Raw genomic sequence first — 115343 nt, forward strand, 5'->3', positions numbered from 1 at the left:
TAAATAACTTTTGATTACGCTAGACAAATTTTTCATTATGTGTAATGTCTGATTAAAATAAATGCATATTATTAAATTTGGGTAGGTGATTATGTCCATTTTATCAATACTCTTGCTTATCAGTCTTTCTTTACTTAACACTTCAAATAAATTAATGATATGTGCTGCCTTATTTGTGGGAGCTACTTTAGTTGTAAACTCAATGGTTGAGTTTTATGGTAGAAGCAAAGCTACTTACAGCTTAATAGTGTGTACAGTGATATGCTGTCTTTTTAAATTGCAAAATTTTGGTTTTATGATACTGGTTCTATATACTCCAATTTTAATCTCTCTTCTCTCAAGCATAGTTGTTTTTGAAGAATTAAAGTCGAAATTGAATTTTCATATGGCAAATTTCATCACTTTAATTATAGCATCGGTCATTGATAGTACGATTATTTGTGTTGGACTACTATACAAAATTTCTGCAGGTAAATGCTTATCAATATATATTAAAGATTTAATTTTCAAGTTTTCCTATGCATCGATATTGAGTATCTGCTTGTTTGTAGGAATGTATTTATTCTCCTTGGCAAGCAAGAAGTATTTTAAGGTTTCTGCATAACCCGTCTTCTGATATAGCCAAAATAGTTTAGATTTAACTATAACCGTCATTCCGCTATTTGTTAGCAGCTTGGCAGTATAATGTGAAAAGCTCTTATTCGGATAGCGGTTCTAAAATCAAAGTAATTGGAAACTGTTAACTTAAGTTATCCTTTAAGAGAGCTAGTACAATTTCTTACAGGTTTCATACATGATAAGAGTTTTATTTTTAGCTAAACCAATTGAAATAAGCTATAAAATCTGTTAAAGTCAGCTTTGTGCAAGCACCCTTAGCTCAGTTGGATTAGAGCATTTGACTACGGATCAAAAGGTCGGGCGTTCAAGTCGCTCAGGGTGCACCATATTTTATAGGAAATAGAGGTCATACTTGAAATTCATATATGTAATACCTATCTTTAAAGGTAAAATACTGAGCTATTATATATGAACAAAAAAGACTACTATGACCTGCTAGAAGTGAGCAGAAATGCTAGTACTGACGAGATAAAAAAAGCATATAAAAAACTAGCATTAAAATATCATCCTGACAGAAATCCTGGTAATAAGGAAGCAGAGGAAAAATTTAAAGAAGTAACAGCTGCATATGAAGTTCTATCTGACTCTGAAAAAAGAGCAGGTTATGATCGTTATGGTCACGATGGTGCTTCCGGTGGATTTGATTTCAGCCAAGCTGGAGGGGATTTTAGTGATATATTTAACGATTTTTTTGGTGGAGGATTCGGCGGCAGTACAAGTAGGTCAAGAACAAAAAGAAGTACAACAGGAGTATCTGGAGCAGATCTGCGCTACGACCTTAAAATTACCTTGGAAGATGCATTTAAAGGAATACAAGCACCTATACATTATGTGACAAATATAAAATGTAATACATGCCAAGGCACAGGTAGCGAAGGAGCAATCAAACCAGTTCAGTGCAACACATGCCAGGGAAGCGGTAGAATTAGAACTCAACAGGGCTTTTTTACCATTGAAAGAACGTGTACTACATGCTATGGGGAAGGAGAAATAATACAAAATAAATGTAAGAAATGCGGTGGAAGTGGGCGTAAAAGAGATGAAGTAAATATCTCCGTTTCAATTCCAAAAGGCATAGAAGAAGGAGCTAAGGTAAGGGTCAGTGGTAAAGGAGAAGCTGGAGCAAGAGGTGGAAAAAGCGGAGATTTATACGTATGTGTGAAAATAGCTACTCATCAGATCTTCACTCGCAATAGAGCAGATTTACACTGTAAAGTGCCTATAAGAATGACACTAGCAGTACTTGGTGGTGAAATCGATATTCAATCAATTGATGGAGCTAAAATAAAAGTAAAGGTCCCTGAAGGCACTCAAACTGGTACCAAACTACGTTGTAGGGAAAAGGGTATGCCATATATGAACTCACATGCTCGTGGTGATTTATACGTACAGGTAATAGTTGAGACTTTAAATCCAAAGAATTTAACCCAAAAGCAGATTGAGCTATTAAAAGCGCTTGAGGAAGAGGAACATGAAAGTGTAGAGCAGAAATCTGAAGGATTCTTTGGAAAAGTAAAAAAAAAATGAGAAATTTGCTAAATGATATAAAGAGGTAGCTGTCTACACTTAATTCTTTTTACCAATTTGAAAGCCTTCTCTTTTAGTGAAAAGATTTTTTTAAGTTATGCAAAAGTGATAAATTCCTTTATTTAAGGTCGAAGTTTTGCTATCCTCGCATTTTAATAATTTAAAATTAATGAACATAAACAAAAATGAGTTTTTATTTCTTCCTCTTGGAGGAGTAGGAAGAATTGGGATGAACGTTAGCCTATATCATTATCAAGGCAAGTGGATTATGATCGACCTTGGTATCGGTTTTGCAGATGAAACTATGCCAGGTGTTGAGCTACTCATTGCTGATGTAGATTTTATTGCTCAAAGAAAAAAAGATTTGCTTGGAATAATAATTACACATGCACATGAAGATCACTGTGGTGCAGTGCCTCATCTGTGGGAAGATTTGCAATGTCCCATATATACAACAAAGTTTACAGTTAATTTTCTCAAGGAGAAACTAAAGGAGTTTCGATTGGAAGGTGTGGTACCTGTGAAAGAGGTAGACATAAATGGCAGCATAAATTTGGGTCCTTTTACCGTTGAGTTTATAAATGTAACTCACTCAATTCCTGAGGCAAATTCAATATTAATTAGCACTGAAGCAGGTAGTGCACTTCATACTGGGGACTGGAAATTTGATCCAAAACCTGTTGTTGGATTAATTTCTAATATAGAGCGTTTAAAAGAAATTGGCGATAAAGGTGATCTACTTGCAGCAATTTGTGATTCAACAAACATACTGAGCAAACACGACCCTGAATCAGAAAGTGAAATTTATGATAATATTTACAATATAATAAAGCGGTCTAAAAAATTGGTTGCTGTCTCGCTATTTGCCTCGAATGTGGCGCGAATTGAAACAATAAGCCAAGCTGCAAAAGCACTAAATAGAAAAGTGGTTTTACTTGGCAGATCTTTATGGAGAATAGTGAAAGTTGCTCAGGATAGTGGTTATTTAACTGATTCTCCTGAGTTTCTAGAAGCAAAGGAGGCAGTAAATTTTCCAAGGGAAAAGCTGGTGCTACTTTGCACAGGTTGTCAAGGTGAGCCACTGGCAGCTACCGCAAGACTTGCCTCTAAGAGTCATCAAGCATTTAAAATGCAGCAAGGTGATACCATGATCTTTTCATCAAAAATCATTCCTGGCAATGAAACTCGTGCACATAACATGCTCAATGCCTTTATTGAGATGGGAGTGGAAGTTATTACTGAAAAAACAGAGAATGTTCATGCTTCCGGTCATCCAGTAAAAGCAGAGCTAAGGGAAATGTATTCTTTGATAAAACCTAAGATGTCTATTCCGGTTCATGGTGAGTATATTCATACGGATGCACATGTAAAGTTTGCTAAAGAGTGCGGTGTGAAAAAAGCAATAATGATTGCACCAGGTGATATTGTTAATTTGGAAAATGGGGAAAAAGTTAGCTCCATTGATGTCGACTACTTTGGTATTGATGGTATGTTACTCCGTCATCCAGAATGCAGCGTTATAAAAATGCGTGAGAGAATGAGAGATGCCGGAGCTATCGTAGTGACAGCAATTGTAAACAAGAAAAATAAACTGCTTGCTAAGCCAAAAGTATTTGCACCTGGTGTTTTCGAAGCGCAAAAAGATGCAGCCATTATGCAAAAGATCATAGAGAAGGTTGAGTCAGCATTTAGTCCACAACCGATAAAAAAAATAAGAAATAAGATTGAAAGTTCAATATTTAGTATCTTAAAGGAATATTTACTAAAAAGACCTATAATTGAAGTCCAAATAGAACAGGTATAGAAATATACCTCTTTTTATTAACCATTATTTGAGTAAGAAGTTAACAATGTATTCTTTGATGTTATTTCAGCATGCAATACTGGAATCCGTAAAAAAAAATCAGTGTCAGATCACACAACTATACAAACATTGTGATTTGAATCTACCAGAAGGGTGCCATCTCAACGCCCAGGCAAACATTGTAGTTTTAGAGCAATCTCCACCAGTAGAGTGTCATCCCAGTGCTCTGACACTGGAATCCAGTTTTTCATGCAACCTTGTCAAAGACGTTTATTTTAGAATAAAACAGCTACTTTTATGCTTGCCACCTCAGTGCACTTACTTGCAGTCAAATTTCTGGATTCCAGTGTCAAGTACTGCAGAAATTGATTTACTCTACTGTCATGCAGTTTAACTTCAAAAGTAAGCTATTTGCTGAGATGAAAGGAGGTAATGCAAGAAATCTAATGAAGCTATTCGTTCAACTGGTGTTATTTATTTCGTTATTTATTCCTTATTCCACAAAAGCTGTTTTATATGTTGATATAAAAAAAAGCAATATTGGTAATATTGATCTTGTTGTATCTAAATGTGCATGCAAGACAGAAGTGGAAAATGAGCTAAGTGAAAGCATCACAAAAGTAATTGAAACAAATCTATCTAATTGTGGCTTATTTAATGTGAAACGTGACGCGAAAGTTGAGTCTTGGAAAAGCGATACTGTAGTCACAATAAGTTTAAGTGAAGTATCAAACAGAAATTTAGAGCTATCTTTTCGTTTATCTGACAGCTTTACAAACAGAGAATTACTTACTCAGTCGGTTGTTTTTCTAGCAAAAGACTGGAGGAAAATTAGTCATCTTGTTTCAGATGTGATACATGATAGATTGATTGGTGAGAAAGGGCATTTCAATACAAAAATTACATATATCGCTGAAGAAAAAGATAGCAATTACAAATCCGTCCGTAAAATTGCTGTGATGAATCAAGATGGAAGTAATATAAAGTACTTAACAAATGGTGAGAAATTTGTGTCAACACCAAGATTTTCACCAAATGGAAAGGGTATTGTTTATATCTCATACACAAATGGTAAAAGTTATATAATATTAAAAAATTTAAAAGATAACACTGAATCAATAATCAGCGCATTTGAAGGAGTTATTTCTGCACCAAGATTTTCTCCTGATGGTAAATCTCTTTTTATTTCCCACTCATTGAGTGGTGAAACAAATATATTATCTCTAGACTTAAGCAGTAAACGAACAAAAAAAATTACTAAAGGTTCAGCTATAAGTACTTCTCCCTCTTTGTCTCCAGATCAAAAGTACATGGTTTTTAGTTCTGATATAAGTGGAAGTCAGCAACTATATATCATAGATTTCACTAAAAAAAGCAAAAAACCCAAGAGAATTAGTTTTGGAAATGGAAGATATGCTACACCTGTTTGGTCGCCAAAAGGAGATCTGATAGCTTTTACAAAAATTCAGTCAGGAAAATTTTACATAGGAGTTATGAAGCCAGATGGCAAAGAAGAGCGCTTGCTTTCAGAGGGACATAAAATTGAATCTCCGGCATGGCTACCAAATGGCAGAGAAATTATCTTTACTAACGCAGAATCACCAAGCAACTCTAAATTATATTTAGTAGATTTAGTAAAGAAAAATCAAAAAATGGTTTTTACTCCAACGAATGCTTCTTTACCAGATTGGTCTTATTTCTGAAAGTAGATCTATAAAATCGTTATAAATCTTGCTTTATCTTAATCGTTTATAACCTTCGGTACTACGAAATACCCATGCTCTGATTTTGTATTGGATAATATTTCTTCTTTAATGTTTTGAGAATTTATAATATCATCGCGTACATGGACATCCTTATCTATAGTTCCATAACGCATAGGAGAAACACCTTCAGTATTAACTTTCAACAAAGTATCATGTATCCAATCCAGCATTGTCAGTTCTTTTGAGTAGTATTTAATCTCATCATCGGATAACTTAATCCTCACAAGCTGTGCAGTTTTAAGCATTTCTTCCTTAGTAATTGTTATTTTTCTCTTATTTGCAAATTCTATTAACGAAGTGATAACATCTTCTGTTGATCTAGCTGGCACTTTTACCTCCTTGCATAAAGCAAATTAAAATATTTGCAATTGAAACAACCTCTATCTTATCATTTTTTTCAAATTTGTGAAATACGGTGTCCGTAATTACTAATTTATCCAGAGAAGAGGAAGAGATTTTCTCAACTGCATTTCCTGAAAGTACGCCATGTGTAATGCATGAAACTACAGACTTTGCTCCTCGGTCTTTTAAAGCAAGGGCTGCATTACATAATGTTCCGCCAGAGTCAACTATATCATCAACAATGACACAATTTTTGTTTGCAACTTCTCCGATTACATTCATTACCTGAGATGTACCTGCTTTTTCTCTATATTTATCTACTATAATAATATTATTATCCAACTTGTGTTTTTCCTCTAAAATCTTTGCAAAAGCACGAGCTCTGCCAATTGCTCCAACATCAGGCGCAACTATTGCCAAGTTTTCCTTGTATATAGAGTTAACAAATACTTCAAAACAGCTTAGATTAGTAACTGGTATATCAAAAAAACCTTCAATTTGACTTGAATGCAAATCAATAGCAGCAACACTGTTTGCACCAGCTGTTTGAATAAGATTTGCAGTTAATTTAGCACTTAAAGCAGATTGCATATTATTGTTTTTAATAACCCTGTCCTGCCTACTGTATCCGTAATAAGGAATAATAGCTGTTATTCTCTTGGCTCCAGATCTCTTTGCTGCATCAATTGTAAGCAGAAGCTCCATAAGGTTATCATTTACAGGGGAAGAAAGAGATTGTACTATATATACTTCTTGATTACGTAGATCATTTGCTACTTCTACATTTACCTCACCATCGGCAAATCTTGACACCTGATTGGGGAATAGCTGAGCATTTAGCCCACTTGCTATTGAATCTCCTAATTGTTTACTAGCGCTACCTATTATTACCTTCATATATACCAATTAAGTTTTGAAAATTATACAGAAACCATGGAATGATTAAAACTTTATTCTTGCTGCCAAGTAGCTCATAGAAACGGAAAAGTTACTCGAAACATTTCACCAGTTTCCTTATCATGCAACTTGTTCTCACAAAGGTACGTACTGTTTTTCTACTTAAAAATAAAGTAAATTTTTTATGATACTGAGCATCTTCTATAATTTTTCATTTGATTTATTAAAAATTTGACAATTATTAAAATATAGACTAAAATATTTATATATTTAATGGAGAAACGAAATGAATTTTAATGAACTTGTTAAAAACGGCTGTCTAAAATTGGACTTTAAAATAATAACCGTAAGTGAATTAGTAAGCTTTTTAGAGATTAATTCTCATATTACAAAGCTTAGTTTAAAAAGCTGTTATATTGGTGATGAAGGAGCAAAAGCTTTAGCTAATGGTAATCTTGCAAACCTTACTCAACTTGATTTAAGTTCGAACAGTATTGGTGATGAAGGAGCAAAAGCTTTAGCTAATGGTAATCTTGCAAACCTTACTCAACTTGATTTAAGTTCGAACAGTATTGGTGATGAAGGAGCAAAAGCTTTAGCTAATGGTAATCTTACAAACCTTACTTCACTTGATGTAGCTTTGAACAACATTGGTGATAAAGGAGAAAAAGCTTTAGCTGATCTTAAAAAATTTAATGTTAAAGGTATAAAAAATTTTGGAACAATAGATAGTTTGATAAATAAACTCACACAAAGTAACTCTTCAATAGAAATTTTTGATCCAGCTAAATCGGAAAATAAAACAACACTTGATGATATTATAATTCCAGAAAGCGTTAAAAAGGAGCTAAACAAGATTCTTGGTACTATTCCAGAAAGAAATAAAGAATTACTTAAAAAGATAGGTTACAAACCAGAAAAAGGCTATCTTTTTTATGGTCCACCCGGAAATGGTAAAACCAAAATTGCTCGTGCAATTGCATGTCAAGCTAATGCAAAGTTTATTAGTGTTTCTGCATCTGAATTTCTGAAATCGTATATTGGTGAAGGTGAAAAGTACGTAAGAGAAATTTTTAAAAAGGCAAGAGCAAATGCTCCTTGTATAATTTTTATAGATGAAATTGATTGTATTGCTACAAAACGTGGTAGCGGTGGTAGTTCTAGTCATGCTCAATCATGCGACAGCCTTGTGAATCAGTTTTTAACCGAGCTCGATGGTTTCAACTCACTAGAAGGTGTAACAGTGATTGCTGCAACTAATCGTAGAGATGTTTTAGACAAAGCGTTTATTAGGCCAGGCCGTCTCTCTAATCATATTGAAATTCCTTTGCCAGGTCGTGCCCAGCGTAAGGATATATTGAACTTATATATAAAAAAATTCAAAGTTATTGAAGGGTTGGAAGTTAAAGTAGATACTAAAAAACTTGCAAATAAAACTGATGGTTTCTCGGGAGCTGAGTTAGAATATTTAATAGATGAAACAACAAGGGATATTATATCTTTTTTTGAAGGTGAAGGAAAAATCACTATTGATACTAATAACTTCATTCAGGCAATTGATACCAATTCCCACTATGCAAAGAACAGATAGACAATAATGGGAAAGAAGTGATAATAAAGTAGATAAAATAGAGAGGTATAAATGGCATTAAGGTCAAAACTATTAGACGAAAAAGTTGTAAATTTGGCGAAAGAAATGTTAAAAAAGGTCAGAAATAACGCATATGTTTCAAAAAAGTTACAAGCGGTGATAGCAGGAAAAGAAAGTAGTATAAGCGCTGTGGCAAGAATATGTAAAATTTCAAGGACTGCTTTGACTGAATGGATAAAGCATCTAAAATTTGGTAGAGTAGAAAGATTATTTGCCCCGTCTCAGCGGCGAAGAAAAAGCAAATTAAAGAAAAATCAACGTGAGCAAATTGAAATATGGGTAGAAAGAAATCCAAATATTACTATTAAGGAAGTGCAGATAAAAATCTCAGAGGAATTTGGCCTAAACATTAGCAAATCAACAGTGCACCGTGAGATACAAAGGATGAAATTTTCTTATATAACACCGAGGCCAATGCACCATAAACAAGATAAAAACAAGCAAGAAGAGTTTAAAAAATACTTCAATAAAATAGTCAATTCCCACCCTGAAAAAGAGGTGTTTTTTTGATGAATCACGATTTGGAACTCATTCAAAAATCGGACACGGATGGTTTAAAAAAGGGGTCAGAACGCAGGTTAAAATGAAAATTGGTAGACAAAATTTCTATATCTACAGTGCGGTAAATCCAAGAAGTGGTAAGAAAATCAGCCTACTTGCTCCATATGTAAACACTGATTGTATGAATATATTTCTGGAGCAGATGTCGAAAGATTTAGGCACGAAAAAAGCCTTTCTTGTAATGGATTGTGCAAGTTGGCATAGATCAAAAAGTTTGAAATTTCAGGAAAACATTACCATTATATACTTGCCTCCTTATTCACCGGAACTGAATCCTGTTGAGAGGTTGTGGCAATATATCAAATACAATACTTTACGTAACAGAGTCTACGATACCATAGGCTTACTTGCAGATGTTCTGTGTAATTTTATTGTCAGTATTTCCAGCACTACTATTAAACGAGTTTGTAATGTTTCTTATTTGTTCGATTAGTAATGGAATTTGGTATGAGGAGAAGAAATCTAAAGAGCCTGAAGGTGAGCAAGTTAATAATGATCTAGAGTCACTCAATAGTCCTGTTGATAATGAAAATAATGTAGAAAGTCATAGCTCTGCAAATAGTGGTCCAAATGTTGTAGATACTCAACAGTTGGCTAAAGTGACTAAATTACTTAATGGTATACAAACTAAAATTAATGCGCTACAGAAAGAACGTGAGGAAAGATTTGAAGAACTTGACTCTGAGAACAGCTACTTAAAACAGGACCTAGATTCTGTAAGGAAAGACTTAATTAAAGTAACTCAATGTACTAAAGAATACACTCAATTAAAGGATGATCTAAAGACTATCACTGAAAAATATACTCAACTACAGAGTGAATTCGAGAATATGGTAACAACCGAACTCAAGAAACATGAAAGCACACTAGAGAAGCGTTTTGAAGATCTACAAGAACAATTTGAAGGTAAAAATAAAAAGCTAAATAGTAAATATGAAAAATTCTTAGGAGCAAGCAACAATAGTAAAAGGCAAGGTAGTTACGCCTCTATTTCTTTTGTATTATCTGGAGCATCTGCTGTTGGTGCAAGTTTGACAATGTTTCATTTAGCAATGTGTCTTTCATTCGCTGTAGCTGCATTAATTTTTCTTGCAGCAGGATGTTACTGTTTGTATAAGGCAAATACAACACTTAGTAATGTTGAAATTGATCAAACTACTAATCTTGTAGTTGTTTAGATAGTTTTTAGGCTTTTAAATCTGTACCTGTTTGGCAAGTTAAAAAGTCCTTGCTGGTGCTGTAGCTTAAATTGAAGAAAATGGCGGAAGTGTAGAGTGAGGTAGTTTTTGATCAAAAATTTAAGATATTTTTAAAAAAACCACCTTTCTTGACGCGTATGAACACTCCCAAATTTTTTATAGGTTTGACTTCACCTGATTTACAAATAGAAATTGGTTGAGTGTTTGCCATTTATTCTTATAAACAGCATTTTGCTTTTTTTAGCACGTAGCAATTCTTGAATTCTATGATATTATTTTTGTAAAATTGTTATATATATCATAATAACGGTACTGGCTGAGTTCATTAAGTAATTTTATGGGCAGTGGAATGATAAAAAGCGTTTTCACAAACACATTTTACTACATAGTCAGCGCTAATATTAAAATGCTTATAAAGAGCTTCATAAGGTGCTGATTCTCCAAAATTTTTCATGCCAATAAATATACCGTTTGAGCCTATATATTTATGCCAACCCACTTCACTTCCAGCTTCAATTGCAACTTTGATGCTGTCATTATTTAATATTGCCCCTTTATATTCATCACTTTGCTCGTCAAAAAGCCTCCAACACGGCATAGAAATGACCCTTGTTCCTACACCTTTTTCCTGTAATTTTTCTCTTGCCTCAACTGCAATTTCAACTTCAGATCCGGTAGCAAATATCGTCACTTCTAGCTTCCCTGAATATTCGCATAGTATATATGCACCAAATTTTGATAGGTTGGCCAATTGGTCAGTATAAGAGTGCATGTAATTAATATTTTGCCTTGAAAGCGCAAATAGTGCAGGTGACTCTTTTTTTTCAAGTGCAATGCTAATGCACTCCAAAGTTTCAATTGCATCTGCTGGCCTAAAAACATACAGATTTGGTATAGCTCTCAGAGAAGCTAAATGCTCTATTGGCTGGTGAGTTGGACCATCTTCTCCTACTCCAATTGAGTCATGAGTCATTACATATATAACCTGCTGTTTCATCAAGGCTGAAAGACGTATAGCAGGGCGGCAGTAGTCGGAAAATACTAAAAAAGTTCCACCATAAGGAATAATCCCACCATGAAGAGCCATACCATTCATACAAGCTGCCATAGCGTGCTCTCTCACTCCATAGTGTACATAAGAGCCACCATAATCATTACTATCTATTGCCTGCATGTGCTTATATTTAGTACAATTTGAACCGGTAAGATCAGCAGAGCCACCAATTAGTTCTGGCATAGACTTAGTCAATATTTCCATTACTTTGCCGAAAGAAGATCGAGTAGCTTCGTTTGGCATGAGCTCACATATTTGTTTCTTCAGGTTAGCCAAATCACTCTCGATGTTATTCGGCAAACGTTTCTCAAGTCTTCTTTGTAGTTCTTCATTGATCAAGGATGTATAGTTTTGTTTTGCCCTCTTAACTGTTTCCATCCAAGCGTTTTTCACATCTTCTGGTACATAAAATGGTTCATAGTTCCAATTCAATTTTTCTCTCATCTGTTTTACATCTTCCTCTGTAAAGGCACCACTATGAGCAGAAGATGTGCCAGCACGGCTCGAAAATTTTCCGATAATAGTTTTGCAACAGATTAGTGTAGGTTTATCAGACTTTTGTGCCTGCTCTATTGCAAGGGATATAGCATCAAAGTCATGCCCATCGATTTTGTCAACATTCCATCCATACGCTGAAAAACGCTTTTCTACATCATCAGAACAAGAGAGGCTAGTAGAGCCGTCTATAGAGATGTCATTGTCGTCAAAAAGTGCTATCAGCTTATTTAATTTAAGATGCCCAGCAAGGGACGCTGCTTCATGGCTTATACCTTCCATAAGACAGCCATCTCCTAGCATTACATAAGTGTAGTGACTGATTTCAAACTGCTTTTCAAGAATCGATTCAGCAAGTGCCATGCCAACAGCAGTGGCAAATCCTTGACCAAGCGGGCCTGTTGTTGCTTCTATACCAGAAGTTAAGCCAAATTCTGGGTGACCTGGAGTTTTTGATGTAAGTTGCCTGAAGTTTTTTAGTTCATCTATACTAATGTAGCCTGTCAGATATAATATAGAGTATTGCAACATTGAACCGTGACCATTTGATAAGACGAAACGATCTCTACTGATCCATTGAGAATCATCAGGGTTATGGTTTAGGTATTTAGCAAATAATACAGTGGCAACATCTGCCATGCCAAGTGGCATACCTGGATGTCCAGAATTTGCTTTTTGTACTGCATCAATTGATAAAAAGCGGACAGCATTTGCCATGGATTTTAGTAGTAGATGATTCATGTATTAATAGGAAAACTTAAAAGTGAAGTATACTATATCATAGTGGCAAAAACAAGTTGACACTTAATGTTAAAATCATTAATAATTTATAGTTAGATTGTGAGAATTTTTGTATGACAACTGTTATCAATAGAAAGTATAGAATCAGTCGCAGGCTTGGTGTAAACTTATGGGGTAGAGCAAAAGATTCGGTCAATAAAAGAAAATACCCTCCAGGTCAGCATGGTATTCTTGGATTTAAGAAGTTATCTGATTTTGGTAAGCAGTTTGCTGCACATAAAAAATTTAAGTTCTACTATGCAATTTCAAGTAAGCAGCTTAGACGTACATTTTTAGATGCCTACAAAAGAAAGGGTTATACGGCTGATAATTTTATTGGTGCCTTAGAATCAAGGTTAAGCTCTGTTTTATATCACTCTGGTTTTGTGCCAACAATTTACTCGGCAAAACAGCTTATATCTCATAAACATGTTACAGTTAATGATAAGGTGGTTAACATATCAAGTTATAGAGTGAAGCCTGGTGATATAGTAAAAATAAGGGAAAGAGCAGCAAAAATTCCTATATTAATAGAGGCTGAACAAAAACAAGAACGTAAGGCTCCAGATTATTTAGAGGCAGATAGCAAAGCACTTTCAGTGAAGTATTTGAGAGCGCCTCAATATTCCGAAGTCCCCTATTCAGCAGACATGGAAGTCAATTTAGTAGTAGAATTTTACTCTAGATAAACAACATAAGGCCCGTGTGGCGGAATCGGTAGACGCAGCGGACTTAAAATCCGTGGGTTTTGCGACCTTGGGAGTTCAAGTCTCCCCATGGGCACCAGTTTAATTTATCAAAAAAGTATGAAATGGCTTGATATAGAAGATATTGCAGAAGCTCTAGAAGAGAAGTTTCCCAATAAGGATATAATTAGTATTAGATTCACTGAACTTAAGAAAAAGATCTTGGGTTTGAAGGAGTTTGATGATGATGAAAAGTATTGTAATGAAAAAATATTAGAGGCCATTCAAGCAGCTTGGATTGCAGAAAGATCTTAAAAAACAGATAGCTATAAGAAAATTACGGCATACAGTAAAAAGATAATCTTCTTGGAAATACTATACTTTACTCGAATTTTACTTAGCTTCATAATAATTTAATAAATTACAATTAAAAATGATTACAAGTTAGGCAAAAATATACAAATACTGCTTTTTATGTGTTATGTTAAGCCTAACGGATGATAAAATTTGATTTGTGAGGTTGTTATGTTTAAAATATACCAATATTGTATATCTTCTAGGTTACTAAACATTTGTTTAATGTTGTCTACAATTGTGTTATTAACCGGTTGTTTTGCAACAATTCTTTCGGGTTCTACACAAGAGATTAAAATGAAAGTAGTAGATGATAACGATAACTTAGTAGAAAAAGTCAAATGTGTCATACGTGACCCATCTGGAACGAATCATTCTCTCACATCTAACCCTGGAATAGTGGTTATTCATCGAGGTTCGGGATCATTGTTTGTTGATTGTAAAAAAGAAGATTATAAACAATTAAATGTGATGGTAGGTGAAAGTTTTAATAGCGTTGGGAATGTTCAAAAAAGTGTGTCAAACCGAAAAAAAAGTAATAAATTGATATAAAAAATGGAGGTTTGATATGAGTCAAGCAAATAGAACTACTGGTTTGGTAGATTATAAAGAATTAGAAACAAATATCCTGTCATCTATACGAGAAGGAAGACCATTGACAGGAAGAGATGGAGCATTAACACCGTTTATAAAAAGGCTGCTAGAGGCAAGTCTGGAAGGTGAAATAGAAAGCCACATGTCAGCTAAAAGTGAAGAAAATAACCGAAGAAATGGAAGGAATGCAAAAACTTTACGTACAAGTTCAGGCTCATTTGAACTATTAACACCAAGAGACAGAGAAGGAAGCTTTGAACCGCAAATAGTCAAAAAAAGGCAAACAAGCCTACATCCAGAACTTGAAGCAAAGGTCTTAAGTACATACGCCAGTGGCATGGGATACAGAGACATAGCTTCACACGTTGAGGAAATATATGACCATAAAATATCAGCAGCAGAGATATCCAATATTACTGATAAACTGCTACCAATAATCAATGAATGGCGCAGCCGTCCATTGCAATCAGTGTATCCAATAGTGTTCATGGATGGCATGTTTTTTAAGGTCAAGGAGGACGGACATTGCGTAAGTAAATGCATGTATAATATATTGGGTATAAATCAAAATGGCAGAAAAGAAGTATTAGGTTTTTATCTGGCTGAAAGTGAGGGAGCTAACTTCTGGTTGGGAGTTTTAAATGACCTCAAAGAAAGAGGAGTAGAAGATATTCTGATTGCATGTGTAGATGGGCTAAAAAGCTTTCCTGCAGCCATCAACAGTGTATTTCCCAGTGCAGAAGTGCAGCTATGTATAGTACACCAAATAAGAAATTCTCTGAAATATGTATCCAGTAAAGATGTAAAAGTTTTCATGAATGATCTGAAAAAAATATATCGTGCTTCAAGTAAAGAAATTGCTGAGAATTATCTGCTTGAGCTGGAAGAAAAATGGGGAGAAAAGTATCCTTTAGTTATAAAATCCTGGCAGAACAATTGGGAAAACTTATCCAGTTATTTTAAGTATTCTGGGCCAGTTAGGAAGCTGATTTACACCACTAATCCAATTGAGGGGTTGCATAGACAAATCAGGAAATTTACTAAAACTAAGGGTTCATTTACTAGTACAAATGCCTTGTACAAACAGGTATATTGTGCTATAAAAAAGGTAGAGCAAAGGTGGATTATGGCTCTCCCTAATTGGGCTTTAACTATGTCTCAACTTGATATTTTCTTTCCAGATAGATTGAAAATTGAGTTGAACTAAAAATGCGGCTTGACACACTTTTTTGAACGTTCCCATAGCGTTACCTTATTGAATCTACTATGGTTACCTGGTTTTGCTGTCGATGCAATTACTGGAGCTTATAAACAATATCCATCACACTATGTTGTGAATACACCTACGACAATGTTGCAAATTTTTATTTTCCTTTCCATTATGTCCAGAAGAGTTCGGTAGCTCTTTTACGCGAAATACCACATTTACGTCCTCAAGGTTAATTTCAATTCTCTTGACCAATGTTCTGATAATATCACGTTTAGTTAACCAGTCTGCGTTATCAAGGTTTAACGTAATATTGGAAGAAAAGTCTTCTAAATTGGCCACAACCAGAGTTACCTCCTGTTCTAATTCCTTTTGATAAAATATCTTTTTCTTCTCTTCTTTAATTGTTTTTAAGCTTTGTTTCATTGCTTTAATTCGTGGTTCAAATTCCTCTTGATTGATATATTCTTGAGCATAACTATCGATAAGTCTAGCAATACCACGTTTTAATTTATTTTCTTGTTTCTCTAGCAGGTCACTTTTTTGATCCAATGATGATTTTTTTAGTTCTGAAAGCCTACGCTTGTATTCTTCTAAAATCCTGTTTGGATTTTTCAATAACTGCTTAACCTCTTCCCACACAGCTGTTTCTAATGCATCTGAGCGAATGGGTTTATTGTCACAAATCTTATTACCACCAAAACGGTAAGAATCTTTACCACTACAACGGTAATATGCATAATGACCACCTTCTTCTTCTCGTCTACTTCTCATGCAAGTTCCGTAACATCCGTAATTACAACGCTTACATATGACTAAACCTTGTAGTAAGTACTTTGCTCCTCTTTTTCTTGTCCTTGCTACTTTTCTATTTTCAGCTAATTGTTCTTGAACAATATCAAATATATCTTCATCTACTATATTTGGCACTTTAATATAAATCCAATTTGCTTTTTCAACAGGATAGACAGAGTGGTTACTTTTTGGCTGCTCACAAGAGCCTTTCTGTGGTCTTACTTGCTTTAATCTTACTCCTAACCTTCTTCTACCAAAAGCTGCTTGTCCTTTGTAAGCAGGGTTTTTCAACATACTCCAAATTGTACCTTTATTCCAGCGTTCTTTTCCTTTTTGTGTCTTAATGGACATAGTATTTAGCCGACGACATACTTCCCCAATACTTGTTCTTTCTCTGCCTATCCACAAAAATACTTTACGAACGACATCAGCTTCTTTTTCGTTAATCTCAAATAAAGCTTGTCCTCCTCCCATATGCTTATCTATATAACGATAACCATAAGGAGCTCCTCCCATTACATTTACATAGCCTTTGTTAGCTGCATAGATTTTACCACGACGACTTCGTTCCATAATTTTCGCACGTTCATATTCTGCTATCATACCTTGCATTTGTAACAGTAATTGAGATTCTGGGTTACCGTTAATCTCATAATTTAAAAAAACCACTTTTGCTCCTGCTTTTTCAAATTCTTCAATCAGCACCATTTGATATGCATATTTTCTAGATAAACGATCAGGAGAATGAATGTAAATCTTATCAATTTTACCTTCTGTTACTTTATCACGTAATTTTTCTAAATCAGGGCGGACTAAATGAGATCCACTGTAGCCGTTATCAATAAATTTATACTCACTTAACAATCTGTATCCGTCCAGATTAATTTGCTTCTCTAAAGCTGCAATTTGACTTTCTATCGTATTTCCTTCTACTTGTTTCCCCGAAGAAACTCTCGCATATAAACATACTGTTACCATTTGACCCTCCTTGAATCCCATTTTTATGTTTTAAGTTTTTTTGACTTATTTCCTTTGACACTACCTTTTCATAAGCATCTGATAAGCATTGTTCTGCTAACCGATTAGGTTCATAGCTACAGCTAATTTGGATAGCTAATCTCTTGTTTCTCATGACTTTTCCTTGAAATAATATGTTCATATCATTCCTTAAAGCCGATGGTTAATTGATTATTAGCGCTATAAGTAAATCGGACTCTTGGTTCTGGACACAGAAGTTTTCGAGAAATGGTTTTCTCTAGTTTTATTTTTATGTTTTTTGCAACATTGTCGGTAGTGTAAATATGACAAAATCTGATTAATAGAAAACTATGCTTAAATATAGCGGGCCAAAGAAATTAAAATCTATAATAGAAAACTATGCATTAAAATGCATGAAAAATAAGATCAGCAAAAATGAAATACGTCTTATTTTAAACTGGAAAAGTATAGTTGGAGAGGAATTAGCAGAATGTACAAAACCACAAAAGATCTCATACGCACAAAACGTAAATTCTGGTGTTCTGCATCTGTTAGTAACAAATGGCAGTAAAGCATTAGAAATGCAGCATATGGTTTCTCTTGTAATAGAAAAAATTACAGTGTTTTTTGGCTATAAAGCAGTATACGGTATAAAAATCAAGCAAGGGAGTTGACTATTTAACTATATAAGGTTAACCTAGTTATATAGGATAAATTGGTATATTGAAGTGAGTAGAATTTGTGAATTAACAAATAGAAAAAAGTCTTTTGGTAATAAGGTATCGCATTCAAATCGTAAAACAAAGCGTACCTTTCTCTTAAATTTACATAAAGTTACATTAACGAGTAATATATTAGAAAAAAAGTTTAGCTTTCGTATAGCGACAAGAACTTTAAGAACTATAGATTATAAAGGTGATCTTGATGCTTTCTTGCTCAATACAAAAACAATTAAACTAAGCAAAGAAGCGCAAAAGATAAAAAGAAGATTAAAGAAAGTTTTAGCAAAACAAGAGGTAGAGCTAGCTGTTTCAAATGCATAGTAAGCCTACATGGCTCAGAGCAAAAGCTCCAGCTGGTAAAGTATTCAATGAAACCTTAAATACTGTTAAGCTACATAACTTACATACAGTATGCGAAGAAGCTGCGTGTCCAAATATTGGTGAATGTTGGAATAAACGTCATGCTACTGTGATGATTCTCGGTTCTGTTTGTACTCGTGCTTGTGCGTTTTGCAACGTTGCAACTGGCATTCCTGATAAGCTCGATCCTCATGAACCAGAAAATTTAGCAAAAGCAATAAAAAAGTTAAATTTAAAGCACGTTGTCATTACCTCTGTTGACCGTGACGATTTACCAGATGGTGGTGCAAATCAGTTTATAAGGTGTATAGAAGAAATTAGAAAGATAACTTCGGAAACAACAATAGAGATCCTCACTCCTGATTTTTTAAATAAGAAAGGAGCGTTTGAAGCAATAGCTATTGCATCACCTGATGTTTATAACCACAACATCGAAACAGTGCCAAGGCTGTATGCAAAAATAAGACCAAGATCTCGTTATTTTCATTCACTATATTTGCTAAAGATGGTGAAACAGATTAATTCTAAACTTTTCACGAAGTCAGGGCTTATGGTTGGTCTTGGAGAAACAAAAGAAGAAATCTTTCAGGTTATGGATGATTTACGTAGCGCCGAAGTTGATTTCATTACAATTGGTCAATATCTGCAACCAACTCCAAAGCATGCAAAAATTGATAGATATGTTACTCCAGAAGAGTTTGAGCATTATAAATATATTGCTTATTCTAAAGGCTTCTTGGTAGTTGCATCAAGCCCATTAACGCGGTCATCGTACCACGCTGAAGAAGATTTTAACAGACTTGCTGCTGCTAAAACTTCAACCTAATTTAACCTATCTGTTCAAAGAAATGTGCACTCCCTTTCTTTTCATTCAAGTAGCCTCTTATCCTTCCAGTAGCCCATCGGTGTTATTTCAGTAACACCTGTTATTCGAGTAGCCTAACACTGAAACCAAGAGGACTGACCAGGCAATCAGAACTGGTCACGCGCTGGAATGACACCGTCATAAATTGCTAGGCCTTCATAATGTCATCCCAGTTTCCTCTTTACTCTTGTCATCCCAGTACTTGATACTGGGATCCAGAAGACTGATTAGTCAATCAGAACTGGTCACGCGCTGGAATGACATCATTTTTTTTTGCATGAAAAGACTGGATTTTCATGATACCCACTTATTAGTTTCGTCTAATTTATTTTACCACTCTGCTGAACGGATACATTCTAACTGAGAGCAAAGCACACTTACATCATTTAACACCTTCAGTGGCTCCCCTAGACTATGTTCCACTTTTGTCTCAAATTTAAATCCCAAATTTCCAAAAAATTCTTGAAAATACTCAATAGTAATGTCACACAAACTTCTACCACTTGTTTTATAATTTTTCAGCTCTTTCGGAATAATAAGAGACACTTTACCATCTTCATATGTTACATTTCTACCCTTACAGTTCAGTTTAAATTCTACTGAACTGTAAAAACCTGGTGTTTTGATATCACTAGCAAGATCACTGCTAAGTACCCTTATACATTCCATGCTAAAACTGAGTTTTAGACAATTGGAACTATGGCAATCCATACTATAAGTTATTATTATATCAGAATCTAACACAAGCAAGCCAAGTGGAAAAAGAGCCTTTAATAAATGCAGAAACAAAAAATGATTATATCCTTCTTGATGATAACTAGTTATCAATTCTTCTATAATAGAGTCATTTGGAACTGTTGCACCAACACGTATAAACATTTCCATAAAGACTACTTTAAGAAACAAACAATAGTTTCTTTTCCCTTTTTCATTCCCTAAAATGAGATCTTTATGTTTTGAATATAGCTCCTCGATAAGCTCATTGGTTATTTTTTGTTTGTTGATAGTAAGGTTGTGTGATCTATCAAGGTCAATATATGTGTTGTAACCAGAGTTTATGCTACTCCAACCACCTGATTTCATTGGTATAGATTTTAAATCAGAATACTTGAGCTTTTTTACTTCAGATTTCAATGCGTTAACTATTTTTTTTGACATATCACAATCTTATATTATATACGTATTACGTACTTTTCATCATAAGTAAAGGTTTTCTGTAAAACTTGATTTACTTTTTATTATACTCACCTTATTAAAAAAAGCGGAGATTTCAATATCTTATTTTAAATTCTTCAAGTTTAGATTCTTGTCTTTGGTTGTATTTATATCACTTAATACTCCAAGTGGCTTATCCAGATTATACTCAAAATTTTCCTCAAAAAAGTGAAATCCAAATTTTTCGCAAAATTTCTGAAAATACTCAATAATAACGTCAAACAAATTCTTATCATTTGCTTTGTAATTTTTCAGCTCCTTAGGAATAGTGAGAGAAACCTTACCTTCTTCATATATCACATTTTCACCTTCACATTTTAGTTTAAACTCCACTGAGTTTTGTAAATCACATACTAAAATTTTATTACCGTTATATATACCATCATTTACGCTAAAACTGAACTTCAGATAATTTGGATCTTCACAACTTATACAGGTCCTTTCTCTGTAAGAAGGAATTAAATAGTGGAATGAATACATGCACAATCCAAAAGAACGAAGTGCTTGACTTTGAGAAGAAAAGAATTGCTTGTACCCAGACCTGTTATAATAAGTTATCAATTCTTCCATAATAGAGTCATTTGGAACTGCTGCACCGGCGTGTACAAATACTTCCGTGAAGATTTGCTTAAGAAACAGACGATAACTCCCTTTTTTGTCCTTATCTTCTGTAATGAGATTTTCATGTTTTAAATATAAATTTTTAATGAAATCATTAGTTATTGCCTTCCCATTAATAACAAGGTCACAAACAAATTCATATTCACTATTGAAGTCCATATCCAAATCCTTATATGTTCTATAATCAGAACTTTCTGTAGACTTCAAATCAGCATATCTCCTCTCCCTCGCCTTATCTTTCAACTCATTAATCATTTTTTTTGACATATATACTATTAATAGCTCTTATACTATAATATATATATAACTATTAACCTTTTAATAATATAGACTATCAACTGTAACCTGAGTTACTTTCCGGTTTACACTTGATTACTCTAACGATAGATTTTCCAATTCCATCTGATCTACTTGTACTTTTTCTAACTCACTTTTTACCTGTTTATGGTATAAGTTTGCTCCTCTAGCCCAAGATAGGTCACCATTTATTGTACAAACGTAATTGCCATTGTCCTCTTCGAAGCAAAACAGCTTCAGTTTACTTTCGTCTTGACCAATTAATTCACTACGAATTACTTCTACAGTATAAAATTGACCCAAATTCATACTTACTTCAGGATGTTGCATATACCTTAACACCCGTGGCTCATATAATTTTCTTATCTCACCATTTTTGAGATCACCTATTGTACACTCTATCTTCTTTAATCCGTATTTAATAACTCTCACTAATCTCTTCGTCTCATAATCCCACAGCTGTTCTTCTTCCAATCTTTTACATGCGGTAAAAAATTGTGATTCTTCTCTTTGCATAAACCGAGATAAACGTTCTGCCAACTCATAGCACATTTTTTCTTGACTCAGTATTTCTCTTTTATATTGAGCTAAAATATTAATCGCTATACTTGGACAACTTACTGCAATCAAGTCATTATTTAAATCCGTTTTAATAATTTTGCCGCTCTCTTGATTAACATGTACAGTAACTTGCCCTAACAAAATTCCCTTAGAAATCGTTATGTCTTTTCCTATATGAGTGTCAATGGCTTTTAAAGAATCAAAGTCTATATATATTGCACCTTTCTCTCCTGTCATTTTTTCTGAAAGAGCAAGAGCAATCAATCTAAAGGTATCTATTTCAACAGCAAAATACATCCTTTGCTCCTCTGACATATTATACATATTCTTAAAGAAATCCTTTATGCTAATGTCTTCACCATCTACCTTCCATCCTGTATCTATTTCGCTCCAGTCGTATTGGTGTAAATCTACAACATGCACTCCTTCCATTCCTTTCAGTTCACGCTTTAAATCATCTATTTGATTTTCTTCAAATCCAGGACCGTTGATAATCAAATATATATCCCTCTCTTCTTTATTTATTAATTTATGATTTTTTATTATATCTAAGTAATTAAAGTCACTGTTTTTACCATCAGGTAAAGATGCACCATATACTCTTGGTACCCATGTTAGTATTATTGGCGCTTCATTTGATAATTTTTTTACATTACCGATCATTATTTTACCTCAACACATTAACATACTCATATTATAATGAAATTTTAGCGGCGTACAAATAAAATCTCCTAGGGGCTTAAACATTCTCGTTTCTATATGTAGGTGACTGTTTCGAAGAAAATTATTTTTCAGCTAATATTTTAACTACTTTACTGAATTTTCTAGCACCGAATCGACGATACTAGAAAGTTCTTTAATCAATGCTATATAAGTGATAGCTCTCCCATTGCTACCCTGTCTACTTCTGCTCCTTCCAGCTTATTATCTACTCGTTCACGGTATAGATCTTTTCCTTTCATCCAGGATACATCACTATTTACTAGACCCATAGAATAGTTACCATTGTTCTCTCTAAAATCAAATGACTCACGTCTGCTTTCTTCTTGACCAACTAATTTACAATCAACTACCCTTACAACATTGAATTGACCTAAATTTAATCCAAGTGTGATAAGGAAGGGGAGAAAAGCTCGTTCATACAACGCCGCTATTCTATAATCTCTTAAATCTTTTACATACCTTTCTGCATCCTCTTTCTTATTAATCATTTCTTTCATCATCTTTTCTATTTTATTTTTCTCTTGTCCCTCTGTCATCTCTTCCTTTTCTTTAAGCATATGAGGGATACAATTACCTAGTTCACTTATTATTAAAGTTAAATACTTTAATAATTCACCGCACATTTCTTTTTGACTTAGTATTTTACTTTTATATTTAGATAAGATATCAACTGCTACGCTTGAATCATTTATTGCAATTAGATCATTATTTAAGCTTGTGTGAACAATTATTCTACTATTCGGGTCAAACATTACCACTACATTCCCTAACAATATTTTTTCAGGGATTGTTATATCCTTCCCTATATGAGAGTTAATGGCTTTTAAAGAATCAAAATCTATATATATTCCACCTTCATGTTCCGAAAACTGCTTTAAGAGTGCCAGAGCAACTAATCTAAAAGTATCTATTTCAACAGCAAAGTATGTTCTTTGTTCATCTGTCATGTTATACATATCTCTAAAGAAATCTTTGATACTAGTATCTTTACCATCTATCTTCCATCCTTGATCTATTTCGCTCCAGTCATACTGATGCAAGTCTATAACATGTACTCCTTCAATTCCTTTCAGTTCACGCTTTAAATTATCTATTTGGCTTTGCTTAAACCCTGGGCCGTTGATAATCAGATATATATCCCTCTCCTCTTCATTCTTTAGTTTATGATTCTTGATTATATCTAAATAATTCAATCTACTATTTTTACCATCTGGTAAAGATGCACCATGCACTCTTGGCACCCATGTTAGTATTATTGGTGCTTTATTTGATAATTCATTTACACTATTAGTCATAATTTTACCTCACTATATTGCTATATTTATAATATAGTGGATTTTTTAATAAAATGCAAGTAGACATTAAGATTTCACTTACGCTCTCTCAGTTTACAATTTTTGTTTCCGTATTATCTAATGAATCACCGTAAGTGACTGCCTTAAGATAAAACTTTCTCCCTTTTTGCACTTCAAAAGAAATTATTGAATCATCAAGTAGAATAAATTTTTCACCTGCAGTGTGTTCATATTTCTTAGTCCCTTCTTGACCTCTAATTAGGTTGCTAAGCTTATATTTATTTTTATCTATAAGCTTGGCATCTTGGAATTTTATTACCTCTTTTCCAACCAGCGCTAACACAGTTGGATTCATGACGTCTAGCTTACCAAAACGTAGCACTACTGTAATTCCCTCATCGGTAAATTCGATTACATATCCGTAAGTAGATTGTATATTTGCGCTCGCGATGGGCTTATAATTTTTATCATCATACGAAATAAAAAGTGTTGCTCCTTTCCAACCTTCCTCTTCACTAATTAAAGTAAAACTTGCGATATTACCTTTAATATGCGGTAAATCTATCATTTCTACGATAGATTTACTGATGTGAGAAGGAGGGTATTCTTTAAGCATAAGTGATCTTGTTGAAGGAAAGGAGAGCTTGTATATAGAGGGATCATAACCAACTCCCATTACTTGAATGGACATGCTTTCAAACTTTGTTTTTATAATTCTCATCGTATGTCTTTTCTCGCCATCTGAAATTGCTATGACATCACTTGGTAAAAGCCATGCATATTTTATCGGGAGCTTAAAGTTGTATACATTTCTCTCTTGCCACGAAGAATAAAGTAAAACTTCAGCTATATTTTGCGCCTCCCCTTCCTCCATAATGAGAGGTATTTCAACTGTTGCAGCATTGCCCTGCTTTGGCAGTTCAGCATATTTCACATCAATTGGATAGCCAAAATTGCGGTTAAAATAGACAACATTGACTTTACTATTTAAATCTAGCTGACTAATATTAACAAGTTTTGCAACGTTATTGGTAACCATCTCGCCAATTGGTATTTCAGTTTTCACTCCCCTGCCCTTTTGAATAAATTTCAGTTTTGAGTTCTGTTCAACCACATCAAAAAAATAGCACCTTCGCAGCATTTTAATAATTGAGCGTACGGGTTGCTGATCATTTATTACATACCCAGATAGTAATCCTTTAACATCACTTGTATCAAACTGATCGCCTTTGAGACCTACCTTTTGCAACAGATCAGACAAAACATCGGAAACATTAAGTTGTGAAATTTTTCCCTGAATCCAGTGCCCGGTCTGCCAGTTATGGCAGTCAGCCCACATGTCACATAAATTGGGGAAATAAGGAAATGGCCTTGCATCCCACGCCCAGAGGAACATTTTCTCCACCATTTCTGAGCTTTGCCACTTTTTTAATGTTCCTTCGATTGCAGTTTTCTGCGAAAGAAAGCTCACCTCTCCGTTTGAGTATCGTGGATATTTACTCTCTATACTACCTTTATCAACAAACACATTGGGCTCATTAGTGCAGCCGTTCATACTGGGAAATCCATATTCGGTAAACCATATTTTCTTCATTTTTGGTTGCCATTTTGTTTTACTACCACCTGGATTTACATGAACTTCACTCCACCATTTCTCGATATTTTTCCACGCATATTCGCTGTCATTATACTTTATTTTCTCAGGATCACTTTTTGAGTAATCGTAAAAATAATCATACCCTACCCCACTGCTCCAACCACCCGTTACATCTTTCGCGGAATAGCCAAAAGGAGGTTCTGGGCCATCGGTGAGTGGAAAGTAAGCATCTATGCCAACAACATCGATAAACTCTGAAGACCATAGTTCATCCATATTATACCAACCATCATATGAATGATACTCACTCCAATCGGCAGCGTAAGTTACGTTTACTTCTTTTCCAAGCTGAAATTTTACTTGCTTTGCAACTTTAACTAGCTCTGCTACTGCAGGATAATTGCCTTTCGCATCTTTTACTCTGGTAAGCTGAGCAAACTCAGAACCAATAATAAACCCTTCCACTTTAGTTTGTTTGGCAATGCTTGTGTAATGCTCTATGAATTTGCTATACTGATTCTCAAAAAAATCACTTATATCCTGAGGAGTACCGCTCAATTTTCCTCGCCACTCTTTGTTTTTTGTGTCAAGCAAGAGCATTGGATAGAGCATCACCTTATAACCTCTGCTATGCAGCTCTTCTATATATCTTATTAGTGCTGCATCGCTAACTGTACCACCATATCTTGGATTGCCATGATTATCTTTTGAAATGAGCTGGGCATTATCCCTGGTTATATTTCCCACTTGCCAATCATCAGGCACTATAGCAGAATCGTCTTGAAATTCAACTGCAGGATATATTTTACAATCTTTGATATTCAAACTGCTTGCAAACCAATTAACCACTACCGATGCCCATTCAACATTTGGTAAACTTTCCTTCAATTGGTCCAAAGAAAGCATAGCATCGCTCTTTTTTGTGTGATTATTGTGATTTACTCTTTGTACCGGTCCATAGGGAATATATTGACTACTGCTTATTTTTTCTCGTGCAATTTTCTTCTGTATTTTCGTATCATACACAAACTCCCCTGAACCTGGTATGATATTGATATTTTTAATGTTTTCTGCTACTGAGAATCCATTGAGCTTCAGTGCAGTTTGCACTTCAAATGTAAACACCGGAACACGATTACTATAGTCTGCCAAAGGGAAATTTTTGATGACTATGTAAGATATTCCTCTATAAGCTGGTACATTCTTCTCACCTTCGATTGATAACATAAACGGATCAGGGTTTTGGTCTTCTCTGCCGTGGTAAAAAGTATAATCTATTTCATCAAAACTAAGCGATTTTATATCCGCCCAGATTCTATTTAATTTTTCTACTTTCCCCTTGCAAATTGCAATTGCGAGTGTTGCATAGTAGTTATATGTAATATTTATACCTCTTCCTGTTTTATTTTGAGTGGTTATCGCCTCCTCTTTTATTGGCTGTGACCAAATAATGTTTCCAGCAATGCGAGCAGTGCCATAGATAATTGGAATTGCTTTGCCATAAGTTGAGGTTTGAACTTGCAGATTTTTCAGCCTCGCCCCATGCGTTATCTTTTGGTCGGCATCAAGACCAAATATTGCATTATCAAGCTGTGCACCAAGCAGAGCACCGAGTTCTGAGCCAACAATCTGGCCAATTGGCCCAAAAATACTGCCCGCTTTACTTAAAATTGATGATAAAATTATTGTAGACATAATATTCTCCTTTTTAATAGATTGTTTTGAATTTTTGAAAGAAGATCCCAGACTGGGATAAAATTGGGACCTACTATATAGTAGTGTCATGCGACTGGTATCCAGGAAAAAAAGGATGTAATCCGAGTAGCCCTTTTCCTGTCATCCGAGTAGCTGACACTGGGATCCATTGTTCTTTATTTCTGAATTCCAGCGGGCTTTGTTGCACCACTCAAGGAAAGAACAGGCAGTTACTGATGGAATTTGTTATAAAATAGATATTTAGCCGACAAAGGAAAAATATGCCAATAAGAATGAAAGTCAGTAACTGCAATGAATATAACAAATTTCTTCAAGAAAGGGGAAATGTTTTTCATTATATCAACGATGCCATTGAAAATTGGTACGAAAATAGTCCAAAAGTAGCAGGTGGCAACAATGTCTACAGCGACAAAGTAGTGATTCTAATTCACATAATAACCTATCTATTCAGGATTGGTCTTAGGCAAACAGTGGGATTTATAGAGAAATATCTTGAGCAAATAGGGAAAATTTTGCAAATTATCAGCTATTCGCAGGCTTCAAGAAGGTTTAAAAAGCTTAATATCAAAATCAACGACTGCAGAGTTGATAAGAACGATATGGAAGATATTGAAATTGCTATAGATAGTACAGGTATCAGCATCTACAATAATATTCCAGGCCATAGTAAGGCAAATGGTACAGATAGAAAGTATCGCCGCTATGAGCAAACAAGATGTAATGCTAGAGATAGGTAGTAAAAAAGTTATAGCTGCAAAATACAGTAGTGGAGTTTATTCCGACCACTATGGAGCCTGTGATCTTATTGAAAGAGTGGATACCAAGTATAACATAAGCACGATATATGCAGATAGATCGAAAGAAGTTATACAAACTGTGCGATGAGCTTGACATAAAGACAAGGATTCCTCCGCAAAATAATGCAGTAGAGCATCCAAAGTTGGATTATATGAATGAGAGAAATTCTACAATCAAGCTCATAAAGTCATATGATGAAGATGGTATGAAGAGGTGGAAAAAAGAGATAAATTATTGGAAGAGATCTTATATAGAAAGTTTTTTCTCGCGACTGAAGCAAATATTTGGATTTAGTTTTAGGAATAAATCTGAGATTAATCGTGAGAAGGAACTGCTACTCAAGTGTTATTTGCTTAACAAATTTACTGAAATAGGCATGGCTAAGTTTGATATAGCTTCATGAATTTATTATACATTACCCACTATCCGAAGAGCTGTGCAACAAAGCCATTCCAGTTTCACGCACTGACCATTTGCTGTTTTTACTCATAACTACCTTGTCTGGACGAATACGAAAACAAGTAGCTAATTATCGCATAAAAAAAAGAAGATGTAGAATATCTTCTTTTTTGTGATTAAAGATACATTAAATCTTGATTGTGTATTTCCTCTGCTATAAGCAATAATTTTTCGCTCTCATCAAAGAGACTTTTTGCGCTAGCTGCTAATTTCTCACTAATTTGTGGTAGACATTGTCATAATATACTCCTTAAATTTTTAAAATATATTTATGTTGGTATACAAGTATCAATATTACATTAATATAGTAATTTTTTAGGCATGAGTGACAAGCTGAAGTGGTTTTTAATTACTCAAAAAACAGAAACGTTTCTATTTCCTACACTTTCTAAAACCATAGGTACCAGTTGGTTTTTAGCTAAAGTAAAGGTCAAGTATCTGGAATTCTGGACATAAAATCCTCCTGTGTAAAAAAGAGTTAGAAAAAAAATGCAGTGCACATACGACAGATATACACTGAAGAATACATTTTTTAATAAGTTTGATTAAAAAGTCTGCAGACTAAAGATAGATTTTGAGCTCTTAAAATATCTCTATTTGTAATTATAATGAGATTGAAAATATGCGGAAGTAATTTTTATACGTTAACGGCTCACCCAACCCACTTGCAATCTGGATCCCAGACTGGGATGGCAAGAAAAGGTTACTCGGATAGGAAGTACTGGAATGACACCATCTAAAAATTGAAGCTTGGTCATATGAAAAAGTTAAAGGAAATCTTCAATCACATTTAAACAGCGCTTCAGCAAACTCTTTGCCAGTAAATTCCCTCAGGTCTTCTATACTTTCACCAATTCCTATAGCGTGTAATTTTACCTTATAAGCTTCTGCAAGCCCAATCACTACTCCACCTTTGGCAGTACCATCTAGCTTTGTTACAATTAACCCGGTAACACCAACCATTTTACTAAAGGCCTCTAATTGGCTATAAGCATTTTGGCCAGTAGTTCCATCAAGAACTAAAATAACATCATGAGGAGCAGTATCATCCAATTTCTTTATCGTTCTATGTATTTTTGACAGCTCTTGCATGAGATTTACATTGTTTTGTAGCCTTCCTGCTGTATCAATTAAAACAACATCAACGCTATCTTTTATCGCTTGACTTACAGCTCTATATGCCACACTTGCAGAATCGCTACCGTGCTCTCCAGTAACAATAGAGCAATCAGAACGTTCTGCCCAAATATTTAGTTGCTCACTCGCAGCAGCTCTGAATGTGTCGCACGCAACAAGCATAACGGATTTCCCTTTTTCCTTATATTTATAGGCAAGTTTACCTATAGTTGTAGTTTTTCCATTACCATTCACTCCGCACACCATTATTATGTGTGGTTTTTTATTCAAAATGAGCGGCTGCACTACAGGGTTTAATATCGACTCTATTTCGCTCATTAACTGCTGTGTGATAACGCTATGCTCAACTTCTGATTCAAATTTGATACTTGCGAGCTTATCAATAAGCAATCTAGAAGTTTTATGACCTATATCCATGCTAATCAGCAGCTCTTCCAGATCATCTAAAAGCGACTGATCTAATTTTTTTTTGCCAGAAAAAATATTTTTTACTCCACCACTAAAACGGGAGGAGGTTTTTAATAGTCCTTGATAAAGATTACTGAATAAACTCAAGAAATACTCCTTCTAAAATTACCATATAAAGAATGACATGCACTATATGTATTTGTAAAGTAAATACACTCGTAACCTATATATTTTGTGAGTAAAATGTACTGCTTGCTAGTGTATTTTACTTTAGTTTTTAACCTAAATATGTTATAATGTAAGTAATGGTTTACGGGTAGTTCTATGAGTTATAATGAGAAAATTTTAGATCATTACGAAAATCCAAGGAATGTTGGTTCTCTGGATAAAAATGATCCAAATGTTGGTACTGGTTTAGTTGGTGCACCATCATGCGGAGATGTAATGAAACTGCAAATAAAGGTCAACGATAAAGGTGTTATTGAAGACGCAAAATTTAAAACTTTTGGTTGTGGTTCTGCTATAGCTTCAAGTTCTTTGCTTACAGAAATGATCAAAGGAAAAACTATTGAGAATGTAACAAAGATAAAGAATACTCAAATAGTGGAAGAATTGTCTTTGCCGCCAGTAAAGATACACTGTTCAGTACTTGCTGAGGATGCTATAAAAGCTGCTATTCATGATTATCAAAATAAACAAAAACATTGAGGAATATGAGTGAATTTCAAGGAGTAAATTCTGTTAAAAAACCTATCACTCTAACTGCAAATGCAGTAGAGAGGGTAAGGTTTTTATTGGACAAAAAGAAGCATGCTAACCTTGAAGAAGCAATAGGAATAAGAGTTCTAATTAAGCAAAAAGGATGCTCTGGTTTAAAATATGATATTGAGTATGCATATGATGTTCGTCCTTTGGAGTCGGTAATTGAAGAAAGCTGCAGTGATGATCAAAAAGTCAAGGTGCTGATCGATCCAAAATCTATCATGTTTATCCTTGGCTCTGAAATGGATTATGTAGAGGAAAAATTCTCATCAGGTTTTATTTTCAAAAATCCTAATGAGAAAGGAAAATGTGGTTGTGGAGAGAGTTTTCATGTCTAGCAACCATTTCACATTATTTGGAATTGAACCGGCTTTTAACATCAGCTTTGATGAGCTGGAGAAAAAATATATTGAGCTAAGCAAAACTGATATAAATGAAAGAGAGTCCAAAAGTATGGAAAATATCAACAAAGCTTATCAGGTACTGAAGTCACCGCTAAAGCGTGCCGAACATTTGTTGGATCTTTTTGACGTAAAAAGCAAAAAAGAGCATCTTGATCCTGAAATATTAAATGAATCAATGGAAATAAGAGAATACTTTCTAGACTGCGATGATTTACAATTTGCAAGTAGGATGATTGATGAAAAGGTAAAAGATTGTACTAAAAACCTAATTAATGCTTTTGCTACAAAAAATTTTGATGAAGTTGCTACGCAAGTTTTTAGATTGAGATATTTATATAAGTCATTTGAGGAGATAAAGGAAAATGCGGCCAGTTCAAATTTCTGAACCAAGTTTAAATGAGGTAGTTTTTGGTATAGATCTTGGAACTACTAACTCTTTAATTGCCATGGTAAATAAAGCTGGCAATGTAGAAATATTTAAAGATGAGCAAGGTCGTGAACTATTACCTTCTGTCATTTCATATGAAAAGGATGTACTAAAAGTAGGCTACGATGTTGGCGAAAACGCTATCTGCTCTATAAAACGCTTAATGGGTAAAAGTGTTAAAGACTTGCATAAAGAAGGTATCAATTGTGAAATAGATAACGAAAGTGAAAAAGTTATTAGGGTAAAATGCTCAGAAGAAAAGTATCTCACTCCTATTGAGATCTCTGCTGAGATACTAAAAACTCTATGCAAGAGGGTAAAAAAATTCACAGGGATGAAAGTTAACAAAGCAGTGATTACTGTACCAGCTTATTTTGATGATTCAGCACGTAACGCAACCAAATATGCAGCAAAATTAGCTGGCATAGATGTTCTTCGCCTCATTAATGAACCAACCGCTGCAGCACTTTCTTACTCCATTGAAAAGAACAATAACAGTGGCATATATGCAGTTTATGACCTCGGTGGTGGAACATTTGACATTTCAATATTAAAATTACATCAAGGAGTGTTTCAAGTTCTTGCAGTTGGTGGTGATACTAAACTTGGTGGTGATGATTTTGATCATCTACTTAGTTTAATCGTGCTTGAAAAGTATAGAGAACAGGTAGGTTTAAATAAAAAATGCTCTAGTGTCATCCCAGTGCTCCGACACTGGGATCCAGAAAGTTTGATTGCAAGTGAACACACCAGAAAGTTATATAATAAGAACTGGATTCCAGTGTCAAGCACTGCACCATCTGATACAACTACCTACAAATTACAACATTCATACACTAAAACTGGTATCTGCAATATACGTGCTATAAAAGAGTACCTAAGTGAAGATACCTCTGGCACTTTTGAATTCAGCATCAATGGTGAATTATTTAAGTGCAAAATTACCAAAGAAGAATTCGAGCAAGCAATCAGTCCTTTGGTTAATAAGACTATAAATATAGTTACTCGTACTATAAGCAACATAGATCTTAAAATCGATGATATAAAAGGGGTAATTTTAGTTGGTGGCGCAACTAGAGTGCCATTAGTGCAAAATTCACTAATCAAACTCTTTGGCAATAAAGTGCTGAATGATGTGGATCCGGACAAAGCAGTTGCCAATGGGGCAGCTTTGCAGGCTCATTATTTAACTTCAAACTCAAAAGATAGGAATATTCTCCTTGATGTGCTGCCTTTATCACTTGGCATAGAAACTATGGGGGGAATAGTTGAAAAAATTATACCAAGAAATACACCACTACCAGTTTCAGAAATAAAAGAGTTTACAACTTACGCTAACGGGCAAACAGCAATGAAAATTCACGTTTGTCAAGGAGAACGTGAAATGATAAAAGATAATAAATCTCTAGCACGATTTGAACTCAAAGGTATACCACAATTGCCTGCAGGTTCTGCAAAAGTTGAAATAGGATTTACAGTTAGCATTGATGGAATATTGACTGTCACTGCAAGAGAAAAAACTACTGGAGTCGAACAGACAGTTAAAATAAATTCAAGCTCTGGCTTAAATGAAGAAGATATTCAAGATATGGTCAATCAGTCAGTAAGTAACTTTGATGAAGACATGAAGGCTCGTTCCCTTGCAGAGGCTAAAATTAACGGTAACAAGCTCATACATCTAGTTGAAAATGTTTCTACTGAGCAAAAGTTAAAAATTTTACTACAGAACGCAAAAGACGCTTTACAGGAAAATGACTTAGACAACATTAATAATGCTATCTCTGAGTTAGAAAACTCTGCTTTAGAATTATGCGAATCAGCAGACAGATAGAGTTCATACAACTTTGTGAAGTACCCTGTCAAATCTCAGAGCAATAGGTAACCTAAAATCAAACGGCAACCAATCAACTTTGCCTAATTTAAACGATAAACCAACCATGCTTACGCGTCCAACTATATTTTCAGTTGGTATTAACCCAATTTCAGAAAACCTGCTATCAAAAGAATTATTTCTATTGTCTCCCATAACAAAAAATTGATCATCAGGCACATAATAAACTGGAGTATTGTATGATAACTTATTAGAAAGATTATCTATTAGAATTTCATGCTCCTTGCCGCTCGGGAGTGTTTCGATGTATCTTGCTATATTACGCTTTGACTCATAATCAAAAAAATTTTCAATTTGTCTTCGTTTTACTTTCTGATCATTTAAATATAACTCCCCCTCTATCATTTGCACTTTATCGCCCGGTATTCCTATTACCCGCTTAACAAATCTAATGCTGTCATTTCTTGTAGGCTTGAAAACTATTATATCACCACGCTCCGGAGGGGTATAAAAGATTCTACCGCTAAAGATGTTTGGAGAAAATGGAAAAGAGTGTTTACTATAACCATATGAATATTTACTAGTAAAAATATAATCTCCCTCAAGTAGAGTGCTTTTCATTGAACCAGAAGGAATATGAAATGGCTCAAATAAAAAACTACGTATTGATAGCGCAATTAGTAGCAAAAAAAACAGTGAAGATAAAAACTTTCTCGTTCTTGCTATCCGGTTCTCTCTCAATTCTTTCAATTTTATTTTCTTTATAAATTTAAGCTTATCATAACACATAAAAGTGGTAATGTGAAATTTTACTCATGGGTGTTATTGCTCTTTTTCGAAAGTCGAAATAAGCTCTCAAGTAATTGACAGTGATTGATAACCAATAGACATCATTTGCTATGCAATATTGTATAAATCACAATGCTAGTTTTACTAAAAATTATACTATTTTAGATATAATTATAGTATTTAAACTTAAGGTATAGGGATGAACCCTACAATTAGAAAGGTTTTTTGTATTCTACTTATAGTATTATTTATTTCTTTTTCTCATGTTGGAAGTGCTGCTAACTCTAATGACGATACAACTGCTCAAGTAATATGTAATATTATTGGCTACGTTTGGGGAATAGGTGGACCGCTTATGACCGTAGTGATAATAGGAGCAGCTTTACTTGCAATATTTGGTAGAATGCCGTGGCCTGCTCTTTTCGCCCTCGGTGTATTTTGCGCTGTGTTTTTTGGCGCTAAAACTATTGTCATAAAAGTAATGGGTGGTATAAACTCTACAAATGCCTCTTTTATGGAAGAATGTGGAACGGGAGATAAAAAAAAGAGTCAATAGGACTATTTCTTTCTAAAGCAGACTTGGTGCACAGCTTCAACTATATCTTCCACTTGTGGTAATGCTTTCTTTTCTAGGTTTGCAGCATAAGGTAAGGGGACATCCTTGCCGGTTACCCGTACAACCGGAGCGTCAAGGTAGTCAAATCCTTGTTCCATAATCATGGCTGAGAGTTCTGCTCCTATTCCTGCAAATGGCCAACCTTCTTCTATGCTTACTAATCTATTGGTCTTCTTAATAGAGTTAATAACTGTTTCAGTGTCAAGTGGTCTTAAGGTTCTGAGGTCGATAACTTCAGCTTCTATTCCTTCACTAGAGAGTAAATCTGCCGCATTTAACGCATCCATTAGTTTCAATGAAAAAGCAGTGATAGTTACATCCTTTCCTTCCCGTATAACAGCAGCTTTGCCTATCTCAAGTAGATAATCTTTATTTGATAGCTCAGAGTCAGGAACTTCATGCTCATGTCCATAAGCGATCTCGTTTTCTAGAAATATTACCGGATTAGGGTCACGAATTGCAGCTTTAAGCAGACCTCTGCAATCGGAGGCAAAGTAAGGTGCTATTACTTTCAAACCTGGAACATGCGAATACCAAGATGCAAAGCACTGAGAATGTTGTGCGGCAACTCTTGCTGCAGCTCCATTTGGTCCACGAAATACTATAGGGCATCCAAGTTGTCCACCCGACATATAATTTGTTTTTGCTGCGGAATTCACAATTTGGTCGATAGCCTGCATAGAAAAATTAAAAGTCATAAACTCGACTATTGGCCTCAGTCCAGCAAATGCTGCTCCAACAGCAAGACCAGCAAATCCATGTTCAGTAATGGGTGTATCAACTACCCTATTTTCTCCAAACTCTTTCAGTAATCCTTTCGTTACTTTATAAGCACCATCATACTCTGCAACTTCTTCACCCATGATAAATATATCAGGGTCATTTTGCATTTCTTCTCTGATCGCTGTGCATAAAGCTTCTCTTACACTTAAGATTGCCATTTGTAAACCTGTAGATTTCAACTGAAATAACTATATCAAAATTACCAGGAAGCGCACAAGTTAAGTTTTACAAGCATCATGTTGCACTGAGCATTGAATACTTACTTCTTTTAATTCAGTAGGTTGCGGTGATAGTGCGTATGTAACTCCACCGACTATCAATGAAGACATCACAGAAGTTGCAATCATCAATAGAATTGGTAATTGGAAGGCTATACTAAAGGCAACACCTACTGTCAACATGATTGTAAAGTTTACAGAAGCAATTTTTAAGAAAGACAGTTGTCTTTTTTCTGTTTTTTCTAGTAATACTTTATTTGCTTTGGTTTTGCTTAATTCACTATTAAGTGTTGTATTTTTACTTTTTAGATCTTGTATTTGTTGTTTTAGTGATTGATTCTCTTCACTGAGTTTATCAAGTACTTCTAACCTATTCTCATGTCCACCCATGCAATTCTTTACCCGTTTTAATTCCTCATCTGCCTCTTGTAATTTCTGGATTTGGCTATCTCGCAACTGAATTTGAGATGGCAAACTTTCTAAAGTTTGATTATCAACTGCCTCGTCGTGATTTATTTCGGAGCAGGAAGAGGTATTAAATGTAGTTTCAAGTTCTAGACCGCTGTCATCACTACTAACACTTTCGTCAATAGGAGTCTGTTTACCACTACATGTAGCACTTTTTCTTTGCGGTGACTCAAATTTTTCTACCATATTCTTAACACTAACACGTAAGTCTTGCTCACTTACTAAACTGTCACTACTTTCGCACGTAACAGGAGCCTGTGCACCACTACGTATGGTATCATATTGTTTCACAGAATTTATAACATCTGCTGGTGCAGCAGTTTTTTTCTCATGCTTTGTACAAAAATTTTGTTCTGCTTCCTTTAACATTTTTACTATAGCTTCTTTATTTTCTATATTACCAACCACCTCCCTTGGAGTCTTATTTTTGCTTTTTAATGAAGGATTAACTCGATCATCACTTAGTAGTTGTTTTACCATGCTTTCATGTCCACAAGAAGCAGCAATATGCAAAGCAGTTAGCCCATCATTTTTAGAGCCATCTTTTACTCGAGCGCTAACACTTGCTTTCTTTTTTAGTAAAAGTTCCACTATTAACATATTGTTGCATGCTGTAGCAAGATGTAACAACGTCCAATCTTCTGCAGCTTCTTCTGAAATTTTTATACTAAATTGATGTTCTTTACTAAAATTTTTACTAAACTTGTTGTACTCTCCTGCATCTTTTCCTTTTAACTCATTCTTTATTTTTTCAAGTAAATTATCTTCATCCAAATCGCTACTTTCACTTACCTCATTTATTATTTCAAAAAACTTCTCCTTCTCTATTACCATAACCTTTCCCTCTAAATTTATTTTTATCGCTGCATAATCTCACAAAAAAGTTAAATTTATCAAAATTCTATATTTTATATAAAATAAAATTTCCTGTTTCCAAAAATTGGTAAGCATGTTTTTGATGAGATTGTAGAAAACATACTTTTATGACACCATTTGTTGTACGAACTAACTTGGCGAAAACAGATGTTTATATAGTTGTATGGCAAAATGTTTTGCACTAGTTGTGCTACTTCGTTTTCCGTAATAGTTGAAAAAATTAGTAGAAAGTTGTTGTAAGTTTATGTATTTTGAGGCTGTAATGGTCAAAGGTACATGAAGTATGATCAGAGTTAAAGGTGCAAGAGAGCATAATTTGCAGGGTATTGATGTCAATATACCAAAAAATAAGTTAGTTGTTATAACTGGACTAAGTGGTTCTGGTAAGTCTAGCCTCGCATTCGATACGATTTATGCAGAAGGCCAACGCCGATACGTCGAAAGTCTATCGGCTTATGCACGTCAATTTCTTAATATTCAAGATAAACCTGACGTTGAATCGATCACAGGCCTCTCTCCTGCAATATCAATTAACCAAAAATCGATCTCAAAAAATCCAAGATCAACTGTTGGAACCGTTACTGAAATTTATGACTATCTACGCTTAATATATGCGCGAATAGGCATTCCTTACTCACCCGCAACTGGATTGCCAATAACGAAACAGACTGTATCTCAAATTGTAGATACTATTACAGCATTACCTTTAGAAACTAAAGTATATATAATTGCTCCTATTGTACGTGGTAGAAAGGGAGAGCATCTAAAAGAGATACTGGAAATTAAAAAGCAGGGTTACGTAAGACTAAAAATAAACGGTGAAATATGTGATATAGATGACTTGCCTAAGCTCGATAAAAACAAGAAACATGATATTTTTGTGATTGCAGATAGAGTGTCCATATCAGATGATATAGGAAATCGACTACCAAGCAGTATAGAATCAGCATTGAGACTTGCCCATGGCTTAATGTATGCAGAAATAGTTAACTTACCTGATAACCACAATTCCGAGTATAAAAATGGTCAAACTTTAACTTTCTCAGAGAATTTTGCATGTCCTGAGTCTGGCTTTACTCTTGAAGAAATAGAGCCAAGATTGTTTTCTTTTAACAGCCCCTACGGTGCATGCAGTTCATGCAATGGGCTCGGTAAAAAGCTAAGTGTTGATGCAAAGCTAATAGTGCCAGATGAAACGCTCTCGATATCTGAAGGTGCTTTAAAGCCAATTGGATCAATATTCCGTCAAGTGCATACAAACTATGGATTGCTAAAAAATGCAATTCTGTCACTGGCTGAAAATTGCAAATTTAGTCTTGATGTTCCGTGGAAGAATATAGACCAAAAAGTGAAGGATTTAATACTTTTTGGCTCTAGAGAAATGAAATTTCAAGGTTTGGTCAGTATCCTAGAACGCCAGATGGATTACGATGCATCACTTATTGATAGGTATTGTTCTGTTACTGACTGCAAAGAATGTGCTGGCTATAGATTGAGAAAAGAAGCACTTACAGTGAAAATTGATGAAAAACACATAGGTGAAATATCAGGGCTCAGCGTCGATGAATCCCTTGATTGGTTTGAAAATTTGCCAGACAAGCTCACAGAACAACATAAGCAAATTTCAAATAAAATATTAAACGAAATAATCAAAAGGCTGACATTTTTAAAGAATGTAGGGCTAAATTACCTTACACTTGACCGTGAATCTAGCACTCTCTCTGGTGGTGAAAGCCAGAGGATCAGGCTTGCTTCGCAAATTGGCTCTGGTTTAACAGGAGTGCTATACGTGCTTGACGAACCCTCAATTGGCCTTCATCAATGTGATAATGATCGATTAATTGCCACACTTAAAAATCTGAGAGACATGGGTAATACTGTGATTGTTGTTGAACATGATGAAGACACAATAATGGCTGCTGATTATGTGATTGATATTGGTCCTGGAGCTGGTGTAAACGGAGGAAAAGTTGTTGCAGAAGGAACACCAGATCAGTTACAAAAAAATTCAGAGAGCATAACAGGACAGTATTTAAGTGGAAAGAAGGAAATTTCAATTTCAAAAAGAAGAAAGCAAACAACTCAGTTCATAAAGGTAGTTAATGCTTGTGAGAACAACTTAAAAAATATAAATGTTGAATTTCCTATAGGGAATTTTATTTGTGTTACTGGAATATCAGGAGGAGGGAAATCAAGTTTAGTGATAGAAACATTATATAAATACTCAGCACACAAGATAAATCATTCATCTGCAAGGCATGGTCAATGCGACAAAATAGAAGGCCTTGAGTATATAGATAAAATTATAGAAGTTGATCAATCGCCAATTGGTAGGACCCCAGCATCAAATCCAGCAACATATGTTGGTATGTTTACTCACATCAGAAATTGGTTTGCAGGTCTCCCAGAGTCGAAGGCACGAGGTTACAATATAGGCCGATTTTCATTTAATACCAGGGGAGGAAGATGTGAAGCTTGTAAAGGTGATGGGCATTTAAAGACCGAGATGCATTTCCTACCGGATGTTTATGTGAAATGTGAGCAATGTAGAGGACAGAGGTATAACCGAGAAACATTGGAAGTTACTTACAAGGGAAAATCAATTTCTGATGTGCTTGATATGACAATAGATCAAGCATGTGACTTTTTTGAAAATCTTCCAATGATAAAGGAAAAGTTGATTTCTTTACAGGAAGTAGGGCTTGGCTATATAACGCTTGGACAGTCGTCAACAACGTTGTCCGGGGGTGAAGCACAACGAATAAAGCTGTCTAAGGAACTATCAAAGCGATTTACCGGGAAAACATTGTATATTCTCGATGAGCCAACAACTGGGTTACATTTTGAAGATGTAAATAATTTACTGAAAATACTCCATAGGCTAGTTGATTTAGGAAATACTGTTATAGTTATTGAGCACAATTTACATGTTATAAAAACTGCTGATTACATAATAGATATTGGTCCAGAGGGTGGAGTAAAAGGTGGCGAAGTGGTTGCTGTAGGAACTCCAGAAAAAGTTGCACAGACTCCAAAAAGCGTTACAGGCAAGTATCTTAAAACATATTTATTGGATCAAGTATCGACTATTTCTTAATAATTAGGTTATGAGGAGCATTTTAAAAGGTATACCTAACATATTTAATTCATGAATCTTCTCTTATTAAAAAAAGCTACAGATCTCATATTTCCAAACGTATGCGTAAGTTGTGAACGTATAATTGATAAAAGTTATGATTTATGTAGTGAATGCAATAAAAAAATCAATTTTTTAACTAAGCATTACTGTAATGTTTGTGGTGTAGTAATTCCAGATAACATTGATACATGTGGTAAATGCATCAGTAACCCTTCACCATTTAAAGTATTAAGATCAGTTTTTGCTTATGATGAACATAGCAAAAATATGATTATAAATTTTAAATTTTTTGATAATTTAAATTATGTGAAAGTCTATGCAAAGTGGATGTACAAAGCTAACAAAGACATGTTTCAAAATGCAGAGGTCATAGTTCCCATACCGCTACATAAAATACGCTTATTTAAACGTAAATATAATCAAGCAGCATTGCTCGCGAAGGAATTAAGTAAGTTATCTAATTTATCTTATACACCATTTGCAATAAAACGTATTCGTCACACCAAACCTCAAGCTGGTCTTTCACTTAAACAGCGTGAAAAAAATTTGAAAAATACTTTTAAAGTAAGTAACAGCGAAATTATCAAAAACAAAATCGTGATATTGGTTGATGATGTAGTAACAACTGGCGCAACCGCAAGGTCTTGCTCTCAGGAAATTTTAAACTCTGGTGCCAGAGAAGTGGGAGTGCTATCGCTTGCAAGAACTGTATGAAAATCAGCTTTAAGGTATAATTTTCATTTTTGAAAACTGTTTAGTGTCTTAGTACTAACTTGTGTATCATTCCTCTTAAAAAAAAGTCTAGTTATAGTGTATACGGAGTCTATAATTATAGCTCTTTTTCTAATAGTTCGAATAGCTGAATATTCTTTCTGGCTAAATTTTTTATAACAAACCAATGGTTTGATTAAAATCAGGAGAATATGGAGGCAGATATATAACTTCAGCACCGACACTTTTAACAAAGTCACTTATTTTCTATGAAAAGTTGCATTATCCAAAATCACCCAGCAAAAAGCTTGAACTAGCTATTAAAAACGTCTGTATCGCAATAGCCTTCAAAAATCATAGGCGCCATAATTTTTCCCTTATTCAAAGCTGCAATCATATTTTTGAATACTCACTGCATTCAGAAAAAAATAGGTACATGCTAGTGTAATAGCACTGGATGTAATAATTGGAACAAGTAAAAAAGCCTCTATTAGTTTTCTTATAGAGCTGGCTGGTTTAATGCTGTTATTATTCAATGATGCAAAATAATTTTCACTAAGGTTGGCCATCCATTTTGCGCCAGATAAGACCCTCTCACTATTTTTTTAGATAAGTTGACTTGTATTTGCTTTCCCATGTTTATAATTATGCTAATAATAAATATGATAAGATCAGTATAAATTTTTTACTTCCGTGTTTTTTCTATTGTTGTTTATAATGACTATAGTTACATCACATATTTCTTTCAATTAAATGGATCAGTTATTTATTGCAAATCACTGACTTTTTTAATGGATTCTTTTTCTAAATAATTTACAAAAATGTGTTTACTTTTGTTTGTAATTGTGTAGTAACTGCAACGTAAAGTTATAGGAGGTAAAGATGAATTTTGAAAATCTGAAAAAGATATTAAGTGCAATTGATAAAGATGCAAGTGTAAATAAAGATAACGTAATTAATAAAATAAAAGAGGTATTGCGAAGGGAAGATACAATAGCGTATCAAGAGTGGGAAAATAAAAATTTTAGTATAAATCATACATTCATCCAAAGTGATCCTGATGCCGAATTTACATTATTAATTGCAGCTGCAGCATCTAGCTGTAAGGATTTAGTGAATGTTTTATTAGATAGGCATGCGGATGTTCATGTAGAAGATGAAAATAGAGAGACTGCTTTGCATCATGCCGTTTATAGTAGATGTGTAGGTGTAGTAAATGCTCTACTAAAAAAAGGTGCTGATGTTAATGTAAAAGACAGAAGTGGTAGTACTCCTTTGCATTATGCTACTATATATGAACTCATAGATGTAGTAAATGCTCTACTAAAGAGAGGTGCAGGTGTTAATATAAAAGATGGAAATGGTCGTACTCCTTTACATTATGCTACTATATATAAATTCATAGATGTAGTAAATGTTCTACTAAAAACAGGTGCAGATATTAATGTAAAAGATGAAAATGGTAGTGCTCCTTTGCATTATGCTACTTTAAGTAACCATGTAGAGGTAGTAGATGCTCTGTTAGCTGAAGGCGCAAGTGTTCATGTAAAAGATAGAAATGGTAGTACTCCTTTGCATTATGCTGCTAAAAATGGCTATTTAGAGATAGTAGATGCTCTACTAGACAGAGGTGCAGATGTTTATAAAAAAGATAGTTTGCAGAAAACTCCTTTGTATTATGCCATTATAAATCACCAAGAAGATACGGTAGAGAGTATAAAAGGGTTTTTAAAAAATAAAGTAGTTCAAGGTAGTGTAGTTGTTGGTGGCTTAGTTGCCATGTTAGGGAATTTTGTAACATCGACGCTTTTTATAACCGAGACAATGGAAATTACATTAACATCTGTTACGGCAGCAATAGCTGTATCTGCATCAACAGCATTAACATCTGGTTATGTTAAATATCTAATGTCAAAATTCGATAACGAAATAAAAGAAATAAAAGAGCGACAAAACGTAATGGAAGGGAGGCAAAGCTTAACAGAAGGGTGGCAAAGTGTAGATCTACAAAGCATACGTATACATAATGCTCTTTCGTAAATGGGAACGTTCAAAAAAGTGTGTCAAGCCGCATTTTTAGTTCAACTCAATTTTCAATCTATCTGGAAAGAAAATATCAAGTTGAGACATAGTTAAAGCCCAATTAGGGAGAGCCATAATCCACCTTTGCTCTACCTTTTTTATAGCACAATATACCTGTTTGTACAAGGCATTTGTACTAGTAAATGAACCCTTAGTTTTAGTAAATTTCGGGAACGTTCAAAAAAGTGTGTCAAGCCGCATTTTTAGTTCAACTCAATTTTCAATCTATCTGGAAAGAAAATATCAAGTTGAGACATAGTTAAAGCCCAATTAGGGAGAGCCATAATCCACCTTTGCTCTACCTTTTTTATAGCACAATATACCTGTTTGTACAAGGCATTTGTACTAGTAAATGAACCCTTAGTTTTAGTAAATTTCCTGATTTGTCTATGCAACCCCTCAATTGGATTAGTGGTGTAAATCAGCTTCCTAACTGGCCCAGAATACTTAAAATAACTGGATAAGTTTTCCCAATTGTTCTGCCAGGATTTTATAACTAAAGGATACTTTTCTCCCCATTTTTCTTCCAGCTCAAGCAGATAATTCTCAGCAATTTCTTTACTTGAAGCACGATATATTTTTTTCAGATCATTCATGAAAACTTTTACATCTTTACTGGATACATATTTCAGAGAATTTCTTATTTGGTGTACTATACATAGCTGCACTTCTGCACTGGGAAATACACTGTTGATGGCTGCAGGAAAGCTTTTTAGCCCATCTACACATGCAATCAGAATATCTTCTACTCCTCTTTCTTTGAGGTCATTTAAAACTCCCAACCAGAAGTTAGCTCCCTCACTTTCAGCCAGATAAAAACCTAATACTTCTTTTCTGCCATTTTGATTTATACCCAATATATTATACATGCATTTACTTACGCAATGTCCGTCCTCCTTGACCTTAAAAAACATGCCATCCATGAACACTATTGGATACACTGATTGCAATGGACGGCTGCGCCATTCATTGATTATTGGTAGCAGTTTATCAGTAATATTGGATATCTCTGCTGCTGATATTTTATGGTCATATATTTCCTCAACGTGTGAAGCTATGTCTCTGTATCCCATGCCACTGGCGTATGTACTTAAGACCTTTGCTTCAAGTTCTGGATGTAGGCTTGTTTGCCTTTTTTTGACTATTTGCGGTTCAAAGCTTCCTTCTCTGTCTCTTGGTGTTAATAGTTCAAATGAGCCTGAACTTGTACGTAAAGTTTTTGCATTCCTTCCATTTCTTCGGTTATTTTCTTCACTTTTAGCTGACATGTGGCTTTCTATTTCACCTTCCAGACTTGCCTCTAGCAGCCTTTTTATAAACGGTGTTAATGCTCCATCTCTTCCTGTCAATGGTCTTCCTTCTCGTATAGATGACAGGATATTTGTTTCTAATTCTTTATAATCTACCAAACCAGTAGTTCTATTTGCTTGACTCATATCAAACCTCCATTTTTTATATCAATTTATTACTTTTTTTTCGGTTTGACACACTTTTTTGAACATTCCCTAAATTTCCTGATTTGTCTATGCAACCCCTCAATTGGATTAGTGGTGTAAATCAGCTTCCTAACTGGCCCAGAATACTTAAAATAACTGGATAAGTTTTCCCAATTGTTCTGCCAGGATTTTATAACTAAAGGATACTTTTCTCCCCATTTTTCTTCCAGCTCAAGCAGATAATTCTCAGCAATTTCTTTACTTGAAGCACGATATATTTTTTTCAGATCATTCATGAAAACTTTTACATCTTTACTGGATACATATTTCAGAGAATTTCTTATTTGGTGTACTATACATAGCTGCACTTCTGCACTGGGAAATACACTGTTGATGGCTGCAGGAAAGCTTTTTAGCCCATCTACACATGCAATCAGAATATCTTCTACTCCTCTTTCTTTGAGGTCATTTAAAACTCCCAACCAGAAGTTAGCTCCCTCACTTTCAGCCAGATAAAAACCTAATACTTCTTTTCTGCCATTTTGATTTATACCCAATATATTATACATGCATTTACTTACGCAATGTCCGTCCTCCTTGACCTTAAAAAACATGCCATCCATGAACACTATTGGATACACTGATTGCAATGGACGGCTGCGCCATTCATTGATTATTGGTAGCAGTTTATCAGTAATATTGGATATCTCTGCTGCTGATATTTTATGGTCATATATTTCCTCAACGTGTGAAGCTATGTCTCTGTATCCCATGCCACTGGCGTATGTACTTAAGACCTTTGCTTCAAGTTCTGGATGTAGGCTTGTTTGCCTTTTTTTGACTATTTGCGGTTCAAAGCTTCCTTCTCTGTCTCTTGGTGTTAATAGTTCAAATGAGCCTGAACTTGTACGTAAAGTTTTTGCATTCCTTCCATTTCTTCGGTTATTTTCTTCACTTTTAGCTGACATGTGGCTTTCTATTTCACCTTCCAGACTTGCCTCTAGCAGCCTTTTTATAAACGGTGTTAATGCTCCATCTCTTCCTGTCAATGGTCTTCCTTCTCGTATAGATGACAGGATATTTGTTTCTAATTCTTTATAATCTACCAAACCAGTAGTTCTATTTGCTTGACTCATATCAAACCTCCATTTTTTATATCAATTTATTACTTTTTTTTCGGTTTGACACACTTTTTTGAACATTCCCTCGTAAATTTTTACTTCCTCACTTCTTTAGTGTTGCTTATGATAACTATAGATTCATATTTTAATTAGAGGCTTTAATTACCTACTTTAAGTTATTGAATTTCTTATCATAGCATCTGTCATTCCAGTACCCTGGAATGACAGAAAAAGAACACTGAATTAAAAATACAACATACCATCTTATATCTTAATACTGCATAATACCTCGATCATAGATTGATTAAGGACACCTTGAGTTATCTCTTTAATTAGTCTTGATTTACTATGAAAAGCTTGTACTCTTTAAATGTATTATTTATAAATTAACTGTTTATAAGCTAAAATATGTCTAGTAGAGCTAATATAACTTTTTTTATAGCTGGTGCTATTGCTTCCCTTACATTAATTACATCTGGAGTTTTTGCTGTAGCTCCTTACGTTGCATTTTTATCTTCAGTTGCAGCTTTAAATATAGCTCCCCCTGTTATTTTTATTTTATTTGCGCTTTCTGCAGTAGTAATTGTGTTTTCATATAAAATGATTAAACAAAATAAAAAATCTCAAGAAAACTCGAAAGCTGAAGTCGAAGAGCCGAATAAAGGGTTAAGGAAAGAAGAAAATAAGCTAACTCCAATTAAAGAAGAATTAGAAGATGGAAAGGATAAAGAAAATAAATACGGGTTTAGTGGTCTAGAAGAAAAAGTTCATAGAATTTTAGAGAATTTTGTAACGAAAGATGAAGTGAATGGGTTAAAAAAAGAGGTTAGTGATCTTTCTGCAAGGTTAATTAATAGTCCTGCAACAAAAAATGAAGTAGAAGCAAAGCTGAATATGGAATTTTACGCAAAAGATGAAGAAAGAGGGTGGAATACAACATTTAGTGATATTATATTACCAAATGACATAAAAGAAAAGTTGAGAGGAATTTGTGAGTCAAAAAGCGGAGGATATCTCTTGTACGGTCCACCAGGAACTGGTAAGACTAGTATTAGTAAGGCAATTGCAAATCAAACTAAATCTCTGTTTGCGTTTATGTCTGTTTCTGCGTCTTGCTTGTCTAGTCAAAGGAATATAGATCAAGTTTTTGAGAAAGCAGAGACAAACAGTCCTTGTATGATTTTTATAGATGAGATTGACGGAGTTGGTAAAAAGCGAACTGTTAATGAGGATGCAGGGCCTTTAACTTATTTACTCATACCAATTCCCACTATGCAAAGAACAGATAGACAATAATGGGAAAGAAGTGATAATAAAGTAGATAAAATAGAGAGGTATAAATGGCATTAAGGTCAAAACTATTAGACGAAAAAGTTGTAAATTTGGCGAAAGAAATGTTAAAAAAGGTCAGAAATAACGCATATGTTTCAAAAAAGTTACAAGCGGTGATAGCAGGAAAAGAAAGTAGTATAAGCGCTGTGGCAAGAATATGTAAAATTTCAAGGACTGCTTTGACTGAATGGATAAAGCATCTAAAATTTGGTAGAGTAGAAAGATTATTTGCCCCGTCTCAGCGGCGAAGAAAAAGCAAATTAAAGAAAAATCAACGTGAGCAAATTGAAATATGGGTAGAAAGAAATCCAAATATTACTATTAAGGAAGTGCAGATAAAAATCTCAGAGGAATTTGGCCTAAACATTAGCAAATCAACAGTGCACCGTGAGATACAAAGGATGAAATTTTCTTATATAACACCGAGGCCAATGCACCATAAACAAGATAAAAACAAGCAAGAAGAGTTTAAAAAATACTTCAATAAAATAGTCAATTCCCACCCTGAAAAAGAGGTGTTTTTTTGATGAATCACGATTTGGAACTCATTCAAAAATCGGACACGGATGGTTTAAAAAAGGGGTCAGAACGCAGGTTAAAATGAAAATTGGTAGACAAAATTTCTATATCTACAGTGCGGTAAATCCAAGAAGTGGTAAGAAAATCAGCCTACTTGCTCCATATGTAAACACTGATTGTATGAATATATTTCTGGAGCAGATGTCGAAAGATTTAGGCACGAAAAAAGCCTTTCTTGTAATGGATTGTGCAAGTTGGCATAGATCAAAAAGTTTGAAATTTCAGGAAAACATTACCATTATATACTTGCCTCCTTATTCACCGGAACTGAATCCTGTTGAGAGGTTGTGGCAATATATCAAATACAATACTTTACGTAACAGAGTCTACGATACCATAGGCTTACTTGCAGATGTTCTGTGTAATTTTATTGTCAGTATTTCCAGCACTACTATTAAACGAGTTTGTAATGTTTCTTATTTGTTCGATTAGTAATGGAATTTGGTATCACTAAATTGGATAAAGAGTTTTTATCCTCAAAAAATATAATGGTGATTGCTGCAACTAATCATAAGGATCATTTAGATCCTGCGTTTACTAGGGGTGGTCGTTTGGAGTGTATTGAGGTTCCTGGGCTGGATAAAGAAAGTACGCGTAGGGGAATACTAAAAGAATATCTCAAAGAATTAAGCCCTCTAAATATTGAAACTATTGTAAAGAGTACTAATGGTTTTTCACCAGCAAATCTGATTGGTTTAGCCAAGTATATACGAGAGGAGAAAAGTAAAGGCAAAAGCACTCCTATTTTCACTTTATGTGAAAGATTTAAGAAGGAACATAACATTGAAGATAAGAAGAATGAGAAACATAGTAACGGAAAAACTAAAAACAAGGATACAAGGCTATCATCTGGAAGCTTATCTAGAAGTTCATCAGTAAGCTCTTCATTGAGTGATGTATCTTCTCGAGGAAGTAAGTGGCAAATCGAGGAATAAAGAGAATTACTACACAGTCTGGTCATGCAAGTCGAATCATGTCATTCCAGTGCTTGACAATAGTTTTTATCCAGAAGGAACTTCTAAAAGGGTGTCATTCCAGTACTGAAATCCAGGAATTTTTTGAGCACGCAAGTTATGCCAAGTTTTTTGTTGGTAAGAAAGGCTGGATCCCAGTACTGGGATGACAGGAAGAGGGCTACTCGGGTGACATCGAAGGGGCTACTTGCATGACAACAAAGGGGCTTGCTTGCATAACTCAAATTCAAAGAAAAATCATTTAATGTCATTCCAGCGCGTGACGCTGGAATGGCTTTGTTGCACAGCTCTTCGGATAGTGGGTAATGTATAATAAATTCATGAAGCTATATCAAACTTAGCCATGCCTATTTCAGTAAATTTGTTAAGCAAATAACACTTGAGTAGCAGTTCCTTCTCACGATTAATCTCAGATTTATTCCTAAAACTAAATCCAAATATTTGCTTCAGTCGCGAGAAAAAACTTTCTATATAAGATCTCTTCCAATAATTTATCTCTTTTTTCCACCTCTTCATACCATCTTCATCATATGACTTTATGAGCTTGATTGTAGAATTTCTCTCATTCATATAATCCAACTTTGGATGCTCTACTGCATTATTTTGCGGAGGAATCCTTGTCTTTATGTCAAGCTCATCGCACAGTTTGTATAACTTCTTTCGATCTATCTGCATATATCGTGCTTATGTTATACTTGGTATCCACTCTTTCAATAAGATCACAGGCTCCATAGTGGTCGGAATAAACTCCACTACTGTATTTTGCAGCTATAACTTTTTTACTACCTATCTCTAGCATTACATCTTGTTTGCTCATAGCGGCGATACTTTCTATCTGTACCATTTGCCTTACTATGGCCTGGAATATTATTGTAGATGCTGATACCTGTACTATCTATAGCAATTTCAATATCTTCCATATCGTTCTTATCAACTCTGCAGTCGTTGATTTTGATATTAAGCTTTTTAAACCTTCTTGAAGCCTGCGAATAGCTGATAATTTGCAAAATTTTCCCTATTTGCTCAAGATATTTCTCTATAAATCCCACTGTTTGCCTAAGACCAATCCTGAATAGATAGGTTATTATGTGAATTAGAATCACTACTTTGTCGCTGTAGACATTGTTGCCACCTGCTACTTTTGGACTATTTTCGTACCAATTTTCAATGGCATCGTTGATATAATGAAAAACATTTCCCCTTTCTTGAAGAAATTTGTTATATTCATTGCAGTTACTGACTTTCATTCTTATTGGCATATTTTTCCTTTGTCGGCTAAATATCTATTTTATAACAAATTCCATCAGTAACTGCCTGTTCTTTCCTTGAGTGGTGCAACAAAGCCTGCTGGAATCCAGCTAAACACTTTACAATGTTTTTGATGACGAAAAGACTGGATGCCAGTGTCTGGGCACTGGCATGACAGGAGTGTGAGATAAGGCTACATACATACTCCAACAGGTATGATGGTGTCATTCCAGTCTGGAATCCAGAAAAAAAGAAGCCAGTGTCAGCTACTTGAATGACATTATGGAAGACATCCTTCTCGCAAGCAAAATGTTCATGCAGATAATATTTAACTGTGATTGAAGATCTCTTTTAACTCTTTTATATGACCAAGCTTAATTATCTCAATATCATGAGAAGAATAATTGCCATTTTTAGGCATAATCGCTTTTTTAAATCCTAACTTTTGTGCTTCCCTTAGTCTGAGATCAGCATGCGAAACATTTCTAATTTCTCCTGAAAGTGCAACCTCACCGCAGATTATTGAAGAAGTTGGTAGCGGTAAATTTACTAAACTTGAAATAAGAGAAGCAGCAACAGCAAGATCAGCTGATGGTTCCTGTATTTTGAGTCCTCCCGCAATGTTTAGGTATACTTCTTTATCATGCAAAAACATTTTACAACGAGCACTTAGAACCGCGATTATCATAGCTAATCTATTAATATCCCAACCAACTACTGCTCTTCTTGGAGTTGCCATATTAGTCCTTGCTATTAATGCTTGCACTTCCATTAAGATTGGTCTTGAGCCTTCAACTCCTGCAAATACGGCGCTGCCAACTACTTCTCTATCATGTACGGTCAAGAATAATGATGATGGATTATCAACAGGCATGAGTCCTGCTTCAGACATCTCAAAAACACCAATTTCATTTGCAGGGCCAAATCTATTTTTAATAGTGCGTAAAATGCGATATTGATTACTATTTTCACCCTCAAAATATAGTACTGTATCTACCATATGCTCCAGGGTTTTAGGTCCTGCTATTTGTCCATCTTTCGTTATATGGCCAACTATTAAGAGAGAAACACTATATTGCTTTGCAAGAACAGTCAATTCATGAGCGCAGGTACGGACTTGAGTTACAGTTCCTGGTGCTGATGTGACTTTGCTATCATACATAGTTTGTATAGAATCAATTATCAAGAACTTAATACTTTTATTTTTCCTTATTGTTGCTACTACATCAGTTAAAGATACTGTAGATAAAAGCTTAATTTTAGGTTCATTTATCTTAAGACGCTTTGCTCTGAGGCTCACTTGCTCTAAAGATTCCTCGCCAGATACATAAAGACATTCAAAAGAGGAAAGTTGTACAACATTAGCTGCAATCCTAAGCAAAAGAGTAGATTTGCCAATTCCAGGTTCACCACCAATTAAAATGCTAGCACCTTGAACGATACCTCCACCAAAAACTCTATCTAACTCTTCTATTCCTGTTAAAAAACGATCGGGGGTAATAATTTCACTATCTGATAACGCTTTTATTGAAATTGGTGCAGATGTACTTCTCGTTTCTGTTTTTAGTACTATTTCTTCGACAACCGTATCCCAACTGTCACATGCAATACACCTTCCTACCCACCTTCCAGTGCTATGACCGCAGAATTGACATACGTATGCAGTTTTCATAAAAGCCAAAATTATAATTCTAATAAAAATTAGCTAAATAAGTGAAATAAATTTAAATAGAGAAAATTACCAATCACACTTTTTATCTTGTGGTTTTATTTGCAATATTGCTACTAAGCTGACTAATAAGCAAAAAATTACATAAAGCCCAGCAGCAAAGTCTATTTTAGGAAACATTATAGTAAACCCAGTGCATATCATAGGAGTAAATCCACCATGCAGGGCATAAGAAATGTTACGTGATAAACTCACACCACTAAATCTAACATTAGTAGGAAAAAGCTCAGCAGTAACTATCCCTATAGGATTAATACCCCTCTCGATTATAGAAAGAGCCATAACACTCAACATGATTATAAGATAGCTTTTATAGTAATATGCAATAGATAACATAGGACAACATAATACCATTGTTATCACTATAAATAAGATTGCAGTGCGTTCTCTTCCTGTTTTATCAGCTAAAATTCCAAGCATTATTGAAGATATCGGCATTAATATACTGGTTATAATGAGTACAACTTCGTTGACATACGTTGTTACATAAGTTTCAACAGACACTATTTCTTTTGCAATTGTTCTAAGAAATATGGTAAATCCAACAGCAACATTAACAGGTACAGATATTAAAATGGCAAGTATCAGGGCTCTTTTATAGCGTTTTGTAAGCTCTATTATTGGTAAATTAGGTAAATTTCTTTGTTCTCGATTTTTTTCATACACTGGAGTTTCTCCTAGTGTATATATACTATATGCGCTTATTAATCCTAAAATGGCTGAAAAAATAAACGGCAGCCTCCAACCCCAAGCGTTAAAATCAGTGGTTTTTTTACAGATGATCACTGCAACCACAGAGAGCAATATGCCAATAGAGCGACCAAAACTTATTATTCCAAAAAACATTCCTAGTTTTTTCTTATTAGGTAAATGCTCTATGAGATAAACAGAGCTACCTCCTTGCTCAGCGCCAAGTGCAACCCCTTGTATCAGATGGATTGTAAGAAGCAACATAGTAGAGGTTATTCCTATTTTACTATAACTTGGAATAAACGCAACGAGACTAGAAGGAATTGATATTAGCAAGATAGCAATCGTTAACGCCATTCTCCTTCCATACCTATCACCAATGTGACCAAATACAGATGCACCAAGTGGTCTTACCATTGCACCCATTCCTGCAATTCCAAACAATTGCAATATGCTGTAGTAGATATCTTTTGCATAACAAAATTCTCTACTAATTATATTAACCAGATCAATAAAGAGCATATGGTCATACCATATTGCGATTCTACAGAGTATTGTTGCAATCAATACTCTTGTTTGTTGATTGTACACTTAGTTTAATTTGTAAATGTCTACTTATTTTTATTTTGGCTGCTTTTTAGAACTTTGCAACTCAAGCGTATGGCTTATATGTAAATATTATTAAAATTGGAACTTGCATAACCAGCCAGTCTGGGATCAAATAAAAAAATCTGGTCATCCGCTGGAATGACATGGTGGAATGTGTCATTCCAGTACTCCTTTTCTTGTCATCCCAGTGCTCCGACACTGGGATGACACCTCTCTTAAATTACTTTAGCTACAAATATCAAGAAATTTACCAAGTAGAAAAAAGACAAAAGAAACCCCCTATTAGCTAGCTCTAATCCTGAAAATTGGCCTGTCTTAAACAGCCCGTTTCAGCTTATATGGTTAAAAAACTGGAAGTTTTGTAAAGAAATAAGATGCACATAGTGCAAAAAATTAAAAATAAGACGACAACTGCGTTATGCTTTTGTCGTTTAATCTGCACAGACGAAGATAAATAGTATAGCGTTATCCTTATGATATGTATAACAATGTTACAAAAAATAATATCATAGAATTCAATAGGATAATTCCTAGAAAACCCCTACATACTAAAAAAAGCAAAATGCTGTTAAAATGAGCTTAAGAATAAATAGCAAACATCTAACATAACAATTCTATTTGTAAATCAGGTGAGACTTATCCTATAGAAAGCTTTCGAACTACGCAAGCGTATCTTTTGCTTTTAGTATTTCTTTAAACCTGCTGCAAAAGAGTAGGAATGGTTATAAAATAGGGAGGTATAGCAAGAGAATAGAGAGGGAAGATGAGCTTAAACTACCATAATCTAAAAGAACATCCGAGAAATTTTCGAGATGTAACAGGTTTGAAAATAGAAGAATTCGAAAAGATTGTAGAAAAAGTGCGCCCAGAGTGGGAAAAAGTTCAAGAACAGAAGAAATGCCATGGAAGAACGTCAAGATTGCCTGTATTGGAAGATAAAATACTCTGTATAATTCTATAGACCTGCTGCAAAAGAGGAGATATTTAAAGAGAGATGTAGCAAGAGGGAATGAGCTTAAATTATCAAATCAACGTTATTCTACTTTACCTCACTAGCATTTTCCTTACTTGAGCCTTACTATTACTCACAAATATAAACGTTCGTTACATAGCTCTTAATATGTCTAAAGAGACGAAATTTCCCGAATTATTTATAATGAACCCTTACGATCACATTCTGGGGACGTACATCAGAAAACTTTTATATTATTAGTTTTGTAGTAAAATTATATGAGTACATCGTATCTATTAAATCAGAAGCTTTATGGATTACAGATTGAGAGCTTATTTGTTTGGGGTTATCTGGTTTATACTTAGCTTACTTAGTAGTGTAGCTAATGATACTATATCAAAATATCTAAGTTTACATCTTCAGAGTTTTGAAATAATTTTTTTCCGCTTTCTGTTTACCACTATTACCCTTGTACCTTTTATGTTTTACTATGGAATAGAAACTTTTAAAACAAGTCAAATATCTACTCAAATAACCAGGGGTGGGTTGTTGTTTTGTGGAATGACCTTATGGACTTACGGGTTGACTGTTTTCCCCATAGTAACTGCAACGATTATAAGTTTTTCTATACCATTATTTGTTATACTTCTTGCAATCCCTTTGCTAAACGAAAATATAATTTGGCAAAGATGGATAGTAACTGTTATTGGCTTTGTTGGTATTGCTATTACTACCAAAGCTCATAGTGAAGATTTTAATCCTAAAATTCTTATTTTTATTGTATCTGCATTAATCTTTGCTATATTAGACATACTTAATAAGAAACTTGTAATAAAAGAGTCAGTAATAAGTATGTTATTTTATTCAGCTCTAACGACAACTATTTTTTCTACTCCACCTTTGTTATTTTATTGGCATATGCCTTCCTTGTTGGAGTTAGTATTACTGCTGATTTTAGGAATAAGTTCAAACCTAATTCTGTTCTTCATGTTAAAAGCTTTTGCTCTTACTGATGCTACTGCACTTGCACCGTATAGATACATAGAGCTAATAATTTCTGCAATAGTAACATACGTTATATTTAATGAATTACCTGATAAAAGTGCTTTATATGGTACTTTGATATTAATACCATCAACCTTATTTATAGCTTATTCGGAAGGTAAGGCAATTAAGAAAAATAATGTAACAACAAAAGTTTATAATTGTTAATGGTATTTATTTTAGATGCTAAGCTATATTTTTAAGGTGATAATAAAATGCACATAACTATTATAGGAGTAGGGTATGTAGGATTAGTATCTGGTACAATGTTATCTGAGCAGGGCCATAAAGTTGATTGCATTGACATAAATACTGAGAAGATTGAACTTTTGAAATCAGGGAAAATTCCCTTATATGAACCTGGATTAGCAGATTATTTAGAGAATAATATAAAGTCACAAAGGATAAGATTTTTCGATTCGTATTTTCAAATAAATCCCAATACAGAAGTAGTATTTATAACTGTAGATACTCCATCAGACTCCCTAGGAAATGCAAATTTAAAGAATGTATATAATGCAGTAAGTGAAGTTTCTGAGAGAGTTAATCAAGATTGCTTAATAGTGATAAAGTCAACTGTTCCTCCTGGTACTGCAGAAAATATACATAATTATTTATCTAATAAGGGCTATAACTTTGATTTAGGAGTTAATCCAGAGTTTCTCAAGCAAGGCTCTGCAGTATCAGATTTTTTATACCCAGATAGGATAATAATAGGAGTAAAAACTAAGCTAGCTAGGGCAAAACTAGAAGTTATATATAGATCATTTATAGATAAGAATATTCCGTTAATAGTCACTGATACAGTTACTGCTGAAATGATTAAATATGCTTCTAATGCTTTTCTAGCAACAAAGGTTGCTTTTATCAATGAGATGGCAGGTTTATGTGAGCTATTAGGAGCAGACATTGACCTTTTAGCTAACAGTATGGGAATGGACCATAGAATAGGTAAGGAATTTCTCAAAGCTGGTCCAGGATTTGGAGGATCATGTTTTCCTAAGGATTTGTCAGCTTTATTAAGGCTTGCTGAAGACCACAATGTTAAGCTACAAATTTTAAATTCAGTTAAAGAATCTAACTATAATCATATAACAAACATTGCTAAAAAGGTAGAATATGTATTAAATGGAGTCCAAAATAAAAAAATAGCAATATGGGGGCTAACTTTTAAGTCTGGTACTGATGATGTAAGAAATAGCCCAGCTATAGATATTGCACAATTGTTAGTGAATAACAAGGCTAAAATTACTGCATATGACCCAATGGGGATGGATAATGCTAGGCAAGTTCTAAAGGATATAGAATACGCGGACAATGCTATAGGGGCTGCAAGGGACGCGGAAGCCTTGTTATTGTTAACGGAGTGGAAAGAATTTAAAAATCAAGATTTTGCAAGTTTAAAGAGTATTATGGCTGCACCTAATGTTTTTGATTTCCGTAATTTATTAGATAGCGAGCTATTACTAAGATATGGTTACCATGTTTATTCCTTGGGTAAAAAATCTATCTACAAAGTTTAACTGTTGAGAAATTTTTTTTACACCGCTTTACTTAGTTTTTTTAGATCTTTGCTTGATAGTATGGAAAAGCAAACGAGTGCAACAACAGAGCAAATGGAAAAAAATGAAAACATAATACTGTTACCATAGTGCTTAACAAGTACTCCTAAGAGCACGCATGAAAATATTGAACTTGCAATATACCCAAATAATCCTGTTAAGCTTACAATTGCACATACATTATTTTGTGGAGCAATTTCTACAGCTATAACACCTGTCAGTACTTGCACTCCAAATATAAAGAATCCTGATAAGATTGCACCAAGGTTCATAAGAATTATGTTTTGACCAAAGTTCATTGCAATAAAAGTTAGTGCTATACCCAACATATAAAGTGATGCCAGCAAGCTTCTATTTTGAAAGAAGTACATATCACTAATTCTTCCTGTTATTAAAGTTCCAAGGATTCCACCTAAATCATATACGCCTGTTATTAGTGAGGATTGTACAAGAGAAATTTGTAATTTATTCTTTAAAATTATAGGAAACCAAAAGAAGATTCCCATTTTTATAATATAAGCACAAAAAGTAGCACAACATAGAAACCATATGGAACTTGTTACCTTGATACCTATTTGAGATTTCTGCACCTTATAATAGGTAGTAAAGTTGGCACTTTCTTTGTAATATGCCTTTAATATTATATAAATTCCAAAAAGTAAGCATAAGAAACCAGAGTACAAAAATGCACTTTTTGCATCATATATTTTAATTATACTTGGTAATACAATTAAAGTAATACAAGAACCAAGTTGCTGAGATGCGCTCATAACTCCCCATGATGATGCAATTGAAGAGATGCTAGAGTTTGTAACCATAAACTTGGTAATAGCTGGCCAACCTAACCCTTGTGTCCAAGCTAATAATATTAATGTTAACAGTAATAAAGTTAGATTATTATATGATAAAGTTATACCAATGGTTAATAATCCAGTTGCAATATTGCATAGCCCAAACATAAATAATGGATTATTTTTGGAGTCCATTATTATTCCATTAACAAATTTTGATACTCCATAAAAAAAAGAAAAGCAGGCAAAAAAATAGCTTAATTTTACATGGTCAGTATCTATTAACAGTGGTAGAGCAATTGGTATACTTTGTCTTGATAAATAAAGCAGCATATATCCACAGAAGAATAGTAAATATTGAAAGAAGACAAAGTTCACACCTATTCCCAAATAGCTCTATGCAGATGCTAGCATAATACTATATTGGTATAATATTGTTTGACAAGAAGTTTGCAAACAATTAGTGCAGAAAATTACTTACTTAGTATCTTTCTTATAGCAGATACAGTAGTATTAATATCTTCATAGCTTATATCTCTATGTGTTATAGCTCTGATTTTACCTTTGATGTTAGCCATTCTAATTCCATAATTTGTCATTAGTACGTTTATTAATTCTTGAGTAGATATACAATTAGTACGTAATGAAAAATACGCTATATTAGTTTTATACAGGTCGATATCAATTATAACTTGATCTATGGAGTCTAGGCCTTCTATAAGGTGCTGCATTTTTTTATGATCTTCTTCTAAAGAATTTACATTATTACGTAGAGCATATAAACATGCAGCTGAAATAATGCCAGCTTGGTGCATACCTCCGCCAATTTGAAACTTATAGTACCAAGCTTTTTCAATAAACTCTTCACTTCCAAGCAATACTGCGCCCATTGGAGCACCTAATCCTTTACTAAAATCAATGAATACCGAATCAAAATAACTTGCATACTCCTTTGGAGATATTTTAGTATGAGCACAAGCGTTGAACAGTCTTGCTCCATCTAAATGAGTGAATACGTCATTCTCTTTGCAGAGACTTGAGATCTCTTGAATATATTCTAAAGGCCACACAGCTCCACCACCAAAATTTGTCGTTTGTTCGATAGAAACAAGCCCAACTCTCGGAATATTTCTTAAACTAGGACGAGTAATAAACTCAACAATTTGTTCTCCAGTAAATATTCCTCTCGTACCTTTGATGGGCAAAGGAGTGGCATGTGCCTGGGCTGCGATCAAGCCAGATTGTACTATGAGCGGATGTGAAGTTTCATCAAGCAGCAAGTAATCACCAGGTCTTTGAATGTGTACTTTATAAGCAATTACATTGGACATCGTTCCTGAAATCAAAAAGATTCCTGCAGGTTTACCTAATATTTTACATGCGGTTGCCACTAATTCGTTCACAGTTGGATCTTCACATGCAGCTTCGTTTCCAACTTTTGCTTTAGCCATCGCTTCCCTCATTTTAGCTGAAGGGTCAGTGTTTGAATCGCTAAAGAAATCTATTTTTATTCTCATATTAAATTTAACACAACCTCCTTTATAATTTCAGCAGCTTTCATGATTTCTGTTTCCTTTGTGCCAAGATGGGTAACTGCTCTTATATGAGACTCGAGCCAAGGAAAAAGCAATAAACCATAAGCTTGGCACTTACTCAAGAAAACCTCATTAGTTACATTTAGTGCTTTTATACTGAAGCTTACTATATTAGTTTCTGGATAAGGTAGTACCAGTTTTATGTGTGGAATTTCTTTAATCTTATCTGCAAACAATTTAGCGAGCTTATTATCTTCTTTAAGCCTAGAGATATTATTCTGTAGTACGTATTTTGCTGCATTAGCACAATACCCTATCTGATGATAACCACTACCTAGCCAAACCTGTAGCTTTTTAGCCCTTTCAATTATCTCTCTTTTACCCATAAGCATTGAACCAAAAGGAGCGCCAAGTCCTTTAGTAAAAGAAAAGCTCATTGTATCCACATATTTAGCATAATCTGCTAAAGCAATATTTGTTTCGATATGAGCATTAAATATTCTTGCACCGTCTAAATGAAGATTTACATTGTGAGCTTTTAAAAAGTTATATAACTCAACTTGTTTTTCAAAAGGATAAATTTTACCATTAAACCCATTTATACTATTTTCTATAGAAACAAGACTCACCTGAGCAAAAATTTTATACCTCGGCTTAGAATTAATAGCATATTCTACTTCATCAACATCTAAGATTCCGCTATTATTTCTAATACAATTAAATACGATATTATTTACTTTTGCGTTGCCTGCACTATCGAAAAAATTAACGTGATAATTATAATGAGTTATTAGTTCATCACCAGGACTTGTTTGACTGGCAATGGCTAATCTATTTGCAAGCATACCGCTGGTTACAAATAATGCTTCTTCTACTTTGAATAATTGTTTGCAATATTCTGATAAGTCATTACAGCTTTTGTCTTCACCATAAGCAAAATCTCCAACAGTTGCATTACTTATTGCATGTATAACGTTGGAGCTCTGCAGAGTTGTAGTGTCACTTCTCAGATCAATAATTTTTTCCATCTTATTTTTTGCCATTCAAACAACCAATTTGAGCATTCCAAAGTTCCTTGTAAAGACCTTGCTTAGAAACTAATTCAGCATGTTTACCATCTTGGACAATTTTTCCTTTGTTAAATACTAGAATTCGGTCCATGTGTAAAAGTGTAGAAATACGGTGTGCTATAGTAATCGTAGTTTTATTTTTCATCAATTTGAATAAACTCATTTGAATTGTTTTTTCTGTTATAGAATCTAACTGACTAGTTGGTTCATCGAGAAATAATATTGGAGCGTTTTTTAAAAATGCCCTGGCTATTATTATTCTTTGTCTTTCTCCTCCAGATAGCTTGATGCCTTTTTCTCCAACTGTAGTTCCATATTGATCTGGTAGAGTCATAATAAAATCGTGAATACCAGCCAGCTTTGCAGCTCTCATTATTTCTTCGATAGTAGATTGAAGTCTACCATATATGATGTTTGCTAAAATAGTATCATGAAATAACAATGGGTCTTGAGGTATTACAGATATTTGTTGCCTCAAAGAACTCTGTGTAACTTCTGATACTATTTGATTATCAATCTGTATATTACCTTTTTTAACATCAAATAGCCTTAGAATTAAGTTTATAAAAGTAGATTTACCACCTCCAGAATAACCAACTAGACCTACCTTTTCGCAAGGATTAATGGTAACTGAGAAATCTTGAAATAATGGCTCCTGACCTTCATAAGAAAAAGAAACATTATTAAACGTTATTCTTCCACTTAATAAATTTAATTCTTTAGCATTTTTCTTATCTTGAATTTCTGGTACAGTAGTCAAGATTGGCAATGCATCTGAAACTTTGCCGAAATGAGTAGAAAATTGCGTAAGATTCCTAGTTAGATGGTTAAGAAACTCTATAATCGATATATTAATTCCAAGTACAAGAGCAATATCTCCTATTGCAATTTTGTTCAATTGATAGTCATAAATTAAAAAGTACAAGTTTACTGCTTGGAGTATATCAAATGAATAGCCATATATAAACCAAAGACAAAAGTATGCCCATTGTAATTTTCTCTCTGCAATAGTTCTTTTCTTGCATATTTGAAAAAATTTGTGTCTCTCATGTGCTTGCTGAGAAAATAACCTTACTGATATAACATTTAAAATACTATCTGCTATACTAGCTATTACCTGTGAATTTTGTTTAGAGTAATTATCAGCTAATTCAGTAAGCACACGAAAGCTGAAAATCGAGACTAAAATAAAAATGCTTACCCAAGTGAATGTAGCGATTGCAAACTTTATGTTTACTAATGATAAGGTATAAATAGCTAAGACTAATGCTATACTGTAACCGAAAAAACAATCTATAAGCAATCTTATTAACTCTATCACACTATCCATTAAGCTACTGACCTTATGTACTAAGCTTCCAGATAAATTGTTCTGATAATAGGAATGGTCTTGTTGGAGTAGCCTACAAAAAGATATATCAGCTATCTTTTGACGCATTAAGGTAAACATTTGAATGTCAACAAAATAGCCATAGAATCTAAAAGCAGTAGTGATAAGTAATGCCATACCAAGATAAGCGCTTACAGGTAATAAAAGATTTTCAATTACATTACCTTCCTGATATTTTACAGCTGTATCTAGAATATTTTTTACTAAATACTTTCTAAAAGACAAATCAACAGCTACCACCAGGGCAACTAAAGACATTATAAGTACATTAAGCTTGAATTTAGATACTATATTCAAGATGAACATCAATACACATTTGAAGCTATCAACTCTACTTCTGTTCATTTATAATGCTAGCTCCACTACGTTGACTTTTTTATTGAGAAATACAAGTAGTGAAAACCATAAATTTTTGTATATTTTTCCTGAGATGTCTCCAGCATCATGTAGTGCTGATGCTCGATTCAGAATAAGTAGCTTATATAAATCTCGCTTAGCCTCAGTAGTGTCGATCTCAGAAATATTTGTAGTTGTGTCTGTAATAAAGGCTAACCAGCTCTTGATAAGTTCTTCCATGTTTTTCACTTTTATACTTTCCTGGTAGTAAAATAATGACAAGCATTCTCTCAGTATAGATTCTGTTAACTCACCACAATTGAGTATACCAAAAACTGAAGGCTGAGGTTTTGGCACATAGGGAAGGTCTTGATCTTTTATAATCCACCTTGTTACATAAGCAAATCTATCTTTAGCATCTGTATTCTTATCACTACCATGCCATAACCGTGAATCAAAAACTATCGCATCTCCTGCTGAAATAGGTAGTGACTTAATTTTGTAATTTTCCCGATTACTTGAGTACTGATCAAAAAAATATGGGTACCAAAAATCAACTAAAGGCTGTATTTCCCATTTATGACTGTTTTCTATAATTTGCAGTGCACCTGAAGTTTCACTTACATTATTCAAAGCTAACCAAACAGAAAAGTGGTAAGGATCATTGAAACTATAGGAGATGTCTTGATGGAAGGGAACTGCATCTATTAAATCAGCAGTTTTACATATAACATTTGATTTTTTCTGCAGTATCTGAAACTGAAGTGACTTTTCAAGGTAATTTTTAATAATTTTATCTAATGCTTGAGAGATAATTCTAGTTACTCGAGATGACGTGCCCCATCTGCCGGTACAGTTTAAGTAGTCAGAAGTTGAAACACTTAGTTCTTGGGATAGCTTTGATATCTTATTTGTTATATCACTTAAAGACTGAGTTATTAGCTCTAAAGGAACCAGATTTTTGATAATAAAAAAACCATTTTTTTGTAATGTTTCCATGTGATTAACACCTGACATCAATAACTGATAAGTAATCTGTTAAAGGTAAAACAGCAAAAATTTTGAATCCTTTTACTTGTTTGAGTATTTTTTCCCAATCGTTTAATGTTCTTAGTTTACCTCCTGTTTCAACCATGACATTAATATCTACAGAGCCTCCAGTTGGAGAGCGGTAATCTAAAATAGTTTCTATCAATAAAATACGAGATATTCCTTTGACCAATTTTAAATAAGACAATACTTTATCATCATCATAGTGCTGTAGAAAGCGGCAAAAGACACCTAATTCATAATTTGTAACTGATAGTTCTTCCTGAGTTATAAGTTTGACTTTTAAATTTTCTACTAACTGTCTTGGTACTTTATGTTCGTTATATAGGCCTATAGAACCTTTATTGTGTATATCAGAATAAGCAAGAAATAAAGAGTGTACACCAAATAGCAATATATTCTTAGCACCATCTATATTAATCCTAGAATTAAACTCTTTAGTATCAAATCTAGAATATCCTAGCAATGCTTGGTAAAACGCTATTTTCTTATCTTCTGATGCTTCTCTTTCCTTAAAAGATTCAAATGAAGAGATTGACTCCTGTTTTAGTATATCAGCAATCTTTAACCAATTCTTTTCAGCGGCAACTCTTGCCCACATTGTTGCTGCTTTTGGCAAAAATGGTATTTCCTTAAAACACTTACCTTTTGATGATAGTTTCCATAAGTCCTCGTCCTTATCGTAATCAACAAACCCTATTTCCCACAACGCCCTTAACAGCCTTTCTAGATTTGGTACGATAATGTTTAACTTTTTAGATAAAACTGGCATAGTTGCAGGTAAAATATTTAACAAATCAAGTTCAATAGCAATGCTTGTTAGGTAAGTTTTCCAAAAGGCTGAAAGTTCTGCAGAAATCCTATGCACTTGAGATTCTTTACCTAAATCAAAAATACTAAACTTTACATTTCCGGTAATATCGATTTGTCCTAACAGACCTTCAAAAGTTTCAACTTTTGCCATCCCATTATAGAATGCTTCTACCATTTTAAATCTCTGCTGGTAAACAGGATCACCATTAATATCTATATGAAACCAACCATGTTGATCTTCTGCAATAGAATACCCTTTATGAAAAACATTAAGTTTTTTATACCATTTATTATGTACTAACTTTCCATGATGATTAATATGTGTAGCTTTACCATCCTTATAGACTACAGCGATACCATCCTTAAAATCTCCAACATAATCATATTCCTCCTGATAAATCCTGTTGCCATTTAAATTAATATGAAAACATTTATCATGTCTTCTAACTACACAAGCATCTTCCTGATAATTTCCAATCCATTGATAAGACTGTTTGTATACTCTACATCCAAATGAATCAATATGGTAACACCCTGTATCATCTTCTACGGCTGCTCTATTAAAGTAGAATCCAAAAGTTTTTAGAAATCTATTATGATAAACTGCTTCTCCTCTTACATTGATATGATAAGCACCTGTCTGATCATAAACCGGTGCAAGACCGGGCTCATGAAATTTACCAACCTTTATAAACCTATTTTCATACAAAGGATTTCCTAGTAATTCGTGAAAGCTCTCACACGGTGAAATTTTAATAGATCTAAGATTATCTTTGATTAATTGATCAAAGGTTTTCTCATGTTGCATGTTTTGCATAATTTGTAATTTAAATAATTCTTTTGTAAGCTTAGGTACTCACTACTCTGCCATATTTCCTCGAGTTTAACCTCATTAACATTACCAAAATTTCCTAATGTCTTACGGAGTTCATCTGGAGCACAGCAAGGACTAAACTTTCCTTCATTGTTTATCCATGCTTCTTTACCTAAAAATGGGCATTGACCACCTGGAGCCAAATCCTTAATACCTTCTTGAGAAAGAATTGTAAAATTTTCTAATTTTATCTTTTTACCATTTGGTAATAGCATATTATCTCTAAGCTCATATAACCTTCTCACCTCTGTATTCCATCTACTAATTGCTAACTCATCTCTTCTCATAGATAGATCCTTAATTTCCTCAAAATGTGCCCAAAGATGATGTCCTTTAACTCTATCTATGCCGTTTTTTATGGCCATCTTAACTATGTCATAGAGTTCATGTAAATTACTTTCCAAAAATGTTAATTGTAAAGTAACGGTACACCTTTCACCTGTGTCGCTAAAGTATTTATCTCTAACTTCAAGGAAAGTTTTTAAGTTTTCTGTCACTACTTCCCATTTTGAACCTTTCATGATTCTTTCATGAGTTTCTTTAGTTGCCCCATTCCAGGAAATCTTAACATCAGATAAAATTGGTACCAATAGTTCAGCCCATTTTCTAGCTCCTTTAATGGGAAAAGAACCATTGGTTGTGAGGTTAAGCTTAAGGCCGAACTCATGGCACAAATTGATTATTTCATCAAAGCTTTTATACATTAAAGGCTCACCCATAGTAGAAGGAATGATTTCCCTTAAAGGTGTACCAGCTGCTTCTTTAATTACTTTTCTGATAGTTTCTATTGATAGTATCTTAGGTTTTATTCCTTTAGCTTTCTTCTCTTCTTTAACTTTACTGTATGGTGAAAAACATTCGCACATTATACAAGAAAAATTGCAGTAATCTGGATTAGTATCAAAAGTAATTCTCCAAGGACCGGGTTTAACAGCTACTGATTTGCCTTTCTTTTTAATAGCATTACGGTAAATCTTGTTAAGTTTTTCAGTATGCTCACTTATAGAAGGTATATTTCCATTTTTAGTATAAGGATAGCCTTTTTGGGTAAGTTTACTATATAACTCCTGATCTGTAGATAGGATTTGCATTTTTTCTGATAAACTACTTGCATCTCTGTGCTTAAACAACAGTCCATCTCTTACATATTCTGCCATGCCACCATAATCGGCTGTTATAACTGGTATTCTAAGTTGCTGTGCTTCATGTATTACTAACGGTGAATTTTCACCCCAAATTGAAGGAACGACTATTGCATCAACTTTATTAAATACGTCAGTAACTATATTCTTGTTATCATAACTTCCCATCCATTCTATTCTTTCTTTAACAATAGGTAAAAATTGATCGGTAATCGCTTTTAAAGCGTTAGTTTCTTCTCTTTCTGCTCCCCAAATTCTAAGTTTTGCTTTAGATGATAAGTGAGAAAAAGCTTTCAATAATAGATCAACACCTTTCTCGGAAGTATGAGTACCAATATAACCGAAAATAAACTCTTTTTCTTGTGCTCTATTTCTATTCTTAAGACGATTGAGATCAAAACCATAATCAAGATAAGAAATTTTGTTTATCGGAACATTAAAATCCTGAGTAAATTTGTCCATCAAGAATTTCGATGGGGAAATAAAGTAATCTATATAGTCTATTATTTTCCTTGTGTGCTTCATTCTAGTTGCAACCCATTGTTCCCAATAATTTATGTCTGAATTCAGGAATTCTTCATCTCCTGTAAAATATCCTTTGTAACATTGGGTTGCACATTTTTGATCCTTTTGTCCATCACAAAGCCGTAACAAATCTTCAGAATTACGTTGAATAAACCTTCCTCTTGGACACATTAACCAAAAGTCATGTAGCGTAAAAATTGTAGGTATATTTTCTTTAAAAGCAATTTCTGGTAAAGTAATTGATAGATGATTAAGATGACCAAAATGTATAAGATCTGGCTGAAAGTTATCTATTATTCTTTTAAATTTTATATTTACTTCTTCATTGATAAATTTATAACGATATTTAGCTGTAGGTATATTAATTAAATGCAGTAAAATCCGGGAATCACTACGATCTAGAACTGTAGTGTAATAAAAATCAGGTAAAAAGCTATTTTCATACCTAGTAAATACTTGTACCTCATTGTTATTTGCTAGTTCATGAGCAAGAGTTTGGCTATAAACCTCTGAACCAGCACTATAATAAGGAGGGTAACCATGAATAACTTTTAATATTTTCATATATTACCATATCTATATTGTTAGGATATTCTTGTGTATTGTTTTGTAGACTTTTTATAAATTTACTTAATCCTACTTCTAATGAATGTTTTGGAGACCAACCAAGTAGCTCTTTAGCTCTAGTAAAATCACCATGAAACTTAGTTACGTCAAAATTTCTTGGAGGATAAAAATCAATTCTAGAATCACTTTTTGTGACTTTTAATATTGTTTTTGCTAAGTTTTCTAAAGTACATGGGCTATTAGTAGTAAGATGAATAGCAGGAAGAGAAGATTTTTCGCTTTGTAAATATTGAACAGTTAAGCATATACCCTCTATAACATCATCCAAATAGGTAAAATCAAAAACGCATTCTTTACCTTCTATTTTAATTGGATCACCTCTTAATGCATTAATACAGAGTGCAGGAATTACTCTACTGTTATGATCTAGTAAACCACCGTATACATTTGAAAAGCGTAATATTGCTACATTAAAATCTTTTGAACTTGTTATTTGTTCCTCAATAAATGCTTTACCTTTGGCATAATTATTTATTGGATCGATACTAGCAGATTCTGTAACTGGCAGTTCCTTCTGCTCTCCATAGACTTCTCTACTACTTGCATATATAAACCACGGTTTATTTGGAAGTGACTTACATAACCCTAAAAACTGCATTGTACCATCAACATTAATTTTTCTACACAGTTCAGGATAAAGTTCACCATGTATAACTCGAGAAATTGCAGCCAGATGAATAATTCCTGTACACTGAGCAAGTAGTGGTACTATATCTTCTGAAAAAAAACTGAGTGGATTGTTGTGAAACCTAATATCACAGCTTATTACTTCATGGCCCTGGTTTTCTAACTTTTTCACCAAGGTTGACCCTATCAAACCTGCAGCACCTGTTATTAATATCCCCATGTATACCCTCTCACTACAACTAGGAAAATTTGTCGTACCAATTATCTTACAAGTAAGAATCAAAAGGTATTATAAAACCAGTATAAAACAAATGTCAACTTAAATTAATGAATAAGAAAATGTAGTTATGAAAGAAAAGTTGGCCGCCTTTTTTTTTGAAAATAGTGTTCGGCTTTAATCAAATCCTCTTTATTATTTACTCCCATTGCTTCTCTTTCATCAGAAACTACATAACCTACACTCAAGTTATTGGTTGCTGCAATGGGCACTATATCATTAAGACAATATTCATTGGTCGAATTATTAAATTTTATTTCTTTTACTAAGGTAAAGAGATCTTTAGCATATGAAACCATTATTCCAGAGTTTGCAAGAAGCATTTTATCTCCATTTTTTAGGATTTTTTGAACATTTCCGTAATTATCAATTACTAATCTTCCATATTGTTCATCTTGACTATTGAATCCAAGAAGAACTAAATTATTATACTTTAAACAATCAGTCATTTTCATAACTGTATCGCTAGATATAAAAGGAGTGTCTCCATACTGTATTAAAACTATGTCTTGATCAGATAACTCCTCCAGATTTTCTAGAGCAATTTTAACTGCAGTGCCAGTGCCTGTAATATCTTCTTGAATTATTAGTTTTATATTGTATTGATCGATTATACTTTTTAGAGTATCAAAGTTTTCTAAATCTTTTAGAAGGGAGTTGTTAACAACAATTGATAAGCTTTTTAGACTCAGCGATTTTGCATTAGAAATTATATGTTCTAAAAGAGTAAGATTTCCCACTTGGTGCAACGCTTTTGAATATTCAGAATTCATTCTACTGCTCTTTCCTGCTGCTAATATTATCAAAATTTTACTCATACATAACTCAGGAATTGATTAGGTAGTAAGTTAATTTATAATTAGTAAGATGTAAAGTCCACTGTAATTTTTATATATTTTCTAGATCTTGGCACCCTCATTAGAGTTTCATTTAAGAGAGCTATAACTTTAAACTCTTTACTCTATTTTCTACGCTGACATCTTGTAAACTCTGATCTGGACTTTTTAATATTTCTAATAATCTACTTGCAAGGTTTGAGTGTTTATTGATTACTGCAACCTGGACTAATGACTTGCCTTGATCATCACGAGCATTTGTTACAGCTACGCGCTCATCAGGTTTTATTGCTCTCAGCTTACTGATAATTTCAACATTACCATTTTTTGCATTCTCAAACAGCTCTTCTACTAATTTCAATAGGTTAGTAATATTCTGGTCTCGAGAAAGATCAAGTGGTGCTTTACCTTCTTTATTCTTGATGTTATAAATTGCACCATGTTTTAATAAAGATTTTACAACTTCCAAGGAGCCACCTTTAGCTGCAACATGAAGTGATGTAGTACCACTAGAAGTAGTTTTAGCATTAATAAAATCACTCAATTTATTGTGGCTTACACGTTGTAACAAAGCTTCAATAATTTCTTTATGACCTTTGGAAGCAGCAGTGTGTAATGGTGTATTACCCTTGTTAGTAACTTTAGTAGCATCAGCTCCATTTGCTAGCAAGATATTTACAACTTTTATGTGCCCATTATTAACGGCATAATGTAATGGCGTTCTTCCATCCACGTTCTTCGAATCAATGATTGCTCCATCTCTAATGGAACTCTCAATTCCTAAATAATTATTATCTTCTATAGCCTTAAATAACTTCTCAACCAATTTTAGTAATTTTATTACTTCTGGGTTTCCTCTTCTTTCCGCAAAGTGTAATGGTAAAACATATCTACCTCCTTCAGCTCTAGCATTAAAGTATGCTCCGCTCATAAGTAGAGACCTAACTATATCTAAATTACCAATTTGTGCCCCTAAGTGTAAAGGCGTAGCATTTTTATCCATTTTTGCATTAACATCCGCTCCATTTATAATAAGAGTTTTAACTACCTTAGGATGACCATATTGAGCTGCAAGATGTAGGGCTGTGCCTTTATTTTGATTTTCTTTTACATTTACATCAGCACCATGTTTCAATAGAACGGTTGCTATCTGATCATAACCTTTTTCTGCTGCAAAATGTAAAGGAGTCCAATTTGTGTGATCTAAAGCATTAATATCTGCTTCCTTTTCTAAGAGCAATTCAACCACCTCTAAATGATCATGGTCTACTGCAAAGTGTAGAGGTGTAGTACTTTTAACTGTTTTTACACTACCGACAATGTTGCAAAAAACATAAAAATAAAACTAGAGAAAACCATTTCTCGAAAACTTCTGTGTCCAGAACCAAGAGTCCGATTTACTTATAGCGCTAATAATCAATTAACCATCGGCTTTAAGGAATGATATGAACATATTATTTCAAGGAAAAGTCATGAGAAACAAGAGATTAGCTATCCAAATTAGCTGTAGCTATGAACCTAATCGGTTAGCAGAACAATGCTTATCAGATGCTTATGAAAAGGTAGTGTCAAAGGAAATAAGTCAAAAAAACTTAAAACATAAAAATGGGATTCAAGGAGGGTCAAATGGTAACAGTATGTTTATATGCGAGAGTTTCTTCGGGGAAACAAGTAGAAGGAAATACGATAGAAAGTCAAATTGCAGCTTTAGAGAAGCAAATTAATCTGGACGGATACAGATTGTTAAGTGAGTATAAATTTATTGATAACGGCTACAGTGGATCTCATTTAGTCCGCCCTGATTTAGAAAAATTACGTGATAAAGTAACAGAAGGTAAAATTGATAAGATTTACATTCATTCTCCTGATCGTTTATCTAGAAAATATGCATATCAAATGGTGCTGATTGAAGAATTTGAAAAAGCAGGAGCAAAAGTGGTTTTTTTAAATTATGAGATTAACGGTAACCCAGAATCTCAATTACTGTTACAAATGCAAGGTATGATAGCAGAATATGAACGTGCGAAAATTATGGAACGAAGTCGTCGTGGTAAAATCTATGCAGCTAACAAAGGCTATGTAAATGTAATGGGAGGAGCTCCTTATGGTTATCGTTATATAGATAAGCATATGGGAGGAGGACAAGCTTTATTTGAGATTAACGAAAAAGAAGCTGATGTCGTTCGTAAAGTATTTTTGTGGATAGGCAGAGAAAGAACAAGTATTGGGGAAGTATGTCGTCGGCTAAATACTATGTCCATTAAGACACAAAAAGGAAAAGAACGCTGGAATAAAGGTACAATTTGGAGTATGTTGAAAAACCCTGCTTACAAAGGACAAGCAGCTTTTGGTAGAAGAAGGTTAGGAGTAAGATTAAAGCAAGTAAGACCACAGAAAGGCTCTTGTGAGCAGCCAAAAAGTAACCACTCTGTCTATCCTGTTGAAAAAGCAAATTGGATTTATATTAAAGTGCCAAATATAGTAGATGAAGATATATTTGATATTGTTCAAGAACAATTAGCTGAAAATAGAAAAGTAGCAAGGACAAGAAAAAGAGGAGCAAAGTACTTACTACAAGGTTTAGTCATATGTAAGCGTTGTAATTACGGATGTTACGGAACTTGCATGAGAAGTAGACGAGAAGAAGAAGGTGGTCATTATGCATATTACCGTTGTAGTGGTAAAGATTCTTACCGTTTTGGTGGTAATAAGATTTGTGACAATAAACCCATTCGCTCAGATGCATTAGAAACAGCTGTGTGGGAAGAGGTTAAGCAGTTATTGAAAAATCCAAACAGGATTTTAGAAGAATACAAGCGTAGGCTTTCAGAACTAAAAAAATCATCATTGGATCAAAAAAGTGACCTGCTAGAGAAACAAGAAAATAAATTAAAACGTGGTATTGCTAGACTTATCGATAGTTATGCTCAAGAATATATCAATCAAGAGGAATTTGAACCACGAATTAAAGCAATGAAACAAAGCTTAAAAACAATTAAAGAAGAGAAGAAAAAGATATTTTATCAAAAGGAATTAGAACAGGAGGTAACTCTGGTTGTGGCCAATTTAGAAGACTTTTCTTCCAATATTACGTTAAACCTTGATAACGCAGACTGGTTAACTAAACGTGATATTATCAGAACATTGGTCAAGAGAATTGAAATTAACCTTGAGGACGTAAATGTGGTATTTCGCGTAAAAGAGCTACCGAACTCTTCTGGACATAATGGAAAGGAAAAGGGAACGTTCAAAAAAGTGTGTCAAGCCGCATTTTTAGTTCAACTCAATTTTCAATCTATCTGGAAAGAAAATATCAAGTTGAGACATAGTTAAAGCCCAATTAGGGAGAGCCATAATCCACCTTTGCTCTACCTTTTTTATAGCACAATATACCTGTTTGTACAAGGCATTTGTACTAGTAAATGAACCCTTAGTTTTAGTAAATTTCCTGATTTGTCTATGCAACCCCTCAATTGGATTAGTGGTGTAAATCAGCTTCCTAACTGGCCCAGAATACTTAAAATAACTGGATAAGTTTTCCCAATTGTTCTGCCAGGATTTTATAACTAAAGGATACTTTTCTCCCCATTTTTCTTCCAGCTCAAGCAGATAATTCTCAGCAATTTCTTTACTTGAAGCACGATATATTTTTTTCAGATCATTCATGAAAACTTTTACATCTTTACTGGATACATATTTCAGAGAATTTCTTATTTGGTGTACTATACATAGCTGCACTTCTGCACTGGGAAATACACTGTTGATGGCTGCAGGAAAGCTTTTTAGCCCATCTACACATGCAATCAGAATATCTTCTACTCCTCTTTCTTTGAGGTCATTTAAAACTCCCAACCAGAAGTTAGCTCCCTCACTTTCAGCCAGATAAAAACCTAATACTTCTTTTCTGCCATTTTGATTTATACCCAATATATTATACATGCATTTACTTACGCAATGTCCGTCCTCCTTGACCTTAAAAAACATGCCATCCATGAACACTATTGGATACACTGATTGCAATGGACGGCTGCGCCATTCATTGATTATTGGTAGCAGTTTATCAGTAATATTGGATATCTCTGCTGCTGATATTTTATGGTCATATATTTCCTCAACGTGTGAAGCTATGTCTCTGTATCCCATGCCACTGGCGTATGTACTTAAGACCTTTGCTTCAAGTTCTGGATGTAGGCTTGTTTGCCTTTTTTTGACTATTTGCGGTTCAAAGCTTCCTTCTCTGTCTCTTGGTGTTAATAGTTCAAATGAGCCTGAACTTGTACGTAAAGTTTTTGCATTCCTTCCATTTCTTCGGTTATTTTCTTCACTTTTAGCTGACATGTGGCTTTCTATTTCACCTTCCAGACTTGCCTCTAGCAGCCTTTTTATAAACGGTGTTAATGCTCCATCTCTTCCTGTCAATGGTCTTCCTTCTCGTATAGATGACAGGATATTTGTTTCTAATTCTTTATAATCTACCAAACCAGTAGTTCTATTTGCTTGACTCATATCAAACCTCCATTTTTTATATCAATTTATTACTTTTTTTTCGGTTTGACACACTTTTTTGAACATTCCCAGAAAACTTACAGCTTTAGTGATTTCTTTCTATTGATTTGTATCGATCCTCTGCTTCTGCAAGTAGCTTAATGATTTCATCATAAGGTTTGTCCTTATTATGCCGTGATCTTAATACAGCAATTTTCCTTGGTGTTTTTCCATCTGTATCTCTAATGGTAGGGTCTGAACCTTTGTCTAATAAAAATCTAATTATCTCCAATTTGCCTTCATATGTAGCTGCATGTAAAGGTGTCCATCTTTCATATTTCGTAGCATTTATATCAACTCCTTTTTCTACTAGGAATTTTACAACCTCTGCACATCCCTCTTCTGCAGCATAATGTAGTGCTGTTAATTTAGGGATCTGCACATTAATATCTAATAGATTTTCTACTAAGAATTTTACAGTCTCTAAGTTACAATTTTGAGAAGCAATGCGTAATATCGTTTTATAATTATCTGCAGCCTTTGCCTTCATGTAGGAATAGGTAGCAATAATACATACTATTACTGTTATAAGCCACCAAAAATGCAGCTTGTTTTTTGTATCTTGACCCAATTTATCCATATTCAACATCTTTTTAATATTAAATAGATCATTTACTCATTTTTTATTAACATTACTTACTCAAAGATGCTGACAACATAGTAAGGTAACCTGAGCTATTTAAAGTATGCTCCGCTCTATTAACTATCCATTCACCATCTACCGCTTGGTTAAAGTCTATAAGATTAAGTTTAGCTTCTGCAAAAATTTGAGGATTACCAGGCATAGTTATATCTAAAGCTTCATTGTTACGCTTCAATTGTTTCAACTTGGCATTTGCTGCACTCAGCGCTGACTCTGCATTAGAGTAAAGTTCCAGCATAATATAACTTGGCTCGCTACTACCAACTGTTTCTTTAATAGTTTCGCCCTTTTCATAGCTATGCCACTTTGCCACTACTGAATTATACTTATCACGTACGGTAAAATGTACTTTCCAGTTAATTGTATCTTGAGGTCTAATAGTCGTTGTTCCTAAAGCTTTTCCTGTGGCTGATTTTGCCATATTCTTTGAAATAAACAATATATACCCACCAGCTAATTTTGCCATTGCTTCACGCTCTGTTGCGATCTTTGTTAACAGACTTATATCACTTTCATCTGCCTGATTAATATGGGGTATCAATACACTCTTAAATTCCTTAGCGACTTTGTATCCATATCCATGTTTTTGGGCTATTTCTTTTACTAAGTTTTCTATGGTAATTTGGCGCCATTCTTTTGATACTTTTGCCTTCAAAGATATTCTTAAATTTGTTGCATGAGCTTTGATTAGTAGAGTCTTAGGTGGACCCTGTATAGTCACTTCGTTGACTGTATATATACCCATTGGAAAGATTCCAAATTCCTTATAACCTAGTGCTATGTTCAATTCATTCGGAATATCTATGTCTTCATCCCTGTAATTAACACACACTTCAACTACATCATCTATTATTCCTGATTCATCTGTAAGGTGCAATGATATAACTCTATCTTTAATTGATTCACATTTATCTATTATAAAATCTGGCTGCATTTATTCCCAGACCTTTAATTTTGACTTTTGTACTATTTTCTTAATAGTAGGAAGCTTTATCTTTAATCCTGCAGGCAAAAAGCTTCCGTATTCTGCCAAACCTAAGTTCTCTGCTAGTACTAATTCCACTACTCCATCAGTAAATCCGTAATGTTTCCAGCAAATCAGATCTAACATCTCATTTTCTTTACTCACATAGTATACAGTCATCTATAGCTTTTTAAACTCAAACTAAATTCAACTTTTCTTGGTAGTCCATTAGGTAAAAAATACATCTGCTTTTCTTCTAACCTAGTAATTACGAATTGTCCTAAAATATTACCTAAACTATCTACTAAAATATGTGGTTTTTCAGCTTCTTTCACACTCTTTAATTGATTTAGCCCGTTGAGATTATGCAGATAAATCATTCCTTCTAAATCTATATTTTCTACACCTTGACCGATATTTTGTAATAGTGGCATATTTTCAATACACTCAATCGTGCTCCAACGATTTTCTTTGCTATACTTTAAACTTGTGGGAGCAAACTTATACGGACCAAGAGATAGCATCAATAAAATGTCTCTACCGTATCAAATAAAACATCACGTGACTTTTCTCTTATCCTTTTTATTACTTCATCTGCAAGACTACGAACATCTTGGTTAGGTTCTGCTTTAATGCTGATAGTGTAATTATTAGTGATGTTCTGAGTTTTATTTTGTTCTTTATTTTCAAACTTACTCCTTGCAAATATCTTATCGCTCTCTGTCTCCTCAATAAGGCTTTTGACTCTGAAGCTATTTTTATTTCTCTTTGAAAATTCTTTAATTATACTGTTACCTAGCACAGGATTTCCACTGTTGAGAATATTACTCTTTATGGGAGTATGGACTGCTTTTATTTCAGTTTTTCTTTTTTCAAATTCTTTCAGTGGGCTATTTTCCGATACTTTTCCAAATACACTTTCCCCTATCCATGAAAAAGCTTTTCCTATAGGTTCAATGAGTGATTTCCACAAGCTAGAGAAAAAGTCTTTCACCTTTTGCCAGTTAGCTATAACAAGAGCTGCACCAGTAACAAGTCCAGCAACTAAAAGTCCTATAGGGTTAACGAGTGTTATTGCTCTTAGTCCTGTTACTACTGCAGGAAAAACTGTAGCTGATAAAAATGAAAATACTCCAAGTAGGTTTGCTTTCAGACTAAAAATCGTACTTCCTAGCAATGTAAATCCGTATCCTAGTCCTACTGCTACAATTTTTAAACTTATCAAGGATGCTACAGTACCCATGATCGCCGTGGTTAAAGTTGGATATTTTTCTGCAAACTCTGCTATATATCTAGTTTTTTCTTGTAAAAATTCAGCTATAGATTTTAAAGTAGGCAACATCACTGAGCCCAGGTTCATACCAACTTCAGCTATTGCATTTCGAAGAAGTCGTAATTTATTAGCTGTAGTGTCTGCACGATTTTTGAATTCTTCTTGTAGAGAGCTCTTGTACTTTTCTGTATTAGCCAATAACTTTATTGCATCCTCATACTTATTAAAACTTCCAGCTAATAATGCAATATCATCTTGATATTCCTGACCGAAAAGTTTCATAAGGATTGTAGAACGTTCCTGGTTATCCATTTTCTTTAGAGTTTGAAAAAAATAGAGTAATGCTTCTTCGCCGTTTTCGCTTATTCTTTGTACTATTTCTTCTGCAGTTATTCCCATTTGCTCTAATGCTGCTTTAAAATCCCCTCCTTGTTCTTCAGCAGTCTGAAGTTTACTAAGTAGAGCATTTATAGCAGTTGCAGCTTTTTCAGGTGTTTTACCTAAGCTAATGAAAGCATTTGCTAAACTACTTGTTTTCTCGATATCCAAACCAAACTGCTTTGCAGTACCACCAACTATTGCTAGAGTTTCAACCATATCTCTTGCTTTAGCAGCAGTGTTATCTGATAAGTGGTTGATCACATTACCAACATGTTCCATTTTACTAACATCAATGCCATAAACGTTAGAGAGTTTAGCTATAGAATCACCTGCTTGCTCTGCAGACATATCAAATGCTGTAGACATTTTTGCCACTGTTTCTGTAAACATAAAAAGATCTTCTTTCTTGATACCAAGTTGACCACCACTTGCAGCTATTTGTGCCAGTTCTGCGGCTGATAATGGTATAGTGCGTGACATCTCTTTTAACTTCTTTGCAAATTTAGTTGCTTCATCCGTTCCTTTTTTAAAATCTACCACTTTTGTAACATCAGCCATAGCACTTTCAAAGTCAATCGCAACTTTAACTGGAGCTGCAAGCGTTAGCCCTAGCCCAATAGTCTCTATAATTTGTGACTTAAAATGTGCTTTGCTTGCTAAAAAACTTTGGTGACTACGTATTGCAGACCCAAGCTTACCATACTTACCTTTTAGCACTTCAATAGAAGAACCAAGTTTATATTGATCACTTACTAATGACTTAATATTTCTTCCACTTTTCCTTACTTCTTCATTAAATGAATGCAAAGCATCTCTCTTTTTCAAATATGCTTCTTTTGCTTTTGTTGCAGAAAACTTAGCTTTATCAAATTCAGCTTTTAAAGTTTTGCTCGGTTTCTCTATTGCTTTCATTTGTTTAGCTAAAGATTTTACTTGATCTTCAAAGCCCTTCCACGACCTCCTGCTAGTCAAAACATCACTACCCAACTGCTTAAATTTTGATACTGATTTTAAAGATGAGTCAAGCTTTCTTATGTTCTCACCAAGATGAGTAAGTTGACTACTACTGCCCTTTATTACAGTATTAAAACTGCCATCAAGTACTGCACCTATTTTTATCGATAATACTGACATTTGAACTCCCTAGCTAATTTGCTCCATAAAATAAATTCACTAATCTCCATATCAAGTATTTGTTCAACTCCGCCTCCTACAACAGAGCTGAACATTAATACTTCTGACCTCAAGTTCTTTGAATAACTGGTGAAAAAAAATCCTTGAGCACCTCTTGTACTTTAACATAATCAGCAATATCTAACTCCTCAATTGATTCTTTTGCCACTGATGTTAAGTTCGCTGTCAGAGTGACTTCTTTACTTAAATCACTACCATTTAGACGATCTATGGCAAGATAATCCCTAACTTTTGGACGTCTAACGGTAAGTTCTGAGACAGAAATTCCATCAACTGTAATTGGGTTGTTTAGTGTTATAGTTTTCATAAAATTCTCCTAAAAAATAAAATATTTTTACACTTTTAAAGTTATTTTAATATGCTTCTCCTTAAAAAATAAAATTTCAAATAAGTTTTCATATTCCTAAAACCGTTTGCAGCAAGGCCATTTGATCAACGCCATTTATCTTTCTTATCATATTTTCAGCATCGATCTCTATCAGCTCATTGCCACCTATGGTAAGTTTATAGTAATGAGCAGCTACAGTACACTTCAGCGTTGCTTTTTCAGCAGGTTTCCAGTTACCAAAATCAAATTCTTTAAAAATGCCTCTTAAATTGATTATTACTGCTTCAATATCATTACTTCCACTACCTTGCATTCCACCACGGAGCATCAAAGCTACTGAATTTCCATTTATCAACCCAAATAGCCGAAAGAGCTCTGTATCGTATTCAGCAAAAGTGAAATCTGCTTCAAGCTTTTCCATGCCCATATCAATACTTACTATTACCCACAAATATAAAGTTCGTGAGCAAGTCGCCATCCTTCTGCTAGATCAAAGAGACGTCTCCATCCTTTCCAAATAGTAATGGGTCCTGGTTCTAGATCATTTTTTCTAGCCAAATGTCCTCCAAGTTGAGCAACCCATGAAACAGCTTCTTTTATAGTAGGAGTTGCATTTGAACATGGTTTTCTATGTATTTTTACATATAGAACTTTCCATTCTTCTTCGGCTAATAAGGTAGTACACGGTAATGTTGGATCAGTTCTTGCAATTGTTGTAATAAAGAAAATTCTCCAAGCAATAATACTCATTACTGTTAAATATCGCATCAACCTTTCTGCTGTTCCAAGCCTACATTCTTCAACTTTGAGACCAGATTTTAAAATTTTATGTAATATTTCTATTTTCCATCTAAGACAATACCACCTAACTTTTTCAACAGCTTCATCAAAGGTATTGACTGGAAGATTTGTTAAAAGCATCCACTCTAGCGGACTTGTTTCAGAAGGAAAGTCTTTTTCAACAACGTAAACTGCATAGTGTGGTAATTTAAGTAATTCTTCTTTCTTATGCCTAATACTATTCTTAGATGGATGCATAATAAACTTTCCGAATCTAACTTCCAAATGTGCTGTTCTTTTTGGCTTATTATCTTTTGCAGGAACTTCAACTTTTACCGTACCTGCACAATGAGAGGATTTAATAAATTCCCATAACTTCTGCTCACCTTTTTCAGGATATCGAGATTTTCTATTTACTGCCCTATCTTTGGAAGCTCTAACTAACACTGCCGAATTAAGATTATGTGCAAGCTCAAAAAACTCATATATATCTGCTTCTCTATCGCATATAGTTATAGTCTCAGTTTGAGTTGAATCAATAATGTTGTTTGTGTTGCTTAAAGTTTCTAACCATTTTATACTCTCTTTATCTTCAATGCGGATACTGTCATTGTTCTTTTTTTTTATGTTTTCAGATTCTTCAGGTCTTGAATAAATTTTTTGATCTAGTATCCCTAGTACCAAACCTTCTATACTAACAGCTAGAGCTGTATGCATTATAATACCTTGACTATGTTTTCTTGTAATAACTCCCAATCCACTTGTTTTTTCATGGTCTGTGTATGAAATATAACTTGTATCTTGGATCACAAAAATTTTTTTATGGGCTTTTGTTCTTTCAACTGTTTTAGCAACGTGTGAAGCTAGAATATCGCCTTCTTTCACGTTCTCATTTTGAAAAAAACGATATGCTGCTTTTGCTTCTGACCAACTTCCACACGCCTGATTGATTGAGCTTTCAGGTAAACTTGTAAAACTATCAGCAATATTTACTAATCGGTCAGTTAACCTTTTATCTCCAAGTACAGCATCTCCAAATTCATTTTCAGCCCATTCATTATTCCTGTTTGCCATTTTTTACCCTCAATGTTTGCAAACTTTAATGTTGTAATACTTTATTTTTATGTCCATTTATATTTGTGGGTAATAGTAAGATATCAATATTTACTGGAATATCCATACCACCAGCTCTGTATTCTTCAGTTTTTATGGTAAGCTTCGGCAAGGTTATTTCATCAATTTTCCCTGCATAACCACGACCATCAACAAATACGTTAAAATTTCTCAGTATTTTCGGTAACACTTTACTTGCTCCTAACTTATTATACTATTATTTACAAGATGAGACCTGAATATTATTTGCTCAGCCGGATATGGTGGTGTAAATTCGAAATCAAAATATACTTTCCCGCTTGCAATATTTGCCGGTGTATTGAGCTCTGGTGTTGTATAACATTTTCCGCTAATAATTGCTCCTTGTGCTTTTAAACTTGCAAGATAAGAATTCACCCCCTCAATTACATCATCTATATAAGTTTTGGTGATATTTCGATCAACTGCCCAGAGATGAGCTCGAAGTAAACTATCATTAATTAAATCTGCAGTCCTTCTCACTGACAAAAAAGCCCATTTTGAGTCATTTGAACATGTTCTATTTCCCCAAAGCCTATAGCCATTTTGATGAATTATCGTTGTTACTTCATTTTCATTTAAGTGGTTTGCTCTGCAATTTGTATTACCGAGAGTAAAATCAATAGGCCTGCTTGTTCCAACAATACCGTTTATTTCTTTATTTGAAGGTGAGTGCCAGAAGCCTTGCTCGCTGTCTATCTTAGCTATTAAACCAGCTACAAATGGACTCGATGGCAAGATTTCTTCTTTTCCTTCAATAAATAACTTAATCCATGGGTCAACCACGTAAACTCTTGAGCTGCCTACACTTTTTCTCCATTTTATTGCTTCTTCATCATTAGTATTTGGTCCATCTGCTACTATTATGCTTCTCAGCTTTTCTGCTATAGGAATTAATGCTGCAACCACTGGATTTTTGCCATCTTCTGGTAGTTGGTGAGTAAACTGAGGTGCAATTAATATTCTTGGCGCAACATGAACTATGCTTTCACTGCTGAGAAATGCCTCAATTCCCTGATATTCTCCGGTTTCCTCATCAACACCGCCAATTATATTCTTCAGCGTCTCTTCTTCTTTTAATTTTGGATCACTTTCTTCAACTCGAATAACTACTACTGTTGCACCAATTTGGGAAAATACTCCATTTACTGCTGAAAAAAGAGTCCCCTTTTTGCCAAGTTTTACCGCTTCTTTTAAGCTTCCTGCTATCAGTACTGGCTTATTCAGTGGAAATTTTTGCCCATCTGCTTCAGGTGCAGTACCAATTACACCTATCACTGATGATTTAGCTGTGCGTACTACCTTGGCCCCTGAGGTTACCTCAATAACATTTACACCATGTTGTAAGTTAAACATATGATATAAATAAATAAGAGAGAAAGATAACCCTACTCACTATAGGAATAGGGCTATTATGGGCATGTGCTACCGTCGCCATGTTGGTGTTTTACAACCGTTTTTATCAAGGTACACTAGCCCTATCTCTCGATACGTTTGAATAGTTGCATGGGACATATGTATGCACCCGTTTACAACCTTAAATTAATTAAACTATCGGAGATTATTATGATTACATCTTATCAAAATTTTATTGGCATTGATATCGGAAAATTTAAAAATGTTGCTGCAGTGCACAACCAAAAGAACACTATCAAGTTTGATAATAATTCTGCTGGTTGGCAACAATTGTTTCAAGAATTTTCAAATATTCTACCTAATGCTTTTGTAACTTTGGAAAATACAGGAAAATATGAGCTTGGCTTAGCACATTTTCTTGTTGGTAAGAATGTTGCTATACATCGAGCTAATACTCGCAAAGTAAAAAGTTTTACCTTATCTCATGGAACTTTAGCAAAGTCTGATCAATCAGATGCAAGAACCCTTGCCCAATATGGATTTGAACGCTATAGTACTCTATCTCTATTTGTGCCTATGTTAAAGGAACAAACAACCTTAGTCGCACTTTGCCAACGTCGTGATGACATTACGCAAATGAGAGTTCAAGAGAAATGTAGATTAGCAGCACCTGAAAACGACTATATAAAAGAAAGTTGCCAAAAGGCTGTTGACTTTTTTAACAATCAGATAAATGAACTCAACGATTCTATACAAAAAATTATTGATGGAAATCCAGAGTTACAAAAGCGCCAAAAAATCATAAGAACAGTACCAGGAATAGGTATAAAATTATCTCAAGACTTTGTGTGTCTGATGCCAGAGCTTGGCCATTTAAACAAAAAAGAAGTTGCAAGTCTCGCTGGAGTTGCACCGCATCCAAAAGAAAGTGGAAAAACTATTGGCTACAGAAGAATAACGGGTGGTAGAAGTAATGTCCGTAGAAAGCTTTTTACGGCTGCAATGGCTGCTGCAAAGTCCAAATCTGCACTTGGTGCCTTTTATTCTAAGCTTGTTGAAAGTGGCAAGAAGAAGATGGTAGCTATAACAGCTCTAATGCGTAAAATTATAGTTATTGCCAATGCCAGGCTTAAAGAAGCAATTAATTTGCATATTTAAAAATTTACACAGCAGTAACTGAAATGGGTTAATGAATATTGTGAATAAGTACGCTCACACAGACTTAAAGTACTTATTCACAATATTCATTGACTTAAGCAGAAATTGTCGTAGTAGCTGCTTGACATAAAGTCCTATTTCTATGACAAACGGGTTTTTATTGCCCATATAATTTGCAAAACTACACAATAAAAAATTTTTAAAAAACATAGTTGATAAAAATTGCTCTGTCATTTTTTTTGCATTCTTTGTTTAAAATCATTGAGCAAAGCCTGTAGCTCTACTTCACTTTTAGCTTCTTCAATTTTCCTCGGGAATGTTCAAAAAAGTGTGTCAAACCGAAAAAAAAGTAATAAATTGATATAAAAAATGGAGGTTTGATATGAGTCAAGCAAATAGAACTACTGGTTTGGTAGATTATAAAGAATTAGAAACAAATATCCTGTCATCTATACGAGAAGGAAGACCATTGACAGGAAGAGATGGAGCATTAACACCGTTTATAAAAAGGCTGCTAGAGGCAAGTCTGGAAGGTGAAATAGAAAGCCACATGTCAGCTAAAAGTGAAGAAAATAACCGAAGAAATGGAAGGAATGCAAAAACTTTACGTACAAGTTCAGGCTCATTTGAACTATTAACACCAAGAGACAGAGAAGGAAGCTTTGAACCGCAAATAGTCAAAAAAAGGCAAACAAGCCTACATCCAGAACTTGAAGCAAAGGTCTTAAGTACATACGCCAGTGGCATGGGATACAGAGACATAGCTTCACACGTTGAGGAAATATATGACCATAAAATATCAGCAGCAGAGATATCCAATATTACTGATAAACTGCTACCAATAATCAATGAATGGCGCAGCCGTCCATTGCAATCAGTGTATCCAATAGTGTTCATGGATGGCATGTTTTTTAAGGTCAAGGAGGACGGACATTGCGTAAGTAAATGCATGTATAATATATTGGGTATAAATCAAAATGGCAGAAAAGAAGTATTAGGTTTTTATCTGGCTGAAAGTGAGGGAGCTAACTTCTGGTTGGGAGTTTTAAATGACCTCAAAGAAAGAGGAGTAGAAGATATTCTGATTGCATGTGTAGATGGGCTAAAAAGCTTTCCTGCAGCCATCAACAGTGTATTTCCCAGTGCAGAAGTGCAGCTATGTATAGTACACCAAATAAGAAATTCTCTGAAATATGTATCCAGTAAAGATGTAAAAGTTTTCATGAATGATCTGAAAAAAATATATCGTGCTTCAAGTAAAGAAATTGCTGAGAATTATCTGCTTGAGCTGGAAGAAAAATGGGGAGAAAAGTATCCTTTAGTTATAAAATCCTGGCAGAACAATTGGGAAAACTTATCCAGTTATTTTAAGTATTCTGGGCCAGTTAGGAAGCTGATTTACACCACTAATCCAATTGAGGGGTTGCATAGACAAATCAGGAAATTTACTAAAACTAAGGGTTCATTTACTAGTACAAATGCCTTGTACAAACAGGTATATTGTGCTATAAAAAAGGTAGAGCAAAGGTGGATTATGGCTCTCCCTAATTGGGCTTTAACTATGTCTCAACTTGATATTTTCTTTCCAGATAGATTGAAAATTGAGTTGAACTAAAAATGCGGCTTGACACACTTTTTTGAACGTTCCCTTGATGAGGATTTTTAACGATTATTATAATGCGCAGAGATTTATATTGGATGAGAGTTTATTTGGAGATCTTCTTTCTGATTATTCAGGAGTAAAAATAGAAAAAGATGGACCAGTGTTATCATTTGGAAGAGTAAATTTTTTCAGGTCTAGTGGTCCAGTTATTAGGATTATAGAAAACTATCTACGCGATCATTATGAACGAGCTTTAAGCAATGATATATATCGCCTAGATGTAGCAATCCTTGGAGAAACAGAGCCTCACACAAAGAATTATAACGGTATTTATGAAAGAAATCATTTGTGGTACAACTTAAAAGCACTATATCCATTACCACAGAGTTTATTACCATCGATTAAATTTGCAAAAGCGCAGATAGTATTATCAGACAGTTGGGATTTAGGAGACATAAATACGTGCTTTCCAGTTAGTAGCGTAGAAGAAAGAGGAAATAAATTTGTATTGGGAAGCGATAAACTTTCAGGGCAATATTGGAATTTAAAACACAAGCCAATTTTAGAAAGATTTAGCGTTACTCACAACTATAAAGTAGAAAATTATACAGATCAGAAGGTCAGAAAATATGTTTTAGCAGAACACAACGTTTACTATAAAAACGATTTAGATTCAGAGCAAAAAGACTCAATACACGAATTAGAAAAGCACATTTTAGTATTTTACCCGGGAGTACTGAAGTGGCACGAACATCGACATTTGCACAGAAGTTGGAAAGATAGTCGAATAATATCTCTAATAAGTTAAGCACTTATATTTAGATCCTCATATATTATATTAATAATAGGTAAAAGTGTATGAAATAAAAAGAAAAGGACTTGCTTTCTCATGCTAAAAAGGACATGACTTGAATAGCAGCAGGTAAATATAAGAAATTTGTCTGGCGCTAGAAAAGCTAATTTTGTGAGGTATGAAATGAGTTTTAGCAAGAGTAAGTTTTTTAAAGAAGTATCAAGTAACGGGTTTAAAAACATTAATAAAAGAAATGAAGAAGGAGAGACGATCTTGCATCAAGCAGTAGAAATCTCCGATTACACAACAGTGAGGTTATTAATAAAAAAAGGGGCAGAGGTAAATGCAAGAGATAAAAATGGTTATACACCACTACACTGTGCAGTATTTGCAAAAAGCTTAGAAAATGTAAAAGTGCTGCTAAGGGAAGGAGCAGAAGTAAATGCCACTCAATATGTCAGTGGATGTACGCCATTGCACTCTGCATGCAAAATAGGAGGAGCAGGAGTTGAAATAATAAAAGAGCTAGTAAAAGCGGGAGCTGAAGTTAATCAACTGAATAAATATGGTGCAACACCAATGTATTACATCTGGGAAAGTGAAAAGTATTCTCTGTGTGATAGCAAAGAAAGTGAAAAGGCAAGCAAATTTTTGAGAGAAAAAGGAGGAGTAATAAAAAATAGAGAACTGACATGCTATGGAATAGAGAGGCTAGTGGGAGAAATAGCAGACATGTTGAATGGGAGTTATTTGCCGGAGTTAAAAATAATAGAGATAGAAGAAATAAGGAAGAGAGACAAATCACTGATAAAGGAAGAATGTAAAAATTTAGCAAGCAAAATAATGAGCCAAGTGAACGAAATGATAGATGAGGTAGCGAAAAGGAAGGTTTAAAAGAGGGATTTAAATTTAAAGAAAAGGTGAGGTGGATTATGTTAAAGCTTGGCAAATTTAATAAGTCAGCAAAAGAATTATTAGAGAACTCATATGAAAATATTTATGAAAGAGACGAGAAGGAAAGAACAGCTCTGCATTATGCAGTAGACGCAAAAACAGTGAAGTTATTAGTTGAAAAAGGAGTGAATGTGAATGCAGCAGATGTGAAAGGATACACAGCACTGCACCTAGCGGTAACGGAGAAACGTCTAGAAATCGTGAGGGAATTGATAAAATCAGGAGCAGACGTAAATGCTGAGGAATATGGAAATAAATGCATACCTCTACACCTTGCGTGCATGGTAGGTGAAAAAGAAATAGTGGAGGAGCTGATAAAAGCTGGAGGAGAAATAGAGCAAGCGGATAAATTTGGAATGATAGCGATGGATTATGCGAAAAATAGCAAAGAAATAGCCGAGGTATTAAAGAAAGAAACAGAGAAAATGGAAAGTTTGTTAAAAAAATAAGAGTCGTATCAGAAAGCGCAACAGCAGTTGGTAAAGGAAGGGCTAGACCAAATTTGAAGGCTGTAGCTGATAAAAGTTGGTCTTTTTCATAAGAGTAAATGGATTGATGGAAAAAAGGAGTGGTAAGGCTCCTTGCACTACAAAAACATTTGCAGGAGAAACTATGAGAAAAAGAACATTAACTTGCCGATACGAGCCAGATGAATTAGCGGAACAACATCTAGCAGACGCCTATGAGCTGTTACTAAGGTATGCGGTAAAAAGAAACAATGAAAAGGAGATAAAGAAAAATGATAACAGTGGCCTTATATGCAAGAGTTTCATCGAAGAGTCAAGCGCAGAACAATACAATAGAGAGTCAAATTGCCGAGCTCAAGCATAGAATTGCTGCAGATAAGCATGAGTTACTGAATGAGTATGAATTTAAGGATGATGGGCTTAGTGGGTGGAGTTTAGAACGTGAAGGTTTAGATGCATTACGTGATAAAGTAGGAGAAGATCAAATTGATAAAATTTATATTCATTCACCTGACCGACTATCAAGAAAATCTGCACATCAAATGATACTACTTGATGAATTTGAAAAAGCAGGAGTAGAAGTAATATTCTTAAATCATAAGACTGAAAATAATCCAGAGTCTAAATTGTTATTGGGAATGCAAGGATTAGTGGCAGAATATGAGTGTACAAAGATTATGGAACGTAGTCGTAGGGGAAAACTCCATAGAGCAAAAAAAGGCTGTGTAAGTGTAATTGGCATTGCACCTTTTGGTTATAATCGTATAAAGCATGTAGATAGAGAAAAGACAAAGTTTGAAATAAATGAAGAGGAAGCAAAAATAGTAAAGCAGATATTCATGTGGGTAGGGCAAGAGAGAATAAGTATAAGGGAAGTGATACGTAGACTAAGAGATAAGTCAATTAGAACAAGAACTGGAAAGAAGGTGTGGTGTCCAATAATAATTTGGAAGGTGTTAAGAAATCCAGCATATAAAGGACAAGCAGCGTTTGGTAAATTAAAGAGGGTTGAAAAAAGAGAAAGAAATAAACAAAAGGTTTCTATCTGTCGCACAGATGAGGACAGCTGGATTTATATACCAGTACCAAAAATAGTTGATGAAGGGTTATTTAATAAAGTGCAAAAGCAACTGGATGAAAATAGAAAAAGAGCAAGGATGCAGAGAGAGGGAGGAAAAAAGAAATACCTATTACAAGGTCTAGTTGTGTGTCAAAACTGTGGATATGCGTATAGTGGTGCACAATGTGGAGTTGAGGGAAAAAAGTTTAGCTATTATCGCTGTAGTAGTACTATACGTATTACTGATGGTAGGGAGAAGTGTACTAATAAATTGGTCCGTACAGATATGTTAGAAACAGCTATATGGGAAAAGGTGAAAAATTTACTAAAAAACCCAGAGATAATAAAAAATGAGTATCACCGTAGAATTGCAGAAAATAAAAATGATGAATCATCAGATAAGAAGCTTGCAAGAAGAGAAAATCAAATAAAACAAGGCATCGAAAAGTTAATGGAAGACTATTATAGTCAAGAAAATGTAGGAGATAAAGGATATATAAGTGAGGAAGAATTTAAACAGACGATGAAAAGAATGAGGGAACGCTTAAGAGGGATAGAAGAAGAGAAGAAAAAGGTAGTTGATCAAAAAGCGATAGAGAAGGGAATGAACCTTATCATCAACAGTATAAAGAGTCTTTATTCCAGTGTAAAATCTAATTTGGAACAGCTAGATTGGCAAACTAAGCGTGGCATCATTAAAGCATTAGTAGAACGAATTCAGATTGGTTATGACCAGCTAGAAGTGGCGTTTAGAATAGAAGAACCAGCACAGGATGGAGAGATTTTTAATTTGCAACATTGTACTGGACGTCATGGTAAGGGAGTTGAAAAAATTTATAAAGCAGGTTCTTTCATTAGTTTTTTTGCGAACATCAAACAATTACTTAGAAAAATTGGAAAGACCATTAAAATATTTTTTTACTTTTTATTCTATATATTTCAACATATTACCTTTAAGTACTAATAATTATGGCATTATTAATAGTTGAGTCGCCAGCAAAGGCAAAGACGATAGGTAAATATTTGAGTAAAGAATTCAAAGTGGCTGCATCTTTTGGCCACGTCAGAGATCTGCCAGCGAAGAATGGTTCTGTTGATCCTGATAATGACTTTGCCATGAAGTATGAGATTATTGAAAAAGCAGAAAAGTATGTAAAAGAGTTAGTCAAGGAAGCTAGTAAAACATCAGATATATACCTTGCAACAGATCCAGACAGAGAAGGGGAAGCAATAGCTTGGAATGTGATAGAGGCACTAAAGGAAAGAAAAGCAATCAATGATGAAAGTAACATTCATAGAGTAGTCTTTAACGAAATAACAAAAAGAGCAGTGCAAGAAGCTATAAAAAATCCACGTGAAATTAATATGGACTTAGTGCGTGCACAGCAAGCACGCAGAGCTTTGGATTATCTAGTTGGATTTAGCTTGTCACCGCTGCTGTGGACAAAATTGTCGGGAAGCAAATCTGCAGGGCGAGTGCAGTCTGTTGCATTAAAGCTTATATGCGAACGAGAAGATGAAATTAGTAAATTTATAACACAGGAGTATTGGAGCATAAAGGCAGAAATGCAAAATAGCAAAGATGAGGCTTTTTTTGCTATGCTAAGCCACTATGACAATAAAAAGCTAGAAAAATTTGATATTAAGAATGAAGAAGAGGCAAAGAACTTAGTCAGGGAGATCGAGTCAAGGCAGTATGCTGTAAGCACAGTAGAACGCAAGCAAGTTAAGAGAAACCCGCTTCCTCCATTTATCACCTCAAGTCTTCAGCAAGATGCAGTGAATAAACTGTATTTTAATGTGAAAAATGTTATGCGAGTAGCGCAAAATTTATATGAAGGTATCAATATTGGTGGTGAAACCGTAGGGTTGATAACTTACATGCGTACAGATGGGTTTCATATTGCAGATGAGGCTATAAACTCAATCAGGGGATCAATTAAGTCATTATATGGTGATAAATATTTACCGCAGTCTCCTCGTAAATATGTAAAAAAGGTCAAAAATGCTCAAGAAGCACATGAAGCAATCCGGCCAACTGATATTAATAGAACACCGGGTAGTATTAAGGATTACTTAACGCCAGAGCAATTTAAATTATACGATTTAATCTGGAAAAGAACCATCGCAAGTCAAATGGAATCGGCGATTCTTGATCAAGTGGTAGTTGAAATTAGTTCTATTGACCAGAAAGTGATTCTGCGAGCAAGTGGATCAAGTATATTCTTTGATGGTTTTTATAAAGTTTATCAAGATAACATAGAAGCCGAAAATGAAGGCCTGCTACCTGCCATGAAGGAAGAGGAAGCGTGCAAGTTGATTTCTGTTGATCCGAAACAGCATTTTACTCAACCGCCACCTCGTTATAGTGAAGCGAGTATAGTAAAAAAAATGGAAGAAGTCGGTATAGGTCGCCCATCAACTTATGCAACAATTATTTCGGTATTACAAGATCGTGAATATGTTTCATTGGATAACAAAAGATTTATTCCAAGCAGCCGCGGTAAGATCGTGACTATATTTTTGGAAACTTTTTTTCAGCGTTGTGTAGAGTATGACTTTACAGCACAAATGGAAGAAAGGCTTGATTCAATCTCAAATGGACATGCAGATTGGAAAAAAGAACTAGGCTATTTTTGGGTGCCATTTTTTAATCATGTAAATTCTGTTAAGCAAATGACACATGATGAGATTTTTAGTGGTATTCATGATTTGGTAGTCAATTGGTTTTGCTCAGAGGAAGGAAAGGAAGAAATAGGTAAAAAATGTCCTAATTGCTCTGGTGGTATATTGAAATTAAATTTTGGAAAAGCCGGTGTGTTTCTTGGATGTTCTAACTATCCTGCATGCAATCATACAAAAGAAATTACGGGCAGTAATGACAATTCAGAATATCCAAAAAGTTTGGGTATAGATGATATGACAGGCCAAGAGGTAATGATCAAAAAAGGTCCTTTTGGACTTTATCTGGAGTTTAATAGTGAGTCAGAAAAGAAAAAAAAGATTTCTGTACCAAAAGATATAAATGTTAATGATATTGATCTAAATACCGCCACTCGATTACTTTCCCTGCCGAAAATAATCGGAGAGCACCCTGAAACTGGAAAAGAAGTAAAAATAGGTCTTGGACGATTTGGGTACTATATTCTCTATGATGGTCGATACTTTTCTCTTAAAAAAAGCTCTAAGGAGGTATTAGACACACAATTAAACGAAGCTATACAAATTATTGAGAGCAGCCCACGCAAAGAGCTAAAATCTCTTGGTTTTAATGAAAAGGGAAAAGAAGTTTTTATCTGCAACGGTAGGTACGGATTCTATATAAAATGCGGTAAAACAAACGTTGCGTTGGGCAAGAATGCAGATATTGAAAGTATAGATCTGAAGAAGGCTTTAGAGTTAATTAAGAATAAAAAGTAGACTTCTTGCATAACCATATGCTTTTTATTGTTGTTCCAGCGCTACACGCTGGAACTGAGAAAAAAAGAGCCTGAATTACAAGAAAGAAAATATTCAGATAACGAGAAAGTTGTCACCTGGTTAGCAGCTACAGTCGTGTGACGCAGACGTGCTACCAGGAAAATAGTCTCTATCAGAGTTAAGCTTTGCTTGCAAAATGAAAAGTGAGTCCAGCTTCTATACCATGTGTGTGAAAAAAGCTGTTCTGTATGATAGTAGTCATTTTATCATTACCTGTTTGTTGAGCCATTTTTTTTGCTTTATCATCAAACTTTAAAGTTTCTGGTTTGTATTCACTGCTACCAATAACACCAAAACCTCTATATCCGATATGCATATTTACATCTTCATTTATATGATAATCAAAGCCAGCCTTTAATTGACCTGCAGGTCTTATTGATGATTTTTCAAACATCGTCATTTTTGTTGCACCAATTCCAATACCGACGTAGGGAGAAAAAGAGAAACTATCACTTTTCCAATAATGATAAACATTTGCCATTACAGATATGTTCTCAATTTTGTCATGGTTAATAATTGATCCATATCGATTGCCACCTTCTGTGTACGATATTGTCATCTGGCCGCTTGTTAAACCAACATTATCCACTTTCACAGAAGAATACATTCCTTCTAATTCAGCTCTATAGCTATTATTGCCTAGTTCTCCTGTGTAACCAAGTGCTACATTTGCAGCAAAAGGTGGGTTATAATCTCCTTTATACTTACTTATTAACTGACCTTGTGTTCTCTGAGCGTCTATGTCATTTATAGATACACGGTTATCATCTTTAGCATCTTTGCCTCCAATTTTTGCTTTCAACTTACCCAAGTTCAAATATTGACCGTAATATCCACCACCAAAGTAAAATCCTTCTGTTTCACTTGCAAAAGATTGTTGTGACAACAATAAAGCAAGTGCTGTAACTGCTAATGTTTTTTTACTCATCATGACTATTCCTCTAGTTAAAATAGCTAATCTAGTACTAATTAATTAAAAATGATTTAATATGAAAAAACTAATTATTTTCTAAGCTAAAAAATAGGTAAAATTAACCTCTATCCTCGATTTTATTGCCGTCTAGTTTGTCCTCATCTTCAAATTCATCATCATCGTCAAATTCATCCTTACTGTCTTCATCATCAAACCCATCATCGTCTTCCTCATCATCAAACCCATCACCACCTTCAAACTTATCATCAATATCCTCGTCTTCAAATCCATCTTCAATCCCTGGCTCATCGTATATTGCATCTTCAGTTTTAGCTTCAACAGGATAATCAGCAGCTTCAATAGCATTACTCTCTTCTTCATTACTAATCTTATCTTTGTTAGCAGCAGAAAAGACCTTGTTTGGATCATATGGCTCTTGTGTAGGCACACGTGTTGGTTTAATCAGCCTTCTTGTGAATGTGCTATCACTATAGTACAAAATTTTCTTTGACTTAATTGGATAAGTCGATTCTATCAAAATTATCTGATCATCACGTGGCAGCATAATAATTTCTTGAGGTAAGAGCAATGCTCTCTGTGTTTCAGAGATATGCAATGATCTTGATGCAGGATTCAAGTCTAAAAATTTAGGTTTGTTTAATGATTCTTGTTGTACAGTTTTGTTTCCTATAAGCTGAGATATCAAATTAGCCGTTTCAATATTATTGGCTGCAAAAGTTATTCTATAGGTTGAGTTTGATAAAAAGGAGTTCATTCCTGCTTCTTCATATATTCCTTTAAGCTGTTCAGTATCTTGAACAATTAAAAATAACCTTACTCGATAGCCACGAAAGTATGCGATGCCCGTTTGAAATTGCTCCATTTTTCCAAGTGTTGGAAACTCATCCATTAAAAATAATACGCCGTAAGGCTCGTCATCCGATGGCAATTTTCTACATAAAAACTCAGTTGCCTGTTGGTAAAAAACCTGCATTAAAGGCCTGAGCCTAGTTAAGTTATCAGGAGTTAAACCAACATAAACTGTAGTTTTCTTCTTTTTAAAATCCAAAATATTAAAATCACTTGATGCAGTTGCAGTATCGATCAATGGGTTTGCCCACAATTCAAGCGACGAGTTCATAGTTGACACAACACCTGATCTTTCTTTGTCAGCCTTTTGCAAAAAAGCTGCAATGTTCATATACGCTACCGGATGTATTATTTTACCCATTGTGTCCAAAACTACAGCAAGATTGTAAACTACGTCATCGCTACGCATCGTACGCACAACCTCACCAAAAGATTTAACTTTCTCTGGTGCAGCAAGTAAATATAGTACCACCCCAACAAATAAGCTTCTTGCTTCGTTTTGCCAAAAATCTTGTTCAGGCATGATTAGGTTAGCTATTTTTTGCACATCGTCAACCATCTGTCCAGGTTTTTCACTAATCCATTCCAGTGGATTATAACAATGGCTTACCCCATCTGGCTGCGCTGGGTTCCATACATATACTTTTTGTCCTTGTCGCTCTCGCCAACCACTTGTTATTTCATAGTTTTCTAATTTTATATCATGCACAATTACCGAATCATTCCAAAATAACAAATTAGGAATTACAAAACCAACACCTTTACCAGAGCCTGTAGGTGCAAAGAGCAATGCATGCTGAAACCCATCAGCAATAAAATATCCTCTCTTATCTTTACCAAGCAATAGACCTTTTTTGCTTCTTAATCCCGCTTTTCGTATGTCTTTCTCTGATGCCCACTGTGAATCTCCATGAAGTGATTCTTTCTTTTTAAATGGCCGCCACTCAATTAGTCTTTCTCTCACATTCCACAAAATAATCATCAAAACAATTTTAGGCAGTACAGAAGATACAACTAATTTAATTTTGAGCTCAAAGCTATATAGCTCTGGATGATGCCAACAATATTGTATATGATCAAAAATTGTCGGCCAGAGAGCTTGAGGAAAAGGTGTCAAGCTAGGATTAATTGCTCTAAAATCTACACCATCTGGACCGTCAACAAACAGGTAGAATAATATACCAGACAAATAGAAGCAAAATTCAAGTATGCTAAAAGATACTACACCTCCTATGAGAATATTGCGTAGGTGATTTCCATTACTCATAAACTACTTTTTCTTAACTTACGTATAAATTTAAGTATTTTCATTTGAAGATCTAGTAAATAATATTTCAGAAATGCTTCTTTTTCCACCACTGGTCCTTTTGAGTTGAATAACAATGTCAATTACATTTCTAATGTATGGTATGATCTGATCTGGGGGAATTCCAAGATTTGCTTGCATAACCATAAGTTTTATTTGCTCAAGAGCCATTGCCGGACTATCCGCATGAAGAGTTGATATTGACCCTGGGTGGCCAGTGTTTATTGCTCTAAGAAAACTAAAAGCTTCTGCTCCACGCAGCTCACCAACTATTATTCTATCTGGTCTTAAACGTAAACATGCCTCTATCAAATCTTGAGTGGTCACTTTTGCCCTACCCTGACCTCCTTTAGAAGCAATAAGATGTACTCTATTCGGATGATCATTCAAAACTATCTCTCTTGCATCTTCAACAGTAATAATTCTTTCTTCAGATGGAATAGCACGCAAAGTAGCATTAGTAAAAGTGGTTTTACCAGTGGAAGTTCCACCACTAATTATGATATTTTTCTTACTTATTACAGCATATTCTAAAAACTCTTTTATTTTTTTTTGTTTCAGTAGCAAATCTAGGTGACGATCTACTGGATTATCGGTCACTCCTATAACAGTTTCAGAAAAAGCCCCCATTTTTTCATAATCATCCAATGCCAATTGCATAGAAGAAGGTTTACGAATTGAAATGACTACTTTATCAGGCTCACATGCTGGAGGAAACACTATCTGTATACGATAACCATTTGGTAATGTAGCTGAAAGCAGCGGTGTCTCTTCGCTCAGTTTTTGTTCTGTAGCTTGAGCAATCAACCTGCTAAGAGATTTTAAATGATTAAGATCAAATATTTCTAACTTTTCGCATCTTATTTCACCGCGATTTTCAATCCATACTTCCTTCGGTTTATTTATTGATATTTCATTTACACCTTCCTCTTGAAATATCCCTTGTAATGGCTCCAAGTATGTATCAAGTGCAGCATAGTTCATTTCAGTTATTTAATATTGACTGTGGAGGAAATACTATATCTTGGTTAACAAATACTTTCAATGCAGTTCCTTGATTAACATAAATAGTTGGTTTTTTATCTACACTCCTATCAACTATATCTCGCATGTCTTTGGAAAAATCATTGATTGACTTCCCGATTGCTTCATCATAAACAGATTTGCTTCTTTTCTGAGTTTGCCTCAACAGTTGACGTACATCGTCTAAAGTTATACCGATATTGTCACTAGTAATTGTATCAACTCCACTAGCTCCAGAACTTTTTATCACACTTACTATTTCTTCCTTTATTATTCTCAGCAAATCCTGATCACTTTTAGCATTTCGAATTTTTTCAATAGCCCTAATACCCAATTTCCATTTTTCGTCTCCTACCTTCCCAACTTCAGTTTTTATAGAATTCTCCAATCTCTCAACAATAGCCCCTTTGAGAGAAGAAATATCTATTTCAGTTGCAGTAATAGACTTCACTGCATCCATGGCAGTTAGCGCATCGATAAGATTAGAGGCTTTTTGTCCTACAACAGCTGAACCAATCGAAACACCAGCAAGTGCCACTGAAGAGAATAATGCACTTGCTATTTTATTATCAACTATTCCAGCTATCCCTGCCCTTCCAAGCTCATCGGTACCAGATGATGCAATAGCAACATCTATACCATGAGGAAGAATGATCCTATTCCAATTTATGTTCACGCGGGCTTTTGCAACATTTGAGTCGAATGAATAACCACCTATTAACCTTGAACCTTTTGGTATTAAAATTGTATCACCAGTTTCTGCATAAACGTCTCTACTAACAACAGCACGGAGCATTCCTTTTAAGTCAGAACTTATTGCAGTTTCAAGAATAGCGTCAATAACTTTACCTTGAATAATCATTAAACCAAGCTTTCCAGCTTTGGTAGCTTTGCTCGACTGTGCTGAGGTATTGGATAAAACAGCATCTGTAGCTTTACCTTCCCCACTACTACCTGAAATTGCTAACATTTGTGCACTACGTCTGTCTCTAGGATAACCGCCACCCCCTATTGTAGGAAATGAAGTAGGCAAATTGCTAATAACATTACCAGAAGGAAAATTTTGCTTTGGTAAAACAGGTATATTTGACAAGGGAATTTCTTTTAGTTGCTCTTCTTTTTTTGTCACTTCCTCTTTTTTGATTTGTTTTACTTCTGGTATGACTTGTGGGATAGGAAGAGGAGGTAAGGGTGGCAAGAGATCAGTTGCTATCCTCTCGGAAACTACTACATTATCTGGAACTTGTTCTAACTTTCCTTTCAATTCTTGAATGTTTTGCTTTGTTTCCTCTTTTTTAACAATCTCTGGACCCTCTTTATTAGAAGGACTAAAATAAAGATAGTACACTCCACCAACTAAGAGCGCTACCATAACTATCATCAATGCCTTATAACCTTGATTAGAGCCAACTGTTACTACCTTGCTTTCTATCTCTGATTCATCTTCTACACTATTATGCCTTTCTTTACTCATATTATATGTACCAGAACTAAAGTGACCTATTTATAACTTCAACTTCACTACCTTCATAACGCATTAATAGCTTTTTATGTACTCCTTTTATTACAACATAATCATCAAATAACAGCCTTTTACAGGATTCGCCTTCTATAAAAATCTGAGGAATTTTATTACTATTTCTAAACTTTAAATAGGTTAAATAACCATCATCGAATAACTCAATTGGAACTATATCTATGTTACCACCTTCATCAATATATGTATAGTTGTACCTCGTATTATTTTCTTGTATTATTTTTTCTGGCTTTTCTGTAATGTATTGCATTTGAGTAGGTAAAGAAACCTCATCTAAATCAACATCAAATTCATCTTCTTCTTGAGGATAATAAAAACGTATTACGTAAGATATATCCTTTTCAACGGAATAATCATGATCCACTTTTTTAGCATCAGTATCTGGGTATTTATCGTAATTTGGTCTTGAAATTAGATCAAAAATGTAATTTCTCTTTTTAGTTGTCGTAATAATCATGTTAGTGCGACTACTGACTTCAAATGGCATGACAAGCAGTTTATTATCATAAGGATTAATTTTCCAACTTGATGCATCACCAACAGCAATATTTTTGACTTTTTCCCCTTCTGCAAACTCAATATAAGAATAGTAACCTTGACTAAAAATTACTGTAAACACCTCATTAGGGCTATATACAAAAGTCTTTATTCTACTATCTACAGAAATAGGTTTATTATTAATAGATGCATTTAAGTTGCCACTTATTAGTAAAGCTAAAACTAACAATATCCTACACATATTCATCATCTACTCTATATGAAATAACTTGAAACCCTAACGGGTTAATATATCTTTGCTGATCATTCATTTCAAGCGATGCATATTTATACGACATCACAACTATCTTATTTTTCCTTGAGGAATTTCCATCTTTTCGTGTAAATTCTATAGAAAATCTCACTTGAAGAGCATCATTACCTAATTTTTGAATTGAACGAATTTTCAACTCACCTTTAGCATCTGAATATAAATTAAAAAGGTCATTCATATTCTGCGATTTTATATAGTTGCTAAATTCACTATATACACTAGGCGAAGAAAACAACCTTACTTTTGTATAATAATTATAATTATAATTATATGGGTCAAAAACCTCCCTTGCTTTTATATACTCTGAAATAAAATAATCGTTCAGCGTTTCATTTGCAGAATATTGTTTTACTGTAACAGGATCAACCAATTGCACTATGCCTGACTTTTTGTCAATTTCTATAACGAATGGCTCAATAGTGCTACTTGTGCTAATTTTAAATATAGCTAATATGCTTATAGAAATTGCAACTAGTAATATTAATGTAAATAAAAGTAAAGTATTTCTCTGAGCAACAACTGTGCTATAGTGACTTGAATTCCAATTTATATCCTTATCCAATGACTCATTACTTTTTTCTTGTTTTAAAAATTTCAGCATCTCAATATTCTTAAAAATCTTAACTTATATTAATTAACATAGCAAGCTAACAAAGTAGTTATAACAAAAAAGCTAATAAACCCTTAATCCATGGCCTAACTTGCCAAATTTTGTTTCCATATATGAATCATTATATTCATTGCGTTCCATAATAAGTGGTATACACTTTGTAACTTCTATACCGTTATTTTTCAACTCTGATAACTTTCTACCATTGTTTGTAAGTAATTGTATTTTGTTAATGTTCAATTTCTTAAGTATTTTAGCTGCAACAGCAAAGCTCCTTTCATCATCTTCAAAACCCAATACTCTATTTGCATCAACAGTATCAAGATTATATTTTCTTTGCATACTGTATGCTCTTAACTTATTAGTTAAACCAATGCCTCTCCCATCTTGCATCAAGTATAATATAATGCCATTCCCAAAGTCGGTCATTATTTGAATCGCTTGATGTAACTGGCTTCTGCAATCACATGATAAGCTGTCTAATAAGTCTCCTGTATAGCATGAAGAATGAATTCTCACTAATGGCTCATTATCTTCATCTGGATTGCCAATGATAATTGCATAATGTTCTCTTCCGCCACTTTTGGTTCTATAAGATATGATATCTACTTCTTGAGTCTGTTTTAAAAATAATGATGTTTTGCACACTTCATACACACTATGATTTTGTTGAAAATCATTCACAAGTAACGTATTTAGTGCAATAATGTCATTTTCTTCACACCAATTTCGCATTTCATGTTTATTCTCAAAAGTCATATCAGCCACTAACGCGTATGGCAATAATTCTGAGAACTTAAGCAAGGCAACAGCATACGCATCTATTGTCTTTGAGCATTGCAACTCTTTTATCCAATCTTCCTTTGAACAGTTTATTAAATGGAGCAGTTCATCAAAATTGCTTATCAACAGACGTTTGCTACTATGTTCTTTACTCTGACATATGTATTTTACCTTACTTGCAGTCAAAGTAACATACACATTACCTGATATAAGCTTATATTGACTAAATAAATTTTTTTCTAAAGTTTCAGCAGCAGCAAGCAATAGATAGTTATTTTCATCATCATATATTAAAATTGGAAGACCACGCCTGACTTCACTGATGGCCCTTTCTACTTTATTTCTACTTTGATTTCCTATAAACATTTCACCTACACCAAACAACTTGGTGCGGTCGAGAAGACTTGAACTTCCAAGGCTTTGTGAGCCACAGCGACCTCAACGCTGCGTGTCTACCAATTCCACCACGACCGCACTTTATTCTAGTTTCTATATAATTACTTTAAATTACTTAATCATTTTAGGATTTTTCATCTAAAGTGTCAATCTGATACTAGGATAATTTAGGAAATGCCTGTATAATTTAACTATGAATTTTATGGTTACAAACTTTAATCATTTAAGATAATCTTAATACTAATTCTTAATTTAGGTTTTTATACAAATGAAAGTAGCTAATATCTTCATTTTTTTAATTCTATCTCTTACAATTAGCTTTCACTCTAATCATGCACAAATATTGTACACATGGTCTCAAATCATTCCAGAAAATAAATTAAGCATACGTGCGATTATAGACAATAACATGTGTCCCATTGCTTACGTCGATAATAAGGCAGTAGAAATGCTAAGTCGCAGCTCAATTAACAATACCGAAACAGTTTGTGAACTGATAGTAGAAACAAATGCTCAAAACATTAGTATTGACAATATAAAAGTTCCCGTATTAGCGGAAAAGATCAGCAAAATTGCCTTCATTGGCGATACAGGATGTAGAATAAATATGTTATTTCAGCAAGAATGTAATTCTGTAGATAACTGGCCTTTGAAAAAAAATTTAGATTCAATCGCTTTTCATAAACCAGATTTAATTATCCATGTTGGTGATTATCATTATAGACAAACAAAATGTAGAAACACAAAAAAGTGCGGCGATATTTATGGATATAGCAAAGAAGCTTGGTACGCTGATTGGTTTGAGCCTGCAAAAGATATTTTAACACAATCTCCTTTTCTTTTTGTTCGTGGAAATCATGAGAGTTGTAATAGAGCTTATGAAGGATGGTTCAGATATTTAGATTCATACCCCTTTTCCCCTCAAAAATGTGAAGATCTTATTTTCAGTTGGTTCTTAGATGCTGGGCCGATGAAGTTTTTTATCTTCGACTCTTCATCCGGTGAGGAAATTTTTACAACCCAAAGCACAGTTGATGCTTTTGAGAGGCAGTTTGATAAATTGATACAAGATAAGCCCACGTGGTTTTTGACTCATAAACCACTTTGGAGATCTCCAAAAAAAGAATTTTTGACATTAAAAAGCCATGGCAATCTTACACAAATTGAAGCTTTTGGAGATAAATTTCCAAGCAATGTTACTACCATAGTTTCTGGCCACATTCATATAGCCCAGATTTTATTAATGGATAATGTTCCAGATCAGATTATAGTTGGAAACGGCGGTGCATTATTACACGCTCAAGATCAAGAACCTGTTTATCAAAACGTAGAATTTAACTATCCAAATAGTAGAAATTACTTAGCACACGAAGTTAGAAACTTTTTCGGCTTTGGCTTTGCAATATTAGGTTTAGACGATCACAAATTTACTTTCTATAACCAAGATAATAAGGAAATGTATTCTGCAAACCTAACGAAAGACTTTAAACTTAAAACAAATTAAAATTAGGACTATTTGTTGTTATCGATTACTGACCTTACCGAGAAAAAGTAGAGAAGTAGAAATGTGAGTTGACAAAATAAGAGAAATATAGTATATTAATGGTAGTAAGAGTATTTAAAATTAATTATGCCAGTAGCAGTAAATACACCAGATAACATACAAAGAATGTCGAAATTTAAAAAGGCAAGAGATATTTTACTAGCCCCTGTGAGATGGCTAGTCATTGGTTTAGCTGTAGTATTACTCATAGCATTTATTGTTTTTGTCATAGCGTTAATTCTAGTTGCTCAAGCATTGGGTAAGCTATATCTTCTTGCAGGAGGCAAATTACCAGAATGGTTAGAGCAAAGAACTGAAGCATTTATGGAGGCAGTGCGTGTCCCACAAACAACGCATGATACTAATGTAAATGATGCAATTAATATTAACGTTCAAAAGCTAAAAGAAAACTATGGCGAGCCTGATGTTGATGATAAGTTTATAGAGGAAATAGAAGGATTTATTGATCAGTTAGAGTGTATAGCAAATGGTACACAAAAAGCTGTGGATAAAGATCAACTCACAAAAGATGAGAAAAAACATGCACTTAAGTGCTTGGAGCGTATAAAAAACAACCCTGATACACATAGTGGAAGCGGATTAACATTGAAGCAAGTTTTAAATTTGGTTTGGAAAGCTTGTAAAGATGAAAATAAAAAAAGTGCTGATGATAATATAGATATTAATACCCGCATATCACAGAGAAAATATCAACTGGTTAAACATTTAGTAGAATCGCAAACAGAATATGGAGTATCTGTTGGCAGTGCATGTTTTACTGGTGCCTTTAACAGTATTGTCTCTTCCTTGTACACTTTTGAAGAATTTTTCTTCTTGCAAAGAGCGGATAAGGCTACTGTAAAACAAGAGTTTGAAAATGATCTACAAAAAAAAGGTGAAGAATTATTTAATCGGCTTTCCAATGATAAAGAAAAAAAAGAAGTTGCAGAAGCTTTAAGTAATCCTTCTACAAATTTCTTTATTAGCTTTATAGAATCATTTAAAAATCACTCTGCACGTGCAGTTTTAGGCGATAAAAGATGCGATGAACTAATAAAAGAGTATTTTGGTAATCTTCAATATAAACCAACAATATCTTGCTTTATAAAGTAATCACTTAACTAACGGCAAAGTGATACCATGTTGATTCATATATTTTCCTTTCATATCATCATATGACTTCTCACACTCACTTTCGCCGCTTAAAAACACAAATTGGCATGCTCCTTCATTAGCGTAAATTTTTGCAGGAAGTGGAGTAGTGTTAGAGAATTCAAGTGTGACGTGACCTTCCCATCCAGGTTCTAAAGGTGTGACGTTCACTATGATACCACATCTTGCATAAGTTGATTTGCCAACACAAATTACTAGTACATTCCTTGGTATACGAAAATACTCCACTGTGCTGGCAAGCACAAAACTATTTGGTGGAATTATACATACATCTGTTTCCTTATCTATGAAACTATTCTCAGAAAAATTCTTTGGGTCTACAATAGCTGAATTAACATTAGTAAAAATCTTAAACTTATTACTAACTCTTGCATCATAGCCATAAGATGATAATCCGAAAGATACAACACCCTTACTGCTTTTATGATTCACAAAAGGCTCTATCATTCTAGAGTTTTCAGCCTTTTCCCTTATCCATTTATCTGGCATAACTGCCATAATTGTCCTTTAAAGTTTTGTAATACTTATAATAATATGTAATAGAATTTAAATGTAAACCTGAATTAGCGTTACACTCTGGAATGGCAAAGTTTCCAGTATAAACTACCTATACAAAAATAAATTGGCAATATTTCAAGCCTGCCAAGCAGCATCAAAAACGATAGAAATAGCTTTACTCCACCACTAAAGGAGGAATAATTACCTGAAGGACCTATTAGGTTACTAAATCCTGGGCCAGAATTTGTAAGCATTGCAGAAACAGAGCTGATGCTAGTTATAAAGTCCGCATTGCTCAAGTAAGACATCACTATTGATGATATAGTGAACGTTAACATGTAAATCGCAAAAAACGTAAAGACGGATTGAACTTCATCATTTTCCAGTATTTTACCATTGAGTTTTACTCTATCGCTTTCACTTGGATTTAATAAAGAGCTAAAGTAATTCCTTATAGATTTTAGAAAAATGACTAAACGGAAGATTTTGATTCCACCACTAGCAGAACCACCACATCCACCAATAAAGGCTAAAAAGAAAGCTAAGACTGAAATAAAGCTCCAATTCAAGTAGTTGCACATTATATAGCCAGTTGATGTGATAAAGGAGGTAATGGTGAATGTGCTGTACCTAAATAATAAAAATACTCCTAAGTCAAAATTTTTATATAACCAAAAACAAGCAAGCAAAGATGAAATAACAACTATCTTAATAAAGTAAGAGACCTGTTCATCATAACAAACGTCTAATCGTCTTACAATTTTTAAATAGCTCAGAAAAGGTAAAGAGCCTAAAATCATAAAGATAATTGTTATTACCTCCAATATAGGGTTATTGTAGTAGCCTATAGAATCGTTATAGTTAGCAAATCCACCAGTTGATACAGCGGACATTCCGTGACATACTGCGTCAAATAATGGCATGCCAGCTAGATAATAGGAAAATATGCACAATAAAATTAGGCAGTAATATATTTCTGCAATATGTATTACTACGCTTCGCGTATGTGGTAACTTTCTTTTAAGAGCATCTGAGTACTCAGAATAGAGTAAATTATTTAAGCTCAAAACCTTAAATATGGGAAAAATTGCAATTCCTACTGTAATTACTCCAAAACCACCTATACCGTGTAGCATTGCTCTCCACAGTAGTATCCCCGGAGATTGTTGCTCGATGTAACTTAGAACAGTTGCTCCTGTGGTTGTAATCCCAGATACTGCTTCAAACAGTGCATCAATGTAGCTTAAACTATCAAGATAAAATGGAATAGCTGCAAACAGAGATAATGCAATCCAGGTACAACTGGTAATCGCAAAAATTGCCGGCATTCCATGTACCCTATTTAGTTTACCCAGTAGAATAAAAGTCGCACTAAATGTGCAGGTAACTATAAATCCAACCAGAAAATTTTTCCATTCGTAACCTAGATAATTATTAGTAATAGCAGGAATAAGCATTGCTACGCCAAACAACAATAGAAAAATTCCCACAATAAACGCAATTGAACGTAAAACTTGCAGACTTTCCATAGACAGTACTGTGAAAGCTATATGTTATTAAAACTTCAACCGCTTTGCTAATTTTTTCTCTTGACTTGATTATAAATACGTATAATTATAGCGCTAAATTTGCCATAAGAGATAGAGGTAAGGTATGTTATTAACTGACAGACAAAAAAACATTCGAGATTCATTAATTAGTGAAGCTATACAAGGCAACTTTGAGAATATAAAAAATAATTACGATAGCGATATACAAGAAGTTTTGAAAAGCGAATTACCTAGTAATATACAAAAAGAGTTTAAAGACGATCTACCTAACCCTTGTACCACTTCACAGTTGATTATATTCAAAAAAAATCAAAAGGAAATTAATCAATGTATACAGAAAATGGAGCAAAAAATTGAGAGTATTTCGTGTGATATAGCTATGCAAGAAGCGAAAGGAAATGATGATTCGCATATGCAAAAAGTGAAAAACTTAAAGAGAACAAGTGATCTTCACCACAAATTACGTCAAGCAATAGATTATTTAGATGTTAAAAAAGTTAAAGCAGTATTAGAAGATTGTGATACAAATCTAGCAATGATTTTAAATAGACCTATACATTCACAGAGCAAAACTACCCTTTTACTTTATCCTCTGCAAGTTGGTCTTAATAAACGATATATAGGTGATGGTAAAAGATTGAAACAAGAAGATCTGAGAAATATAAAAGAAATTACTAAACTTCTTTGGGATAAAGCTTCTCCTGATATTCGCAATTTCTGGTTTAAATTCCATCAAGATCAACAAGAAGAAAGTACAAAAGACACAAAAGCAACCTTTGAAGCTCATTTGAAAAAAGCTCCTCCTGATATTCGTGACTTGTGGCTTAAATATCAAAGAGTGCCTGAAAATCAAGATGCAGCTGTAATAAAACTTCTTAAAGGTGAGCAACAACGACATGCCAAGATAGGTAGTGAGAAGTGGCTTGAAGATTTCATTCAAGAAGTTAAAGATTACAGAGAACAAAAAACCATAGAAGAAAACCTTGAAATAGCTACAGAGAAACCTACAACAAAATCTGTTCTACAAGACGCACAACTTTCTCAAATAAATAGAACTTGTTGTATTTTGTAGTAAATAAGTTCTTAGGAAATCTAAGTATGATAACAATAAAAACAAGAAATTTAAACGTTCTATTTTTAACCTAGTATCCAGAATAAAAAAATATCAAAGTCATCATATTATATCACGAACCTTTTCCAAGACTTTTTTTATATTTTCGCTTGAAAGTGGAATTAAGCCAAGCCTAGATAAATATCCACCTTCAGTACTAATAGAGTCTACAACTTCTCTAATGAATTCCCTTAATCCATCAACAGTATCTAAGTGTTCTTTCTTTATATAAAGATATAAAGGCCTTGCTAACATATACTCCCCCGATGATATATTTTTATAAGTTGGCTCAATTCCTGCGATTGTGCTTCCTTGAATCTCATCTTGGTTTTTCGCTAAAAAGCTGAAGCTAAATATTCCTAAAGCATTTTTATTGCTCTTCAATTTTTGTATTATTATGTTTTCATTAATTCCAACTTCTATATATCTTCCATCATCTCTGATATTACTACATGCTTTCTTTCTTTTTTCTTGGTCTTGATAATTCTCTTTGAAAATCCTTGAGTTCATACATGAATATTGATCAAGCATAATAAAATTAATCAAAGTTTCATGTGTACCTGTATTTTGATGTGGGCCATAGATTTTAATTTCTGTTTTTGGTAGAGCTTGATTTACATCAGACCAAAATTTCTTGTTATTCTTTACTAATCTATCATTGTCTTCAGAATATGAAGATAAAGTTTCAAACAGGTCATTTTTTGTAAAATCAAATCTATGGCTTTGATTTGAATTTGCAATAACAATTCCATCATAGCCAATTATTATCTCTATTACTTCATTCACTTTATTTCTTTTACATAATTCTCTCTCTACTTCCTTCATAGGGCGAGATGAAGTAGTGATATCTGGTGTGCCTTCCCCTATTCCTGAACAAAACATTTTGAACCCTGATCCACTTCCTATCGATTCTACAACTGGAGTTTTAAAGGAAAATATACGGCTGAATTCTTCAGATATAAATGAGATAAAAGGAAAAACAGTTGAAGATCCAACAATTCTGATATATCTTCTGGCATCAACATTTGACAGTGGGATGAGTAATACAAATGCAAAAATAAGGAAAAGGCGTTTCAGCATCGTTTTCGCTCAAGAGTGTAAACTTAATTATCGTAATAAAAAATCAAACTGAAAAGCTTTTTTTCTAGATTTCAAAAGGTATAACGATCAAATGTGTGCGTAATGATGAGATCTGAATCACAGCATTCATACAACTGTATCTATATCGAATCCTCTTATGTTTTTCAATACTGAAAAATTCTTTCATATTAACTTAATGATGCAATATATCCTTTTCTTTAATAGATAAGTCATCATCGACTTTTTTTACATTATCATCAGTAATGTTTTGTATTTCCTTTTTGGCAACATGAAAATCATCTTCTGAGATTTCCTTATTTTTCTTCATTTCCTCTATTTCTTCCATAACATCTCTGCGTATATTTCTAATTGCAACTCGTGCATTTTCAGAAAATTGATGCAATAGTTTCACTAATTTTTCACGAGTTTCTTGTGTTAAGTCTGGAAGAACTATACGTATAGTATTTCCTTCAACAACAGGATTTAAATTTAGGTTAGCATTGATTATCGCATTTTTCACTTCACCGACAACAGTAGCATCCCAAACTTTAACTGATAGAGTTTTGTTATCTATAGCTGAAACGCCTGCAACTTGGTTCAGTTTTTGATGTCCACCATAGATATTTACAACTATACCATCAAGTAATGATGAGTTAGCTCTACCAGTACGTACACCTTTCATATCATCATGAAAAGACTGAATAGTTTTTAGCATTCTTTCTTTTGTTTTAGCTTTTATTTCGTTTAACATAAATTACCTAATGTTTATAATCTGAGACTATAGTATAAGTACCTTGACCTTTAATAATATTGACCATTTTTTCACTTTTCAAAGAAAAAACTACAATTGGAATAGAATTTTCACGAGCAAGTGAAATTGCTGACGCATCCATAACCTTCAAATCACGAGTTAACAAATCTGTGTAAGAAAGCCTATCGTACATTACAGCATTCTCATTTTTTTTTGGATCAGCAGAATACACGCCACTTACTTGCGTACCTTTTAAAATAACATTACAATTCATTTCAACAGCGCGTAAAGCTGCAGCTGTATCCGTAGTAAAAAATGGATTACCCGTTCCTGCTGCAAAAATTATCACCCTGCCCTCTTCTAAATGATGAATAGCCTTCCTTCTTATATAAGGTTCACATATAGTAGTCATAGGTATAGCAGACAACACCCTAGAGACTATAGAGCTTTTTTCTAAAAAATTTTGCAAAATTAAAGCATTAATAACAGTACCAAGCATTCCAATATAATCACTGCTTGCTCTTTCACAGCCACTTAAAGATGCTGATGCACCACGAAAAATATTCCCACCACCAACAACAATACAAACTTGAACTCCGAGATTACAAACTTCAACTATGTCTTTGGATAGTTTATCTATAACTTCCATATCATGGCCAAATAGCTTTGATCCCATCAAAGCCTCCCCAGAGATTTTGAATAACACTCTGGGGTACTTTACTTCTGAAGTTTTGTTACTTATTTGCACCATCCAAAGTAAGTAACTTATAATTAGCTAATTTAACAGCACTTGATTCTATAAAATCAGCAATCTTCATTTTATCATCTTTTATAAACTTCTGCTCTAGTAGAACAACTTCTTCATAGTATTTAGCCATTCGTCCATCTACTATTTTTTTCGCTACCTCTTCAGGTTTATTTAAGCTCTTTACTTGCTCCTCAATTATAGAACGCTCATTGTTTAATTTTTCTTGATCTAAATCATCTATAGATAAAGCTTCAGGTTTCATAGCAACTACATGCATAGCTATTTGCTTTCCAATCTCTTGTTTATCACCAGATGATTGCAATGCTACTAAAGCACCAATCTTACCTAAGCCATGCATATCACCATGTACATAGCCAGCAATAATCCCATCCTTAGTCTCTAGGTAGCAAAGATTGCTTAACTCTAACTTCTCACCAAGAACCGATGTACCACTCATAATAGCTTCCTGTACTGTACCAACATCTTCATATTTGGCATTTTTTAACTCATCAAGACTAGTACAACGTTCTTGACAAGCAATTGATGCTAAATTTGAAACTAATGCTATGAACTTCTCATTTCTAGCAACAAAATCAGTTTCACAATTGACTTTAACCAATACACCATAATTTTTAGCCAAGCACATAGCAATAAGCCCATCTGAAGCTACTCTATCAGACTTTTTGTCAGCTTTAGCAAATCCTATTGTACGTAACCTATCAACGGCTTTCTTAATATCACCATCACACTCTTCTAACGCTTTCTTACAATCGCTTAAGCCAAGCCCTGTTCTATCGCGTAATTCCCTTATACTACTTGAATCCATCTTCATTTACTTACTATTACCTCCCTTTCTGTTTCATCCTTCATACGCTTCTTTTTAGTTTGCACAATACCCCCTTCTTTTTCTTGAATAAGCTCATCATCCTTAACTCTAGACCTTGTCAAACTAGACTCTATTCCAGCTAATATAGAATCAGCAGCTAATTTACAGTAGAGCTCTATTGATTTTCTTGAATCATCATTTCCTGATATAGGATAGGCAATATCATCTGGGTCAGAATTGGTATCAAGTACTCCAACTACAGGAATACCCAGTTTTTTAGCCTCTTTAACCGCTATATGCTCTTTGTTAGTATCAATAATGAATAAAATATCAGGAACTGCTCCCATTTCTCTAATGCCACCCAATTCTTTATCAAGCTTTTTTCTTTTCTTTTCAATATTTCCTAATTCTTTTTTTGTTAAGATACTATCTTCATCATTTAATATTTTCTCATATTGTATCAAAGTTTTTATCGAAGAAGAAACAGTGTTCCAATTAGTAAGCATACCACCAAGCCATCGATCATTTACATAATATTGACCACAACGAACCGCTTCACTTGCAACAATATCTAAAGCTTGAAATTTCGTACCAACAAATAAAATGCGACCATCTTGAGATGCAACATCGTATAAAGCTTTCATTGCCGCCTCTAACAATGGTAATGTTTTTCGTAAGTCTATTATGTGTATACGATTCTGTTGATGTACACCATATATATATGGGGCCATTTTCGCATTCCAGCGACTAACTTTATGGCCAAAATGCACACCAGATTCAGCTAAATCACGTATAGTGACTTTAGGCAAATTTGTCATATTTACTCCTCCAAATAGTTTATCCTCCATGGCATAACCCTAACGGGACTACTTGCATAAGCCATGTGTGAAATTAAGTTATTTACATAGTAATAAAAAAGACAAAAAAGCGCAAACAAAAAATATTGACAAGTAGCAACACGTTGATTAGCTTTAAGATTGCAAACGTTAAAAAGCAATGGGGGGTGTAGCTCAGTTGGTTAGAGCGCATGCCTGTCACGCATGAGGTCGTGAGTTCAAGTCTCATCACTCCCGCCATTACAGCAGAAACACCTTAAAATTCCTTAAGTTTCTTATTAATTTGAATTAATTTCTTTCAGAGACTTGACATGATATTGTAATTGCTGCTTAATCTATTTAACTTTATCGTTAATAATTGGGATTAAATATGTTCATTTCTGAGGTTTTTGCGGCAGATGCGACTAACAATGTATCAGCATCTGTTGCTAGCTTTATTCCACTCATTTTAATATTTGTAGTATTTTATTTTCTCATTATTCGTCCCAATCACAAAAAACTAAAAGAACATAGAAGGATGATAGATCAAATAAAACGTGGTGATACGGTTATTACTTCTAGTGGAATAATAGGTGAAGTAAACAAAGTTGACGAAGTAAATGCACAACTAATACTAGAAATAGCACCAAAAATTGAAATAAAAATCCTAAAGTCTGCTATATCTGAAATCTTAAATAAAGAAATTCAAAAGCCAGTAGCTAAATCTATTGAAAAAAGCAAAGTTGAAAAGAATGGCAAGAAAAATAAACTAGAGGAAAGTAAAAAAGACAAAAATGCTTCATAATTTAAGAAGTGTGTGGAATATTAGGTATAGTAAGTAGCGGTGATTCAGTAATACCAACTTTACTAACCGCGTTGCAAAAATTGGAATACAGAGGTTATGACTCTTCAGGTATAGCAATTATAAATAATAGAGGTAAGATAGAAGTAAAAAAATCAGAAGGTAAAGTTGAAAGATTGTGTGAAGTTGTTCATGAGAGCAAGATATCTAGTAGCAAAGTTGGTATAGCACATACTCGTTGGGCTACACATGGAGCTCCAAATCTTAAAAATGCTCATCCCATTTATATAAATAATGTTGTTGTTGCTCATAATGGCATAATTGAAAATTACAATATATTAAAAAAGGATCTGGAAGAAAAGGGAGTATCTTTCCACACCGATACTGATACAGAAGTGATACCAAACATATTAACTTCATATCTTGATGAAGGGTTATCACCAATTGATTCTATATTACAGTGTCTAAACAATTTACAAGGTTCACTTGCTTTGGCTTTATTATTTGCAGAATATCCAGATACTTTATTTGTTGCAAAAAGAAATTTGCCTTTAGCAATAGGATATAACTGTAATAAAGTGTTTGCTGCTTCTGATACTAATACTTTGAATTCATTTGTAGAAAAAATATTGCATTTAGAAGATAATGATATTGCAGTAATAAAATCTAACGAATTCAGTATATATAATAATGGTATACAAGTTAAACGCAGAACAGAAAATAGCAGTCCAAGAAATTTTCTAATTAGTAAAAATGGTTACCCTAGCTTTATGCTAAAAGAAATTTTTGAGCAACCGTATGCATTAAACAAAACAATAAATCAATTTTATAAACAATATAAAGAAATCAACAAAGAATTATTTTCTGAACTAGGTTACATTACTATAGTTGGATGCGGTTCATCCTATTTTGCTGGACTAATAGCAAAGTGTTGGCTGGAAAGTATTGCTCAAATTCGGGTATATCTAGAAATCTCGTCAGAATTTAGGTATAGCAGCGTCAAGCTCGAAGAAGGTAGTATTGGCTTATTCATTTCTCAATCTGGTGAAACTGCAGATACTATGGAAGCACTACGTTATGCGAGATTGCAGAAACAAATGATCATTAGCATAATTAATACATTTAATAGCAGCATAGAAAAAGCCTCAGATATTGTATTGCATACTCTTGCTGGACCTGAGATTGGTGTTGCTTCGACAAAAACCTTTTCTACGCAGCTTGCAATTTTAGCATGCTTTGCTGTAGAGCTTGGAAAAATAAAAGGTATACTGGGTAGAGAGAGGATAAAGGAACTAAGCGGTGCTATTAATTCCATTCCCGAACATGTAGAGCATGTTTTGAATGTGATGGAAATACAACATATATCAGGCAGTATATTAGAGCACAATAATATAATTATAATTGGGAGAGGAAGCTCATATGGAGTTGCAATGGAAGGTGCATTGAAGATAAAAGAGCTTTCATATATCAACACAATTGGTATTGCAGCGGGAGAAATGAAGCACGGTTCTATCGCCTTGATAGACTCTACTGTACTTGTTATCGCAATTATTCCTTACGATAATTTATTCTTTAAAACGCTATCCAATATACAAGAGATTATTGCAAGAAAAGGTAAAGTAATTGCCTTTAGTGATAAGCAAGGAGCACCGCTCTTAAAGGGAATTTGCATAGATGTGGTGCAACTTCCAGAAGTTGACAATTTTGTTTCTCCAATTATCTACAGTGTTGCTATGCAATTTCTTGCTTATTCTATTGCAGAAAAAAAAGGGTTAGATGTAGATTGTCCGAGAAATTTAGCTAAATCTGTCACAGTTGAGTAACTTATTTAAAGTGAGTTGCTAATTAACAGCTCTAATTGTCAGTTATAAATTACTGAATTTTACTAATAAATTCATTGCTATCATTAGCCCTCTGCGAAAGAATATGTAACTAATGTAAGGATGAGAGAGGCTAAAATCCACGCCTCAAATTAACAAGATTTGCCATTATGGTTACCAGACACAACTTAACCTAGCAAGCAAGAATTAACTAACAGAAAAATTGAAAACTAATATCAGTCTCTTATGTAATGCTACTAATATTTTTCTAATATGTTTTCTATTCAGGAAAGTCTACATCGCCATAACAATATTTACTAGAATGAGGTCTTGTCTCATTGTAAAAACACAACCAATGATCAACGTCTATCTGAAGATCTTCTAATGAATTGTAGATTGTTTTACAAAAAAAGAGGAGTAAATGAGAGTTCAGTAACTTGATTATAGAGTTGTACTGCCTTTCCATATTTGAAGCAAGTTGTTATTCTATCTCAAACCGTAGCACAAAGTAATACCAATTCCCACTATGCAAAGAACAGATAGACAATAATGGGAAAGAAGTGATAATAAAGTAGATAAAATAGAGAGGTATAAATGGCATTAAGGTCAAAACTATTAGACGAAAAAGTTGTAAATTTGGCGAAAGAAATGTTAAAAAAGGTCAGAAATAACGCATATGTTTCAAAAAAGTTACAAGCGGTGATAGCAGGAAAAGAAAGTAGTATAAGCGCTGTGGCAAGAATATGTAAAATTTCAAGGACTGCTTTGACTGAATGGATAAAGCATCTAAAATTTGGTAGAGTAGAAAGATTATTTGCCCCGTCTCAGCGGCGAAGAAAAAGCAAATTAAAGAAAAATCAACGTGAGCAAATTGAAATATGGGTAGAAAGAAATCCAAATATTACTATTAAGGAAGTGCAGATAAAAATCTCAGAGGAATTTGGCCTAAACATTAGCAAATCAACAGTGCACCGTGAGATACAAAGGATGAAATTTTCTTATATAACACCGAGGCCAATGCACCATAAACAAGATAAAAACAAGCAAGAAGAGTTTAAAAAATACTTCAATAAAATAGTCAATTCCCACCCTGAAAAAGAGGTGTTTTTTTGATGAATCACGATTTGGAACTCATTCAAAAATCGGACACGGATGGTTTAAAAAAGGGGTCAGAACGCAGGTTAAAATGAAAATTGGTAGACAAAATTTCTATATCTACAGTGCGGTAAATCCAAGAAGTGGTAAGAAAATCAGCCTACTTGCTCCATATGTAAACACTGATTGTATGAATATATTTCTGGAGCAGATGTCGAAAGATTTAGGCACGAAAAAAGCCTTTCTTGTAATGGATTGTGCAAGTTGGCATAGATCAAAAAGTTTGAAATTTCAGGAAAACATTACCATTATATACTTGCCTCCTTATTCACCGGAACTGAATCCTGTTGAGAGGTTGTGGCAATATATCAAATACAATACTTTACGTAACAGAGTCTACGATACCATAGGCTTACTTGCAGATGTTCTGTGTAATTTTATTGTCAGTATTTCCAGCACTACTATTAAACGAGTTTGTAATGTTTCTTATTTGTTCGATTAGTAATGGAATTTGGTATAAATATGGCAATTTACACTAAAATTTTCTGTTTATGATTTATATTATGTAAAGATACTATTTGACCTTGAGCTTTAAAGATATTATGTAATAGCATTATTTAATATGCGAGGTTTATTATGGCTAAAGTAAGTGCTGGTGAAAACTCAAAAAAGCTTAAAGATGGTAAAAATCAGCCCATATCACCAAAAAAGTTCAAAGGCAGTCAGTCTATGTCACCAAAACGGAGTCAGAATTCTGGTGAAAAGCTATGGAATGCATTAGAATCATTAGAAGAAGCAAAATCAGAGTTGAAAAAAAGAAAATTTGAAATAGAACTAAAAAAAGACACTGAAATATCAGACGAAGGAATAGAAAAAGTAGTGGAATTGGAAAGGAAAACAGAAAAAGAGATAGAAGAAATAGCAATGCCAATATCAACGTTACTACTTAAGGAAACAATAATAAAATTACAAGGAACAAAAATAATAAATTTTTTAAAAAAATTAGAAAAACAAGTAAAAGAAATGCAAGAATTATGTAAGAAACTAGAATTAAATGCTAAAATAGAAGAAGAAGATCTAAATAAGCTCGAGGATATAAAGAAAGAATCAGAAAAGTGTTGCAGAGAGTTAGTGAGCTATATGCCTAATTCAAATAATCCTAGAATGTTGTACACTGCTGTTATTGGTGTTGGTCTTGCTGTTGGGCTGGTAGCAAGTACTATACTTGAACATACAACTAGACTAAGTATATTAGCAATAATTGGCATAGCTACAGCATCTGCACTCGTAGCTGGTGGTGCTACATATGAAGCACTAAGACCTAATACTAAAATAGATGAATCAAAAGAAGTCCAAATAAAGAGTTCTCATCACTCACTTTCCTAATCACACTTTAATTCAAACTTTATCAGTTTTATTCAAGTTGCTTCTAAAAGGAGAATATCAATGGTGTTCTCCTTACTGATTTGGTTAAAATGCAGAAAACGCCTATGTCAAAATTTACACAGATGTTAAGTGCTGCCACTAATTCCCAGTTAGTACAATTTGTGTATCTTATTGACATATTTAATTTATTCTGTTACAATTTTTAGTAATTAGGTTGGGGTAAAACAATGAAGAGTTTTAAATGGCTACTTAATCAAGTCAGACTTTCATGGATTAGCTTAATATCAAAAGTAAAGAGCTTTTTTCAAACTAACGATACACATCATCAAACAACTGCTAGCAATGGAAATGATCATACAAGAAAAATAAGTGTAGAAAATACAATAGAGGAGAAAGTTAATGAAGAGGATGTATGGTATGATTCTCTGAAAGAACAAGAGCCAGGTGAAAAAGAAAGAGATCTGGATGAAGAAGAATTTTTTGATGCTATTGAAAATTTGGATGAAGAGGAAGTGAGTGCTAACATAGAAGGAAAAGAGTATGAAAAAAATAAGTACTATAGTCTACAAGATGGTCTACAAGAAAAAAATGAATTTGATCACACAACGCACACTCTTACACTTGCTTTTGAAATTGAAAAGCCATTTCCAGACTCTGACCTTAGTAAATTTAAGTTATGCGAACTTAAGCAAAATAATGATCAGAAAAGTCGAATAGAATTACACTCTGAATATCTCAATATTTATTTTCCTAAGTATTTTGAGAAACACAGAAAAAAAGGAGCATACACTGAACTTTTTTCTCAAGAAGAAAATGGAATTAGCAATGATATTATCATCCCATTAGAAGTTCCAAAAGAGGTAGGGATACTTACTGAAAAATTCGGTCGGATGAACTTCATAAAAGCAAATATACAATCTCAAATACCAGATTTTCCGGGAGATATAAATCTAAAAGATTGTAAAGATCATGTAAACTTCTATCTTAATTCAAATAATACTATATCTCTTTTTCTAACGTCAGCACCGATAAAATTTGCAGCTAAATTATCAGGTACTCCAACAGAAACAAACTGGCCAATAAAGGATATTCTAGTCAGAGGTAGTTTTATTAATCAGCATATTGATAAGCAAACTAGAGTTGAAAAAGTGATTGAGCCTTATATTGATAAGCATTCTATAGTTGAAGAAGCTTTTGAAGTAGTTAACGTAGAATGTGCATCAGAGCTGAAGATTTCTCAACCTAGCATATAGCTTTATATTCTTTCATCAGCATGATATAATTTTGTGCAGATTGTGTAATATGTTTAATTTCCTCATCTGACATTTTTTTGAAGAATTGTGCTGGCCTGCCAGCCCATACTTCACCACTTTTTATCACTTTCCCATGCGTTACCAGTGAGCCAGCAGCTACCATAGCTTCAGATTCC

The 115343-nt window shown here is 34.1% G+C and carries 94 protein-coding genes, 4 tRNA genes and 10 pseudogenes (2 of these 108 only partly in view); 49 read left to right on the forward strand and 59 right to left on the reverse strand.

Annotation, left to right across the window (positions count from 1 at the left end):
• From OPR35_RS03555 to OPR35_RS03575, 5 genes are all read left to right on the forward strand, one after another.
• On the forward strand, positions 1–14 hold the final stretch of the coding sequence (locus OPR35_RS03555; protein WP_265025011.1) for a phosphoribosylformylglycinamidine synthase subunit PurL. The gene continues 3046 nt to the left of window position 1, outside the view; 14 of the gene's 3060 nt are visible here — the last part of the coding sequence; the start codon falls outside the window, past its left edge; its stop codon occupies positions 12–14.
• A gap of 852 nt (positions 15–866) precedes the next feature.
• Positions 867–944: transfer RNA gene (locus OPR35_RS03560), tRNA-Arg, on the forward strand.
• An 82-nt stretch (positions 945–1026) separates the two neighbouring features.
• Positions 1027–2145 (forward strand): molecular chaperone DnaJ, encoded by a 1119-nt coding sequence (gene dnaJ / locus OPR35_RS03565; RefSeq protein ID WP_012481762.1) that lies wholly within the window; start codon positions 1027–1029, stop codon positions 2143–2145.
• A gap of 169 nt (positions 2146–2314) precedes the next feature.
• Entirely contained in the window at positions 2315–3949 is a 1635-nt protein-coding gene (locus OPR35_RS03570) for a ribonuclease J (protein ID WP_265025012.1), read from the forward strand.
• 446 nt (positions 3950–4395) lie between these two features.
• On the forward strand, positions 4396–5652 hold the full coding sequence (locus OPR35_RS03575; protein WP_264376885.1) for a Tol-Pal system protein TolB: 1257 nt from the start codon (positions 4396–4398) through the stop codon (positions 5650–5652).
• Between the two features lie 38 nt (positions 5653–5690).
• Here OPR35_RS03575 and gatC read toward each other — a convergent pair whose 3' ends face one another.
• On the reverse strand, positions 5691–6044 hold the full coding sequence (gatC, locus tag OPR35_RS03580) for an Asp-tRNA(Asn)/Glu-tRNA(Gln) amidotransferase subunit GatC (RefSeq protein ID WP_052264736.1): 354 nt from the start codon (positions 6042–6044) through the stop codon (positions 5691–5693).
• A complete protein-coding gene (locus OPR35_RS03585) occupies positions 6034–6954 on the reverse strand; it encodes a ribose-phosphate diphosphokinase (protein ID WP_052264737.1) in 921 nt (306 codons plus the stop codon). Before OPR35_RS03585 ends, gatC begins: the two co-directional genes overlap by 11 nt.
• 286 nt (positions 6955–7240) lie before the next feature.
• On the opposite strand from OPR35_RS03585, the gene OPR35_RS03590 reads away from it, so the two are divergent.
• From OPR35_RS03590 to OPR35_RS03600, 3 genes are all read left to right on the forward strand, one after another.
• On the forward strand, positions 7241–8545 hold the full coding sequence (locus OPR35_RS03590) for an AAA family ATPase (RefSeq protein ID WP_265025013.1): 1305 nt from the start codon (positions 7241–7243) through the stop codon (positions 8543–8545).
• A gap of 51 nt (positions 8546–8596) precedes the next feature.
• Positions 8597–9599 (forward strand): IS630 family transposase gene (locus OPR35_RS03595; RefSeq protein ID WP_230608967.1). Its coding sequence is split into 2 segments (ribosomal slippage): positions 8597–9106 and positions 9108–9599, totalling 1002 coding nucleotides; the frame shifts between segments, so codons are not numbered across the junction.
• The gene (locus tag OPR35_RS03600) at positions 9577–10344 is read left to right on the forward strand and encodes a TomO hydrophobic C-terminal domain-containing protein (RefSeq protein ID WP_265025014.1); all 768 of its coding nucleotides are present in this window, start codon (positions 9577–9579) and stop codon (positions 10342–10344) included. The genes OPR35_RS03595 and OPR35_RS03600 overlap by 23 nt, the downstream gene beginning before the upstream one ends.
• Before the next feature lie 346 nt (positions 10345–10690).
• Here the strand turns inward: OPR35_RS03600 and tkt are convergent, their stop codons facing one another.
• Complete coding sequence (tkt, locus tag OPR35_RS03605) at positions 10691–12655, reverse strand: transketolase (protein ID WP_265025015.1); 1965 nt, start codon at positions 12653–12655, stop codon at positions 10691–10693.
• A 113-nt stretch (positions 12656–12768) separates the two neighbouring features.
• Between tkt and rpsD the strand changes: the two genes are divergently transcribed.
• From rpsD to OPR35_RS03630, 5 genes are all read left to right on the forward strand, one after another.
• Entirely contained in the window at positions 12769–13383 is a 615-nt protein-coding gene (gene rpsD / locus OPR35_RS03610) for a 30S ribosomal protein S4 (RefSeq protein ID WP_006012690.1), read from the forward strand.
• A 10-nt stretch (positions 13384–13393) separates the two neighbouring features.
• Positions 13394–13480: transfer RNA gene (locus tag OPR35_RS03615), tRNA-Leu, on the forward strand.
• Positions 13481–13500: 20 nt separating this feature from the next.
• A complete protein-coding gene (iscX, locus tag OPR35_RS03620) occupies positions 13501–13695 on the forward strand; it encodes a Fe-S cluster assembly protein IscX (RefSeq protein WP_026097274.1) in 195 nt (64 codons plus the stop codon).
• A gap of 264 nt (positions 13696–13959) precedes the next feature.
• Positions 13960–14286: a hypothetical protein gene (locus OPR35_RS03625; RefSeq protein WP_265025016.1), complete on the forward strand. Its 327-nt coding sequence runs from the start codon at positions 13960–13962 to the stop codon at positions 14284–14286.
• Positions 14287–14302: 16 nt separating this feature from the next.
• Positions 14303–15535 (forward strand): IS256 family transposase, encoded by a 1233-nt coding sequence (locus OPR35_RS03630; protein ID WP_265024688.1) that lies wholly within the window; start codon positions 14303–14305, stop codon positions 15533–15535.
• Positions 15536–15649: 114 nt separating this feature from the next.
• On the opposite strand, the gene OPR35_RS03635 is transcribed toward OPR35_RS03630, so the two are convergent.
• Positions 15650–17329, reverse strand: a complete 1680-nt coding sequence (locus OPR35_RS03635; protein ID WP_265025017.1) for a recombinase family protein — start codon at positions 17327–17329, stop codon at positions 15650–15652.
• A gap of 329 nt (positions 17330–17658) precedes the next feature.
• Here OPR35_RS03635 and OPR35_RS03640 point away from each other — a divergent pair, with 329 nt between their 5' ends.
• Genes OPR35_RS03640 through lipA form a run of 3 tightly spaced genes read left to right on the forward strand, consistent with a single transcriptional unit; the run spans position 17659 to position 19216 of the window.
• Positions 17659–17982, forward strand: a complete 324-nt coding sequence (locus OPR35_RS03640) for a DUF721 domain-containing protein (protein ID WP_007302641.1) — start codon at positions 17659–17661, stop codon at positions 17980–17982.
• Between the two features lie 54 nt (positions 17983–18036).
• The gene (gene rpmB / locus OPR35_RS03645; RefSeq protein WP_149168840.1) at positions 18037–18351 is read left to right on the forward strand and encodes a 50S ribosomal protein L28; all 315 of its coding nucleotides are present in this window, start codon (positions 18037–18039) and stop codon (positions 18349–18351) included.
• Positions 18344–19216: a lipoyl synthase gene (lipA, locus tag OPR35_RS03650; protein ID WP_265025018.1), complete on the forward strand. Its 873-nt coding sequence runs from the start codon at positions 18344–18346 to the stop codon at positions 19214–19216. The genes rpmB and lipA overlap by 8 nt, the downstream gene beginning before the upstream one ends.
• A 369-nt stretch (positions 19217–19585) precedes the next feature.
• On the opposite strand, the gene OPR35_RS03655 is transcribed toward lipA, so the two are convergent.
• The 5 genes from OPR35_RS03655 to OPR35_RS03675 all read right to left on the reverse strand — a co-directional run bounded on the left by OPR35_RS03655 (position 19586) and on the right by OPR35_RS03675 (position 27259).
• A complete protein-coding gene (locus OPR35_RS03655) occupies positions 19586–20413 on the reverse strand; it encodes a hypothetical protein (protein WP_213863955.1) in 828 nt (275 codons plus the stop codon).
• A 120-nt stretch (positions 20414–20533) separates the two neighbouring features.
• Positions 20534–21358, reverse strand: a complete 825-nt coding sequence (locus OPR35_RS03660) for a hypothetical protein (RefSeq protein WP_007302637.1) — start codon at positions 21356–21358, stop codon at positions 20534–20536.
• A gap of 105 nt (positions 21359–21463) precedes the next feature.
• Positions 21464–22612: a hypothetical protein gene (locus OPR35_RS03665; protein ID WP_265025019.1), complete on the reverse strand. Its 1149-nt coding sequence runs from the start codon at positions 22610–22612 to the stop codon at positions 21464–21466.
• A 203-nt stretch (positions 22613–22815) separates the two neighbouring features.
• Positions 22816–23967, reverse strand: a complete 1152-nt coding sequence (locus OPR35_RS03670; protein WP_265025020.1) for a hypothetical protein — start codon at positions 23965–23967, stop codon at positions 22816–22818.
• A gap of 88 nt (positions 23968–24055) precedes the next feature.
• A complete protein-coding gene (locus OPR35_RS03675) occupies positions 24056–27259 on the reverse strand; it encodes a glycoside hydrolase/phage tail family protein (RefSeq protein ID WP_265025021.1) in 3204 nt (1067 codons plus the stop codon).
• A 281-nt stretch (positions 27260–27540) separates the two neighbouring features.
• Between OPR35_RS03675 and OPR35_RS07530 the strand changes: the two are divergent.
• Positions 27541–28481: pseudogene (locus OPR35_RS07530) on the forward strand (IS5 family transposase).
• Between the two features lie 836 nt (positions 28482–29317).
• On the opposite strand, the gene ftsY reads toward OPR35_RS07530, so the two are convergent.
• Positions 29318–30229 carry a signal recognition particle-docking protein FtsY gene (gene ftsY / locus OPR35_RS03695; protein WP_214303509.1) on the reverse strand — a complete coding sequence of 304 codons (912 nt, stop codon included), beginning with the start codon at positions 30227–30229 and terminating at the stop codon, positions 29318–29320.
• 177 nt (positions 30230–30406) lie between these two features.
• Between ftsY and iscU the strand changes: the two genes are divergently transcribed.
• From iscU to OPR35_RS03715, 4 genes are read left to right on the forward strand one after another with little or no spacing between them, the layout of a single operon-like run.
• The gene (gene iscU, locus OPR35_RS03700; RefSeq protein ID WP_007302620.1) at positions 30407–30790 is read left to right on the forward strand and encodes a Fe-S cluster assembly scaffold IscU; all 384 of its coding nucleotides are present in this window, start codon (positions 30407–30409) and stop codon (positions 30788–30790) included.
• 5 nt (positions 30791–30795) lie between these two features.
• Positions 30796–31182, forward strand: a complete 387-nt coding sequence (locus tag OPR35_RS03705) for a HesB/IscA family protein (RefSeq protein ID WP_006012614.1) — start codon at positions 30796–30798, stop codon at positions 31180–31182.
• Positions 31175–31633 (forward strand): iron-sulfur cluster co-chaperone HscB C-terminal domain-containing protein, encoded by a 459-nt coding sequence (locus OPR35_RS03710; protein ID WP_214303510.1) that lies wholly within the window; start codon positions 31175–31177, stop codon positions 31631–31633. The genes OPR35_RS03705 and OPR35_RS03710 overlap by 8 nt, the downstream gene beginning before the upstream one ends.
• Positions 31611–33506: an Hsp70 family protein gene (locus tag OPR35_RS03715; protein ID WP_019236960.1), complete on the forward strand. Its 1896-nt coding sequence runs from the start codon at positions 31611–31613 to the stop codon at positions 33504–33506. Before OPR35_RS03710 ends, OPR35_RS03715 begins: the two co-directional genes overlap by 23 nt.
• A 3-nt stretch (positions 33507–33509) precedes the next feature.
• On the opposite strand, the gene lepB is transcribed toward OPR35_RS03715, so the two are convergent.
• On the reverse strand, positions 33510–34295 hold the full coding sequence (gene lepB / locus OPR35_RS03720) for a signal peptidase I (RefSeq protein ID WP_007302623.1): 786 nt from the start codon (positions 34293–34295) through the stop codon (positions 33510–33512).
• A gap of 199 nt (positions 34296–34494) precedes the next feature.
• Here lepB and OPR35_RS03725 point away from each other — a divergent pair, with 199 nt between their 5' ends.
• Complete coding sequence (locus tag OPR35_RS03725; protein ID WP_007302624.1) at positions 34495–34851, forward strand: TrbC/VirB2 family protein; 357 nt, start codon at positions 34495–34497, stop codon at positions 34849–34851.
• A gap of 2 nt (positions 34852–34853) precedes the next feature.
• Here OPR35_RS03725 and OPR35_RS03730 read toward each other — a convergent pair whose 3' ends face one another.
• Positions 34854–35852, reverse strand: coding sequence for a pyruvate dehydrogenase complex E1 component subunit beta (locus OPR35_RS03730; RefSeq protein WP_007302625.1), 999 nt, complete (start codon positions 35850–35852; stop codon positions 34854–34856).
• A gap of 60 nt (positions 35853–35912) precedes the next feature.
• Positions 35913–37214 (reverse strand): ankyrin repeat domain-containing protein, encoded by a 1302-nt coding sequence (locus OPR35_RS03735; RefSeq protein ID WP_007302626.1) that lies wholly within the window; start codon positions 37212–37214, stop codon positions 35913–35915.
• A 325-nt stretch (positions 37215–37539) separates the two neighbouring features.
• Here OPR35_RS03735 and uvrA point away from each other — a divergent pair, with 325 nt between their 5' ends.
• The gene (gene uvrA / locus OPR35_RS03740) at positions 37540–40353 is read left to right on the forward strand and encodes an excinuclease ABC subunit UvrA (RefSeq protein WP_265024687.1); all 2814 of its coding nucleotides are present in this window, start codon (positions 37540–37542) and stop codon (positions 40351–40353) included.
• A gap of 51 nt (positions 40354–40404) precedes the next feature.
• Positions 40405–41109, forward strand: a complete 705-nt coding sequence (locus OPR35_RS03745; protein WP_262986677.1) for a ComF family protein — start codon at positions 40405–40407, stop codon at positions 41107–41109.
• A 115-nt stretch (positions 41110–41224) separates the two neighbouring features.
• Here OPR35_RS03745 and OPR35_RS03750 read toward each other — a convergent pair.
• Positions 41225–41506: pseudogene (locus tag OPR35_RS03750) on the reverse strand (transposase); the annotation flags it as partial.
• A 482-nt stretch (positions 41507–41988) separates the two neighbouring features.
• Here OPR35_RS03750 and OPR35_RS03755 point away from each other — a divergent pair.
• Positions 41989–43146: an ankyrin repeat domain-containing protein gene (locus OPR35_RS03755; RefSeq protein ID WP_052264780.1), complete on the forward strand. Its 1158-nt coding sequence runs from the start codon at positions 41989–41991 to the stop codon at positions 43144–43146.
• Positions 43147–43182: 36 nt separating this feature from the next.
• Here the strand turns inward: OPR35_RS03755 and OPR35_RS03760 are convergent.
• The 3 genes and pseudogenes from OPR35_RS03760 to OPR35_RS03770 form a co-directional block, all read right to left on the reverse strand.
• Positions 43183–43356: pseudogene (locus OPR35_RS03760) on the reverse strand (IS256 family transposase); the annotation flags it as partial.
• A 35-nt stretch (positions 43357–43391) separates the two neighbouring features.
• On the reverse strand, positions 43392–44624 hold the full coding sequence (locus tag OPR35_RS03765) for an IS256 family transposase (protein WP_265024688.1): 1233 nt from the start codon (positions 44622–44624) through the stop codon (positions 43392–43394).
• A 71-nt stretch (positions 44625–44695) separates the two neighbouring features.
• Positions 44696–45760, reverse strand: a pseudogene (locus OPR35_RS03770) (IS256 family transposase); the annotation flags it as partial.
• Between the two features lie 585 nt (positions 45761–46345).
• Between OPR35_RS03770 and OPR35_RS03775 the strand changes: the two are divergent.
• The 3 genes from OPR35_RS03775 (at position 46346) to OPR35_RS03785 (ending at position 48591) form a co-directional block, all read left to right on the forward strand.
• Positions 46346–47041 (forward strand): AAA family ATPase, encoded by a 696-nt coding sequence (locus OPR35_RS03775; RefSeq protein WP_265024689.1) that lies wholly within the window; start codon positions 46346–46348, stop codon positions 47039–47041.
• A 44-nt stretch (positions 47042–47085) separates the two neighbouring features.
• A protein-coding gene (locus OPR35_RS03780; RefSeq protein ID WP_230608967.1) for an IS630 family transposase occupies positions 47086–48088 on the forward strand; the annotation gives its coding sequence in 2 pieces (ribosomal slippage) (positions 47086–47595 and positions 47597–48088; 1002 coding nt in all).
• A gap of 2 nt (positions 48089–48090) precedes the next feature.
• Positions 48091–48591: an ATP-binding protein gene (locus OPR35_RS03785; RefSeq protein WP_265024690.1), complete on the forward strand. Its 501-nt coding sequence runs from the start codon at positions 48091–48093 to the stop codon at positions 48589–48591.
• 357 nt (positions 48592–48948) lie between these two features.
• Here OPR35_RS03785 and OPR35_RS07535 read toward each other — a convergent pair.
• From OPR35_RS07535 to OPR35_RS03810, 3 genes and pseudogenes are all read right to left on the reverse strand, one after another.
• Positions 48949–49889: pseudogene (locus OPR35_RS07535) on the reverse strand (IS5 family transposase).
• A 317-nt stretch (positions 49890–50206) separates the two neighbouring features.
• Positions 50207–51550 carry a DNA repair protein RadA gene (gene radA, locus OPR35_RS03805; protein ID WP_265024691.1) on the reverse strand — a complete coding sequence of 448 codons (1344 nt, stop codon included), beginning with the start codon at positions 51548–51550 and terminating at the stop codon, positions 50207–50209.
• A gap of 66 nt (positions 51551–51616) precedes the next feature.
• Entirely contained in the window at positions 51617–52888 is a 1272-nt protein-coding gene (locus OPR35_RS03810) for an MFS transporter (RefSeq protein WP_012482023.1), read from the reverse strand.
• A gap of 781 nt (positions 52889–53669) precedes the next feature.
• Between OPR35_RS03810 and OPR35_RS03815 the strand changes: the two genes are divergently transcribed.
• The 3 genes from OPR35_RS03815 to OPR35_RS03825 all read left to right on the forward strand — a co-directional run bounded on the left by OPR35_RS03815 (position 53670) and on the right by OPR35_RS03825 (position 56425).
• Complete coding sequence (locus OPR35_RS03815; protein WP_063630617.1) at positions 53670–53867, forward strand: hypothetical protein; 198 nt, start codon at positions 53670–53672, stop codon at positions 53865–53867.
• A gap of 303 nt (positions 53868–54170) precedes the next feature.
• Positions 54171–55070 (forward strand): DMT family transporter, encoded by a 900-nt coding sequence (locus tag OPR35_RS03820; RefSeq protein WP_214303431.1) that lies wholly within the window; start codon positions 54171–54173, stop codon positions 55068–55070.
• Between the two features lie 47 nt (positions 55071–55117).
• Positions 55118–56425: a UDP-glucose dehydrogenase family protein gene (locus OPR35_RS03825; protein WP_264374470.1), complete on the forward strand. Its 1308-nt coding sequence runs from the start codon at positions 55118–55120 to the stop codon at positions 56423–56425.
• A gap of 17 nt (positions 56426–56442) precedes the next feature.
• Here OPR35_RS03825 and OPR35_RS03830 read toward each other — a convergent pair whose 3' ends face one another.
• The 11 genes and pseudogenes from OPR35_RS03830 to OPR35_RS03880 form a co-directional block, all read right to left on the reverse strand.
• A complete protein-coding gene (locus OPR35_RS03830; protein ID WP_265024692.1) occupies positions 56443–57588 on the reverse strand; it encodes an MFS transporter in 1146 nt (381 codons plus the stop codon).
• Between the two features lie 140 nt (positions 57589–57728).
• Complete coding sequence (locus tag OPR35_RS03835) at positions 57729–58772, reverse strand: threonine aldolase family protein (RefSeq protein WP_265024693.1); 1044 nt, start codon at positions 58770–58772, stop codon at positions 57729–57731.
• On the reverse strand, positions 58769–59818 hold the full coding sequence (locus OPR35_RS03840; protein WP_265025026.1) for a threonine aldolase family protein: 1050 nt from the start codon (positions 59816–59818) through the stop codon (positions 58769–58771). The genes OPR35_RS03835 and OPR35_RS03840 overlap by 4 nt, the downstream gene beginning before the upstream one ends.
• Before the next feature lies 1 nt (position 59819).
• Positions 59820–61595, reverse strand: coding sequence for an ABC transporter ATP-binding protein (locus tag OPR35_RS03845; RefSeq protein ID WP_265024694.1), 1776 nt, complete (start codon positions 61593–61595; stop codon positions 59820–59822).
• Entirely contained in the window at positions 61596–62585 is a 990-nt protein-coding gene (locus OPR35_RS03850) for a phytanoyl-CoA dioxygenase family protein (protein ID WP_265024695.1), read from the reverse strand.
• 4 nt (positions 62586–62589) lie between these two features.
• Entirely contained in the window at positions 62590–64266 is a 1677-nt protein-coding gene (locus OPR35_RS03855; RefSeq protein WP_063630622.1) for a WG repeat-containing protein, read from the reverse strand.
• The gene (locus tag OPR35_RS03860; protein WP_265024696.1) at positions 64227–66554 is read right to left on the reverse strand and encodes a glycosyltransferase; all 2328 of its coding nucleotides are present in this window, start codon (positions 66552–66554) and stop codon (positions 64227–64229) included. The genes OPR35_RS03855 and OPR35_RS03860 overlap by 40 nt, the downstream gene beginning before the upstream one ends.
• Positions 66511–67464 (reverse strand): NAD-dependent epimerase/dehydratase family protein, encoded by a 954-nt coding sequence (locus OPR35_RS03865; RefSeq protein WP_265024697.1) that lies wholly within the window; start codon positions 67462–67464, stop codon positions 66511–66513. Before OPR35_RS03865 ends, OPR35_RS03860 begins: the two co-directional genes overlap by 44 nt.
• Positions 67465–67589: 125 nt before the next feature.
• Positions 67590–68339, reverse strand: a complete 750-nt coding sequence (locus OPR35_RS03870) for an NTP transferase domain-containing protein (RefSeq protein ID WP_063630625.1) — start codon at positions 68337–68339, stop codon at positions 67590–67592.
• Positions 68340–68460: 121 nt separating this feature from the next.
• Positions 68461–69597 (reverse strand): ankyrin repeat domain-containing protein, encoded by a 1137-nt coding sequence (locus OPR35_RS03875; protein ID WP_265024698.1) that lies wholly within the window; start codon positions 69595–69597, stop codon positions 68461–68463.
• Positions 69598–69678: pseudogene (locus OPR35_RS03880) on the reverse strand (hypothetical protein); the annotation flags it as partial.
• A 284-nt stretch (positions 69679–69962) separates the two neighbouring features.
• Here OPR35_RS03880 and OPR35_RS03885 point away from each other — a divergent pair.
• Positions 69963–71690 carry a recombinase family protein gene (locus OPR35_RS03885; RefSeq protein ID WP_265024699.1) on the forward strand — a complete coding sequence of 576 codons (1728 nt, stop codon included), beginning with the start codon at positions 69963–69965 and terminating at the stop codon, positions 71688–71690.
• On the opposite strand, the gene OPR35_RS03890 is transcribed toward OPR35_RS03885, so the two are convergent.
• From OPR35_RS03890 to OPR35_RS03940, 11 genes and pseudogenes are all read right to left on the reverse strand, one after another.
• A complete protein-coding gene (locus tag OPR35_RS03890; protein ID WP_265024688.1) occupies positions 71631–72863 on the reverse strand; it encodes an IS256 family transposase in 1233 nt (410 codons plus the stop codon). The two genes, OPR35_RS03885 and OPR35_RS03890, sit on opposite strands and share 60 nt — an antisense overlap.
• Positions 72864–72948: 85 nt before the next feature.
• Positions 72949–73482, reverse strand: coding sequence for an ankyrin repeat domain-containing protein (locus tag OPR35_RS03895; RefSeq protein ID WP_006015625.1), 534 nt, complete (start codon positions 73480–73482; stop codon positions 72949–72951).
• Between the two features lie 52 nt (positions 73483–73534).
• Positions 73535–74479: a contractile injection system protein, VgrG/Pvc8 family gene (locus tag OPR35_RS03900; RefSeq protein ID WP_006015622.1), complete on the reverse strand. Its 945-nt coding sequence runs from the start codon at positions 74477–74479 to the stop codon at positions 73535–73537.
• Entirely contained in the window at positions 74480–74689 is a 210-nt protein-coding gene (locus tag OPR35_RS03905; protein ID WP_006015620.1) for a tail protein X, read from the reverse strand.
• Positions 74686–75033 (reverse strand): phage tail protein, encoded by a 348-nt coding sequence (locus tag OPR35_RS03910; RefSeq protein ID WP_039950887.1) that lies wholly within the window; start codon positions 75031–75033, stop codon positions 74686–74688. Before OPR35_RS03910 ends, OPR35_RS03905 begins: the two co-directional genes overlap by 4 nt.
• Complete coding sequence (locus OPR35_RS03915) at positions 75033–77297, reverse strand: phage tail tape measure protein (protein WP_265024700.1); 2265 nt, start codon at positions 77295–77297, stop codon at positions 75033–75035. Before OPR35_RS03915 ends, OPR35_RS03910 begins: the two co-directional genes overlap by 1 nt.
• A 109-nt stretch (positions 77298–77406) precedes the next feature.
• Positions 77407–77664, reverse strand: coding sequence for a phage tail assembly protein (locus OPR35_RS03920; protein ID WP_264375233.1), 258 nt, complete (start codon positions 77662–77664; stop codon positions 77407–77409).
• 88 nt (positions 77665–77752) lie between these two features.
• A pseudogene (locus tag OPR35_RS03925) lies at positions 77753–78124 on the reverse strand (phage major tail tube protein); the annotation flags it as partial.
• Between the two features lie 2 nt (positions 78125–78126).
• On the reverse strand, positions 78127–79539 hold the full coding sequence (locus OPR35_RS03930; protein ID WP_264686125.1) for an IS4-like element ISWosp2 family transposase: 1413 nt from the start codon (positions 79537–79539) through the stop codon (positions 78127–78129).
• Positions 79540–79618: 79 nt separating this feature from the next.
• Positions 79619–79768, reverse strand: a pseudogene (locus tag OPR35_RS03935) (phage major tail tube protein); the annotation flags it as partial.
• Between the two features lie 11 nt (positions 79769–79779).
• Positions 79780–80952, reverse strand: coding sequence for a phage tail sheath subtilisin-like domain-containing protein (locus OPR35_RS03940; protein WP_265024702.1), 1173 nt, complete (start codon positions 80950–80952; stop codon positions 79780–79782).
• A gap of 210 nt (positions 80953–81162) precedes the next feature.
• Between OPR35_RS03940 and OPR35_RS03945 the strand changes: the two genes are divergently transcribed.
• The 8 genes and pseudogenes from OPR35_RS03945 (at position 81163) to topA (ending at position 90407) form a co-directional block, all read left to right on the forward strand.
• Positions 81163–82110, forward strand: coding sequence for an IS110 family RNA-guided transposase (locus tag OPR35_RS03945; protein ID WP_265024703.1), 948 nt, complete (start codon positions 81163–81165; stop codon positions 82108–82110).
• A gap of 382 nt (positions 82111–82492) precedes the next feature.
• Positions 82493–83725 (forward strand): IS256 family transposase, encoded by a 1233-nt coding sequence (locus tag OPR35_RS03950; protein ID WP_265024688.1) that lies wholly within the window; start codon positions 82493–82495, stop codon positions 83723–83725.
• A 34-nt stretch (positions 83726–83759) separates the two neighbouring features.
• Positions 83760–84521 (forward strand): annotated as a pseudogene (locus tag OPR35_RS03955) (phage tail protein); the annotation flags it as partial.
• A gap of 168 nt (positions 84522–84689) precedes the next feature.
• Complete coding sequence (locus OPR35_RS03960) at positions 84690–85400, forward strand: ankyrin repeat domain-containing protein (protein ID WP_135352802.1); 711 nt, start codon at positions 84690–84692, stop codon at positions 85398–85400.
• Positions 85401–85438: 38 nt separating this feature from the next.
• Positions 85439–85909: an ankyrin repeat domain-containing protein gene (locus OPR35_RS03965; protein ID WP_264376927.1), complete on the forward strand. Its 471-nt coding sequence runs from the start codon at positions 85439–85441 to the stop codon at positions 85907–85909.
• Between the two features lie 106 nt (positions 85910–86015).
• A complete protein-coding gene (locus tag OPR35_RS03970) occupies positions 86016–86291 on the forward strand; it encodes a hypothetical protein (protein ID WP_017532679.1) in 276 nt (91 codons plus the stop codon).
• Positions 86200–87951 (forward strand): recombinase family protein, encoded by a 1752-nt coding sequence (locus OPR35_RS03975; RefSeq protein WP_265024704.1) that lies wholly within the window; start codon positions 86200–86202, stop codon positions 87949–87951. The genes OPR35_RS03970 and OPR35_RS03975 overlap by 92 nt, the downstream gene beginning before the upstream one ends.
• A gap of 5 nt (positions 87952–87956) precedes the next feature.
• Entirely contained in the window at positions 87957–90407 is a 2451-nt protein-coding gene (topA, locus tag OPR35_RS03980) for a type I DNA topoisomerase (protein ID WP_019236955.1), read from the forward strand.
• A 178-nt stretch (positions 90408–90585) separates the two neighbouring features.
• Here topA and OPR35_RS03985 read toward each other — a convergent pair whose 3' ends face one another.
• The 8 genes from OPR35_RS03985 to OPR35_RS04020 all read right to left on the reverse strand — a co-directional run bounded on the left by OPR35_RS03985 (position 90586) and on the right by OPR35_RS04020 (position 98794).
• Entirely contained in the window at positions 90586–91398 is an 813-nt protein-coding gene (locus OPR35_RS03985; protein WP_019236954.1) for a P44/Msp2 family outer membrane protein, read from the reverse strand.
• A gap of 100 nt (positions 91399–91498) precedes the next feature.
• The gene (locus OPR35_RS03990; protein WP_265024705.1) at positions 91499–93517 is read right to left on the reverse strand and encodes a type IV secretory system conjugative DNA transfer family protein; all 2019 of its coding nucleotides are present in this window, start codon (positions 93515–93517) and stop codon (positions 91499–91501) included.
• Positions 93518–93547: 30 nt separating this feature from the next.
• Positions 93548–94540, reverse strand: coding sequence for a P-type DNA transfer ATPase VirB11 (gene virB11 / locus OPR35_RS03995; protein ID WP_007302612.1), 993 nt, complete (start codon positions 94538–94540; stop codon positions 93548–93550).
• Position 94541: 1 nt separating this feature from the next.
• Positions 94542–96053: a TrbI/VirB10 family protein gene (locus OPR35_RS04000; protein ID WP_007302611.1), complete on the reverse strand. Its 1512-nt coding sequence runs from the start codon at positions 96051–96053 to the stop codon at positions 94542–94544.
• A gap of 16 nt (positions 96054–96069) precedes the next feature.
• Positions 96070–96861: a P-type conjugative transfer protein VirB9 gene (gene virB9, locus OPR35_RS04005; RefSeq protein WP_029237539.1), complete on the reverse strand. Its 792-nt coding sequence runs from the start codon at positions 96859–96861 to the stop codon at positions 96070–96072.
• Positions 96848–97528, reverse strand: a complete 681-nt coding sequence (locus OPR35_RS04010) for a VirB8 family type IV secretion system protein (protein WP_265024706.1) — start codon at positions 97526–97528, stop codon at positions 96848–96850. Before OPR35_RS04010 ends, virB9 begins: the two co-directional genes overlap by 14 nt.
• A 72-nt stretch (positions 97529–97600) precedes the next feature.
• Positions 97601–98686, reverse strand: a complete 1086-nt coding sequence (locus OPR35_RS04015; RefSeq protein ID WP_149168819.1) for a GTP cyclohydrolase II — start codon at positions 98684–98686, stop codon at positions 97601–97603.
• A gap of 20 nt (positions 98687–98706) precedes the next feature.
• A tRNA-Leu gene (locus OPR35_RS04020) sits at positions 98707–98794 on the reverse strand.
• Positions 98795–98984: 190 nt separating this feature from the next.
• Between OPR35_RS04020 and OPR35_RS04025 the strand changes: the two genes are divergently transcribed.
• The gene (locus tag OPR35_RS04025) at positions 98985–100220 is read left to right on the forward strand and encodes a metallophosphoesterase family protein (protein ID WP_265024707.1); all 1236 of its coding nucleotides are present in this window, start codon (positions 98985–98987) and stop codon (positions 100218–100220) included.
• 126 nt (positions 100221–100346) lie between these two features.
• On the forward strand, positions 100347–101372 hold the full coding sequence (locus OPR35_RS04030; protein WP_265024708.1) for a hypothetical protein: 1026 nt from the start codon (positions 100347–100349) through the stop codon (positions 101370–101372).
• On the opposite strand, the gene dcd is transcribed toward OPR35_RS04030, so the two are convergent.
• Both dcd and OPR35_RS04040 read right to left on the reverse strand, forming a co-directional pair.
• Entirely contained in the window at positions 101373–101930 is a 558-nt protein-coding gene (gene dcd, locus OPR35_RS04035; RefSeq protein WP_006012513.1) for a dCTP deaminase, read from the reverse strand. It lies immediately after the preceding gene.
• A 71-nt stretch (positions 101931–102001) separates the two neighbouring features.
• Positions 102002–103459: a TrkH family potassium uptake protein gene (locus OPR35_RS04040; protein WP_213863942.1), complete on the reverse strand. Its 1458-nt coding sequence runs from the start codon at positions 103457–103459 to the stop codon at positions 102002–102004.
• A gap of 124 nt (positions 103460–103583) precedes the next feature.
• On the opposite strand from OPR35_RS04040, the gene OPR35_RS04045 reads away from it, so the two are divergent.
• On the forward strand, positions 103584–104552 hold the full coding sequence (locus tag OPR35_RS04045; RefSeq protein WP_007302603.1) for a hypothetical protein: 969 nt from the start codon (positions 103584–103586) through the stop codon (positions 104550–104552).
• Positions 104553–104654: 102 nt separating this feature from the next.
• Here the strand turns inward: OPR35_RS04045 and OPR35_RS04050 are convergent, their stop codons facing one another.
• The 5 genes from OPR35_RS04050 to rpsB all read right to left on the reverse strand — a co-directional run bounded on the left by OPR35_RS04050 (position 104655) and on the right by rpsB (position 108814).
• Positions 104655–105671: a substrate-binding domain-containing protein gene (locus OPR35_RS04050; RefSeq protein WP_012482020.1), complete on the reverse strand. Its 1017-nt coding sequence runs from the start codon at positions 105669–105671 to the stop codon at positions 104655–104657.
• 193 nt (positions 105672–105864) lie between these two features.
• On the reverse strand, positions 105865–106422 hold the full coding sequence (frr, locus tag OPR35_RS04055) for a ribosome recycling factor (protein ID WP_214303504.1): 558 nt from the start codon (positions 106420–106422) through the stop codon (positions 105865–105867).
• 7 nt (positions 106423–106429) lie between these two features.
• The gene (gene pyrH, locus OPR35_RS04060; protein WP_015588403.1) at positions 106430–107173 is read right to left on the reverse strand and encodes a UMP kinase; all 744 of its coding nucleotides are present in this window, start codon (positions 107171–107173) and stop codon (positions 106430–106432) included.
• A complete protein-coding gene (gene tsf / locus OPR35_RS04065) occupies positions 107157–108002 on the reverse strand; it encodes a translation elongation factor Ts (RefSeq protein ID WP_108784350.1) in 846 nt (281 codons plus the stop codon). Before tsf ends, pyrH begins: the two co-directional genes overlap by 17 nt.
• Positions 107999–108814, reverse strand: coding sequence for a 30S ribosomal protein S2 (gene rpsB, locus OPR35_RS04070; RefSeq protein WP_012482019.1), 816 nt, complete (start codon positions 108812–108814; stop codon positions 107999–108001). The genes tsf and rpsB overlap by 4 nt, the downstream gene beginning before the upstream one ends.
• Before the next feature lie 181 nt (positions 108815–108995).
• Between rpsB and OPR35_RS04075 the strand changes: the two genes are divergently transcribed.
• The 3 genes from OPR35_RS04075 to glmS all read left to right on the forward strand — a co-directional run bounded on the left by OPR35_RS04075 (position 108996) and on the right by glmS (position 111436).
• A tRNA-Asp gene (locus tag OPR35_RS04075) sits at positions 108996–109072 on the forward strand.
• A gap of 130 nt (positions 109073–109202) precedes the next feature.
• A complete protein-coding gene (gene yajC / locus OPR35_RS04080) occupies positions 109203–109616 on the forward strand; it encodes a preprotein translocase subunit YajC (protein ID WP_006012489.1) in 414 nt (137 codons plus the stop codon).
• An 8-nt stretch (positions 109617–109624) separates the two neighbouring features.
• Complete coding sequence (gene glmS / locus OPR35_RS04085; RefSeq protein WP_007302597.1) at positions 109625–111436, forward strand: glutamine--fructose-6-phosphate transaminase (isomerizing); 1812 nt, start codon at positions 109625–109627, stop codon at positions 111434–111436.
• A 298-nt stretch (positions 111437–111734) separates the two neighbouring features.
• Here the strand turns inward: glmS and OPR35_RS07450 are convergent.
• Positions 111735–111848: pseudogene (locus OPR35_RS07450) on the reverse strand (IS481 family transposase); the annotation flags it as partial.
• A 179-nt stretch (positions 111849–112027) separates the two neighbouring features.
• Here OPR35_RS07450 and OPR35_RS04090 point away from each other — a divergent pair.
• The 3 genes from OPR35_RS04090 (at position 112028) to OPR35_RS04100 (ending at position 115167) form a co-directional block, all read left to right on the forward strand.
• Positions 112028–113030 (forward strand): IS630 family transposase gene (locus OPR35_RS04090; RefSeq protein ID WP_230608967.1). Its coding sequence is split into 2 segments (ribosomal slippage): positions 112028–112537 and positions 112539–113030, totalling 1002 coding nucleotides; the frame shifts between segments, so codons are not numbered across the junction.
• Between the two features lie 134 nt (positions 113031–113164).
• The gene (locus OPR35_RS04095; RefSeq protein WP_007302596.1) at positions 113165–113914 is read left to right on the forward strand and encodes a hypothetical protein; all 750 of its coding nucleotides are present in this window, start codon (positions 113165–113167) and stop codon (positions 113912–113914) included.
• A 227-nt stretch (positions 113915–114141) separates the two neighbouring features.
• Positions 114142–115167, forward strand: a complete 1026-nt coding sequence (locus OPR35_RS04100; RefSeq protein WP_265024709.1) for a hypothetical protein — start codon at positions 114142–114144, stop codon at positions 115165–115167.
• On the opposite strand, the gene OPR35_RS04105 is transcribed toward OPR35_RS04100, so the two are convergent.
• On the reverse strand, positions 115157–115343 hold the 3' end of the coding sequence (locus OPR35_RS04105; RefSeq protein ID WP_015588396.1) for a gamma carbonic anhydrase family protein. Its footprint extends 338 nt past the window's final position; 187 of the gene's 525 nt are visible here — the last part of the coding sequence; its start codon lies off the right edge, out of view; its stop codon occupies positions 115157–115159. The two genes, OPR35_RS04100 and OPR35_RS04105, sit on opposite strands and share 11 nt — an antisense overlap.

It is taken from the genome of Wolbachia endosymbiont (group B) of Protocalliphora azurea (genome assembly GCF_947251865.1).
Classification (GTDB): domain Bacteria; phylum Pseudomonadota; class Alphaproteobacteria; order Rickettsiales; family Anaplasmataceae; genus Wolbachia.

What these genes read in the sequence shown, in the direction of transcription:
- dnaJ (WP_012481762.1), top strand. Translation starts at nt 1,027, where the DNA reads ATGAACAAAAAAGACTACTATGACCTGCTAGAAGTGAGCAGAAATGCT.
- OPR35_RS03570 (WP_265025012.1), top strand. Translation starts at nt 2,315, where the DNA reads ATGAACATAAACAAAAATGAGTTTTTATTTCTTCCTCTTGGAGGAGTA.
- OPR35_RS03575 (WP_264376885.1), top strand. Translation starts at nt 4,396, where the DNA reads ATGAAGCTATTCGTTCAACTGGTGTTATTTATTTCGTTATTTATTCCT.
- OPR35_RS03585 (WP_052264737.1), bottom strand. Translation starts at nt 6,954, where the DNA reads ATGAAGGTAATAATAGGTAGCGCTAGTAAACAATTAGGAGATTCAATA.
- OPR35_RS03590 (WP_265025013.1), top strand. Translation starts at nt 7,241, where the DNA reads ATGAATTTTAATGAACTTGTTAAAAACGGCTGTCTAAAATTGGACTTT.
- OPR35_RS03600 (WP_265025014.1), top strand. Translation starts at nt 9,577, where the DNA reads ATGTTTCTTATTTGTTCGATTAGTAATGGAATTTGGTATGAGGAGAAG.
- tkt (WP_265025015.1), bottom strand. Translation starts at nt 12,655, where the DNA reads ATGAATCATCTACTACTAAAATCCATGGCAAATGCTGTCCGCTTTTTA.
- rpsD (WP_006012690.1), top strand. Translation starts at nt 12,769, where the DNA reads ATGACAACTGTTATCAATAGAAAGTATAGAATCAGTCGCAGGCTTGGT.
- iscX (WP_026097274.1), top strand. Translation starts at nt 13,501, where the DNA reads ATGAAATGGCTTGATATAGAAGATATTGCAGAAGCTCTAGAAGAGAAG.
- OPR35_RS03625 (WP_265025016.1), top strand. Translation starts at nt 13,960, where the DNA reads ATGTTGTCTACAATTGTGTTATTAACCGGTTGTTTTGCAACAATTCTT.
- OPR35_RS03630 (WP_265024688.1), top strand. Translation starts at nt 14,303, where the DNA reads ATGAGTCAAGCAAATAGAACTACTGGTTTGGTAGATTATAAAGAATTA.
- OPR35_RS03635 (WP_265025017.1), bottom strand. Translation starts at nt 17,329, where the DNA reads ATGGGATTCAAGGAGGGTCAAATGGTAACAGTATGTTTATATGCGAGA.
- OPR35_RS03640 (WP_007302641.1), top strand. Translation starts at nt 17,659, where the DNA reads ATGCTTAAATATAGCGGGCCAAAGAAATTAAAATCTATAATAGAAAAC.
- lipA (WP_265025018.1), top strand. Translation starts at nt 18,344, where the DNA reads ATGCATAGTAAGCCTACATGGCTCAGAGCAAAAGCTCCAGCTGGTAAA.
- OPR35_RS03655 (WP_213863955.1), bottom strand. Translation starts at nt 20,413, where the DNA reads ATGTCAAAAAAAATAGTTAACGCATTGAAATCTGAAGTAAAAAAGCTC.
- OPR35_RS03660 (WP_007302637.1), bottom strand. Translation starts at nt 21,358, where the DNA reads ATGTCAAAAAAAATGATTAATGAGTTGAAAGATAAGGCGAGGGAGAGG.
- OPR35_RS03665 (WP_265025019.1), bottom strand. Translation starts at nt 22,612, where the DNA reads ATGATCGGTAATGTAAAAAAATTATCAAATGAAGCGCCAATAATACTA.
- OPR35_RS03670 (WP_265025020.1), bottom strand. Translation starts at nt 23,967, where the DNA reads ATGACTAATAGTGTAAATGAATTATCAAATAAAGCACCAATAATACTA.
- OPR35_RS03675 (WP_265025021.1), bottom strand. Translation starts at nt 27,259, where the DNA reads ATGTCTACAATAATTTTATCATCAATTTTAAGTAAAGCGGGCAGTATT.
- iscU (WP_007302620.1), top strand. Translation starts at nt 30,407, where the DNA reads ATGAGTTATAATGAGAAAATTTTAGATCATTACGAAAATCCAAGGAAT.
- OPR35_RS03705 (WP_006012614.1), top strand. Translation starts at nt 30,796, where the DNA reads ATGAGTGAATTTCAAGGAGTAAATTCTGTTAAAAAACCTATCACTCTA.
- OPR35_RS03710 (WP_214303510.1), top strand. Translation starts at nt 31,175, where the DNA reads ATGTCTAGCAACCATTTCACATTATTTGGAATTGAACCGGCTTTTAAC.
- OPR35_RS03715 (WP_019236960.1), top strand. Translation starts at nt 31,611, where the DNA reads ATGCGGCCAGTTCAAATTTCTGAACCAAGTTTAAATGAGGTAGTTTTT.
- lepB (WP_007302623.1), bottom strand. Translation starts at nt 34,295, where the DNA reads ATGTGTTATGATAAGCTTAAATTTATAAAGAAAATAAAATTGAAAGAA.
- OPR35_RS03725 (WP_007302624.1), top strand. Translation starts at nt 34,495, where the DNA reads ATGAACCCTACAATTAGAAAGGTTTTTTGTATTCTACTTATAGTATTA.
- OPR35_RS03730 (WP_007302625.1), bottom strand. Translation starts at nt 35,852, where the DNA reads ATGGCAATCTTAAGTGTAAGAGAAGCTTTATGCACAGCGATCAGAGAA.
- OPR35_RS03735 (WP_007302626.1), bottom strand. Translation starts at nt 37,214, where the DNA reads ATGGTAATAGAGAAGGAGAAGTTTTTTGAAATAATAAATGAGGTAAGT.
- uvrA (WP_265024687.1), top strand. Translation starts at nt 37,540, where the DNA reads ATGATCAGAGTTAAAGGTGCAAGAGAGCATAATTTGCAGGGTATTGAT.
- OPR35_RS03745 (WP_262986677.1), top strand. Translation starts at nt 40,405, where the DNA reads ATGAATCTTCTCTTATTAAAAAAAGCTACAGATCTCATATTTCCAAAC.
- OPR35_RS03755 (WP_052264780.1), top strand. Translation starts at nt 41,989, where the DNA reads ATGAATTTTGAAAATCTGAAAAAGATATTAAGTGCAATTGATAAAGAT.
- OPR35_RS03765 (WP_265024688.1), bottom strand. Translation starts at nt 44,624, where the DNA reads ATGAGTCAAGCAAATAGAACTACTGGTTTGGTAGATTATAAAGAATTA.
- OPR35_RS03775 (WP_265024689.1), top strand. Translation starts at nt 46,346, where the DNA reads ATGATTAAACAAAATAAAAAATCTCAAGAAAACTCGAAAGCTGAAGTC.
- OPR35_RS03785 (WP_265024690.1), top strand. Translation starts at nt 48,091, where the DNA reads ATGGAATTTGGTATCACTAAATTGGATAAAGAGTTTTTATCCTCAAAA.
- radA (WP_265024691.1), bottom strand. Translation starts at nt 51,550, where the DNA reads ATGAAAACTGCATACGTATGTCAATTCTGCGGTCATAGCACTGGAAGG.
- OPR35_RS03815 (WP_063630617.1), top strand. Translation starts at nt 53,670, where the DNA reads ATGAGCTTAAACTACCATAATCTAAAAGAACATCCGAGAAATTTTCGA.
- OPR35_RS03820 (WP_214303431.1), top strand. Translation starts at nt 54,171, where the DNA reads ATGGATTACAGATTGAGAGCTTATTTGTTTGGGGTTATCTGGTTTATA.
- OPR35_RS03825 (WP_264374470.1), top strand. Translation starts at nt 55,118, where the DNA reads ATGCACATAACTATTATAGGAGTAGGGTATGTAGGATTAGTATCTGGT.
- OPR35_RS03830 (WP_265024692.1), bottom strand. Translation starts at nt 57,588, where the DNA reads ATGCTGCTTTATTTATCAAGACAAAGTATACCAATTGCTCTACCACTG.
- OPR35_RS03835 (WP_265024693.1), bottom strand. Translation starts at nt 58,772, where the DNA reads ATGAGAATAAAAATAGATTTCTTTAGCGATTCAAACACTGACCCTTCA.
- OPR35_RS03840 (WP_265025026.1), bottom strand. Translation starts at nt 59,818, where the DNA reads ATGGAAAAAATTATTGATCTGAGAAGTGACACTACAACTCTGCAGAGC.
- OPR35_RS03845 (WP_265024694.1), bottom strand. Translation starts at nt 61,595, where the DNA reads ATGAACAGAAGTAGAGTTGATAGCTTCAAATGTGTATTGATGTTCATC.
- OPR35_RS03850 (WP_265024695.1), bottom strand. Translation starts at nt 62,585, where the DNA reads ATGGAAACATTACAAAAAAATGGTTTTTTTATTATCAAAAATCTGGTT.
- OPR35_RS03855 (WP_063630622.1), bottom strand. Translation starts at nt 64,266, where the DNA reads ATGCAAAACATGCAACATGAGAAAACCTTTGATCAATTAATCAAAGAT.
- OPR35_RS03860 (WP_265024696.1), bottom strand. Translation starts at nt 66,554, where the DNA reads ATGAAAATATTAAAAGTTATTCATGGTTACCCTCCTTATTATAGTGCT.
- OPR35_RS03865 (WP_265024697.1), bottom strand. Translation starts at nt 67,464, where the DNA reads ATGGGGATATTAATAACAGGTGCTGCAGGTTTGATAGGGTCAACCTTG.
- OPR35_RS03870 (WP_063630625.1), bottom strand. Translation starts at nt 68,339, where the DNA reads ATGAGTAAAATTTTGATAATATTAGCAGCAGGAAAGAGCAGTAGAATG.
- OPR35_RS03885 (WP_265024699.1), top strand. Translation starts at nt 69,963, where the DNA reads ATGGGATTCAAGGAGGGTCAAATGGTAACAGTATGTTTATATGCGAGA.
- OPR35_RS03890 (WP_265024688.1), bottom strand. Translation starts at nt 72,863, where the DNA reads ATGAGTCAAGCAAATAGAACTACTGGTTTGGTAGATTATAAAGAATTA.
- OPR35_RS03895 (WP_006015625.1), bottom strand. Translation starts at nt 73,482, where the DNA reads ATGGATAAATTGGGTCAAGATACAAAAAACAAGCTGCATTTTTGGTGG.
- OPR35_RS03900 (WP_006015622.1), bottom strand. Translation starts at nt 74,479, where the DNA reads ATGCAGCCAGATTTTATAATAGATAAATGTGAATCAATTAAAGATAGA.
- OPR35_RS03905 (WP_006015620.1), bottom strand. Translation starts at nt 74,689, where the DNA reads ATGACTGTATACTATGTGAGTAAAGAAAATGAGATGTTAGATCTGATT.
- OPR35_RS03910 (WP_039950887.1), bottom strand. Translation starts at nt 75,033, where the DNA reads ATGCTATCTCTTGGTCCGTATAAGTTTGCTCCCACAAGTTTAAAGTAT.
- OPR35_RS03915 (WP_265024700.1), bottom strand. Translation starts at nt 77,297, where the DNA reads ATGTCAGTATTATCGATAAAAATAGGTGCAGTACTTGATGGCAGTTTT.
- OPR35_RS03920 (WP_264375233.1), bottom strand. Translation starts at nt 77,664, where the DNA reads ATGAAAACTATAACACTAAACAACCCAATTACAGTTGATGGAATTTCT.
- OPR35_RS03930 (WP_264686125.1), bottom strand. Translation starts at nt 79,539, where the DNA reads ATGGCAAACAGGAATAATGAATGGGCTGAAAATGAATTTGGAGATGCT.
- OPR35_RS03940 (WP_265024702.1), bottom strand. Translation starts at nt 80,952, where the DNA reads ATGTTTAACTTACAACATGGTGTAAATGTTATTGAGGTAACCTCAGGG.
- OPR35_RS03945 (WP_265024703.1), top strand. Translation starts at nt 81,163, where the DNA reads ATGATTACATCTTATCAAAATTTTATTGGCATTGATATCGGAAAATTT.
- OPR35_RS03950 (WP_265024688.1), top strand. Translation starts at nt 82,493, where the DNA reads ATGAGTCAAGCAAATAGAACTACTGGTTTGGTAGATTATAAAGAATTA.
- OPR35_RS03960 (WP_135352802.1), top strand. Translation starts at nt 84,690, where the DNA reads ATGAGTTTTAGCAAGAGTAAGTTTTTTAAAGAAGTATCAAGTAACGGG.
- OPR35_RS03965 (WP_264376927.1), top strand. Translation starts at nt 85,439, where the DNA reads ATGTTAAAGCTTGGCAAATTTAATAAGTCAGCAAAAGAATTATTAGAG.
- OPR35_RS03970 (WP_017532679.1), top strand. Translation starts at nt 86,016, where the DNA reads ATGGAAAAAAGGAGTGGTAAGGCTCCTTGCACTACAAAAACATTTGCA.
- OPR35_RS03975 (WP_265024704.1), top strand. Translation starts at nt 86,200, where the DNA reads ATGATAACAGTGGCCTTATATGCAAGAGTTTCATCGAAGAGTCAAGCG.
- topA (WP_019236955.1), top strand. Translation starts at nt 87,957, where the DNA reads ATGGCATTATTAATAGTTGAGTCGCCAGCAAAGGCAAAGACGATAGGT.
- OPR35_RS03985 (WP_019236954.1), bottom strand. Translation starts at nt 91,398, where the DNA reads ATGATGAGTAAAAAAACATTAGCAGTTACAGCACTTGCTTTATTGTTG.
- OPR35_RS03990 (WP_265024705.1), bottom strand. Translation starts at nt 93,517, where the DNA reads ATGAGTAATGGAAATCACCTACGCAATATTCTCATAGGAGGTGTAGTA.
- virB11 (WP_007302612.1), bottom strand. Translation starts at nt 94,540, where the DNA reads ATGAACTATGCTGCACTTGATACATACTTGGAGCCATTACAAGGGATA.
- OPR35_RS04000 (WP_007302611.1), bottom strand. Translation starts at nt 96,053, where the DNA reads ATGAGTAAAGAAAGGCATAATAGTGTAGAAGATGAATCAGAGATAGAA.
- virB9 (WP_029237539.1), bottom strand. Translation starts at nt 96,861, where the DNA reads ATGAATATGTGTAGGATATTGTTAGTTTTAGCTTTACTAATAAGTGGC.
- OPR35_RS04010 (WP_265024706.1), bottom strand. Translation starts at nt 97,528, where the DNA reads ATGCTGAAATTTTTAAAACAAGAAAAAAGTAATGAGTCATTGGATAAG.
- OPR35_RS04015 (WP_149168819.1), bottom strand. Translation starts at nt 98,686, where the DNA reads ATGTTTATAGGAAATCAAAGTAGAAATAAAGTAGAAAGGGCCATCAGT.
- OPR35_RS04025 (WP_265024707.1), top strand. Translation starts at nt 98,985, where the DNA reads ATGAAAGTAGCTAATATCTTCATTTTTTTAATTCTATCTCTTACAATT.
- OPR35_RS04030 (WP_265024708.1), top strand. Translation starts at nt 100,347, where the DNA reads ATGCCAGTAGCAGTAAATACACCAGATAACATACAAAGAATGTCGAAA.
- dcd (WP_006012513.1), bottom strand. Translation starts at nt 101,930, where the DNA reads ATGGCAGTTATGCCAGATAAATGGATAAGGGAAAAGGCTGAAAACTCT.
- OPR35_RS04040 (WP_213863942.1), bottom strand. Translation starts at nt 103,459, where the DNA reads ATGGAAAGTCTGCAAGTTTTACGTTCAATTGCGTTTATTGTGGGAATT.
- OPR35_RS04045 (WP_007302603.1), top strand. Translation starts at nt 103,584, where the DNA reads ATGTTATTAACTGACAGACAAAAAAACATTCGAGATTCATTAATTAGT.
- OPR35_RS04050 (WP_012482020.1), bottom strand. Translation starts at nt 105,671, where the DNA reads ATGCTGAAACGCCTTTTCCTTATTTTTGCATTTGTATTACTCATCCCA.
- frr (WP_214303504.1), bottom strand. Translation starts at nt 106,422, where the DNA reads ATGTTAAACGAAATAAAAGCTAAAACAAAAGAAAGAATGCTAAAAACT.
- pyrH (WP_015588403.1), bottom strand. Translation starts at nt 107,173, where the DNA reads ATGGTGCAAATAAGTAACAAAACTTCAGAAGTAAAGTACCCCAGAGTG.
- tsf (WP_108784350.1), bottom strand. Translation starts at nt 108,002, where the DNA reads ATGAAGATGGATTCAAGTAGTATAAGGGAATTACGCGATAGAACAGGG.
- rpsB (WP_012482019.1), bottom strand. Translation starts at nt 108,814, where the DNA reads ATGACAAATTTGCCTAAAGTCACTATACGTGATTTAGCTGAATCTGGT.
- yajC (WP_006012489.1), top strand. Translation starts at nt 109,203, where the DNA reads ATGTTCATTTCTGAGGTTTTTGCGGCAGATGCGACTAACAATGTATCA.
- OPR35_RS04095 (WP_007302596.1), top strand. Translation starts at nt 113,165, where the DNA reads ATGGCTAAAGTAAGTGCTGGTGAAAACTCAAAAAAGCTTAAAGATGGT.
- OPR35_RS04100 (WP_265024709.1), top strand. Translation starts at nt 114,142, where the DNA reads ATGAAGAGTTTTAAATGGCTACTTAATCAAGTCAGACTTTCATGGATT.